The organism is Angelakisella massiliensis, assembly GCF_900104675.1.
Taxonomy (GTDB): Bacteria; Bacillota; Clostridia; order Oscillospirales; family Ruminococcaceae; genus Angelakisella; species Angelakisella massiliensis.
The window spans coordinates 292,862-405,557 of sequence record NZ_LT629945.1; the positions used below are offsets into that span (position 1 = coordinate 292,862).

Genomic DNA, 112,696 nt, shown 5'->3' on the forward strand with positions numbered 1-112,696 from the left:
CATTTTTTCCAGCTCTCCCAGCAGCCGGGGCATTACCTGCCAGGTTTTCTCATAGCTTCCTCCGTAACGGACACAGGCATATTCCCCTTCCGGCAGCCACCAGTTGCCGTCCCTGGCATTTTCCCCCAAAATCAAAACAGCGGAAAAACGGTCGTAAATCTGCCTCTCCATGGCCCCGCTGTCCAACACCGCCCCCAGCAAACGGCTGTCGATGCTTCGCAGAAGCTCTTCATGTTCCTTTTCCAGCCTTTGCAGGTGGAGGTCGATTTCCGATTCCTTGATCATTTTTCCTTTCAGGCAGTAGCATCTTCGGGGCGGCAGCTGTTGGATCTCCAGTTGTCCCAACGGCGCCTGAGCACCCTGTTCCAACGCATCAGCCCGCTTTTCCACATCCCGTCTCAGACGCCGCAGCTGAGCCATCTGCAAATCGATCAGGCTTTGCTCCCGCCGCAGCAGTTCCAGCGTTCCGCTGACAGTGCGCCGAACCATGTATTGACGGATCTCCTCCACAGGCATCTCCAGCTGCCTCAGCTCCCGGATGACGCTCAGGTCACAAATGTCCTGGATGGAATAAAGGCGGTAGCCGTTTTCTCCCCGCTGCGGCCGCAGAAGGCCCTGCTCCTCATAATATCGCAGCGTATCCGGGTGAAGGCCGAACAGCCGTGCCACTTCCCTGATGTGATAACCTTTTCCTTTCATCCTACTGCTCCTTTCCCGAAGATGGGGGGCTTGACATTCGTATTATACGAAGGTTTATACTATTTTACAAGAGGAAACATCCATCTTTTCACAACTTCTTCCCCAATGGGGAAGCGATTTAGGAGGTTTTATTTTGTTTGCCCCGGCCCTTGTAAAAAAGTTTCTCCGTTTCGCGGTTCCATCGGTGATCTCCATGTGGATCTTTTCCCTCTATACCATGGTGGACGGCCTGTTCGTCGCCAAGGGCGTGGGGGAACTGGCTTTAGCCTCTGTCAACATTGCGGCGCCCTGCACCTCAGCCCTGTTTTCATTGGGAATGCTGTTTGCCGCCGGGGCATCCACTGTCACCGCCATTCTGTTGGGGCAGGGAAAACAGGAGGAAGCCTGCTGCGTTTTTACACAGAATATTCTCACCGTAACCGTTGTGTCTGTGGCAGCGGCGATTCTCACTCTGCTGAACCTTGACCGGGTGGTTGCCTTTCTGGGCGCAACTCCCAGCACATGGGAATATGTCCGGCAGTATGTAGCCATTATCGCCTGCTTTTCTCCCTTTTTTACCGTCTCCTACAACCTGGAGGTATTGGTAAAAACCGGAGGAGCGCCTCACATATCTACAATTGGCGTTACCAGCTGCGCTCTGACCAACGTGGGGCTGGATGCTTTATTCGTACTGGGCTTTGGTTGGGGCGTTTGGGGTGCGGCATTGGCTACCGGCATTGCCCAGGTCATTTCCACCCTGATCTTTCTGATTTATTTTGTGGGCGGAAAGCGCCGTCTGGCCTTCCGGCCTTTCAGATGGAACGGAAGCGCTCTGCGCAGGATTCTGCCTATTGGTCTGGCGGACGCTGTCACCGAGCTTTCCGCCGGAGCGGTCACCTTCCTGTTCAATCATGCCATTCTCCGGCATATTGGAGAAGGGGGACTGGTGTCCTATACCGTTATTGCCTACCTCAACACACTGGTACTGATGACCATGACAGGCATTGCTCAGGGGATGCAGCCCTTGGTCAGCTACCATTTCGGCAAAGGGGAACAGCAGACCTGTCACCGTCTCTTTGCCTTGGCACTGACAACCTCAGGCGCCCTGGCGCTGTTGTCCTTCTTCTTATGCCAGGTGGGCGGCACACAGGTATTCACACTGTTTTTGGGTGCCGACAGCGCTTTGCTGGCTGACAGCGTCCAGGCTCTGCGAATCTTTTCCCTCTCCTTCCTGCTGCTGGGCTTCAATGTGGTTTCCGCCGCCTTTTTTGCCGCTCTGGAACGCCCCCGCTTTTCCTTTCCCCTCTCCACCGGACGGGGACTGGTTGTGATTGCCGGATGCTTGATGGTTCTGCCGGTGATCTGGGGCCAAAACGGCGTTTGGCTTGCCCCCGCAGTTTCCGAAGGATTATGCCTGCTGCTGGCAGTGGTATTTCTACTGGTGTATTTCCGGGAGGCTTGTGCTGAAAAGGAGAAATCCTTCTCTTCCCTGTCACAGGATCTTTCCATCTGATACTCAGCCATCATACCGCTGAAAACTTGATAGCAAAATCGCCCCCGCCATGCCTGTTGTTCCGGCAGACGGGGGCTTTTCTCGTTTTCATCTGTCTTCCGCAGCGCTGTTGAGCGGCAAAATATTTTCTCCGGATGTTATTTTTGCCCTTTTTCCCCTTCAAAGTATCTGGATAAAACAGCCGCCTTCGTTCTCTTAAAGGATACTTTTGGGCTTTGTGAGCTGCTTTTCCTGCTCTTCACCATAATCTGAAACGGACGCCTCCATCTTTCAAATCAGGAGACGTCCGCTTTATTGATTATGATGATGGGGATTCTGCGGGTAAAATAGAGACGATAAAAGGTCAGGATTTTGCTTTCAAAAAGTCCTGGCAGGATTTATCCCAACCGATTCTGCTTATGGGGGCAAATGATCCTTTATTCCAGCTGGCTCAAAGCCGCTGTTTCTCCCTGCCACATATCACTGAGGATGCTGCTGCCCTCCTGGGACGGCATGATCCAGCTTGCCCCCTGATCCTGGGACCAGCAAAAGACCTCCCCTTCTCCGGGCACTTCACAGACCAGCAACAGGCCATCCTTCAGTGTCATGGGGCCGGAAACACTGCCGGTTCGTGCCGCCTGCAGGAACTCCTGCGGCAGTGAGACTTTTTTCCACTCCCGCCCTCTGTTCCGTGTGCGATACAGTTCCGGCCCATCTCCCTTGCCGGAAGTAAGTACAAAACCATGTTTGGAATCGGTAAAAGCACCGGACAACAGCTGTCCGGCTGGTTCCGGCATAGACAGCTCCTGCCAGCTCTGGCCACCGTCGGAGGTAAGGTAGCCATACAGCCGCTGTCCCGTGGAACCGCCGCGCCCTCCCAGCAGAATCCATCCTTCCGACCGGGTGGAAAAGCCCACCAGCCGCTGATGGAAGGATTCTCCCTTCTGGGCCGCGGCGGAAAGATCCCCACTGATCCAATGCTCTCCGGCGTCATCACTGATGAGAACAGACAAGGGCTGGGGGCTCTCTTCCGGTATGCCTCCATAGACCAGTGCCGTCTTGGGTCTGGAAATAAAGCTGCCCAGAGGGTAGTGGACCTGATCGGGGTCCAAAAAAACAGGAACATTGGCCTGCCTGTCTCCATAATAAAGCCGGCAGCCTCCCGCCTCTCCGGAAAACAGCTCCAAGCGATTTCGGTTTCTGCTGGCCGCTACCTGAAAAGTGCTGATGGGGGTATCTTCATCCAAGGGATTTTCATAGGAGGCATACTGATTGGAGCGGTAGGAAATGCCTTCCTCCCCCCGCTCTATGGTCAGCAGATAGCTGTCCTCCGCCTCTACCCCTGTGACGGGATCATAGGGGACGTAATGGATCTCCAGTGTGCCCAAAACACTTTCTTCCCACCAGTCCAGTACCCGGAAAGAACCGGCATATGGCTGTGTGGACGCAGGCAGCGTCACTGTTTTGGTCACAGGGTCATACCAAGGCTCCACCGCCGCCTCCACCTGCTCAGGAAGCATCTGGGGAAAATAAGGGGCCACCAGTTCCATCATCTCTTCCAGCGTCCAATGATCCTGTCCCCCTGAGAGCTGCCTTACCAGATCCCTTATCATCTCCTCTGTCAGCTGGCGGGAGGACTGCCACAGCCGCTCTCCCAATATGCCGGAAACCGGCTGAAGATAGGTTTCATCCATCTTTTTGGCCTCGTCATAATTTTCCAGCAAATCCCGTTCCTGAATCAGAGCCAGACAAAATCCTGTGCCGTCCAGCAAGCCCATGATCCGTCCCCACTGGTTCACCGAGAGGGCCTGCACCCGGGAGGGCTCTCCATAGACGGGGGCTTCATTCACAGACGCCCCATGGACTGAGCTGACCCACGCCTCACCATTTTCTGCGGTAAAAAGCCACGCGTCATAGCTCTGTCCTTCCAAGCGGACCACTTCCAGCCGGGCATCCAGATGCCGCTCCAGCCGCTGCCGGAAATACCATACCGAATCATCTGTTGTCATGGGACCGTCGGAGCCCAGCAGTACGCCGCCCTCCTTGAGGATCTCCCGGATCCACGGAGTTTCAGAGCCTGCCAGCTCCATCCCCTGGGGATCGGTGATCCGTGAAACGGGACGTCCCACCCATCCCTGGCGGAAGATCCACAGCGTTCCCACTGTCAGCAGCAGCACTGCCGCCAGAGCGGGAATCACCCGTTTGATTGGAAACGCCATCCTTCTCCCCTCCTGTCAATGGTTTCATTGTACCGGTGTGACAAGGGACTGTCAAGCGCCTTTCCTTTTCCTTGCAACCAGGCGATGGCTGTGGTAAGATAGTGATATTCGCCGACGGACAGTGCATCTGTTCAAAAAACACAGCAGCAGTGTCCTTTGTAATAGCCGGAAGGATGGATGAAAATGATTCGGTATGGAATCTTTGATGTAGACGGCACACTGCTGGATTCTATGGGGGTATGGCATCAGGCCAGCGTCCGGCTGTTGGAAAAACACGGGGTGACGATTCCCCAAGGGCTGGATGAAACCTTGGAGGTGCTCAGTCTCCGGGGAGGGTCGGAATATCTCAGCCGTCATCTCCTGCCTCAGCTGACGCCGGAGCAGGTGCGGGAACAGATCGACCAGCAGCTGCGGGAAGAATACCGTCTGCGCATCCCTCTGAAGGAAGGGGTGCGGCAACAGCTGGAGCGTCTGCATCGGCAAGGCACCCGGATGATCATCGCCACTGCCGGTATCGACCAGTGCGCCCGGGACGCTTTGACACGCCTGGAGATTCTGCCTTTTTTCGAGGGGATGGTCAACTGCGCCGATGTAGGGGCTGATAAGAACTCTCCCCAGGTATTTTTGGAGGCTGCCCGCCGTTTGGGGGCTGCTCCCCATGAAGCGGTGGTTTTTGAGGATGCCCCCCATGCCATTCGCACCGCTCAAAAGGCAGGATTTCCTGTGATCGGCATTCCGGACTGCTGGGCTATGGCCCGCCGCCAGGATGTGGCGGAACTATGTGGAGAACTGTATCTTCCACACTGGTCCCAGTTGGAAGAATTGGAGCGGAGGATGTTCCCATAATTTTATTTGCCTTTTCAAAATCAATATGTCCATGGAAAAAGGCCAGGTGGAATCAAAGGGGTTCCACCGGGCCTTAAGCGTGCCGAAAAAATTCGGCACGCTTCCAGGGGGACCCAGTCCCCCTGGATACGCCGCCTGGTTCCTGACGAAACCAGCGGCGATACCCCCGGTTTCGCGCCCCGGCGGGCGCGGGTCGTGGTATAAAAATCAGGCGCATGTCCTGATTTTTATGATTTAAATTGCATTTGTTCTTTGAAATGTTTTTCTATAGCCTGAGGGACCGGTGGAATTTGATTCCACCGGTCCTTTTTGTGCGCCATATTTTTTCGCTGGGTACAGTATTTTATCTTGTTCCGAAAAAGTTTTCCAAGCCTTTTATTCAACCAGATCCATGGTATAGGTCATGTGATAGTAATGCTCCGCAGCGTCTTCTTCCGGCAGCAGCAAACTCAGACCGGCGCCTCCCCAATAACCGGCGGATTCCACTGTGCGGCGAATACGGACGCCATAAATGGTTCGGTCAAAGCTCTCCATGGCATCCTCCGGCAGCTGTTTCAAGAGCGACAGCATTCCCCCGGAAAGGAACCCCACTTCTTTCTGCGCCCCCACAAAAGCCAGGGTAGCCAATGTGATCTGGTTGTCCGCCAGCCCAAAGACCATCTCTTCCCCCACATCATCCTCCACCGATACCGTGATGGTAATGCCGGTGAGAATATCTCCATCCAACTGATACCGGGTATCCACCACCGATTCAGGCGCAAGGTCCCCTTCTATGGTGATCACGGTTCCTTCGGGGTAAAGGGGCTGTTCCACCAGATTGCCGCCGGCATCCATTTCATACCGGTAATCAGGCAGAAACTGACGGCGCATATCGTTGAAATTTTCCGCATACCGCGCTACCGTCAGGGGCGCCCGGGCATTGGGCAGCATGGCGTCTATGGGCAGTGCCACTGAAATCAGAAACACCGCTGTCAGTGCCCCTCCCCAGGCAACACAGCGCCAATAGGGCAGCGGGCCCGCCACACAGCAGCTTTCATCCTCCCAGTCCAGAGGTTCTCCCACCTGGCAGCTGCGATAACTTTTGTAGCTGCGGTAAAGGGAGTAGACTGGCAAAGAGTATCCCTCGCCTTTGGAAAACACACCCCATAAGCGTTCCAGCGCCTGGCCATAGGAAAGGCGTCCCCCCGCCAGATTGGTCACCCGCAGCCCCAGGAGCCATTTTCCCGGAGTGGTTCCCCAGCGGGACAGCATCAGGGGCTCCAGCGCAAACAGCGCCGCCACGCCGAAGAGATACGAAATCACCTGAAACAACGTATCGTTCATGGGGTAGAGGTTCAATATCACAAACAACAGTACCAGCAGCAGCAGATGATACAGAGCCATATCCAGATAACGGGCCAGAAACCGCCGCCAGGGATGGGGCCGCACAGGCGTCACGTCCCGCTCCAGATTGTGGGAGGTTCGCGGAGGCGCGCCGTCCTCCAGCGGCTGCTCCATCTGTCGCAGCCAGCTTTCAGGGGCAAGCCGGTCATATCCCACGCCGGTATCCCGGATGGCACGGCAAATCTCTTCCGCCCGCGCCAGGGAAGCCCCCTCCAGACGAATGTCCTCCAGTCTTTGGCTGAGGGCCTCCTGCAAACGCTCCGGCTGCTGCTGCATCTGTCCGATTTCACCCAAGGAAATATTCAGCTGCCGCAGCAGTTTGATCCGCAGCAGGGTCTGGATATCCTCCTGGGAATAGTCCCGATAGCCGTTGGACTGCCGGGCAGGATGCAGCAGCCCCTCTTTTTCATAAAAGCGGATGTTCCCCCGCTCCAGTCCGGTTTTTTGCTCCACTTCCTGAATGTTCATCCTGCAGCTCCTTTCCTGGAGAAGTTTCCCCCTCCACGCCTTTATCATAAGGTATGAAGGGGGTTTACAGTCAAGAAAATTTTTCTTTCACTTGGGGCCGCGGCATAAAATCCCTGTCTCAAAGACAGTTTGGCTTTTCCCAAAAACATCCGTCCGCTTTTATTCAGCTTTCCGGAATCTCACTCTGTGGGATTTCCACTGTATTCCAGTCCTCCAGCTCTTCATCCGGCACCAGGGAAAGGCCGTAGGCAAGAGGGCCTCCCCCCAGGGAAATGACCCCATACCGGCCATCGGCCAGCTTTCTTGCCCGGAACATCAGCCATCCGCCGGAAAAGCTGCCGTCGGAGCGGATCTCACCAGCGGTATAGCGCAGTTCTCCCTGATCGCCGCTGATATAGAACTCACCGCAAAACTCTTCCTCCCCACCCCACAGGTGGCCGCTGTCGACGGAATATTCCGCAGCGCCAGTCTCCAGTACCAGGGGATGGAGCACCTCCAGGGCGATCTGCTGCAAGCTCTCTCCCTGCGTTTCCACCTCTACAATGGGCTGTGCCTCCTGGAATGTCTTTTCCAGGCTGCGGTCATACAGCACCGAGGAGGTCCAGCCGGTGCTGCCGGTCACCTCTTCGGTGCGGCACTGCCGCTGAATGGTCCATTGATCCTCCCCTATGGATTCCACCATCAGGCCGAAATAAGCCCCAAAGGAATTATTTTCCGTATCTTCGTAGGATACTCCCGAGGGCCAGCGGTCCATCTCTGTTTCAGGGATCTCCAGGGTATACAGAACCGCCAGATTTTCCCCGTTTTGATACAGCTGTCCCGCCAGCAAACGGCTGTCCGCCAGTTCTTCCCTGGCCTGGGGCAGAGAAGCATAAGCTACAAACAGCTCCCGGATCCACCCGCTGTTGTCGGGAGCGCCCTCCACTGTCACCACCGCAGGCAGAAAGTCCCCTTCCTGCTCCGCTTCCGGGATGCTTTCCGGCTGCGGCTGAGCGCCGCTGGAAGGGGGTGTCAGCTGTCTGTCACAGCCAGCCAGACCGATGAGAATCAGTATCCATACCATGATGATTATAAAAGCTTTTTTCATCCCTGTCTCCCCTTTCCATCTTAGTTGTTTTTCATAAAATAAGACTATTCTTCCATTTTTATTATAACATATTTTACTATATAGTATATGACCTTTTTGTGAATCTCTTGACACTTTTCTTTGATGTGATATAATGACTACCGTAAAAACCGTCTCATATGAGACATTATTTGATGTCGCCTTACACCTGCCTGACCATGGGATTATGGTCTGAAAGCTGCGGCCCTCCTGAAAAAGTCCCAGGGTGGTCCGCCTTTTCTGAAAAATACGGAAAGTTTGTAGAAGGGGGAGCGAATATGCTCACTGCAAAGCAGCGGTCTGTGGTTGCCGGCTCTTTTCTGCTGGAAGGAGTGGAACCGCCGGAGGATTTTCTCAGGCAGCTCCAGCCCATCCGTTTTCAGCCGGGGGAGGAAATTTATTCCGCCCAGCGCTTCCGCTCCGCCATCGCCATTCTTCTTTCCGGATCGGCCCAGGTGCGGGGGCACAGCGGTGTACTGATGAATCTTCTGGGACCGGGAGATTGCTTCGGCGTTGCGGCGCTGTTCCATCCGGTGGAAGAATACGTCACCACCGTATCGGCCCGTACTGCCGTTTCCCTGGTGTTTATCACCGATAAGGAGCTGATGGACCTGTTCCGGCGATGTCCCCAGTGCGCGGTCAACTACATTTCCTTTCTCTCCCGGCGGATCTGCTTTCTCAACCGCCGCATTGAAAGCTTCACTGCTCCCTCCGCTCTGGCGGGGCTGGGCCTTTGGCTGTTGGAGCAGGAACATGAGGGGGAGGTAAAGGTGCTTCAGGGATACACCCGCCTGGCGCAGCTGCTGAACATCGGCAGAGCTTCCCTCTACCGGAGCCTGGACCTGCTGGTGGAACGGGGAGCGATCACCCGTCAGGAGCGGACCATCTGCATTCTGGACCGGGAGAAGCTGAAGAAGGAATGTTCCATCACCCCCTGAGCGGTGGCCCGTGTGAGGGAATTTCACCCCAAGCCTCTTGGGAAAACATTTTGGTCTTGGGCGTATCACATCTATCATGGGCTTGCCGCCCACGCTCTCCTTCTCTGCGCCTGACGGGGGAAGGAACCGTCAAAATCAGAAAGGACGCTGGATTGTATCCGCTCCGGCATTATTGTTTCAGTACCACTTTTCGCCAATCTGCGGCAGTCTTTGCCGCCTGTGAAAAAAAGGAGTTTTACCATGAAAACAAACAGTACAAAACGGATTTTTTCTTTGGTGACGGCGCTGCTGCTCACCGCTGCCATGACCGCCTGCGGCACACAGCCCGCCTCTTCCGCCTCCAGCAGTTCTTCCCAGGCTCAAACCAGCGCTTCTGTGCAGGAGGAGGCATCCTCTTCTCAGACAGCCGCTTCGGAAGCTGCTTCCAGTGAGGTTTCCTCTTCTCAGCCAGAGGAGAGCCAGAGTGAAACCGGGGAAAAACTGACCATTCAAGTGGCCGCTCTTAAAGGTCCCACCGCTTTGGGGATGATGGAACTGATGGAGAAGGGCGAAGCAGGTGAAACCGCCAACAACTACGAATTCACCCTGGCGGGAGCCCCTGACGAGCTCACCGGAAAGATCATTCAGGGAGAGCTTGACATTGCTGCGGTGCCCACCAATCTGGCGGCAGTGCTGTACAACAAGACCCAAGGACAGGTACAGCTGGCTGCTCTGAACACCCTGGGAGTGCTGTATGTGGTGGAAAATGGTGACACCATCCATTCGGTAGCGGATCTGAAAGGCAAGACCATTTACGCTACCGGCAAGGGTTCCACCCCGGAATATGCCCTTAATTACATTCTCACCCAGAACGGTCTGACCCCCGGTGTGGATGTGACCGTGGAATACAAGAGTGAGCACGCCGAACTGGCCACGCTGCTGGCGGCTGGTGAAGCGGATATCGCCCTTTTGCCCCAGCCTTTTGTTACCAGTGTACTGACCCAGAACGATCAGATCCGGGTGGCTCTGGACCTGACGGAGCAATGGAACAAGGTCTCCGGCGGCAGCGTGCTGACCATGGGCGGCGTCATCGTGCAGAAAGCTTTTGCCCAGGAGCATCCCGAAGCTCTCCAGGCATTCCTGGAGGAGTACAAGGCTTCCGTGGATTTTATCAATGACAGCGCCAATCTGGAACAAGCCGGCGCGCTGGCGGAGAAATACGGCATCATCGCCAAGGCGGCCATGGCGCAGAAAGCGATTCCTGAATGCAATATCATCTTTATCGCCGGCGAGGAAATGAAATCCCAGGTGGCAGGCTTCTTCCAGGTGCTTTTTGAAGCTGATCCTCAGTCCGTAGGCGGACAGGTGCCGGATGAGGGCATCTATTACCTTGGCTGAGCCGGGTAAAAGAAAAACACCGCTGCCATCCAGGGTGATGGCAGCGGCCTTTTGGCTCCTTGTGTGGCAAGGGGCCTATTGGGCTGTGGGAAAAGATCTGATTCTGGTCTCCCCCCTTACCTGTCTGGAACGTTTGCTGGCGCTGATGGTACGCCCGGATTTCTGGGGCATTGTAGCCGGAAGTCTGGGGCGTATTTTGGCCGGATTTTTTCTGGGGCTGGTACTGGGGATCCTCATTGCCGCCGCTACAGCACGGTGGCAGTTTCTGTATCCCCTGTTCTCTTTGCCCATGAACATTATCCGGGCCACACCAGTGGCTTCCTTTGCCATTCTGGCGCTGCTGTTTCTCAGTGGTCCCGGTTTCTCCATCTTCATTGCTTTCCTGATGGTGCTGCCCCTGGTGTGGAGCAATGTCCATGAGGGACTGACCCATCTGGACCCCCAGCTGTTGGAGATGGCCCGGGTCTTCCGCCTTCCCCGGAGTGCGGTTCTCAAGCAGATCATCTTCCCATCCACGCTGCCTTATCTGCTGTCGGCGGTGCGGGTGGGGCTGGGCTTTTGTTGGAAAGCCGGAGTGGCGGGAGAGGTCATCGCCATTCCTGCCAACGCCATTGGCACCCAACTTTATAACGCCAAGGTATATCTGGAAACCGGAGATCTCTTCGCCTGGACAGCGGTGATCATTCTGCTGTCCATGGCCCTGGAACAGTGCGCCGTATGGCTGCTGGACCGGGGAGCGAAGCGGCTCCATTTACAGAAGGAGGGAAAAGGGTGCTGAAGCTGCAAAATGTTTCCTTCTCCTATCAGAATATGCCGGTACTCCGACAGTTGTCCCTGAACCTGGCCTCAGGGGACAGGATTGCCATTATGGGACCCTCCGGCAGAGGAAAAACCACCCTTCTCCACCTGATGGCAGGGCTGTATACTCCCCAGGAGGGAACGGTGGAAGGGGTCCCGTCCCAGGGGGTGGCGATGGTTTTTCAGGAAAACCGGCTGCTGCCATGGCTGACCCTGGAGCAGAATGTGCTGCTGCCTGTTCCGGAGAAAAAGTTGGAGGCCAGACGACTTCTGGAGCGCCTTGGCCTGTCCGGCTGGGAGGACCGGTATCCGGGAGAGTTGAGCGGCGGTATGGCCAGGCGGGGAGCAATTGCCAGGGCACTTCTTTTTGACAGCCCCCTGGTACTGATGGACGAACCGTTTCAGGGATTGGATGAAAAGACTCGTGCCGCTGCTGCCGAAGTGGTTCTGGACTACACCCGGAACCGGGCGCTGGCGGCAGTAGTTCATGATCCCTCGGAAGTCAAACTGCTGGAAGCAATGGTCTTTGATCTCACATCCCAAGATGACCTGTGTTCTGTTCCCAAAGCAGGAATACCCTTTGATGAAAAATAGCTTTTTTCAAAGGCAAAGGGCCTTGATGCTGAAAGTTTTGGCTTCCCCTCAGCCAAAAACCTTTTGCCTCTAATAAAATTCTCCTTTCACCCATACCAAAGAAAAACAAGGCACAGTCTTTTCTCAACAAAAAGACTGTGCCTTGCTTGTTTTTAACAACATATGGAACTGAGAAAGCGAATGGTTTCCTTTCTCCGCCGCTTCATCCAATACCGCCCCAGAGAATACCCAACACCAAAACCAAAGCGGCCAGGGGAACATAAATATACTTTGCCACAAAGCCGAAGGTGTTGCCCAGGGGAGTGTCCCGCCCAGTGTTCAGTTCCTTGCGGATGGCGGGATAACCCAATACCCAGTAAATCATCACCGCGCCCAGCAGCGCACCGAAGGGAACCACATAAATGGTGATCATATCCATCCAGCGGCCCAGGATCTGTTCTCCTTCAATGAACACACCCACAGCCAAAGCCGCCGCCCCCACCAGCAGAATGGAAGGCATCCGGGAAAGCTTCAGCTGTTTTCTGGCGGCCTCGGAGCAAACCTCAAACATATTTACCAGAGAGGTAACCCCGGCAAACAGCACCGACAGGAAAAACAGCACCGCAAACAGCCGTCCCAACGGCATCTGCTCAAAGATTTTAGGCAGGATGACAAACATCAGGGGAGGACCGGAATTGGGCGCCATATCAAAGGCAAACACAGCGGGAATGATGGCAAAGGCCGCCAGCATTGCGGCACAGGTATCCAGCACCGCCGTCATAACGGAAGCATGGGGAATATCCTCGCTTTTTTCCAAATAACTGCCATAGATGATCATGCCGGAGCCTGTGATGGACAGGGAGAAAAATGCCTGACCCATAGCCATCACCCAGGTTTCAATGCGCAAAAGATATTCCCATTTGGGCATCAGCAGATACTCATATCCCTCCGCCGCTCCATCCAGAAAGGCAACACGCAGGGCAATAAACAAAAACAGCAGGAAAAATGCTGGCATCATGATTTTGTTGACTGCTTCGATGCCTTTGAGAACCCCTCCGGAGAGAATCATCATCGTCATCAAAACCACCAGAATATGCCACGGGAGACTGCCGAAGCTTCCTGCCGCCTGCTGAAAGTACACATCAGAAGGCACCTCAAACAAAGCGCCGCTGATGGCTCCCCACAGGGAACGAAGCACCCAGCCCACAATAACGGCATACCCGATGGCGATGCCCAGGGAACCAAAAAGGGGAATACAGCCCAGCAGGCCGCCGCCCTCCTGCCCCCTGGAGCGCATGGCATAACGATATGAGCCGATGGGGCCTGTGCCGGTGAGACGCCCCAAGGCAAATTCACCGGAGAGGCCCACAGCTCCGAACAAAGCCACAAACAAAAAGTAAGGAATCAAAAAGGCTGCTCCGCCATAGGTACCCAGACGATAGGGAAACATCCAAATATTTCCCATTCCCACGGCGGAACCCACCGAAGCCAGAATAAAGCCGATCTTACTGTTAAAATTGCCGGACTGTTTCATAAAACCTCCCAGGCAGGAGAGCCTGTGCCCCTGCCGCTGATGATATTGGTGTGCCGTAAATTTTCTTCCGGCACAGAAGCACCCCGGACTCAAGAGCCCGGAGTGCATATCTTGGCATCAGGTGTGGGAGCAACCGCTCCCTTCAAGATTCAGCTTGGATCAATCATCACTTTTTCTGAAAGCCATCCAAAAAACTGCGGATAGCCGCTACCGCATCCTCCTGGGACAGAACGGAGGAATCAATGGACAGATGGTAGCTGCATGCGTTGCCCCAGATCACATCGGAATAATAGTTGTAATAGCTGGTCCGCTTTTTGTCGGTCTTGCGGATAATATCCCTTGCCTTGGCCTCATCCACGTTTTCGTATCCCATCACCTTGCGTACCCGATATTCATCGGAAGCGTGAATGAAAATATTGGCCACCCTGGGATATTCTCTGAGGATATAATCGGCGCAGCGTCCCACAATGACACAGGGTTCCTTGTCCGCCAGCTCCCGAATGACCTTGGATTGGAGCAGGAACAGCTTGTCGTTGGTCAGGCAGTCGTTATAATTGAAGCCGCCCCCCAGGTTCCGGGAACCCATGGACAAGGAGTACAGAAAGCTGTTGGAAGGCATTTCATCCGCGTTTTCAAAAAGCTTTTCATTGATCCCGCTCTTTTTGGCCGCCAGCTTGATCAGCTCTTTGTCATAAAAGGCAACATCCAGCGACTGGGCCAATGCCAGACCGATGTCTCTTCCTCCGCTGCCATACTGTCTGGAAATCGTAATAATAAGATTGTTTGTCATAAGGTTCAGCTCCTTTCCCATATTGGCGAGATAGATGGGTAATCCCCCTTTTATCATACCACGTTTTGGGCAAAATGCCAATATGTTTTTTGTGCTTTACAGCGATACTCCCCCTGTCTGTTTCTGTCAGGTGACACAGCTGCGAACAATTTGAATATAATCCTGAGCATATTGGGGCAAATACCCGCCCTTGCGATAGGCTACCACCAATTCGATCTTGGTGGAGGGCTCCCCAATGGAAAAATACACCGGTTGATTTTGGGTGTAAATGTATTTCAAATGGCTTTCGGAGACAAAACACAATCCGAAGCCCGATGCCGCCAGCCGTACCGCTCCTTCAATGCTCCTGGTTTGCAGGGCGATGGGGGGCGACATTTTATATTGCTCAAAAAGCTGGCGGGCGATCTGTCCTGTGCGCTGATCCGGCAGATGAATGATGAAAGGCTCATTCTCAAATCGCTTCAGATCGATCCACGGGAAGCGGCATTCGGAGCGCCAACGCCCTTTCTGCGCCAGAGGATGGGTCTTGGCTACCGCCAAAGCGATTTCTTCTCTGCGCAAAACCTCATAATCCAAATGGGGATTTTTAATAGGATGGTTAAAAATGGCAATATCTGCTTTGCCGCTGATTAACAATTCCTCCAAAACTGTAGATGGTTCTTCGTACAAAATAACCTCTACCCCAGGGTACTGCCGATGGAATGCCGGCAGGGTGGCAGGAATCATATAGGAGCTGCGGATGATGGGATAAGCGATGCTCAGCCGTCCCTTTTGCATCTGGTTGATATCGCTCAGCTCATGGTCCATCTCTTTTTTCAGCTGGAGCATCCGGGCTGCGTAGTCCAGGTATCGTTCCCCTGGGTAGGTAAGGAAAAATCGCTTGCCGATCCGCTGAAAAAGAGGAAATCCCATCTCCTCTTCCTGCTGCTGCAGGAACTTGGTCAGCGTGGGCTGGGTTACCCCCAATTCCTCCGCCGCAAGGGAAAGGCTTTGATGTCTGGCAATAGCGGAAGCGTATTGCAATTGGCGAAAATCCAAAGGATCACGTCCTTTAAAATTATTCCTTATTATTATGTTTATCATTATAATCATGAATTTGAGTTTTGTCAAAAACTTTTCTATACTGAATATGCAATGACAGCTGCGCGGCGACAGAATATCAGGATGGATGTGGTGAAGGAGGAATGTTCCATGGCGACCAAAGAGAATTTTTTTCGGACTTCAGACGGGCTTTACTTGTATTTTGAGGACACCGGCGGTGACCGCCGGCCTCTGATCCTGATTCCCGGTTTTGCTTGCAGCACCAGAACTTTTCACCGAAATATTCCGGTATTGGCGGAGCATTACCGGGTCATTACCATGGATCCCAGAGGTCATGGCAGATCCATGAAGGTTGCCGGAAATAACCGTCTGGACCGGATGGCCCAGGATATCAAGGAACTCATTGATTATCTGGATTTGAAAAATGTGATCCTCATCGGCCATTCCCTTGGTGGATCTCAGGTGGCTCATTACGCCGAAAAATGCGGAGAATACAAACTTTCCGGTATTATTTTGGCAGACGCTTCCCTTTACGCTTTTGGTGAGGCGGAGTGGAATCAGCATCAGGCCAATCACTACAATATAGACGGCTGGCTGCAAAGAATGGGCGTTTACATGAACAGCCCCGAAACTTACGCGGAAAATGTTTATAAAAACAATACCGCCATGGAGGAAATCGACCGTGAGATCTTCCGTGACAGCACCCGGGCTCTCCCTCCTTTCTGTGGGGCGGAGTTCCACCTGGACACCTATCATACGGACAACATGACTCCCCTGGCCAACCGGACCATTCCTGTTGGGATCATGGTTACCCGCTCCGGCTATCACAATGCCTGGGAATCCGGCCATGAGGCAGTCAAGCGTCTGGTGCACAGTCCGCTGCCGGTCTTGTATGAGTTCTTCGGCGGAAATCATATGTTCCCTGTATTGGAGGCCCAGCGCTTTAACGAATGCATTCTGGACTTCGCGGCGCAGGTAGACCGTTTGGAAGGTCAGAAGCCGTAAGAAAGAAGAAGGAGGATCGTCATGGAATCGAATTTCGCACTGCTTTCTCTGGTTTTTTTGGTTGTGGTTCTGGTAATCGGTTTTCTCAGAAAAATCAACATGGGCCTGATCGCCATCGGCGCCGCTCTGATTATTGGGCGCATTGCCGGCGTCAGTGACAGCACCATCATCGGCGGCTTTAACACCAGTTTGTTTATGACCCTGTTGGGAACCTCGTTTTTGTTCAGTATGGCCGTCAACAACGGCACTCTGGATCTGTTCGCCAAAAAGATCCTGAAGCTCACCGGCAGATACGGTTGGCTGGTTCCCATTGTGTTCACTCTGCTTACCTTTGTTATCTCCGCCTCCGGTCCCGGAAACATCCCCACCGTGGCACTGTCCGGACCGCTGGCCATCATCATCGGCATTCAGATGGGAATCGACCCTGTTTTCCTGGCGCTTCTCAGTGTTATGGCTTGTAACCTGGGCTGTATGTCTCAAATTTCCAACGGCGGTATCATCGCCGCCAATCTGGGGGCGGAAACCGCTTTCGCAGGCACCTTTGAGGCCTCTCTGTTCATCAACTGCATTCTGGTTGCGGTTCTGTTTACCGCTATTCTTTATATCCGCTTCAAAGCCTATAAAATCAAAGGCGGCCTCAACGGAGGAGAGTTTCAAAATCTTCCCGCCTTCAATCAAAAGCAGTGGATTACCCTGGCCGCCTGCGCTGCCATGATTGCCGCTGTGTTCATTACCGGTGTGAACGTGGGGCTGGTGGCCTGCCTGCTGGGTGTGATTCTGGTAATCTTTGGTGTGGCCAATGAAAAAGCGGCCATCAAAATCATGCCCTGGGGCACCTTTATTCTGGTGTGCGGCGTCAGCGTGCTGATGAAAGTTGTGGTCAGCCTTGGCGGTATCGACCTGATGACCAACGCCCTTACCTCTATGATGAATGAACATACCGCCGCTCCCATCCTTGGTCTGACTGCCGGTATTATGTCCTGGTTCAGCTCCACCACCGGCGTGGTGATGCCCACACTCATTCCCACCGCCGCGGGAATCGCTGAAACCTTCCAGGGTGCTGTTGGATATACCGAACTGGTGAGTGCTGTAACCATCACTTCCTTCATGGCCGCCTTCAGCCCCGCTTCTACGGGAGGCGCAACCATCATTGCCCAGTACGCTGTATTCAAAAAAATGGATGAGGAAGAATCCAATCGTTTGTTTATGCGCCTGTTTATCATTTCCGTTTTGTCCGTGTTGTTCAGCGTAGCTCTGGCCGCCATCGGATTTTACGGCCTGGTCAAATAAACAAATAAGGTGGCAAGGAGGTCTTTTGACGCCATGGAACGACATATTCCCTGTGTATTGATGCGGGGCGGAACCAGCAAAGGGGTTTTCCTTCGCCGTGAGGATCTGCCTGAGGACCCTGCCCTTCGGGACAAGCTGCTGCTGCGGCTGATGGGCAGTCCCGATCCCAGGCAGATTGACGGATTGGGAGGGGCAACGTCTGTTACCAGCAAGGTGGCGATCCTGGAAAAATCCAACCGCGCTGATGCCGATGTGGACTATACTTTTGCTCAGGTTTCAGTGGATAAGGCAGTGGTGGACACCAAAGGAAATTGCGGAAACATCTCCTCCGCGGTGGGACCTTATGCCGTGGCAACCGGGATGGTAGAAGGCAAAGATCCTGTCACAGAGGTCCGTGTCTACAATACCAATACACAGAAAGTCATTGTTGAAACCTTTGCCACTCCCGGCGGAAAGGTATGCTATGATGGGGATTATGTCATTGCCGGCGTTCCGGGAAGCGCGGCTCCTGTCAAACTGACTTTTATGGACCCCGCAGGAGCGGTATTCGGGCGGCTGCTTCCCACAGGCAATGTAACAGATGAACTGGATATCCCCCATTGGGGCAAAGTATCTGTCTCCATTGTGGACGCAGCCAATCCTCTGGTTTTTGTCAAGGCGTCGGACATCGGGCTGACCGGCCGGGAACTGCCCCAGAGCCTTGAACAGGCTCCTCAGCTGCTGGAACGGCTGGAGACTGTGCGGGGCATGGCGGCCCAGCTGCTGGGATTGACAGAGGATTACAAAAAATCCGCCTGGGAAACCCCAGCGGTACCGAAAATGACCTTTGTGGCGCCTCCCGCCAATTATGTCACTGCAGCCGGAAAGCTGATTGAGGCGGGAGAAATCGATCTGGTTGCCAGAATGATGTCCATGCAGAAACCCCATCAGACCTATGCCATGACCGGGGCCATGTGCACCGCTTGTGCCGCAGCTATTCCCGGCACAGTTGTCGCACAGTGTTTACCGCCCCAGGCCAGTCATAACAAGCTGAGGATCGGGCATCCCGGAGGGATCATTGAGGCAGGTGTGGAATATACCATGTCGGAGGGTGAAATCAACATTATTTCCGCTACTGGTTACCGCACCGCACGGATGCTGATGAGTGGAACCGCTTTTATCTGATCTTCTCATACACAAAAGGAGGGCAGCACAGATTGTATCTGTGCTGCCCTCCTTCCACTGTAAAAGCCTGTTTCAGTGAAAAATTAAAGCCGGATGTATGCCTCTTTTTATATTTCTGTTGGTACCTGGAGGATGAGAACAGTAGCAGGCGTGGTTACCGGTTTTTCAGCAGCCGTCATCTATCCAGGGGAATTGGGTGTGCTCTAAAAACAATATGGGCTTTTTAAACATTCAGGGGCGCAGTTCCAAGAACTGCGTCCCTCAGACTGTAGAAAAACCTATTTTAAAGAGCAAACAAAATTCAAAGTCCCCATAAAAATCAGGACATGCGCCTGATTTTTATACCTTGACCCGCGCCCACCTGGGCGCGAAACCGGGGGTATCGCCGCTGGTTTCATCAGGAACCTGCGGCGTATCCAGGGGGACTGGGGCCCCCTGGAAGTGTGCCGAATCCTTTCGGCACACTCAGAGGGATATGCGCCTGATTTTTATACCACGACCCGCGCCCATCGGGGCGCGAAACCGGGGGTATCGCCGCTGGTTTCGTCAGGAACCAGGCGGCGTATCCAGGGGGTATGGGATACCCCCTGGAAGCGTGACGAACTTTTTCGACACGCTGGGGCGCAGTTCCAAGAACTGCGCCCCTTTCTTTTTTAACCGGAAAGCCTTGCTTTTCCGGCTTTCATTGTTTAGTCTTTGCCGCCGATGTCAATGCCGCCGCCCTTGGCCAGGAATACTACCGCCAGGATGGTAATGACAATGACGATAATGAGAATCGGTACAATAATTGGGATCTTCTTGTTTCCTTCCACCTTGGTATCTGTAGGTTCCGATTCTTCCTCAGGCTCGCTGCTCTCACTGGAAGAGCTGGGCAATTCAGCCTCAGAAGAGCTTTCTTCGGAAGAACTGCTGCTTTCGCTGGAGCTGCTGGAGGAACTGCTGGAACTGGAGGAAGGAGGAGTAACGATGCTGCTGGAGCTTGCCGGCGGCACATAGGTGGAAGATGAAGACGGCTTGCTGCTGACCGAAGCGGTAGCTCCACCGGAACCGGAGGAAGAAGCGCTCTCTCCATACAGTGCCTTTTCAGTAAGGACGTAAGTGGAAGCGCTGGTGAATGCGAATGTCACATCCCCATCGGAATCCGACTTGGCAGAGCCCTTATAGGTCAGCTTGGAGGAGCTGGGATCATATTTATACAGATACAATGTCTGCTTATCATAATCCCGGCCCGCGGGGATCGTCAGATTGAAGGTGCCGTAGAAGCTGCCGCTGTGGGACAGTTCAAAGATCAGGATATCCTCATATTTGGCCTTCTTGGAGATGGTCTTATCTTCGATGACTGTAACATCCAGCGGATAATAGATCTGATAGTCCGGAGATTTCTTCAGGGTCTTGCCGTTGATCCGCCATACAAAACCGTCGCCCACCGACAACTTGAGGGTTACATCCTCACCCCGGAGGGTTTCCAGCACCCGAACGGGGAAGTTGGTATTGCCGGCGATATTGGCGGAAATGGTGTCGCCTTTGTCCGCCCGACGGATCTCCTTCTGGATATCGCTCCACTGCTGCTGGTTGGAGCTGTCGTCACTGTCATCATCACTGCCGCCACCGGAGGAAGAACTGCCTTTGCGAACAGTCATATAGCCTTTAACCTCGGTGACAGGCACACCGTCCTTGCCTCCTGCTCTGGCAATGATCACAATGTCTGTATCCGTACGGGACAGACTGTTGCGTTTGACTGTCAGCAGGCCAGTGTTGGCATCAATGGAAATACCGGAGTATTTATCTCCCAGGCTCCAGGTGACATGATGATTATCCCATTCCGGGCAATCCTTGGTATTGCCGTACTCACAATTGCCGCTGTAGACCGGCTTGCCGGAGCCATTGCTCAGCTCCATGGTAGTGGTGCTGCTGGACACAGTAAAGATCGCTTTGTTATTGCTGATGGTCAGCTTTCCGGTAGAGGGGCTGATCTTACCGGGAACCACGCTTCCCAGATCGGTGATGGTCAGGCTGCAAACCTTACCGGTGCGGGTAATGGTCACAGGGAACTCCGCGCTGGTCTTGTCTCCGCCCTGGGCCACGATTCTCAGGTTGGTGGTGGTGCCGGGCAGCTGGTTGGCTGTAACAGTCAGTACCCCGGTGTTGCTGTCAATGGCCACACCGTCTACGGGAGCCGCCAGCTTCCAGGTAACAGTATGCTTGTTGGTGTGAGCTTCATTGCCAAATTCGCACACCTGGCCGTTATTGGCATAAGTCAGGCCCACAGAGTAGTTATAGGTTTTGCTGGTGCCGCTATCAATGGAGATATTCTGCTCCCCGCCGGTGATGGCAATGGTTTCAATAGTCTTGTTGCACAGCTTGCCCCGGGTGATGGTGATGTCCTTGGAGGCGGTCTTGTCGTCCACCTTGGCAGTGAGCGTAACGACCACCTTGTTGCCGGAGAGCATCTTGCTGCGGTCAATGGTCAGCTTTCCATTCTGATCCACAGCGATACCATCCAATTTACCTTCTTTGGCTGTCAGAGACCAGGCGACAGTCTTGCCGTGGGTAGGGCTGTTTTGGTGATCGGGATTGTTGCAAGTGCCATCCAGCACCATGGAAACGCTATAGGCCTTTTCTTTGGTATTATCGGCATTGAGCGTCTCATTTCCAGCGGGGCTGAGCGTCAAACTGGTCACTTTCTTCTGGCAGGAAGTATCACGGGCCACGGTAAATTCCGCGGAAATTGGACCGTTCAGTCCACCCTGCAGTTGGGCGGTCACAGTAATCTTGGTGCCGTTGGCGATGGTTCCGGGGACGGTGATGACACCATTTTCTACCTTAACGCCGTTCTTTGCACTGTTGGCGTCTACAGCTACAGACCAGCTTGCGACACTGACAGGCTGGCCATGAGGGTCACCTTCCGGATGCTGATCACAACTGCTTCCCTGATAGTTCACTATCAGCTGATACTTAACGCTACCGGAATCATTAGAGCTCAGATTCAGATTTCCTTCCGGTGTCAGCCCAGTCGCTTGCAGGGAAGCCACCGGTTGATAGTCACAGCCTTTTGGAGTAATGGTACGATTGACAGTAATGGTTTTTTCAGCCCGAACCGAATTGTTAATGAGCGCAGTGACTGTGATTTTAGTTCCATTCCCTACGGTACCATCCACTGTCAGCTTTCCATTGCCATCTATGGCTATGCCGCTGCTGGTCGGTTCTGCCGACCAGCTCCAGCTGGTAACCGCCACCGGAGTGTCATGCTTATATGGATCATCCGTGTGGCCTTTATCGCATTCACCTTCAAGCGTAAGCTTTCCCAGACTAAAAGCCACCTCACCAGAAGAGCTGTCGGTCAGGGTCAGGGTATCTCCGCTGAGATTGGTGCCGGAAGCATTCAATTCCCCTCCGACAACAGTACGTTCACATTTTTTTGGCTGTTCCTTTTCCTTGACTGTAACTGTCACTGTTTGCGAAGGAACAGAACTGGTGCCGGGAGCAGGGCTGTGCTGATCAGTTCCTGGGGAAAGAACCGTATAATGATAATTATGCGTTCCCACCTTGGCATCCTTAACAGTCAAAGGGTTTTCACTGCCCAGTAAAGTTTCTCCCTCATACCATTGGATGAGCACAGATTCATTTTTGTAATTATAAGCGTTGGCTGTCAGAGTAAATGCTTCCCCCTCTGTAACAGCAGTTGAGGAAACGGTGATTCCTGCGGCAACAGGCTGAGAGGGAGAAATCCATGTGGTAATGCCCGTTGTGTTGCCTGCGGAAGAAATGGTTACAACATTTTCCGGTTCTGTTGTATATGAAATGGCAATTTTACCCTCTGCCACAGTTGGCACAGCCCCTGGCGCTTCGCTCAGATCCAAAACCACATAATCCTCGGCATTATTAAAGTTTTGGATTGCAAGGGTCTTGCTCTCGGAAATGCTGGCTGGAACCTTGTAATAAAACAGGTCCGTTTCTCCCGGGGTTCCAGTCATCTGTTGAGGCGAAACTGCACCTAAATCCACTTTGGCGGCCAAAGCCGTCACCGCCATACTCTGGCAGATGAGCACCGCCGCGGCCAGCATCGCCAGCCCCTTACGCATTTTATTCATGGAAAAAGCCTCCTTTACTGCGGAATACCAGCTCTTTAGGGTCGTTCATCCATAATAACGAAATGAAACGCCATTTTATTGACAAGAATCCCTTCTTTTTTTTGTGAACTTTTTGTTTCCAGCTCACAAAAACTTTCTTTCCGCTCTTCTGTCATAACAGTGGCAGAATTTCCGCTTTTTGCTGCGCATTTCTCCCAAAAAGACAAATTTTTTTATTGCAGGACAATGGGCACCCTTTTTGCCAAGGTCACTTTTTCCGGTGTCACATGGCACTGCTGAGCCAGCAGCAGCACTCCCGCTTTCCTTGCCTCAGCCAAAGCCTTTCCAAATTCCGGCTGTGTGTCGTCATTGGGACGAAATTCCCTCATCCCCTCCATCTGGATGACAAACACTACAGCGCATTGTTCTCCCTTTTCCGCTGCCCGGGTCAGTTCCCGAACATGGCGCAGTCCCCGAAGGGTTGGGGCATCGGGAAAACGGCAAAGCCCTCCCTCCTCCAAAGTTACGCCCTTCACTTCCAGCAGGGTCCTGCCGCCGTCAGCATCCCCGGCAACAAAGTCCAAACGGCTCTCCCCGAAGGTCACCTCCCTGCGGACGGACACAATTTTTCGCTCCGGCAGCTCAAGCGCTCCGTTTTCCAGACTTTCCGCCACAATACGGTTGGGCGCCTGGCTGTCGATGTTTACCAGCAGCCCATCCTTGTCCACCGTCACCAGGGTATAATGGGTTTTTCTCCCCGGTTCCGGATGCCATGTCAGCCATACCCTGCGGCCTGGGATGAGCAGTTCCCCGCATCGGCCGGTATTGGGGACGTGGGCGATCACTTCTTCCCCCTCTACCAGACAATGGGCAATAAAACGGTTTGGGCGACGCAAAAAAAGTCCTTCACGGACATTTTGGTAATACATATCATTTCCTCCTGCAGCGTGCTTTGGTGCTGGACAGTTTTCGCTGCCTCAAACAAGGAATGCTTTCCTGCTGCTTGTCTGTATCCCCCGAAAGTCTTTCATCCCTGTCAAAGCGCACCGTTTCCTCTGCTGTTGACTTGTGCCATATGACCTTTCACAACATGATCATCATGCGGGATGATCATCGCCCATACAGACAAGGGGCGGCTCCTTTCATATTTGGTTCCAGCCATAAAAAATGATATCCCGCCGTTTTATTATAGCAGAGATCATTTTTCCGGAAAAGTATCCAGCTGTTTGAAGCCCTCTGACCACTGCGCCTGTGCCGGGGCCCATTCACACAATGCTTCTGAAAAAATAATATGGTTGTGAGCGAAGGCTCAATTATAAAACAAGGAGTTTTGTCACTATGGGAATGCCAGTTATCACCGCCAGCGCAACTACCAGAACCCAAGCCATTACCGATATTATCCAATCCATCGCTCTTCAGGAAACCGCTCTGTCCCACATTCTCAACGCAGAAGGAGAAAAAATCCAAAAAATGGTCGCCTTGCCGGACGTGACCCCTGAAGTGCTTCTGGCCACCAACAAATCCGTGGAATCCATGGTCAACGCTGTGTCCAGACTGGAAATGATCCTTCAGTCCAAGCTCTCCGTCTTTGACGGCTGCCTGTGCGATAACGCTTCCGCTGATTCTGCTCAGTAAAGGGAACACTTTCCGCCTTTTCAGATGTGGCTGCCGCATTTGAATGAAGCGTTTTCAAGATCATGCCATAAAGCCAATGGCGTATGCCGCTTTTATGGCTTTAAAGCTGAGGGATGCCTAAAATCAGGTATCAATGTTCTGGGCGGGGCTTCCCTGTGGGAGTCCCGCTTTTTCTAAAAAACCTCCGGACAATATGAATTTTCTGTCGGGAGAAATGTCTATGACACAATCAAGGAGGACAAAATATGGCGATCAATTTTGGCCTTGCCAATAACTATAATGTATTTGTATTCGGTAATTTGAGCCTGAGCAATACAGATGCAGAAGGCCGGGTAGCGGTAGGCGACAACGCGGTTTTAAGCAACTATGGTATCGGCGCAAATATCACTCCCCTGCCTCCGGCAAACACCGATCCTTCCTTTGTGGTGGGGGGCGACGTCAATGTAACCGCGGGTTCCAACGCCAGCGGCAATACGGTGATCAGCCCCACCAGCACGATTGTCAACTATACTATGGGCAACCCCAACGGTGCCCTCATCACCGGTACTCCCATTGACTTTTCGGAAGCGGAACGATATTTAAAATGCGCTTCTGCGTTTTGGAACGGACTGGCGGAAAACGGAACCGGCGAAGTGGTGTTCAACCAGCTCAATCTCATCGGCACCAACGAGGCTTTGAATGTTTTCCGTTTTGACAGCGGCAACATTTACGGCACCGGCCTCTCCCTCAACCAACTCAATGGAATCAATATCATCGCCCCCATCGGCTCCACTATTCTGATCAACGTACTGGGGACAAATATTCAGTACGGCAGCTATCAGATCTTCCGCAATGGTGTGGCCGCATCCAGAACAAACGCAAGAAGCATCCTCTGGAACTATCCCCAGGCACTCACCTGGTCCAACAGCACTACCGCCATTTATGGTTCTGTGCTGGCCCCGTATGCAGCGGCTGTCACTACCTTCAGCCAGATCAACGGCAACATCATGTTTGACAGCTATACCGGCAACGCTGAAAGCCACAATGAGCTGTTTGTGGGCGAATTACCGGATCCTACAGTTTGTCTGCTGAGCACTACCAGTACTACCAGCTCCAGTACTACTACCAGTTCCAGCACCACTACCAGCTCCAGTACCACTACCAGTTCCAGCACCACCACCGGTTCCAGTACCACTACCAGCTCCAGCATCACCACCAGTTCCAGTACCACCACCAGTTCCAGCACTACTACCAGCTCCAGCACCACCACCAGCTCCAGCACCACCACCAGTTCCAGCACTACCACCAGTTCCAGCACTACCACCAGTTCCAGCACTACTACCAGCTCCAGCACCACCACAACATCCACCACAACATCTTCCACATCCACCACAACTACAACCACCGTCGCCCCTGTACCCCGCAGTCAGGCGGTGACAGATCTGTTTGAATCTGTGGCGCTGCAGCAGGCGGCGCTTGCTCACATTCTCAACGCGGAGGGGGAAAAAGTGCAGAAGATCTTGTCTTTTACAGAAATTTCCCCTGATACCGTTCTGAAAACAAACCAATCTGTGGAGTCCATGATCAACTCCATCGCCAATCTGGAAACTGTTCTGAAGCAAAAAATAGAGTTGTTCGATTCCTGTATCTGTGACAGCAAGGACCAATAAGCGCAGGGATTTGAAGAACCTGTTATAAACGGTGTTTCCGGCGGGACGCGTCTCTGTCTCGCCGGAAGCACCAGAAAAGAAATGAGGGTTTTTGATGAAGGTTGCGGTATTGACCATGTTTTGCGGACTGTCCAGCACATATTCATTGGTAAATGTTGTGGCAGATCAGATTGAAATGCTGCTGCGTGCCAACATACAGGTAAAGGTTTTGGTCAGCGAAACCTGCCCCGACCAAGAAAGGAAAGGCATTTTTGCCGACAAACGGATTGAGTGGGTCAAAATCATCAATACATACAAAGGCGCCAATATCACCTGGCATGACTATTCCAGCGGCACGGGAAAAGTGCATGAAACTTTTTTTGAGGAAGCGGAACTGATCGCGGCGGATTTTGTACATCACCTGAAGGATGTGGATGTATGTATCCTCCATGATATCCTGTACCAAGGGTGGCATTTGATCCATAATATCGCTATCCGTACCGCCCAGAAGGAGCTTCCCCACCTGCGCTTTCTGGCATTCACCCATTCATTGCCTCTCAACCGTCCCATGGAGCTGGAGCATCCTTTTTCCGCCCGATACACCCCCATGCCCCGGACCACATTCGTTTATCCCACTTACTCCGGCCTTGGAGCTCTGGCCAGGCAATACGATGTTCCCCTGGGCCGATGCGCTGTGGTATACAACACCCTGCCTCTGCTGGAATCCATGGGTGAAGATGTGCGCCGTGCAGCGGAAAACATTGATTTGATGAAGGCGGAAATTCTCATCGTTTATCCTGCCAGACTGACCACCGGAAAACGGTTTGAAAAGGTAGCGGCACTGGCGGGAGCCATCAAAAGCAAGGGAGAAAAGAACACCAAGGTCATTTTCTGTGATTTTCCCAGCGCTGACATCCCCGTTTCTGTTTATAAAGGAATGGTACGGATGGAAGGAAAGCGATACGGCCTTGGTGATGAGGATATGCTATTTACATCCGATATCGGATATCCCCAAGGGTTTCCCAGACAGGGGATCTTTGAGCTGTTTACATTGTCCAACCTGTTCATCTGCCCCTCTTACTCTGAATCTTTCGGGCTGACTGTGCTGGAAGCAGGCAGCCGGGGAAATTTTCTGGTTCTCAACGAAGCGGTACCCGCCCTCAAGGAACTGGGGGAAGCGCTGGGAGCCTATCTGATGCGCTGGGACGCCAGAAATTTCGGTTATGATACCCATGAAAAGTACCTTCCCTCAGAAAGGGCTTATTATGAAGACCATGGAGCAAACATCGTCAACCTTATGCGGGAGGACCAGGGCATCAACGCCAAAACCATCATCCGAAGCCGTTACCACTCCCAATGGATCTTTGAAAATCAGCTGATGCCTCTGCTGGAAATGGGAAGATGATGTTTTCATCCGTGGAAAAAAGTTCCGCAAGGAAAGCTTCCAGGCGTTTTTTTCCTTATTTCCCTAAGAAAACAAATAGGCAGATACCGCTTCGGGCATGAGAAAAGCCCCAAAGCGTCATGTAAGCGGCTTTGGGGCCCTGCATTTCAGCAGTGCGGCGGCAGAATCAGCTATTTACTGAAAAAGACAGATCTTCCGGCTGTTTTCATGGCTGGCTCCATCATCCCCCCAATGTGACATCCTGCTTCTGATACCACTGGAGCGCCTGGGAAAAATCCTCCGGCTGGAAATCCGGCCACAGCCGGTCCACCACATAGAAATCAGCGTAGACCGACTGCACCGGTAAAAAGCCAGACAGCCTCCTCATGCCTCCCCAGCGGATCACCAGATCCACTCTGGAGATATCCCAGGAACGAAGCTGGTGACAAATATTCCCCCGATGGTTTCCGGGTCTTTCCAGGTTGGCAAAATCCCATTCCCATCCGTAATTGACCAAAAGATTCACCTTTATCCCGCCGCCGTTAAAGTCTGTGCGGACAGTATAGGGGATCAGTTCCTTTGGAAAAAGGGAGGCTGTCTGATCGCCTACCACCAAAAGGGATACCGGTTGGGAAGTCATCAGCTGGACCGCGTCCACACAAGCTTTGGAAAAAGCCTCCACCTGCCGGGCGGGACGCTTGCAGTTATCTGTGGTAAAGCCGTAATAAGTGATTTCCGAAACACCGGCCTCCGACGCCAGCTTCAACAGATCCAACCCCGGCCTCAGCCCATGCTGGTAGCCTTCCTGCTTTCCCAAGCCCCTTTGAACCGCCCAGCGGCGATTGCCGTCAGGGATCACACCAATATGTTTCGGTATTCTCACACCATCACCCTCCTTTTTCAGTACCTTTGTAGTATCTGCCGGACCTTTGCCGCTATTCATCAGATAAGGGGCGGTATCGGTCAAGTTGACAAAAGGCAGGTATGGAACACCTGTTTACAGCCATCAAAAGCAAGGCATTCCCCCAGCCATGACACGGAGAAAAAGAACCGCAATCCTGATACCGTTTGCATCAAAATTGCGGTTCTTCTTTTGGATAGCCGGTCCATTCAGCTTTGCTGGACGGGACTGCTTATTTTTGACATGGAAAAAGCCCGGAGTACATCTGACTCCGGGCTTTTTCGTTGGCGGAGATGGAGAGATTCGAACTCTCGCGCCGGTTTCCCGACCTACGCCCTTAGCAGGGGCGCCTCGTCACCAACTTGAGTACATCTCCAGATTGGTAATCGCCATCGACAGATTCTGTTGTTTGCTCCTGAATTCCAGCCAGTTGTTCCCCTGCCCTCAGCGTAAACCGAACCGGTTATTGGTTTGGTTGGCGGAGAGGGTGGGATTCGAACCCACGGCCCTTTCGGGTCACTGGTTTTCAAGACCAGCTCCTTAAACCGCTCGGACACCTCTCCATCAAAGGCTTTCCAAGGCGCAACGAACTTTTGGTTCAAGTGCCCTATTATGATACCACAATCTTCTCCGCCCGTCAATACCTCAAAAATGGATTTTTCTGTTTATACCCCCCGCGCCAAGGTGATATCCGTATAATAGTGAAGCAAAATTTCTTTATAATCCGCTCCCTGGCGCGCCATATAGTCCGCACCGTTTTGAGAAAGCCCGGCTCCATGGCCATAACCCCGGACGTAAAAAACAAAGTTTTTTCCCTGGCGGCCCATGGTGAAGCTGGCGCTGCGCAGCCCCAGAAGCTGGCGCAGCTGATTGCCTGTGAGGGTTTTATTTCCCAGGCGGATGCGGGTCACATAGTCTGAGGGTGAGCGCTCCTCCTCTTCAAACCAGGTTTCGTCGTTGGGCAGCAGTGTGATGCCCTGGGCTTCCGCCTTCTGGCGGATCTCTTCCGGCGTGAGAACGGTGGTGCTTTTATAATCCTCCGCCAACACATCCCAGCCGCTGTCCACCGGCTGTAAATACGGCAGCGGACCGTCCCAAATATTTTCCGCTCCCTCCGTCATACCGGCGCTGATGGCATGATAGGCCGCCGCTATGGGTTCTCCTTCCCACAGCATCACTGTGCGGGACGCCTCCTGTGCCGCCTCGCAGATCTTTTCCCAGGCATAATCAGCCCGGTCCCCATAAAATTCCCGGGCCGCCTCTTCGGTCATATATCCCAAACGGTTGGAAGGGTCGGCAGAGAAATCCGCGCCCTTGAGATTGGGGTCAGGGTTCTGCTGCTGCTGGAGATGATGCCACAGGGCATAGCTGAGAGCAGCGCTCCCCTGCGCCTTGAGCGCCTCCGTGTGATAATCCACCGGCATTTCCGCCGCGATCGCTCCCCGGACATACTCTTCCACCGGTACGACCGCCACCTCGCCTGTGGTCTCGTCCAAAATTTTAAAAGAGGTGACGCCCATCTCATACTCCGGAAGCTCCTCCTCTCCCAGCATCGCTGAAGCCGCCGCTGCCTGAGAAGAGGAAGGAAGCTCCTGCTGAGAGTTTTCCTCCTCTTCCGGCTGCGTCTGCTGCACATTTGCCACCACGGAAGATGATGGAGAAAGCATTTGAGGCGAATCCGGCGCTATGCCGAAGCCTTCACCCGTACCCAGTACCACCGCTATAGGAATCACCAAAATGGATGCTCCCGTCATCATCAGCATCAAAAGGTCACCTTTCATCTCTCCGCTCCTTTCCGCCCAGCCTGTCCATACCGGGCCGTCCGTCCTTGGGGCGGCTCTGCCGCCAATTTCAGTCTATGCGGATATGGGAAAGAACAGAACCGATTTCTGGAGAAGATGAAAAAAACCACATCCAGCTGCATTCCTCCCTCTGCCGCTGCCATCCTTCCCATTGACGCAAAACTCAAAGGGAAGAACCAGTCCGGGAAATCCGCTTCTTTGGCCGGTCCTTTTTGATGCAGAACATACAGGTTTTGAAGAAATATTTCATTTTTCACTTGATCAAAGCATCCCCGTCAGCATTCCTATCAGCTGGGAGTATTCTTGTGTTATAAAGCATTTTATGGTATAATTTGTATAAATAGTGCATATAAAGTCATCTTATTCGCTTAGTTTTGAGTAATATAAATAAAGGGAGGCTGGGCTTTTTATGAACATTCATCATATCCATTACGCCATAGAAATCGCCCATTATGGTTCTTTCAACAAAGCGGCAGCCAACCTTTTCATCTCGCAGCCCAGCCTGAGCCGGGCCATTAAAGAACTGGAAAACGATTTGGGCTTTGAACTGTTTATCCGCACGCCCAACGGCGTCCTGCCCACCCATCAGGGGCAGGAGTTTCTGCGCCGGGCAAGGCATCTCAACGAGCAATATATTGCCCTCCAGGAGCAGTATGTGATCAACAATCGTTTTCCTGTCGTCCAGCTTTCTCTGGCCGCTTTCCGCTGCGTCATCGTGGAATATCTTCTCATCAACCTCTACAACCGATATAAGGACCGGGAATATTTGAATCTGTGTGTTTGTGAAGAACGGATGGAAAAAATCATTGATCATGTTTTTGATGGTCTTTACACGGTGGGGCTGATTCTGGTTTCGGAGGAAAACCGGGACATCTTTTATCAGAAGTGTGTCAGCAGGGATATTTGCTGGACCCCTATTTCCGATTTCTCCGCCTATGCCCAGGTGGGGAGGGATCATCCTCTGGCGGAAAATACGTCTGTGTCTCTGGAAGAGCTGCTCCCATACCCCCGGGCCACCATGGCCCAGGACGCCATGGAGCCCACATTGTACGGCTCCCATGTTCACGGATATAACCCCAATAATCTGAAATCCCGGATCGTGGTCAATGATAAATCCACCATGTATGCCCTGCTGACCAATACAGACGCTTATTATATCGGTCTGGATCTGTCCAACCTGCGCCGGGGCAACCGCGACGTATGCTATATCCCGATCCGGGACCCGAACAATTCCTACAGTCTGATTTTTCTCCATCTCCAACAGCACAACCTTACAACGGTGGAACAGGAACTATTGGAGGACATCCGGAATATTGTCTCCACAACCATGGAACCTGCCGACGGGGCGGAACACGCCGCTTCCCTGAATGACGTGCAGGACAATCAAACCATAGAGCATTGAGAAGCATATGGGTCCAAATCCATGCGCTAAATACATTTTTGTAATTTTATAAGCAGAAAGATGCACCGGCATAGGATCATAGCCGGTCTTTTTCTTTTGTCCGCGATTTTTTATAAAGTTCCCCCATAGAATCAAAACCATCCGCAAGCTTTATCCCTCCTGTGATTTTGGGCAGATTTCCCTTCCAGCCGCATCTATTTTTCTTCATAAGCCAAATCAAGCAGCAAATATTTCCCTGTCTCTCCATAAGTTCCTTCAAATATCCCAATAAATCTCAACCGATGCCATATGGATATAGCACTTTTGAATAACTGTTATTTAGCTTTGGCATTATTCAATGAACGAAATAGACAGTATACTGAAGATAAACCTGCAGGATGTGTCGATTAAAGCAAGAGGAGGAATTTAGATGACTGGTCCGGCATTGATTGTTCTTTTCCTGGTATCCATGGTTTATCTCTTTGTTACCATTGTGCGGTTCAAAATGAATCCCTTCTTTTCCATGATCTCCGCCGCGGTCGCCATAGGCATCCTGTCGGGGATGGATCTGAACTCTTTGGTAAACGGCATTACCTCCGGCTTCGGCAGCATCTGCGCCAGCCTGGGTATTGTTGTCGCCATGGGCTTTTTGCTGGGGGGTATGCTGGCTGAAGCTGGCGCCACAGATTCTCTGGCAGACGCCACCCTGAAAAAATTCGGTGAAAAACATGCCAGTCTGGCAATGAATATCACAGGCTTTATTGTCTCCATTCCTGTATTTTACGGCTCCGCTTATGTCATTCTCAACCCCATCCTGCGCACTCTTTCCCGCAAAACCAAGAAATCCATCCATGTTTACATTACCGCTCTTTCTGTAGGACTGCTGACCACCCACTGCCTGGTCATTCCCACTCCCGGCCCGCTCAGCGTCGCCGGTACACTGGGGGTCAACTTCGGTTGGTTTATCCTCTACTCCCTGCTGGTCAGCGTCCCCGGCGCCCTCATCGGCGGCTGGCTCTACGGCGAACTGCTGGGCAAAAAGCTGTATCCCTATCACCAGTCCGCTGAGGAAGAATGTCAGGTGGAATATCCTCAAAAGACCAACGAAAAACGCGCCCCTGCCGGTTTGGCCATCGCCATCATCGCTCTGCCCCTGCTGCTGATCGTTTTCGGCACCCTGATCCCCATGTGGACGGAAATCCCCATGATCGTTTCCGTTTGCAATTTCCTCACCGCAGGCAACGGCGTGATGTCTCTGGTCATCAGCGTGGCCTTTGCCGCCTGGACCCTGCGCCCCTATGTCAAGGGCAGCTATGCTCCCCTCATCACCAAAAACTTTAACGAAATGGGCGAAATCATGCTGCTGCTGGGCGCCGGCGGTTCCTTTGGCGCCATCATCCAGGCAAGCGGTATCGGCGATTATTTTGTGACCCTGCTGCAAAGCTGGAATGTCCCGCTGATTTTCCTCGCTTTCCTGCTGTGCCTGCTGATGCGCTCCGCTCTGGGCTCCGCCGCTGTGGCCATGGTGACCACCGCCTCCATCGTAGCCCCCCTGTGCGGTCAGCTGGGAGAAAGCGGTATCGTGATGGGTCTTGCCATCTGCGCCGCCAGCATGGCCTTTGCCACTCCCACCGACGCTGCCTTCTGGCTGGTACAGAAGCTGGATAACCTGTCCTTCAAGGACACCTGGATCACCCACACCTTCGGCAACGCCATCGCCTGCGTGGTCATGTTCGCCGTGGTACTGGTGCTCAATGCCTGCCGTGGCTTCCTGCCCGGACTTTAAAGGAGGTTTTTGACAATGTATGATCTGCTGATTAAAAACGGTTTGATTGTAGATGGAAGCGGCGATGTCCCCTATCAGGCGGATGTAGCTGTCAATGGGGATACCATTGTAAAGATCGGCCATTTGGACGAACCTGCCAAAGAGGTGATCGATGCCAAAGGCAAGCTGGTCACACCGGGATTTATTGATATCCACTGCCATTCCGACGCCATTGTGTTCCAGCCGGGAAAGAACCCTCAGCGGCTGCTGCAGGGCTTTACCACCGAAGTGGTGGGCAACTGCGGCGTTTCCTGCGCCCCCATCACACCTGAGTTCAAGGATCAGTGGGCCACCTACTGCGCTCCCTTTTTCTCCCATATGCCTGTTCCCTTTAACTGGAACTCTTATGACGAATACCTCAAAGAGGTGGAAAAGAATCAGCTGTGCCTGAATATGGCCGGACTGGTGGGACATGGCACGGTGCGGGCCTGTGTGGCCGGCTTTGAAAACCGTCCCTTCACCCCCGAGGAAATGAAAAAAGCGGAGGAATTTTTGGCCCAGTCTCTGGAGTCGGGCGCTTTTGGCTTCTCATCCGGCCTGATCTATCCCCCAGGAGTTTATTCCACCAAGGAAGAAATGCTCAATTTCGCTAAAGTAGTCAAGGAGCATGACGCCATTTATACCAGCCATATCCGCAGCGAGAGCTACGGCCTCATTGACGCGGTGGCGGAAGCCATCCATGTGGCCGAAGCCACCGGGGTCAGCGTGGAGATTTCCCACCACAAGGCGGCGGGCAGACCCAACCACGGCAAGATCCGCACCACCCTGCAAATGATTGCCGACGCCCGGGCCAAAGGGCTGGACGTTAACTGTGATGTATATCCCTATGACGCTGCCAGCACCAACTTCAACTCCATCCTTCCTCCCTGGGCGCTGGAGGGCGGTATTGACAAGATGCTGGAACGTTTGAGCGATCCCGACACCCGGGCCAAGCTGATCGAGGCCATGAAGGACGAGCATCCCAATTGGGAGAGCTTCTATCAGCTCACCGGCTGGGAAGGAATGTACATCACTGAATGCAGCGTGGAAAAATACGCCGACCGCACCATTGCCGATATTGCCCGGTCGGAAAACGCGGATCCCTTCGAAAAGGCGCTGGATATTCTGCTGGAGAGCCGCAACAACGCCATGATGATCGTCTTTTTCATGGACCCGGAGGATGTCTCCCGCGCCATCGCCAATCCCAACTCCATGGTGTGCACCGACGGATTCCCCTCTGTGAAAAAGAGCCATCCTCGGTATTACGGCAGCTGTGTCCGGGTGCTGGAAAAGTACGTCAAGCAGGAGCATCTCCTTTCCCTGCAGCAGGCCATCTACAAGATGTCCGGTATGCCTGCCGCCAAGCTGGGGCTTTCTGACCGGGGTATCCTGGGAGAGGGCAAAAAGGCAGACCTGCTGGTGATCGACTTTGAGAAGCTGCATGACAACGCCACCTACAAGGAAGACAAGGCCACCTGTGACGGAATTGAATATGTAGCTGTCAACGGTCAGATCGTTGTGAAGGACGGCGCGCTTGTGCCGGTGTACACGGGCCGCGTGCTGCGGAAAGGCCGGTAAACGTTCTCCAAACCGGCGGATAAAAAATCCGGCTTCGCCTCGGTATTTCATTGATATACCGGGGCGAAGCTGATACTATAAGAGAAAATCACGCCTTTTCAGAAAGGAGAAGTCATCATATGAATCCTTTGACACAGCTCATTCGGGATGATATGAAACCGGCGCTGGGCGTTACCGAGCCCGGAGCCATCGCCTTTGCCGTGGCCAAGGCCAAAGCTCAGGTGGGAGGCAGCGTGCGCCGTGTGGAGCTGCGCCTTAACAGCGGCATGTACAAAAACGCTTTCACCTGCGGCATTCCCGGAAGCACCCATGTGGGCAACCTGTATGCCGCCGCCCTGGGTGCTGTGGGCGCTGACGCCGAAAAGGGGCTGGAATGTCTGGACGGGATTACGGAAGACCAGCAGCGGCAGGCGGAAGCATTGGTTCAGCAGGGGCGCATTCATGCCGTTATGAGCAAGGTCACCAGCCGTATTGAGATTGAAGCCGATGTGGAAACAGACCAAGGCAGCGCGACGGTAATCATTCAGGATTCCCACACCAATATCACCCAAATCCGGGTAAACGGCAAGGTCACATTTCAAAAGGAAGCGCCGGCCTGTGTGACAGAAGAGGAAGCGGAGCCTCTGATCCATCGTTATACATTGGCTCAGCTGGTAGAGTACATCGAGACAGTTCCCCTGGAGGAGATCTCCTTTATCGGGGAAGCATACCGGGTCAATCTGGCTCTGCTGGAGGAAGGTCTCAGCAGCAGCCGGACCACCTTTGCCCCTGTTCTGCTGGCGGAAAACGGCGGAAAGAAAATCTCGGACGACGAAGAAAAAACCGCCAGCCTGCTGTGCAACGGAGCCATCGAGGCCCGGGTCATCGGCCTGAATAAACCCGCCATGAGCATCACCGGTTCCGGCGCTCACGGCATTATTGCCACCATGCCTCTGTACGCAGCCTGCCAGGTACAGGGCTATACCCAGGAGCAGCTGCTGCGTGCCACCGCGCTGAGCTACCTTGTGTGTATGTACATCAAGGAATATTCCGGCAAGCTGTCCGCCTTCTGCGGCTGCGCCATCGCTGCCGGCACCGGTATGGCGGTGGCTCTGTGCTGGCTGCGGGGCGGTGATCTGAAGGCAATGGAGCGGGTCATCTGCAATATGGCTTCCAGTATCACCGGCATGATCTGCGACGGCGGAAACCAGGGCTGCACCATGAAAGGCATCGCCGCGGTAGCTGCCGCCTATGCGTCGGTGCGGCTGGCCATGAAGGGGGTTTCTGTCCAGAATGTCCACGGCATCAACGGCAAAACGCCGGAGGATACCATGCGCTTTATGGGCCAGATCGCCTCTCCTGGAATGACCGGCACCGAGGCTACCATTATGGATATCCTGCGGGAAAAACAAGTCAATCAGGGATAAAAATATTCCAGCAGGGCTGTCAACAACCCCGTCACTTACTGTCGGCAGATAAAAGATGCTGCGATACCGCTTCTCACAGGAAAGAAAACGGTATCGCAGCATTTTTGTTTTTCAAACCCTTTGGCTGGTAGGTGCAAGTCTTTCTTCTCCTGCCCTCGGGGGGTATAAGGAAGGGATGGGCATATACTCATCTTTTGAAAGAAAAAGGATGCCGCGGCGATCATACAGGTTGGTACCGGTGTCCTTCCCGGAGGAATATCCCCCGATGAGCCTGGAAGATCGTGATATGAAAACCGTCCCTGAAGGGGCCGCCAATGGGTCGGTCAGCTCCATGGCTGACCCATAGCGGCTTCTTTCGGGGCGGTACTTTCATCCCTTGATATGATTGCCGCAGCTTCGGCATCGCAGCCTTATTTTATCAGCGGGGTTTTCACGATGTTTGTTTATATCCCGGAAACAAAAGGATGTTCCGTTACGCGTCTGCCGGATTTTGCGTCCCAAGGACAGTTCTCACTTTTCTTCATCCTCCCGGATGTGATCAATTCTTTTCTGCAGCGTATCCATTTGCTCTTTCACGTTGCCGATCAGGGGCGCTCCAATGATGTTCCCTTCGTGATCCACCACATAGGTAGTGGGATAGCCGGTAATATCGGCAATAAATTCCTTATAAAAATCATTTTCCGGATTGGGAACAATGTTTTGATAGGTGACGCCTTTTTCCTCCAAAATACTTCTGGCAAGCTGCAGCTGTTCCTCACTTTCGCCGCAGTCCGCCCCAACACCAATGAGATTGATCTTGTCCTTTTGAAATTCCTGATACATTTCCTCCAGCTCCGGCATTTCAGCAATGCAGGTGCCGCAGCCGTTGTTCCAGAAGTTGACGATGGTGATGTCATAATCCTCAAAAATATCATCGGTAATGGGATTGCCCTGCGTGTCCGTTTCCGAAAATTCCGGAAATGGGGTCTTGGATACCAAATCCTGCTTCTGAGCACCGCAGGCCGTCAAAGCTGCCGCGTTGAGAAGCAAAACCAAAAGCAGGCTAACTGTTTTTTTCATGAGTTTTTACCTTCTTTCCCTCTGTTGATTTCAGTGAAAAGGTCCTGGTAATCGCCTGATGGGGACAGGTGCGCACACAATCCCCACACCGGATACATTCTCTGTGGTTGGGTGTGCGGAACACATCCACATCCATTTTGCATACTTTGCTGCAGGCGCCGCAGGAGGTACATTTATCCGTGTCGATATGGAAGCGGTAAAGAGATACGCTGTTCAACAGTGCGTAAAAAGCCCCCAACGGACAGAGCCACTTGCAGAAAGGGCGATAGAAGAACACAAAGAGCACCATACATCCCAGCAAAATGCAGCTTTTCCAGGTAAACAGCGCTCCCAGGCTGGCACGGATTGCTGAATCAGCGATAGACAGGGGGATTCCGCCTTCCAGAATACCCACGGGGCAGATATATTTGCAGAAAAACGGGTCGCCTAATCCCACTTCGTTGACAACTGTCATGGGAAGAATGATCACAAACACCGCCAAAACAACATATTTCAGATAGGTGAGCGGATGCAGCTTTTTGGCGCTTAATTTTTTGGAAGGGATCTTGTGCAGCAGCTCCTGAAACCATCCGAAGGGACACAGAAAACCACATATGGCACGTCCCAGCAGTACACCCATCAAAATCAGCAATCCCACGATATAATAGGCAAAATGAAATTTTGAGGACCCAATGACGGCCTGCAGGGAACCAATGGGGCAGGAGGCAGCTGCGGCGGGGCAGGAATAACAGTTCAGTCCGGGGACACAGATCATCTTGGAACGGCCCTTATGGATTTTTCCCTCAAAGAAATTCAGGAAAAACGGATTGGAAGCCAAGGTCGCAGCCAGCTGAATCTTCCAGCGATGTTTGTTTTCAGCCAATGCCCACACACTCCAGGCACAAATTGATTCCCTTGCTCAAAACCGTTGCCGCCTCTCCCCGCCAAACGCCAACTGCTATCATGACCGCAGCCGCTGCCAGCAAAAACAGCGATGATTTCCGAAGGTTCATCCCATCACCGCCATTCCTTCATTTTCACTGGCGGCTTCATCGGACATTTCTTTCTGCATTTCCACAAAGGCAGCCGCGGAATCCCCGAGCTTTTCCTCCTCTATCGTGCAGCTCCATGCCGAGAGGAAGGAGGCGTTTACACACCAGGAAAAAATATTGGGTTCTCCTTCAATCATTTCCTGATAATTTTTCACTGCTGCTTTCAGGGAATCGTTATAATGGATCACGGGAAACGGCGCATCGCTCAACAGCTCATTTTTCTCCTCACTTTTGGTGCACACCAGAATTTCCGCGCCGTTTTTCTTCACATCCTCATAGCCGGCGGTGAGCGCCTGATAAAAAGCTTGGGTGTCTGAATTTGTGGGGTCGAGAAAAACAAACAGCGTGACTTCCGCCATTTGATCCCGGGTAAATTCTTCCCCTGAGAGGGTGGTGGTGGTAAATTCCCCAATGGCGCCTGCTTCCGTCTTGCTTACGGCGGGAACGCTGTGCTGCTGCACATACTCATCCACCCATTCCTGAGTAACCCAGCCCTTGTCCATGGCGTCCTCCATCGTCAGGCTCCCATCCTCGATGGCCTGCCGCACTTCATCCAGGCTGGGCTTTTGACTGCCGCAGGCTGTTAAAGAAAAGGCACAGACCAGTGCCAGAAAAATTGCTGTCAAACGTTTCATAAAAAAACTCCTTCTGCTGTTTGATTTGCAGAAGGAGTATAGCACATTCCATATAAAGCTGCTGTTAAGACGGAAAAATGACCTCAAAGATGCTGCCGTTTGGATGATTGGGACGAACTGCAATGGAGGCATGATGCCGTTCCAGAATCTTTTTGCATACCGCAAGTCCCAGCCCATTGCCGCCAACTGCCCGGCTGCGGGATTTGTCCACCCGGAAGAACGGCTCAAACACAGCGCTGCGGCAAACCTCCGGGATGCCTTCTCCCTGGTCGATGACCTGTATTCTGAGAAAATCTCCTTCCCTTTGGACGGTGACGGACACCTGTGTTTGTGGCGGACTGTACTTTACAGCATTTTCCAGCAAATTATAAAATACCCGCTCCAGCAGGCGGTCCTGGCCCAAGACAAACTCATTTGTCTGCTGGATCTGAATTTCTATTTCTTTCTCCTTTGCCACACTGGACAGCTCCTCCGCCACATCGCAAAAAAGCGGATACAGCATCACTCGGGTCTTTTTTTCCAACGGCAGATCCTTACTGAACCAAAGCAAATCTTCAATGAGCTTGGACAGCCGTTCCAGCTGCTGGCTCATAGCGTCTATCATTTTCTGAGTTTCCGGATTTTCATTTTCCGACAGCATGAAAACATCCAGCTTTGCCCGCATGATAGCCAAAGGCGTCCTGAGCTCATGGGCGGCGTTGGCAGAAAATTCTTTTTGCAGAAGAAAAGACCGCTGCAAATCCTCCATCATCTGATTAAAGGATATTGTCAGCTGCCTGACTTCATCGGCGCTCTGGGGAAGCTCAATTGGCGTCCCCAAATTTTCCACATTGCGTTTCTGCACCTCACAGGACAGGTCCCGGATGGGTTTGAGCACATACCCTGCCGCAAAATAAGTGGCTATGCTTCCGGCCAAAACAATGAGAATGGTAGCAACCGTTGTTTTCTGCTGAAAAACCTGATAGTAAGGTTCTTCCACCGGCTGCGCCGGTTCCAACTGTAAAATGGGGGTAGAGCCATCCTTCATGGAGGGCAATAAGGCAACCGCTTCCATCATGTGCACCGCTGACATATTGGAAAGCAGCGTCAATGTCACACAGGAAACCAGCAGAAACAGGCTGGCAACCAGCGTAAAACGGATCCGCAGAGGAATCTTCTTCAGCATAAAAGGTAGCCCTCCCCAATTCTTGTTTGGATGGGATCATGTCCCAGAGCACCTTTCAGTTTTTTTCTCAGCGAGGACAGGTGTACCCGCACAGAGTTGCTCAGGGGATCGGCGTCCTCATTCCAGACATGTTCAATCAGTTCCTGCTGAGTGATCAGTCGGCCCTGATTGAGCAGGAAATATTCCAAAATGGCAAGCTCTTTTGTTGTCAGGCTCACAGGCTCTCCCTTTATTTCTACCGTTCGGCTCAGCGTGTTCAGGGAGATTTCTTCATAAGAAAGACAGTTGGACTGCTGAATGAATCTGCGGTTGAGCAGAACACGAATGCGTGCTTCCAGTTCGGCAAAATGGAATGGCTTTGTCATATAATCGCTGGCGCCCAGTTCAAAGCCAGACAGCTTACTGTCCAGTTCCGAATTGGCGGACAAAATCAGCACCTTGGTTTGAAAGCAATTCTGCCGCAGCTCTTTGAGGATGGAAAAACCGTCCATCTCCGGCAAATTCAAATCCAATACCACCAAATCATATTCTTCATCCACCGCCATTTGACAGCCTGTTTTTCCGTTATCGGCCTGGTCCACAGCATAGCCCTTTAATGTCAGGCCCTTGGCAATATCCTGCAACAATTCTTTTTCATCTTCAATAATCAAAATTCTCATGCAGCATTCTCCGTATCAGCGGCTCCTGTATTTGCGGTACCATACGGCACCCATTTTAGCAGGAATTTTGCTGCTCCACAATACTCGCCTGCTGTCAGATGGACTTTCACTTTTGGGGCTGACCTTCTTTCCGGGCTGGCCGACAGAGCAGAACAGCAGCCGCCGCGGATGGGATTCTGCCGTAAATTTCCTTTATTGGTCCGCACCCGCCGAGCGAAAAAACACTCACCAGAAAATGCTCCAAATTTTGGGGCAGACAAAACAGCGGCCCTCACAGATAAAAGTCTGTGGGAACCGCTGTTATTGGTTATTCAGCTGATTATGAATAGTATATGGAGTTTTCTTACAGCACCAGTCTTAACCGGAACCACCCGTCTGTCTCATCAAACTGGCAGACAGCTCCATTTTTCCGGCAAAAGGCGCAGATGGATTGAACTCCCAGACCGTGTCCTTCTTTTTTGGCTATGGGAAGGCCATCACTGTCAAAGATGATATCCCCGGCATATGGATTGGAAATTTCCAGCATAATGCTGGGAACGCCCACCATCTTGCAGCGGATTTCCCGCTTCTCCCGGGGCAGCTCCAGATTGGCATGGATGGCGTTTTCCAGTGCGTTTGCCAGTACGATGGCAATTTCCCCCTCATCTACCGGCAAAGTGTCGGGGAGGGAGATTTTTGCTTTCACCGGGATATTGTGATTTTGTGCTTGGGCAAAACAGGAGGAAAACACTGCGTCCAGCACCGGCGGACGGCACCAGCGGATTTCCCTGCGCTCATCCAGCCGTTTCTGGGCAGCATCCAGAAAGTCCAGAACCGCGTCCGTGTCTCCCCGTGACACCAGTTCTGCAATAGCCTGAAGTTGATGGCGCAGATCATGACGCTGGATTTTGATGCCCTCCTCCACTTCTTTGACCTGCTGCAGTTTTTCTTTCAGCGCTGATATCTGCATCGTCAGCAATGTGTGGCTCTGCCGGTCCATCTGAATACGATACTGACCTATAAAGCTTTTGAACACCACGATATATATAATAACCATGGGAACCACCGCCGTATAGGCGTATACAGCCTGTACTCTGTTTTCCAGATAACTGCCCGGCCAGGAGGCCACAAAAATCAGATAGGCACAAAAGCTGCAGGGAATCAAAGTGAGTATGCCCCAGTGGTCAGGAATGACCTTGATCAGCATACGAAACGGCCTGCGCAGAAAACGCCACTCCAGATAAATGGTGGTCCCATAAAACACACCCATCAGCAGGATGTTCATCCATGGAGAAAGGTCAAAGAACTCCGTCAGCTGACGAATCATGGAAACCGCCAGTATGGACAGCAGAATTTGCGTCATGTAGTTAAAGACCGCCTGCGCGGGGGTATCGTTTGCCGCCCAGTAGGTGAGCGCTGTGGCAGGAACAGAAATGGTGAGATAAAACAGACGGAGCAGCAGCAATTCGCCCCCTATCCATATCAAAACCATGCTGGAGCCAATCACCCAGAGGCTGTAAACTGCCAGAATCAAAAGCAGCTTTTTGCGTCCAAAACGAAAATCGGTGACACTTGCCATCATTCCCACGGTCATCATGGTAATAAAGAACGCGCGAAAAACAAGAAAAACCGTATTTGTCATAGCGATCGTTCCTCCAGCCAGTAGCAGCCCCAAGCCTTCTTAAATTCTGTCGCCGCTGCCCTGGGCAGCACCACCGTCCGACCATTATTCAGCAAGGCCATCTGCCCGTTCACACCAGCAACATGCTGGAAATTCAGCACAAAGCTGGCGCCGCACAGGCAAAAGCGACGGTCAGCCAGCAGCGGCGCGGCCGCCTCACGGAAAGAAACCCGAATGCTCTGGGAATCTATAATGTCATCGGTACAATAATACCGCATACACCGGCCCACCCGCTCCACATACTGGATATGCTCCAGCAGAATGCGGCGGGGACCATCCGACGTGCTTACCACGATGGCGCTGCTTCGCCTCTGATTGAGTTTTTCCACTGCTCCGTCCAGTACCTGGAAGAATTTTCCCTGCTCCACCGGCTTGAGCAAATAAAAAAAGGCCCGAACATCATAACTGTCAGCGGCAAAATCGTTGGAGTTGGTCAGGTAGATAATCTCTCCTTCCGTGCCCAACGTCCGCAAACACCGTCCGGTATCGATGCCGCTCAGCTGCGGCATAAGGATGTCCAGCACATACAGGTCAAAGCCTCCTGTATCCTCGGCTCTGGCCAACAGCGCATTGCCGCTGCTGAATATTTCTACCTGTCCATTGAGGCTGGGACGGGACTGGAGATAGGTATTGATCAGCGCCGCTATTTTGTTGCGCTGCTTTTCTTCATCATCACATACGGCAATATGCAGCATGGCTGTCATCCTCCATAAGAAAGCGCAAATTTTGCGCATATAATACCAAATTTTGAACATCATCTTCCGAATTTTATTGCAATTTGCAATAATGAAAATAGCATGGATCTGTAAAAACGTCAAGTGTGATCTGCAAAGCCCACTGCAGCCGTACAACGCCTTTTATCCGCTCCAAATGGGGCGGTCCCGTGTAGCGCCGGCCTTTATTCTCACAAAACAGCATATTCCCATAGAAAGCGATCATTGTTATTCCTGCCGCTATGGGGATGCTCATCCGGAGTGCCCGGCGATACCGGAGGCAGCGATCCGGTGCCGGTTGGAAAAACAGGTTAAACAAGGCGGCGTACTGCCACCGTTTCAAAAAGAGGGGTCAGTGATGCATAAAGTTCTGAAATCATTAAAACATAGATTGCCCTTTGAACTGAAGGTTCCTGATTATATCCGCCAGGAGTTTCTGCAGGAATCGGTGCGTAAAAATAATTTCTCCTTAAAGATTATCTGTGGGATTATTTTCGCCACGGAGCTGTTTAATATTGCCCGGGTTTTGTTTTGGTCGCGGTCCGGCCTGACGACACGCAACAATCAAATCTATTTTTCCATGTACTGCATCCTGATCCTTTTCGGGGTGCTGTGGCTGGTTGTGCGGCATCCGCTGCAGCGGGCTCCGGCAGGCTTGCAATGGGTCGTTCAGTCTGTGACCACCAGCCTGATTTTGCTGTGGCATATGGTGCTCAACACCTATGACCTGTACCGGGATCCGGCAGCCGGGACTACTGTACTGACAACGGCACTGCTGGGATTGTCCTTGCTGATCCAGCTGCCGCCTTTCTACAACGTGGCACAGTCTGCAGCAAGCTATCTGCTGTTCCGGATAATGATGGCTCCGCTGATGGACGCGGGTGACCGGCTCAATCTGACCATCACTTTTTTGGTCGGGCTGGCTGTCTCTCTGGCCCATGCTCATCATACCTGTATCACCCTCAAGCAGCAAAAGCAGATTGTGGAAATCAACACCAAACTGCAGGAATTGGTGCAGCTGGATCCCCTCACGGGACTGCTGAACAAAACCGCGGTGGAATGCTGGGCGGAGCAGATGCTCCAGGAGGCAGAACACACCGAAAAAAGCAAAGGTTTGACCTTGTTTCTCATGGATCTGGATGAATTCAAAAGCATCAATGACCGCTACGGACACCCCTGCGGAGATCATGTGCTGACAGAAACAGCAGAAGCCATGCGCCGTGCTTTTCCCCATGCGGCAGCCCTGGGAAGAGTTGGCGGGGATGAGTTTGCCATTCTCTACGACCATTCCCTGTCAGAGGCCCAAGCCACGGATTTGAGCCATGGCTTGCTGGAGCAGTTGGAAAAGATCCAATGGGAAAATCAGCCCCTGGAGGTTCGATGCAGTATTGGCGTTTGTATTTGCAGCAAAGCTCCATGCTGTTATCAGAGCCTTTACACAGAAGCGGACCGTATGCTGTACCACGCCAAGAAAAACGGCAAGTGCCGGTGTTGTATCCAACAGCTGAGCTGCGGAAAAAACACGGCCCCTGAGAAGAACTGTATATAAAACCTGGCTGCGTTCAGGCATATTTTGCCTTTCGGCCTGGTTTTAAGTGCGATACCTGCTATAAACACCGCCGCTGCGGCTTCACAATCGCCGGAGCCGCTCATAATGGATGTTCCGCCGGCAGTATTGGGGGAAAAATGCCTGTACAAAAATTTGCGTCCATGCAGCTTTTCAAAATGGCACTGGCCGCCTGTTTCAGGCGCCATAATAACTCAGCAGCGGATGTAAAAACGTTTCGGTGATCCCGCACCACCGCTTTCCCCAAATTCACTCTGGATATCTGCACTTATGTGCTGGCAGCAGTTGGTTGTACTGCTGTCAGCATTATTTTTGCCGTTTTGAATCTTTGCAGAAGTCTCTGACCCTTTTTGACTGCTTAAAGTATTTTCCTTCCCGGGCAAGATATGATACTGGGGGAAATCTTGCCGTAAAAGCAGCTGTGAAAAATGGTCATGTGTGGGTTGATTACTTTGCGCCAAAGAAAAGAGCCGCATTTCGGCTTCACTACGGCCCTGGCCGCTTGACATTGGCAACTGCGGCCTTTGGATTATGAGCTGGATTTCCACGGGGCTAAGAGACGTTCTGCCCGTTTCCAGCGGAGAAAATCATGCTTTCGTCCTTCAATTGTTTCGCTCATTACATGGCTGCGGTCACATATGAATCGGGATTTGGGACAAATTCGGGAAGAATCTGAAGATTTTTTCTTTTAAAAAGGGGGCTTCGGGCTGGGATTTCTTCTATCAAAAATCAGCACACAAAATCAGGGAGACTTTTTATTGGGTTTGTGAAGAGCAGCCTGCCAGATGGATTTCTGTTTTTACAGGCAGAATGGTGCATATGCCAATAAAGCTCGGGAAACCGTTTTTATCTTTTTGAAGCATCTTTATTCAAAAGACATCTTCCCCTCGGAAAATCCGACAGCCTTTTACAATAGTAAATCTCAATACCAACCATCTTTTTTTCATATTTTACTTCCACAAACAGCCGATGCTATACTGAAAACAGAAGGCATGCCGGATTACGTCGGAAAGGGGCGTCATATGGAACCCAAATTATCCTTTATCGATCAAAGCCATATTGCAAAAAAAGCTGTGTTTTATGTGGGAGGCCACTACACAGGAAAAAAGGAGAAAACCCACCTGTGCAACCAGATGTATGTGGAGGCCTATTTCCCCCATACCCTGCTTTATCCTCATCCCATCATCATGTTCCACGGTGCGGGACAAACCAATGTCAACTGGATGATTACCCCTGACGGCCGCATGGGGTGGGCCGATTACTTTGTCTCCAAGGGATTTGCCGTCTATCTGGCGGAGCAGCCTGCCCGGGGACGTTCCGCCTATCATCCGGAGGAAAACGGTCCCCGGATCTATCATTCGGTGGAATCTCTCATCCGCCGCTTTACCTCTGACCAGGGCGAATGGCCCCAGAGCCGCAAGCATACTCAATGGCCAGGCGAAAGCACCAGCCTGGAGGAAGAAACCCTAAAACAATTTCTGGCCTCTCAGGTGGAGTATCTCCCCAGCAACAAGGATTCTCAGGCGCTGGTACTGGCAGCGGGACAGGAGCTGCTGAACATCACCGGCCCTGCCATCCTGCTGACCCATTCTCAGGCAGGCCCCTTCGGGTGGCTGCTGGCCGACGCCTGTCCTCAGCTGGTGAGAGGAATTGTGGCCATGGAGCCCTCGGGACCTCCTTTCTCCGCCCATCTTACCAGCAGCATCGCTGAAAACTACGGCCTTACGGAGCTTCCCCTCCACTATGATCCTCCTGTAGAGAAGTTGGAAGACCTGAAGCTGACGCTGTTGAAGGCCCCGGAACAGGACCTGTCCGATGGCTGGATCTTCCAGGAGCCGGCCCCTCAACTGCCCAGACTTCAGGGAATCCCCATCCTGCTGCTGGTGAGCGAAGCCTCCTACCACGCTCAGTATGACCACCTCACCTCCCGGGTGCTCCGTCAATGCGGAGTACAGCATGACTTTGTGCGTCTGGAAGAGCAGGGGATTTACGGAAACGGACATATGATGATGTTGGAAAAAAACAATCTGGAAATCGCAGATCTGATTATAGACTGGCTGAAAAAATCTTGAAAAATAAAAGACGCATTTTTCAGGGTAACCCTGCTGCGTCTCATGACTTGGAAATATTTTACATTTCAGTTCTGTGATATCCTCTCAGTCTCAACAGAAAGGAAGAAAGAGCATGAAGGAAAAGAAAAAATTCAAAGTTCCCAGTTCCTTTGCCATTATTGTGGCTGTTATGCTGCTGGCCTCCATCCTCACCTATGTGATTCCCGGAGGACAGTTTGAGCGCACAGTGGATGAAAGCGGCAAAACAGTGGTGGTGGCCGGCAGTTTCCAATACATTGATCCCACCCCTGTCAATCCCCTGTCCATTATGACCTATGTTTTTCCCGGCCTGACCAGTGCCGGTTCCATCATCTTCGCCCTGCTGTGTGCCGGCGGCGGCCTGGGCATCGTGCTGGAAACCGGTATGTTTCAGGGAGCCGCCTGTTCCTTCAGCAAAAAGGCCAAAGGCAAGGAGTGGCTGGTGGTGACCATGCTCACCATCGTTTTCGCTTTGCTGTGTATTCCCATCAACCTTAACTACTTCATTCCCTTCGCGCCCCTGGGAATTATTGTGGCCATGGCTATGGGGTATGATGCCATTGTAGGAATCTCCATTATCATGCTGGGCGGCGCTGTGGGCTTCTCCTGCGGCGCCATGAACCTCTCCAACACCGGTACCGCCCAGGCTATCGCTCAGCTGCCGGTCTTCTCCGGCATGGGCTACCGCCTGTTCTGCATGATTCCCTTTCTGGTGGTCACCATTATCTATATTCTTGTGTATGGCAAAAAGATCAAGGCTGATCCCACCAAGAGCTATATCTATGGTACCAAGGTTGACTTCGGCAGCTTTGACACCGACAATCTTCCCGCTTTTGAGAAAAAGCATATTCCCGTAGCCATTGTGGTGGCGGCTTCCATCGGATATATGATCTATGTGGCCATCTTCTCCGAGCTCTCCTACGCTTCTGCTTCCTCCATCTTCATCTATATGGGCCTTCTCTCCGGTTTCGCCTACCGGATGTCATTGGACCAGATGTGCAAATCCTTTGCCAATGGCGCCAAGGGCATGGCTACCACTGGTGTCCTCATCGGCTTTGCCTATGCCATTTCCGGCATCCTTTCCGCCGGCAATGTCATGGATACCGTGGTCAATGCTCTGGCCAACGCGCTGGGCTATTTTCCCACCATTCTTCAGGCTCCTGCCATGTTCATTATGCACATCATTGTTAATTTCTTCGTCACCTCCGGCAGCGGACAAGCAGCCGTTACCATGCCCATCTTTGTACCTGTGGCCGATCTGGTGGGGATGTCCAGACAAACCGCTGTGCTGGCTTTCAACTTCGGTGACGGCTTCTGCAACTTCATCCTACCCCACGCTGCGGCAACCATGGGCTTTGTGGGCTGCGCCAATATTCCCTTTACCAAATGGCTCCAGTATGTGATCAAACTGTTCTTCATCTGGGTGGTCATCGGCTGCCTGCTGCTGATGGGCGCCACACTGATCAATTATGCGTAAGGAAAGTGCTGACTGCTTACCAGTTCCAGAAAACGTTCCACTGTAACCGGCATATAATCCGACTGATAATAGCAGACGGAAGTAGTCCAATAAGCACAGTGCTCCCCTGCGATTTTAAAAACCTGTACAGCCTGACGATTGGGTGCGAACCGGCGAACATAATGCTCCGGCAGGAAGGTGAATCCCATCCCCCGGGAAACCAGCTCAAAGGCGCTGGGAAATCCATAGGTGGAAACAGCCACGGGAGGATGGATTCCCGCCTGCTCCAGGGCAAAGTTGGAGATATGGCGGATACGCTGATTGTGATTGAACTGGACATAGGGTACCGAGGCCAGTTCGCTGAGGGACAGCAGCGGAAGATCATCGTCTCCCACTGGTTTTTCCCCCGTAAGAGGATACTGCTGTGCAACCACCACACAAAAATCTTCCCTGAGCAGCGGAACATGGACCAACCGCTTGGATTCAAAATTCTGCTTTATGTTCAGCTCCCGGGGATACTGATGGGTCAGTATCAGGTCCAGTTCTCCCTGAGATAACAACCGTTCCAGTTCGGTACTGTTTTTCTCCTGCAGCCGCACCTCCACCTGGGGATATTTTCTTGTATACACCGGCAGGAAGCTGGTGAGAATCAACAAGGTGTTATACCAGGAAGCACCAATGGACAGAGAACCACTGGTGACCTGCTGCATATCCTCAATCGCTTTGGAAAAATGTTCCCATAACTCCAGAATGTCGCAGGCCACCTTATAATAAAGGGCGCCGGCATCGGTGAGCACCAGACCGGATTTCTGCCGGTAGAACAGAGGACAGTTGAGTTCCTTTTCAATCCGCTGAACACACTGGGTCAGGGAAGGCTGCGCCACATGAAGCTTTTGAGCGGCGCGGGTAATGTTTTTCTCCTCCGCAATGGTTTTGATATACAGCAGTTCCTTGTCTTTCATCGATCTCTTCACCGACCCCTTCTCATCCTCATACAACATACAAACAGCCGCATCGGCCTTCACCGGTGCGGCTGTTTGTATGTGAAAAACACACTGGAAAACACTGCCATCCCCATACCTCGCCACCGGCACAATCCAACGGAAACGGCATAAACCCAAGCCGCTTTCAAAAGTCATACATCGTCCATCGCCGTCCTATGATCTGTCAATCGCGGAATGTCATCTTCTGTGATTGTTCCGCCCCTCATTCAGACCGTCATGTACCACAGTCAGGAAAAGTTCATCCGGGCGGGGGCCTTTTTTCACATTCTTTTTCTCCACAGCGAATGCCCTGTTTTCTAAAAATATTTTTCCAAAGCCACAGAATATTTTATCTTTGTTATTCATTATATCAAGGCTGTTTTGAAATGTAAAGTTGCAAGGAAAGGCCTGCCGGCATGATTTCTCAGGGTGATTCTCCCCTTTTGCAAAACTTCTGTGGGTGACACAATAAAGAATATTTTATCCAAGTCTTTGGAGTGAGACAAAAATTTTAATTGCACTTGTCCTGCAATCCACCGGAACGATTCCCTCATAGTACCATGGGAGATTGGCATCTCTTTGTTATAAAGGTTGAAGGACGCAAATTGGCGCGGCAAAGGGCCATCACCTGTGCAGTTTGGAATAGCGGGATGAGAAGCTCAGTCCGGGACCCTGGAATATAGTTTTTTCAAATGCTCTCCTACCCTTTGGAGCACCGGTTCCGCTTTGCGCGCGGATCGACAGGCAAACAGAACGTTTCTCTCCAAAACAAAGTTGGGCAGTACACAGAAAACAGGCGATGGAAAAGTCTGCTGAAATGGCACAACTGCAATTTCCGCCAGTGTCAGAGTGATCCCTTCCCCTGCAGCGGCAAGAAGATACGCCGTCTCACTATTGCTGATATTGAGGATGTATCCCGGCTTGATGTGATACAAGGAAAACAGCTGATTTATATACCGGGTCAAGCCAAATGAATCATTGCCCATAATGAAAGTTTGACCGTTAAGCCGTTCGGGCTGGAGGACGCAAGGATTCTGCGGAGTATTGCCGGTGGTATCCAGCTCTGCCAGTATGGGATGCTGAGCCGGAACAGCCAACAGCAGCTTTTCCCTGGTGATGGTTTCCGCAAAAAGCTCTGAGGACATCACAGCGGAGCCTAAAATACCTGCATCAACAGTCCCCTTTTTAATCAGCTGTTCCATATCCCCATCTGCTGCCTCACAAATCTGGACCGTCAGAGACGGTTCGTGTTTTTTCAGATAGGGCAAAAGCATTGGCAGGATAGATTTTCCACGGTTCAAACCGATTCCAAGAGTAATGTGTTCCGGCTGCTCCTGAGACATGGAATGAAGCGTACGGAGAAGCCGTTCCCGCTGGGCCTCGATCTTCTGCATTTCCGCAATATAGACCTCACCCTCCCGAGTGATCTCAATGGGTGTTTTGCTGCGGTCAAACAGCTTGATGCCCAATTCCTTTTCCAGCCTGTTCAGCCGGAGGGTCAACGCGGGCTGCGTGATAAAAAGCTTTTCAGCCGCATGGGTCAGATGCCGTTCCTCAGCGATGGCCAATATGTATTCAAATGAGTTCATGCAATCGCCTCCCCGTTTGTAAAGACTGTGGATGAGCCGGAGGAAATAGTTCAGCTGACACTGATTATTATATCCATGCTTTTGCCACAAGTAAAGGCAGATAACATTTTGCTTATGCAGATAGCACAAAATACAAATTGGACAACGAAGTATTTTGAGAATTATAATGAGCGCAACAAAGCATTTCATCACTGAAAAGAGGAGGGTATTGGGATGAAAATCACCAATGTTTATTCTGAAAGCTACCGCTGGCCCAAAGAAAAACCCATTCAGAACGGAAAGCATACATTCACGCACAATGAGCTGAACCTTGCCATCATTGAGACCGATGAGGGAATCACCGGTTACGGCAGCAGCTACAATGTGGACTATGTGGAATATCTCAAGCCCTTTTTGGTGGGAGAAAATCCTTTGTGTGTGGAACGGCTGTGGGAGAAAATGTATGTCCCCAAATTTTTGGGAAAGAGAAGTATTTCCACCAGAAGCATCTCCGCTCTGGATATTGCCCTGTGGGATATCCGCAGCAAAGCTGCCAACATCCCGCTTTACCAGCTTTTGGGCGGATATCGGGAAGCTGTACCCTGCTATATCGCCGGCGGCTATTATGGCGAGGGCAAGGGGATCGTGGAACTGCAAAAGGAGATGGAGGAGTATTTAAGCTGGGGCATCAAAAACGTCAAGATGAAGGTGGGCGTTCTTTCCATGAAGGAAGATGCTGCCAGGGTAAAGGCTGTCCGGGATGTGATCGGTGAGGATGTACGCCTGATGGTGGATGCCAACTGCGCATACCGCAGCTACGAGGCCATTGAACTGAGCAAAAGGATTGCAGAATATCACCCATACTGGTTTGAGGAACCGGTGATGTCCGATGATTATGAAGGAATGTTCGAGTTTGCAGCCAAAAGTCCCATTCCCTTGGCCACAGGAGAAAATGAGTATACCTGCTACGGGTTCCGGGACCTCATCGACAGAAGCCGCCCCGCTATCCTCAATCCCGATGCCGGCAGTCTGGGAGGAATTACAGAGTTTATGAAGATTGCCGCCTATGCTCATTCCAAAAATATTGCTTTAAGTCCTCACGGACAGCAGCAGATTCATATCCAGCTGGATTGCGCGGTACCGGATGTGGTGATGGCGGAATTCTATCCCCCCCAGTATGACGCAAAAATTTATGACGCCTTTGTCCACCCCATCCGTTTTGACGCAAAAACGGGTATGGTTTCCCCCAACCAGGCACCCGGCACCGGTCTTGATATCAACCGAGATGTTCTCCAGAACTTCCGTGTAAAATAAGGTCTGTTTTATCTGTTGGCTGAGCTGTTTTATATGCCGCCGTCCCGGGAAGCGGTACATGGAATGGCTGTGATTTTAAATCCATCAGTTTCAGGAGGGTTACAATGCAAGAACAAGGAAAAGTCAAAAAGAAATTAGCAGTTCCTCATTCTCTGGCCATTATTGTCGTTGTGATGCTGCTGGCCGCAGCCCTTACCTACATTATTCCCGCGGGCAGCTATGACCGTACCGTCAATGAGGCGGGACAGACCGTTGTGGATCCCAATAGCTTTCATTATGTAGAGGCGTCCCCCGTCAATCCTCTCTCCATTTTCAATTACGTCTATACCGGTTTGGATAACGCCAGAAGCATCATCTTCGTTTTGCTTGCGGCAGGTGGCGGACTGGGCATTATCCTGGATACCGGCGTTTTTCAGGCTGCGGCCGGTACCCTGAGCCGGCGGACAAAAGGAAAAGAGTCCTTGGTCGTGGCAGTGCTGATGACAGTTTTCTGCCTGCTGTGCGTACCCATCAATCTCAACACCTTTATTCCCTTTGCGCCGTTGGGAGTACTGATTGCAGCAAGTCTGGGCCTGGACGCCGTTGTGGGTGTCTCCATCATCATGCTGGGAGGTGCTGTCGGCTTCTCCTGCGGCGCCATGAACCTCTCCAATACCGGCACCGCCCAGCAGCTGGCTGAGCTGGATATCTTTTCCGGTATGGCATACCGTTTGTTCTGTATGGTACCTTTTTTGATCGTCACCATCCTGTATGTAGTATGGTACGCCAAAAAAGTGAAGAACGATCCCACCAAGAGCTACGTTTACGGCATCAAACTGGACAACAATCTGGATATCTCCAATATTCCTGAGTTCACCAAAGCCCATATTCTCCCCGCTGTTGCCACTGTTGCGGGAATTGGCTATATCATCTATGTGGCTATTTTCGGTTCTCTCACCAATCAGGCTTCCACCGCTATTTTCATTTATATGGGCTTTATCGTGGGCATTGTGGCCCGTATGCCTGTCAATAAAATCTGCCGTTCTTTTGTCAATGGCGCCAAAGGAATGTGCAGTACCGCTATGCTGTTGGGCTTTGCCTATGCTATCAGCGCGATCCTCAACGCGGGCAACGTTATGGATACCGTGGTGTATGCTTTGGCCAGTGTCCTTTCCGTAGTACCCAACATTCTCCAAGCTCCAGCAATGTTCTTTATGCATATCATTGTCAATCTGTTTGTTACCTCCGGCAGCGGTCAGGCAGCCATCACAATGCCGATTTTCATTCCTGTAGCCGACCTGGTAGGCATGACCAGACAAACCGCAGTACTGGCCTTCAACTTCGGGGATGGCTTCTGCAACTTCATTCTGCCTCATGCCGCGGCAACCATGGGCTTTGTGGGTGCCGCCGGTATTCCCTTCTCCCGGTGGTTTAAATTTGCTGTCAAATTGTTCGCCATCTGGTGTGTGATCGGATCACTGCTGCTGATTGTTGCCACAATGATCGGCTATGCCTGATGACCATTGGATTGTCTCAAAAATTGCGCACCTTGATGTACTGCTTTGGAAATGGAATGGAGCTGCGTGGCAGGGTAAAACGCCTTTTGTTGTTTTATATTCAAAAGACATTCACCTGGCTATTATACTTTTGGGGCGATATCTCCAGATAAAATGGGAAAGTCACAGGTGAACAAACGGCAGCGGTGCCCCCCAACACTACTGTTTATACCTATGTCTGGCAGTCTGTGTCAGTCCCTCCATTTAAGCTTTCGGCAGCTTTTATCTGTCTGCGGTTGATCACTCAATCCCTTTCCCATTAAGCTTCACCATTTTCCGGGACATGGCTTGCTGTCCTCTTTCAGAATGTTATGCTGTATCTTCATTCTGCCGGAGAGCTGCAAGCCATGTCCCTTTTTACTGTCTTTTCATCTCAAACTTATTTCATCTGTTGGTAAAAGAAAAATCCGGGCAGAGAAGTCACTGTCTCACCCCAGATTTTTCTTTTTATAAGCTATATGCTCTCACAATACCAGTCTTAATCGGAACCAGCCGTCCGTCAGATCAAACTGACAGATGGCTCCATTTTTCCGGCAAAAGGCAGCAATGGACTGTACCCCCAAGCCGTGCCCGGCCTGCCGGGTTATGGGCAAACCGTCGCTGTCAAAGAAAACCTCACCGGCACAGGGATTGGAAATCTCCAGCATAACGCTGGGCGTTCCCACCATCTTGCAGCGGATCTCCCGCTGCTCCTCCGGCAGCTTCAGATTGGCATGGATCGCGTTTTCCAGTGCGTTTGCAATAACAATGGCCAACTCACCCTCATCCACCGGCAGAATTTCAGGAGCGGAGATCTTTGCCTCTACAGGGATACCCTGGTTTTTGGCCTGATCAAAGTAAGAGGCGAACACAGCATCCAGTACCGGCGGGCGGCACTACCGGATTACTTTCTGCTCATCCAGCCGCCTTCGGGTAGCATCCAGAAAATCCAGCGCGGTTTTCTCCTCTCCCCGGGAAATCATCTCCATGACGGCCTGAATCCGGTGGCGCAGGTCGTGGCGTTCCATACGGATCGAACTCTCCGCAGCTCGCACCGCCTCCATTCGGCCCCGCAGAGCGGACAGCTGCAAAGCGGACAGTTGATTCTCATAGTGGGCACGGTTTTCTTTTTGTACCCGCTCAAAAAACAAATACATCAGGTAATAGGAGCAGCCGCACACCACCAGCACACAGCAAGTGAGGATCGATGAGGTTATGGGATCAATTTGCTCAGAATGATTGACCACATACATCAGGGTAATGAATGAGACTATAGGAATGATACATAAAATTCCCCAGCTGTGATCCATTTGGTGCAGCATCTTCCGATATGTAACGCTGAAGCGCCGCAAAACAAAGAACATGACAATAAAAGAAGCAATGCGCACCAAAAGGGAAAAATATTTATTGTCCCATAAAAACAGTTCTGCCAAATTGGCGGTTACCGTCCCAACACAGCCAATAAACAGGGCGGTTGCCATATTAAAAACAGCACGGAAATCCCGGTGATTGGAGCACCAGAGTGTGTCCAAAATGTACGGAAGCGTTACAGTGAAAATACCCACACGCATATAAGTCTCCCAGAAATTCAGGAAAAGCAGTCCGATCAAGTTGGCGGAGACAATCATTACCGCTGTAATGATCCATCGGGTGCGCCAGATCGTGACCGGCTTGCGGAAATCAAGCATCAGCATCACATAGCTGCCCAGAAATATCTGTGAAACTCCTACAAACAGAGTGTGATAGAAATCCAGTTTCAAGCCCCCCTATTCCATCAGTTACTGCTGCGATTTGCCCACTCCCTCATCCATTGGCTGCCCAAGCTTTCTTAAACCCCATTGCTCCACGGCGGACAGCTCAACAGCCCATCTGTCATCCTGCTCCTGTGCCCTGGCAAAATACCGGAAATTCAGCCAAAAGCTGCTGCGTGGAAAAAAGAAAGTCATGCCGATTCCTCGTTCATACAGGCGCGGATGATGGAAATCAGATCCTGCTCCGCCTTGGAAAGATAGGCGTCGGTTCGATAGAGGATGGCTACCTTTCGGCTGGCAGGGCCGGTTTCAGACTGCAGGGAGAAATACCGCATCCGGTTGGGCATATCGTCGGCAAAGGGCAGGGCGGGACATAAGGTCACTCCGATTCCGCAGCCGACAGCATAAAGTACCTGGGCAAGATTGCGCAGCTTCAGGATGACGTGGGGAACCAGTTGCCGCTCCTCCAGATATTGATCGGTAAATTTGCGGGAGAGCTGATCCTTGCTGAGCATGAGAAAAGGGCGGTCGATCCAGGCGTCAGGGGCCAGGCAGGGAAAACGGAAGCGGGGATCGTCGTATGCGCTGTTCTCCAAATGATACGCTGCCGGGGCAGCCAGAACCATCTCCTCGGTGGAGACGACCTCAGTGTGCAGATCCGAGGAATTCTCGGGTATATGAGCGAACACCAGGTCCAGCTCTCCCAGGCGCAGCTTTTTGAGCAGCGTTTGGGTGTTGTCCTCGTGGACATTGACACAAACTCCGGGATAGCGTTGGTAAAAACGGGGCAGAACGCGGGCAATAAAGAAAATTCCCCGGCTCATAGGTACACCGATCTTTATCTGGCCGCTCCGCTGCTGGGCAACGTCGGCCATTGTCCGGAGCATACCGTTATGCAGATACAAAATTTCGTTTGCGTTCTGGATGAGCTGCTGTCCAGCATAGGTAGGAACCAACTGATGCCCCACCCGCTGGAACAGACAGACGTTCAGCTCCTGCTCAGTCTTCTGCAGAAATTTGCTCAGCGCGGGCTGTGAGATATACAGTTCCTGTGAAGCACGGGAGATCGTCCGGTATTTCCCCAAAGCGGCAATATATTCATAATCCTTCACATTCATCTGCGTTTCCACCCTCCAGCATCCGCCAATATTTTTATAACTTTTAGTTAACAAAATATGATTTTATTTAATTTGATTTCATAGTTCTAGGGATTTATAATAATTGTACTAAATAGATGCGCATCTGAAAAGGGTTTTACGAAAAATATGCAGGAGGAATATTTGTATGCAGCCATTGCTCGCGGCAATCATTATGATTGTCTGTATCGTACTGTTCTTCACTGAAAAAGTCCCAATTCTGATGGTGCCTTTGATCGGCGCGCTGTTGAGTGGCTTGACCGGGCTGATCCCCTTTTCGGACGTTTTCGCGGATTTTGCCAGCAATACGGCGATCCTGATGATCAGCATGAGTATCGTTGGCGCGGCCATGTTCCAGACCGGTCTGGCCCAGAAGGTGGCCGGCGTGGTCACCAGAATCGGCGGCGGCTCAGAGCGCAGCATCATTCTGATCGCTGTCCTTTCCTCAACGGTTCTTTCTGGAATTTTCAATGGTACTTCCACGTTTGTAACTCTCTGTCCCATCATCACTGCCATGTGTGTCGCCAATAAGGTGCCGGTGTCCCGTGTTTACTTTGCGCTGTCCTATGGCGTCATTTTCGGCAGCTTGCTGACACTGATCGGCAGCAGTATGGGACCCATCTCCTCCGGGGTGCTGGAGGAGGCCGGCTATGAACCGCTGGGTTTCTTTGAACCGGCAATGCTCGGCGCTCCATTCGCAATCTGCGGCGTCATCTACCTGCTGACCATCGGGCGCAAATTCCTTCCGGACACCAACGCAATGCCTGAGAAGATGGTGGGTGGTAAGGAGGCACAGAACGCTACACCGGCCAAACTGAAGATCTCCGCGGTAGTCCTGATTGCAATCATCCTGACCATGGTGCTTCAGCCGGAAAATCTGCCGTTTTTCATCATCGCGGCAGTGGGCGCGGTGGTTCTGGTGCTGACTGGCTGTCTGAATACAAAACAGTTCCTGGACGCCATCCCCTGGCAGACGATCTACATTCTGGGCGGTATGTCGGCGGTGGGTAATGCCATCGAGAACAGCGGCGCAGGAGAAATTTTCGCCAATGCGGTTGTCTCTGTGTACGGCAGCTTCTCCAGTCCGATTATCCTGCTGGCTGTCGTATACCTGACCACCACCATCCTGACCCAGTTTCTCTCCAACTCCACCTCCGCCATCATTATGGCGCCCATCGCCCTGCTCATCTCTCAGGCGGTGGGGACCAGTGCGGAGCCGTTCGTTATTGCCGCCTATGCGGGTTCCATCTCCTCTTTCTGCACGCCGATTGCAACCAATGTTCTGACCTTCATCTATGAACCTGGCCAATACAAATGGCGGCATTATCTGAAGATGGGCATCGGTATGCAAATCATCTACTTTGTCGTCAGCATGGTCCTGATCCCAATCATCTGGCCGTTCCACTGACGCAGATTAAAGGAGCGGAGCGTTCATGGGAGCTTACAGAATCGAACAGATCACCCTGCTGGACCCCATCCGCCGTCAGCGGATGCAAACCGACATCAGCATGGAGGACGGCCGCATCCGCGGGCTGGGCGCGCCACCCAGCGCAGGGGAGCAGGTCATTGACGGCCGTGGACTGTACGCCACCTGCGGCTGGATTGACGCGCATGTACATACCTATCCCCACCCAAAAACCCTCGGTGTGGATCCCATGTCCATGCTCAAAGACGGGGTAACGGCTGTGGTGGACGCTGGAACCGCAGGGCCGGGCAATTTCCAGGATTTTTATCAGAACTGGCTGCAAAAGTCCCCGCTGCGGCAAAAGGCGTATCTGAACCTGGCTTACATGGGTATTTCGGAAGGGACGGTTGAACTGCAGGACCTGAGCACCGTCTCGCTGGAGGCCTGCCGGGAAACCGCGGCAGCATATCCGGAGGTTATCCTCGGCTTCAAACTGCGGATCGACCCACGGGTCTGTCATGAGCCTGAAAAGGCCTTGGCCTTGGCCAGGAAGCTGGGCGACGAAACAGGCAAACCGTTTGTGGTGCATGCCAGCCGCTCGACGTTGCCCATCGATACCATTCTCTCCTATATGCGTACGGGGGACATCTATGCCCATACCTTTGCCCAAAAGACACCGGGTATTCTGGACGAATCAGGTCATCTGAAGCCGGCTGTCCTGGAGGCCAGGGCGCGCGGCGTACGTTTTGACCTCTCCCACGGCAACGGCAACTTCTCATTTTCTGTCGCCGAAAGGGCACTGGCACAGGGCTTCCTGCCGGATGCGATCTCGTCGGACATTCATGTTCGCAGCAAAGAGCGGGTGGGCAGTCTGGCGCTGGTGATGAGTAAGCTGATGGCCTGCGGCGCGGACCTCTGGACGGTGCTGGAGCTGGTGACCGGCAAGGCGGCCGCAATGCTGAATCTCCCGGAGGACTGCACGGTTGGGGTTGGGCATGAGGCAAACCTGACCCTGTTTGAACTGCATGAAGGAGCGTATTCCTTTACTGACAGTGATGGGATGCCAAAAATGGGGGCCTGCCTCATTGCGCCCAAAGGAGCTGTCCTGGGTGAACAGGTTTATCTGTGATATGGCACCGCTGCAAAGCGGTCTGAGTCAGGACCCCCGGCTAAGCGGGGGGCTTGGGATAGCCCTAGAAGGGCATGATACGGACAACGCCCCTAAAGGGGCCACGAATGGGTCGGCCAACTGCATTGCTGACTCATGGCGGGCCCCTGAAGGGGCGTTCCTTTACGCCTTGGTATTCTTGCTACCCGTAAACGGGTCTATGAACTCCTTTAAACTCATTTGATCCGCTATCTGGTCTGTCTCTAACTGTTGTTTGATGTATTCCTGTATTTGCTTTTTATTTCGCCCCACTGTATCTACATAATATCCTCTTGCCCAGAAAGGTCTGTCCCCATACTTATACTTCAGATTCGCATGTCTGTCAAAGATCATTAAACTGCTTTTTCCTTTGAGATATCCCATAATTTGTGATACACTATACTTCGGTGGAATACTCAGAAGCATATGGATATGATCTGGGCACGCTTGTGCTTCTATAATTTCCACTCCCTTTTGCTCACACAGCTTTCGCAGTATTTGTCCGATATCTTTCCTGATCTGACCATATATTGCCATTCGCCGGTACTTTGGCGCAAATACCACATGATATTGGCATCTCCATCTTGTGTGCTGCAAACTTTCTATATCTTTTTCTTTCATAGAAAAGACCTCCTGGTTCTTTATTGTTGCAGTTGGCCGACCGCAACTCTATTCTACCAGAAGGTTTTTTCACTATATAATTTCTTTTACTCTCCCCGGCTTAGCCGGGGGTTCTCTTTTCGCTAAAGCATACTAACGGAAAAGGCGGACAGCCATGGCTGTCCGCCTCTTAGCGCCCCGGGGCCGATGGGTCAGATTTCGTACCTATCGATAAGGCCCCGACTGTCGCCTTTTTTTGCATTTTTGAGGGTTGCGTCGTATATTAGAAGTAGAGGTGAATGACAATGCCAAAAAAGAAGCAACCCATGATCTTGGAAGACAAGCTATTCCGTTGCATTCTCAAAATGAAAAACATGACCTACAAAGATTTTTTTGAGCTATATCAGAAAAAATCGGTTGAACAGAATACAGATGAACAGCCTGGCTGCACATACAGCGGATTTATTGGATGGCTCACTGTATATGGGATCAAATTCAAGCGAATCCCCAGCTTTTTGGACCTGCTGGGCTACCGGCTGATCGCTGTTCCCAAAGACGCTTCGATTATGATCTGTACGACTGAAGGGGATACCGGACAAGCGGTTGGGACTTTGCCTTGGGTTGATGATACCCAGACAGGAATCCAGGTCGTTACAGTAGAATCCGGGTCACAGAAAATCTCCACAGAGTTTCTGGAAAACCAATACCGGTTTTCGCTGCGGCGCCGCTCTAAATCATCTGACAAAAAGGAGGTATCATGATGCTTCAGACCAACTTCAAGACTTTCCTCCGGCATACAGCCATGTATTACCGGATGCAGCTGACACCCAAAAATCTATCAGTAGTCGCTACCTATGCGGTACTGACAGCAGCAGCTGTGACAGCGGCCAGTATCGTAACAGCCCGAGCAGGTGTTGCAAAATGGGAATTAGAAGATGTACTGAACCAGGATGTATACGAAAGCACATCTGCTTATTATGCAACAGAAAGCGAGGCTCCGGAGCTGACCGAAAAGCAGTTCCATCTTCAGATGCCAATGTCGCTTGAAGGATTTCTCTCTACATCAAATTATGCTGCGGAGCACAGCTCGGACCCGCAGCATCCAAAGCTGGATGAGCTGGTGGAAAAGACAGTAGATCCCAGCTATTTTGCCAACTATAAACTTGATTTACCAACCGACGAGGAATGGGAAGAAAACGATTTTATGGAGTTCATTGAAAATCGGCCGCCCGAGTCGGTTCTTGAATGATTGGGGCCGGCAACCGCACCGTTTCGTTTAAGGCGGCAGCGGCAGTGTTCTTTATGGCAATGATTGTCCCCACCATCATATTTCAAGGCATTCTGATGCTGATCTATGTCCCCAGCGACAGTATGGTTCCCACACTGGAAAACGGAGATCTTCTGATCGGAAGCCGCGTTTTTTCTTCTCCTGAACGTGGGGATATTGTGGTTTTTGAGGAAGGTGGAACGCTCTTAATCAAAAGAGTCATCGGACTGCCAGATGAGACTGTCCATATCGCTGAGGATGGATCTGTCAGCATTAACGGTGAAGTGTTGGCTGAACCGTATGTTGTCAATCAGCGCAAAGGACAAGCACAGGATTTTGAAGTACCAGAAGGAAAATATCTTCTCCTGGGTGATAATCGGGAACATTCGTATGATGCAAGATATTGGGACGATCCATACGTCCCGTTGTCCGCAATTCGGGCTATTGCTTGGAAGAAAGTATTCACTATTTCAAGGATAATTAAGGGGTGACTATTTTGAATAGGAAAATTTTGATTGGCTGTGTAACTGCATTGGTGCTTTTATTGCTTATCCTTTTTGCGCTCTTCGGCTCAAAGCACCCTGAACCCTCTCTAACTGATCCCAGCAGCTCAACATCGCAGGAGGAAGCTCCGCCTGATGAGCAGCAGTCCGAACCAATCTCAGGGATTCCAGATCTCTCCCCAACTGATGACAGCTATGAGCATCCTTATGAAGAAATAGATGTCGGCGCACTTTCCAAACCTACATTGACAGAAGCCGAAGCAAGAAAGAAGATTGAAGATTTTCTGCCCAAGCTGCTGGCTTTGGATCCGGAAGCGGTGGAGCAGGTCTCCCCTGGAACTATGATGGGAGAATATAACCCCTTCCGGCTGATGCTGGATGTTGCTCTCGCAGATCAAGCCACCGGTGATGCATTCCGGCACATGGGCGAACTGACAGAATATGAAATTCTGAATATTTCCTATAACCCTGACCGGACCAACTTCATTATTGTGACATTATCTGTGACAACCCCGTATCTCAACGCAGAGGCCCAGGAATTGGCGGCTGGCAGCGAGATACTTGCTCTACAGGAATATACCAAGTTTCGTGAAAGCGGCGCCGCCAAGAGCCTTGCAGGCCGTTCTCTGAACGATGTTCCGCTTTCAACTGATCTGGTCGAATTGACCTTCCTCGTGATTGACGACGAACCGATCCTCTATTATCCGGAGAGCTGCATGTACGACGATGATGAAGTACCGCAGTATGCCTTCTTCTGGGGCGGAATTATCTTTTATGGCACCAATGGCGGAGATCTGCTGCTGGAAAACACTTATGGCAGCAGCCAGGAAGTCTCTGAATCAGCATTTGGGCAGCCTGAACTGCTTGAATATCTGAAAACCGCCCTTGACTATGTACGCAACAGTGATGTAGACTCTCTCAGCTCCATGACTGCCGGCGATGACGAAATGGCACACAATCTTCTGCCTGGAATTTGGAGAGATATGAAGCAGCTTTTCAATGATTCCGATGGGCTTGAAGAGGAAATTCGCAATAGGAGCAGTTCGTTGGAATATGAAATCAAAACGTATCTCCTGAAAGATGAGGGCAACGAGCTGGGTTTGGTTGCGGTAAGATATTCCACTGTTGACCCCATCACAAACAAACGGGTCTACAACACAAGGACAGTCACGATTTATAATCTGAAAAAAGCACTGAAAGACTGCGGAATCTCACTCAATGCGCTTATCTCCCAGGTGGCAGAAGATTGCTGGAACGGTGGTGCTTCTATGGCCCGTTACAGATTAAATCTTTTGGATGAGATGCAGGCGTGATGCCTTAAATAAAGCGGAAAGGAGAATAGCTTTGACCGATATTGAGCTTGTGCAGAATGGTATCATCCGGGATGAACGGCAGGAAGGCCAGCAGCTTTTCCATAAATTGAACTGGAACCGAGAGCTTTATCCGGACCAAGTATTCGGAGACAAAGCGGTTTTATCCTATTTCGCTTGCCTGACCAATGATGGCCTCATCTTGCCGCTGCAGTTTGTAAAATCCGGCCACAGCAGATCCATTGTGCGGCAATGGTGTTGGTTTGGAAAAGATGCGCCCTGGGAAGTATTGGCGTGGGCAGTAATTTAGAAAAAAGCATTGACCCGATACATGATAAACGGTAAACTATAAGTAACCAAGTTGTTTTTCACTGCTTCCATGGCAGTAATGTGAGGCCCCAGGAACCTGGGAGCCGGATTTCAAACCAAAGGCATGACTGCGCCCAAAAGGCGTAGTTGTGCCTTTTTTTCATTTTGCCGGAAAAGCGGCCTGCCCGGGCAGCTTTTCGAAATATAAAAACATCTGAAAGGAGAAAAAACGATGAAAAAGAAAAAACACACATACTGCGTCTTTTGTGGCAAAGAGATCCGCTGGATTCGCAGAAAAGGTACAGTCAAAGCGGTTCCTTGCGAAACCCGCTGTATCAGCTTTGTTCCCGACCCCAATGGGCAGCATGTCTTCATTGATATGGAAGGCAATGCCCGCCGCGGCCGGGAGACTCCCGATGGGCTGATTGGTTTCTACCGACACGCCTGCCCCAACTTTCCCAGCCGCTCTGTCCGCTCCGAGAAGGACGAGCAGGCGCGGCGCTGGGCATGAAATGGAGGCTTCGCTTTGGAAAAGAAATCAAGAATGCCCAGCATTGATCTGCACCCCACCCGATGCCATCTGTGCGGCGGTGAGGTGATTTTTACGAGCAATGCGAGAATTTATCAGGGAAAGGAGTATGGCAGCGGCCGGTGCTATCTTTGCCTGCAGTGCGGAGCACACGTCGGAACGCATATACCACGTCCTGATGAGGCCCTGGGACTGCTTGCTAACGCCCCTATGCGTAAAGGTAAGGTCCAGTGTCACGAGTTGTTTGACCGGCTCTGGAAAGGCAAGGATCAAAGCCGGAAGCTGCGGTCTAAACTGTATGCCTGGCTTTCTCGCCAAATGGGAATCCCGTTGGCAGACTGCCACTTCGGGTATTTCGACCTGCAGCAGCTGCACAAAGCGTACAGTATCCTCCAGTCTATCAGCGATTACGATGCGAAACTGGTCGATGGAAAACTTGTATTCGAACCGAATAATCAATTAAAGGCAACCGCTTGAACTGAGCAGTTGCCTTTTTCAAAGGAGAATGAAAAATGTCAAAAAATATGATAACCCCCTTCTATTACCACAGCCGAAAATTTGCAGAAGAACATGGGCAGCTGGACGCATATCGCACTTCCCTGCGTGCTAACCAGTCCTGCAAAGAAGCAATTGAGAGAGCGATCCGCAAGCATTTCGATGGAATGCATCTGGATGAAGCTGCCGTTACTGAGGTGGTTCAGGAATTTGGCTCTGAGCGGGTTTTTTACATTCTGGCCAATACTGTCCAGCTGAAGTCATAGGATGGCCGTTTTTCCGGAAAAAATCGGCAGGTACTCTCGCCTGTTCCGATGATTGATGCGGAAGAAACACGCCTCACCTATGCTGTGACAAGTCACTCTGCGGTTCTGGATGGATTCATTTCTCAATTTCTCAAGAAGTTTAAGGAGAATATGTAATATGGATACTGTAAAACTCAAAAAACCCCTTTTTGTCAATGGAAATTATAACCGCGCCGGTACACGGATGCGCTCCATACTGGACCGGGAGATCTCCAATGGCACTGATACATATCAGCTTTGGAGGTCGGCCGGAAAACCGGAAGTCGAATACCCCAGTACAAACAATGATCGTTATTTATTGTATATCGAGATTGGGGGATTTCTGGCGCCTCTGGGACTGACTGAATTTCGTCTGATCGACAGATGCGGATACCCCGAAGCAATGAAAAATCTGTATGGTTCTCCGGAAGATCGGGAACAGTTTTTCCATGATCTTCGGAATAATCCAGATGCCAATTCTCTGGTGGCAGCGGCAGTTGCCAAAGAAAATGAGGAGATTAACCGCATTGGTGCCGATCCTGCGCTTCAGGCTGATTATGTCAAAGGCTATTTGGAGGTTCACATTGAAATCTATGAGAAAGCCAAGAAAAATGATGGTGCCTCTCACCCGGATTTCATCGGCGCTTTGGCGCTGAATGAATTGGATGAATGTGTTGTCCTCTCGCAGAAGCATCGAGAACGGCTTAAAATCATCGAACACGAGGAAATGGAGAGAAGACACGCAGAAGATCTGAAAATGTATCGTGAGATGAACAAAAAAGCCGATGCAGCTCTGGAATATGCGATGAAAACCATTCAGGAAGGCGGCGTTTTGAGAAACACTGAACTGACCACCTATTGTGAAAAAACGGATAGCTGTCAGACGCTTTGTGTTGTTAACCGCCTTTTTGAGAAATATGGCATCGCTCTGCCGGCTCGCACCAAAGGCTGGATCAGCAGCAAGCTGGTCAGCATTTCCTTCATCGACGGAAATGTTGCCAATCTTCGATACCAAAAGATAAACCATGCCGGAGCTTCACAGGTGATCTGGGATTATCTGAGGCAGCTGTGTCTGGCAGTTAACGAGAAAAAAACGCAGGAGGTATAAGCATGTTTTACGGTATGTTAATACAGCATTGTAACTGGTGTAACAACGAAATAGCCCATGTCGTTACCCAATCAGCTGAACGGCGGAATGAAATTATACACTCAGCTTTGCAGTGTGGTGATGAGATCAAGCTCCATGGGTTTGCAAATGAAAAAGAAGCGTACACTTTTGCCTATGATTTTTCTCCCGAAGAACGGGAGAGAATATTGGGCAAAGACGGCTTTTGTCCAGCTTACGCAGCTTATCCTTATATTGATGGAGAGCAGGTTATTCATTTGGCCAAGCATTTGGGTATTGATTTTAATGAGAGCTTGAAAGAACTCATTTTTCTTTATCTTGAGGGAAGCAACCACCCAAGCGATTTTACATTCGATGAACTTAATCAGATGTACACAGACATTAAAAACGATTACTTCCTGTCTCTGAACTTAGTTAGTTCTATGTGTTCCATCAAAACAGAACGGGATGCCTTGGCTAAAAGAATCAACCAGATCGCTGCTGGCGCTATTGCAGCTGCTGGCCCGGGATTCAATCCATTTAATCATGAGGCCCAGGCACTTTTGAAACGAACAGGCTTTTATTGTGAGGAGGTATAATCAATGAGTTTCGTAACATGGCATTTTTATGGGTATGGCATTAAGGTCGATGAGATCGGCGATGTTCCCAAGGAACGGATCAAATCGCTGATTGACCTGGCTCCTGTCTTTAAGACTCGGCTCCAGGAACAGCTCAATGAAATGCAGATTTCGGATCCTGAGCTGATGGATTATTGCGATGCGATGCAGAACGCTGATCTTGACTTTGCTTTCCTTGGCCTGGCCTCCATTCTGAAATATGTAATGGAGGAGACGGAAGGCCTGAATTTTGTGGCGTGTGACAATTACGATAATGAGCATTTTCTCATTTTCACGCCGCAGTATCCTTGGCGGATGACAGAGCAGGAAAAGCTGGTCACAGAAGAATACTTGAACGACCTCTTTGCAAAGTATGTGGATATCCTGACAGATAAGGTAATCGACATTGATTATCAAACAGTGGAGAATGGAAACTAATCGTATTTCCGCTCTCAGGAAGCATTACAGTATATGAATCAATTCGGTGCGAATATTGAATATTCGCACCGAATTTCATATAATATGATTGGGAGTGATCTATATGGAAAGGCGAATGGCAAAACTCAATATAAGCGCATCTGGAGGAACCGCAGGACGCGGCGGAAAGACCTATAAAGTCACGCTTCCTACCTCATGGATTGAGGCCATGCAGCTGGATTCTGACCAGCGAGAAGTGGAGCTGCTGTTTGACGGGGGTCAAATTCTGATTATACGCCGGCAGACTATCGAATCATTTTTCCAAAAAAAACATGCGCTGAAACACACTCTGTGCCAGCTGCGTTTTTTTGATGGGGATATTCTGTGTACGGAAATTATGGCGGACTTTTCAGATAAGACACTGGTGTGTCAAAATTATACAGATAACCTTGTCAAAACTGCCTTTGGAAAAAACACCCTTCCAGTTTGGGAGGATTTTCAGGCTTTTTTGCAGGAGCGCTGCATTCCGAAAGAGCGAGCTGGCTTGCGAGAGTATCTGGAAACTTTAGGTGTGGATGAGTATGATCCACTGAGCATTATTCTCAAAACCGGTGGTCGTATGGCTGAAGATCAACAATGGTTGGAGGTACAATTCAAATGAGTATCCGCCTGGTCTCAAACGAGAAAATTGCAGAAACATCCAGCAAAGGCAATCAAGAAAAATGGTTGGATTCAAAAAACAACTGTTGGTACAAGCTGGATCAATTCGGCTATGAGGCCTTAGCTGAAACAATGGCCTCCCTTCTGCTGGAAGAGAGCAACATTGAACTGAACACCCCTTTTAAGTTCGTGCGGTATCGGATGGAACGATTATATGCCCATGGCCACGAGCGTACCGGCTGTGTCAGTGCGAATTTTCTTTTGCCTGGGCAGTCCCTGGTCACAATCAACCGGCTGCTCAGTAACTATCTCGGGATGCCTCTCAGTCAAAAATTGTCCCAATTATCCAGTGATAAAAAGAGGATCGCCTATCTGGCTGATGCTACGGTGGAATATACAGGATTGCATCAATTTCCACAGTACCTTACTATGCTTTTTGAAATTGATGCACTTGTCTGTAATGATGACCGGCACCTGAACAATATCGCTGTGATCGAGCAAAAGGGGCAATTCCATTACTGCCCTATCTTTGATAACGGCGCCGGGCTGTTATCCAACATACTGTATTCCCCTATGGATATCGCCCCTGAAGGGCTGATTCCCTCGCTGCGTGCAAGGCCATTTCAGACGACCTTTATGCGTCAAGTGAACGCGGCGCGCAGCCTGTATGGAAAGCAGTTGGTGATTCCAAAATGGAACGCTGCTGCTATTCAAGAGCTGGCACAGCCATTGTTGGAGTATTATCCGGTACGGGACAGAGGAATCATTCTGGACCGTGTGACAGCATGTATTTTACGCAATCAAAAAGCATTTGTTAATCCAGGAGAATGAAATGATTACCAAAGAACTGATTACAAATGGGATCGAGGAAGGTATTATCCAGTTTGTACCCGATCCCAATGCTTGCATGGGAACAGTTTGCCAAATTGGGGAGCACTGGTTCTGTCTCAGCGATTTGGCTGCAGCTGAACGATCTCCCGATGAATACCTTGCATCTATGACCCCAAAAGGCCTTGCTGACGAAGTATATGAAACACTCTACAGTTTCATGGACCCTGACGAACTCGCTGACGAATACGCCTACTATGAGGCATATTTGAAGGAAAGAGTGGAAGATAGTCAAAGCAATCAAATTTCCGATATCCTGGCCATGTTGGAAGCATGTCAGGCTGCCAAAAGCAAAGGGGACAGGACATTCACCTGTCCCCTTTGCGGCGGACTGGTCGAATGGTGGCAGGTTCCGTATAATGGTCATTTGCGAATTGTCTGCAGCAAGTGTAAGATGCGGCTCATTCAGTAGCCGCTTGCCCCTCAAAAAGACCGCTTCGGCGGTCTTTTTTTTATCCCTGAAAGCAGCCTGATTCTACATCACGAAAGAGAGCCTGGGATTATCCGCAATCTGCGAAAGAAGAGAGCCAGAAACTGCCCACCCTTCCAGATCTGAACTCTGCTCACCGATACACGGATGGAGATAGGCGGAGTAGGTAGAAACTGAATTGATAATACACTTCATCAGGAAACTGCGGAAATTCCGGATGGGCTTGCGGTATGCCAGCACTGAATTGACGATCCCCACAACATGAATCTGGGTAACTGCAAGCAGACGCTCCCGGACAGACTGGCTGGCAGATGGTTTTTTCAAGCTCTCTGCAATCAGGGAAACGATATTGTCTACCAGATCCAGATCTACATCTCCCCCGTCTGCCAGCTCCTCGTATTCGATCTGATCCCGTACCAGCTCCTCTACCTGCAGCACCGTTTTGGCAGTAAAGTCCTCAGAGAGCCGCTGGTAGAACTTCTTCTGCTGGAGAAGGTATTCCATTTTGGTAAAGTCCCCCTTATTGCAGGCATCAATCTGTTCTTCCAGAGCGGAGATCTTTTCCTCGTAAAAATTCTTTCCATCCATCTCTGTATGGTTTATATCTGACTGATAGATAGAATTATTCTGGTTATAATCCATCTGACTAATACCTATATATGCAGGCAAAGAATCTTTCTCGGTATGGTCAAGGTTCATTACCGGTTTAGCCGCAGAGGTGGTAAAGATTTTTTCCTGCTTCTGCTCAGGCTTGGATACTTCCGGATGCGATGCGGGAGTCTGGACCGACTGGTGCGCAGCACAGCGGCGCATCGTTATGGTTTCCTTTGGAGGTTCACAAAAGAAGATGGAGGAAACCTGACCGGAGAACTGCTTTTCACAGAGAAGGCCACACTTCACCAAAGAATTGAAGGCAGCACTGATTGTAGGCTTGCTCACACCCAGCTCATCTGCCATATCCGCTCTGGACATCCGGACGTACACGGCTCCTGTTTTGTCTGTCCAGCCGTTTTTCAAGCTCAGGAACATTTTGTTGTAAAGCAGGATATAAAGCAACCTGGCCAGAGGGCTGAGCCTTTTGGCATAATATTTGCTCATGATAAAAGTCGGGGCCTGATTGAAGGCATAGTGGGTATTGGTGCTGGCTGAAATAAGCATAAAATCACTCCGTTCTTAAAAAAGGGTGCATTTAATAAAGCCAAAGGCCTTTTCTCTTTTCGAAAAATGGCTTTAGCGTTGGCAGATCCCTTTCGGGCTATTTTTTTGCTGCCGATCTATTTCTGGCCAAATTGACCGGAATAGCAACAAAAAAAGGCAGTGAAGATACACTTCACTGCCTTAAAGCAACCCATCGTCCCTATTCTACTTTCGAATTTTTTGCCAAATTGGAGGATTTAACGAAAAATTTACGAGGAACACGCTATATTCAGCGCCTCAAAAAGTTGACAAATTATCGTATTTTGCGTAAAATAAGAAATGAAAGATGAAGGAAACACGCCAATGTTTCTTTCATTTAATGGGTACATTTCAGTGGTTGTGAAATGTATCAGTCGATGAGGTGTGGTGACCTGCATCGACATCCCCAGTATAACGAAATCCGTCGATACTGTCAAGAAAAAGAAGTTGCATGAGTTTATCATGCAACTTCTTTTTTGCTTGACACGATACACTATATTCACTAAACTTAAAGTAACCAAGTTGTTTTTCTGCTGTCCCTGTGACAGTAATGTGAGGCTCTGGAGTTCCAGAAGCCAGATTTCAAACTAAAAGGCACGATTGCGCCCAAATGGCGCAGTTGTGCCTTTTTTTCATTTTGCCGGAAAAGCAGCCTGTCTGGGTAGCTTTTCGAAATATAAAAACATCTAAACATCTAATTTGAAAGGAGAAAAATTATGACAAACAACGAAACACGTGAGCAGCGGAATCTTTATCGTGGCAGCTGCATCGGCCTGAAGTCTATCAACGAGGTTCCGATTGATATTGCTGCACTGGTCAAGGAGAACAGACCTGTTTCACCCGATGAGCCGGTTAAAAGATTCCTGCCTGTTATGGCACAGATTTCATGGTTCAAACTGCGGCATGGTGAAGAGGGAACAATCAGCACAGATATTGTTTCAAGTACCGATATGCAGGCGGTTGTTCGCGCTGATATTTTGGTTAATGGAAAGCCGATCTCCAATGCATACGGAAGCGCAAACGCTTTGGTAGAAAGCAATGGAAACAACGGCGAATACTGGCTGATTGAAACTGCTGAAAGCCGAGCTGTTTCCCGGGCATTGAGATATGCCGGATTCGGATGTCAGTTGGATCTGGATTACATTGATGAGGATGCTCCCTCCAGCTCCACTTCCAGTATCCAGCCCTCTGCCGAAAAAGCTGAACCGTCTTCTGCTGAATCGGAAGCAGTGGCAACACCCGGTACAGTATCTGGAAAGGATATGAAGCTGGATGCCAATGCTACATCTTGCATCATCGACATCCATGATCTGGAACCTGTTAATGAGCAGAAAGAAGATGAGCCAACAACTGATATTCAGCCGGCTACCACCAGTTCTCATCGCAGAACCCGGAAAGTGAAGGGAAAAGAAGCCACAGCCGAAGTAGCGGAGAACAATGCAGCTCTGAAAAATGATGGCTGTCTGATGAAGGTCGATGGTAAGTATCTCTATATCCAGCGCACTGAAACTGGCTGGGATTACACTGTTTACGATGTGGAATCCAAAAAGCAGTTGGACGGTGGAGTTCTGGAGGACGCTGGCCTTGACCTTTCTGGGGCTATTACTCGAGCTTGTGAGCAGCAGAGTCTTAATTCCAAAAACATCAACGTAATGCCTCTGCAGCTTGTGGAAGAGCTGGAAGCCGCACAGCTTCCGGATCAGTCAACCATCGCTGAACCGGAGACTGAGATGCCTGGAGCGATGCTGGAAACAGAAGCTGACACAGCTGTCCAGGGCAGCCTTTTCGAACTGAATACTGCTGATTCTGATGCGATGAGCGCACCGGAAACAACGCCGCAGGAAAAGTCCCCGGAAGAGCAGATTAAGGACTATGTACAGCTCGCACTGCAGTGCGACTCTCCCGATCCGATCCTCGACCCCGAATTTTTCGGTGAACAGAATCAGGACCCCGAAGCATGCTTCATCAATGAAGGGAAGCGAGTTACCAAGATGCGCAACCGTGACCTTCAGTGGGCAATTGATTTCCTCGATAGTCACAAAGATCTGTTGATGGATGTCAAGTATCCTGCCCCGTCTGGTTCTTTCGCCAACAAAACATACCGGCAGCTGTTTGAAGAATGCCCCCAGCAGATAGATCAGATCCTGGAAAAAGCAGCTATGCTGTACTATGGAGCCAACTTCCCGAACTATGCAGCGTTGCTGTTGATTCTGAAGCAAAGAAAATATGAAAGATAACGAAAGTGAGGAGAAAATCCGAGATGTTTGATGATTTTTCCATTTTTGATGTGATGGGCCTTGTAGGCCTTGACCCTACTCGGATTAAATCCTCCAGTGGGTATTTTGACTGCCCTATTTGCGGCGGTAAGAAAAAGCTGAATGTCAATGTTAAAGTGGGTCATGGAGGCGTTTGCCGCTGTGCCAAATGCGCAGCAGGCGGCGATAAACTTGACCTGTATCTCCTTTTCCATAATCCGCGATTGGTGTCTACACGAACTAAGTCTGATTCGATTTACTACCGCCCTTCAGAAGAAGACCGGAGTCGTGGAATGCGAGAGATCATGGAGGCATTGCACATTTACCGCCGCAATCCCAATTTCATGCGTAATGTTGCCAAAGCCAAGACAGCTGCTGCTACAACACAGCAGCCGCAGATCAGCTCTCCGGAGCAGCGCCATGCTGTTTACAGCAGCTTTCTCCAGCTTCTGCAGCTGACATCAGCACATCGGGCCGCTCTTCATGACCGGGGCCTGACCGACCAGGAGATCGAGCGGATGCAGTTCCGCTCGACCCCCATGTTCGGGCGAACTCAACTCGCTCAAAAGCTGATTGGCCAAGGATTGTCTCTGGAAGGTGTACCGGGTTTTTTCAAGCTCAGTACCACTGACGAAAAGACAGGTGAAGTTCACGAGGAATGGAGTGTCTATTGTCCTGATCCTGGCTACTTTGTACCGATCCGAAATCGTGATGGTTTAATTGTAGCGATGCAAATTCGCCTTAATAAATCCACCACAGATAAGTCCAAGTACAGATTCTTCACCAGCGGCCGTGAGACCTTGTTAAACGGGCAAAGCGCAGTCAGCGAAATTCATGTCGAGATGTGCTCACAGCCTCCACGATATGGTCTGTTGCTGCAGCAATGGCTTGCTGCAGTGCGCGACGACAACAGAAGGGGCAATAATGATACTTCTGCCTGGCAGGGTAAAACCAATGGGGCAGCCCGGCATGATAGCCGGGGACATCAGCGATACAGGCCAGATGGCACTGTATCCGGTGCCATGAAAACGCATAGGCTGGCCACCGAGAAGGATGGTCTTCCAGGTTCCCTCGGCCTGGAGAACGGTGAAGTTGCGAGAGGGGCGATCTAATTTGACTATGACTCTGTATGTCTAAGGCAGAGTCTGTGTGGCCGATAACTCGGCCACATTATTGTGCTTTAGACTAAAAAGGGGGAGAAGCTATGCCCAAAAAGAAACCGGACATAACCACAGATCTGAATAAACGACTGGATGCTGCACGTCTTCTTATCCCCCAAATTTCAAAAAATTCCTTTGCTTCCATTGATGATCCAGTGACAGGAGCATTTGCTGCCTATCTTACTAAAGGTCAAAATGCCGCAATCGTTATGGTTTGTCCCAAACGTGACCTGCTGAAAGATGTCGGCGATCTGAAAACCATGCTCAATGCTGAAGGGATAAGCAAGCCCAAAATCATTCTGCGAGAACCAAATGTTTCATATATTTGCCTGAAACGCTTGGAAAACGCTCGAAAAAATGGGCATCAGATCCCCGACAGTTTCAGTATGAGACTTCGCGTTGCCTCTCTCCCACCTCGGCTGCGGAGTCTTGCCCAGGTGCAGAGCTGTTCACGCACCTGCATTTTACGTAATGAATGTCAATTCGCTGCTTTTCTGGCCAGAATCAAAAACGCCGGAAATGGAACATTCATAGCCATAAGTGAGGAGGAATTTGCCGTATCGTCTATTCAGGGAGAACTGCCAAGGGTGCGGATCATAATCCGTTCAGCAGCAACTGCAAACGGGTATGCCGATCAGTTTGCTTTACGCCGGCGGGATCTCAGAAAGACTTTGATTCAAACTGAAATGCTCTGCGGAACAGAGAAGAAAAAGAAAGAAACCATCCGCAAAATCACTCACGATGTCAAAACGAATACAGAACAGCTTTTTGACGATTCATCTTTAACCCGAAATCAGGCCTTGAACCTGATTGGCGAGATCCATAAAGCTCTTCGTCAAATTCAGCAACTGTGCCGGGCAGAACTCGTAGGACTTGGACCCGAGCGAGCAGCTTGGCGTCAAAATCTAAATCATGCGCTTGAAGTTACCAGCCTAAGAGCGGATGAACTTTTTGAAATCAACAGTCAAATTTTGACTGTCATAAAAAAGTGAAGGGAGGCGATACCAATGCAGGAGCAGGATCTTGACTTCAAGGCAGCTCTGGAACTGGTTGAAAAAGACCTGGTAAACTATCCCCCCACTCTTCAGCCCAAACATATAGCCAAATATTTGGGGATCAGTTTATCGTTGGCCTATAAACTGTTCCATTCCGGTGAGCTGCCAACAGTCAATTTGCCAAATTCAAAATTTCTCGTGGTTCCTAAAAGCGTGTTTATACGCTGGTATGCGACCCGCCTCAGCAATGATCATCTTGAAAGTCCTATGCGGAAGGATGTATAATACTTCCGCAAAGCAAGATCATCTGCCAGGCGGTTTTTTGTTTGTCCTCGCAAAGTGAAAGGAGGACAATATTATGATGCACGGCTCAAACAGCCATGCCGGGGCCAAAGAGCCTCGAAAGCGAGGAACAGGAAATATCCGACGTTATGCAAATGGCGTCTGGCAAGCGAGTTTTTCACATCATGGGCAGCGTATGTTCGTTCAAGCCATCTCTCGTGATGAAGCTAACGCAAAGCTGCAGACTGCTCTACAATGGTCCACCGATGATTTTGGCAGTACAAAAGAGTCGCTCCATAACTATCTCATCGAACATGGATTCGACAGCGGCATCAAACGAACTGTCCCCACAGCAATTACATCGCATCGAATCACACAAAAAAAGAAGGCGCCTGGACACTGGTAATCCATGCGTATGGGCAGCCTTATCGAATCGGGGCGGTGTCATGGGATGAAGCGGTGGCAAAATACGAGGCGATCGTTAAAGTCTCAAGCGACAATAGCTTTTGCTTTTCCAATGCTGCTATTGATGCAGCTCTGAAAGCCGCTGGTTTCCCCACTGGCCGGCTTACAACAGAACCCCGGGAAAAGAAGGACCGATACGGTCATGGCCCGTTCCGAAACGGTGTCCGTCTCCGTAAGGAAGGATTTTTTGAAGCTCGGTACTGTTTTGAAGGTCATCGGGAAAGCCTGTATGCTCCAACAGAAGAGGAAGCTCAAAAGAAATTGAGGGCTGTTCTGGTTGCTATTGACAATGGCACCTATGTTGGACGAAATCGTGAGACTTTTTGCGGTTTTTTAATCAGCTGGGTGGAACATGCCGAAAAGACCAGTTTGCGGCCTAACACTGCAAAAAAATACCGGTCCTACATCATTGGCCATTTTCTCCCTTTTTTTGAAGATAAAAAACTGCAGGAGATCACCACGTTGATGCTGCAGGATTTCTTCAATCTGCAAGCCTGTTCGGGACGGATTGACGGAAAAGAAGGCGGCCTCTCGCACAAAACCCTCGTGGATATGCGCAATATGCTCAACAAGGCGCTCAACTATGCTGTCAATCCTGGTCGGCTGCTGGCGAGCAACCCGGCACGTGAAATTGAACTGAAATTTCACAGGGCGCAATCTGTTCCCTTGTTTACAGATGAACAGCAAGAGCGTCTGATTCGGGCTGGAATGGCCTCAGAAGACGACCCAATTGCCTGGGCTGTTGTTATACTCCTTTGCACTGGAATGCGCAGAGGAGAGCTACTGGGCCTCCAGCTGGGGCAAATAGGCCCAGGGTGCAGTTATTTCAGAGTGGAAAAATCTCTTGCCCGAATGGATCACCCAAACCGTCAGCAGGCACCAGATTTTGAGCGTGTTGATCTTTGGACAAAAAAGAAAACCAAAACAGGGCTATATCTTGGCCCAACAAAAACTGAATCCTCACGACGGGAGTTCCCCGTCGGGGTCCAGGTGAAGGAGTGCGTCGGTAGACTGATAGCATATCAGGAACGCCTTCTCGGACACAGCATTACACAATGTCCGAATCATGGCGCTCAAAATTTTCTCCTGATTACTCCTTTGCTTAGGCCTTACGATCCCAAGACTTTCTCGGACGCTTATATGCGTTATTTGAAAGCCAATGGGATTGATTCTGTGACAATTCATTCTACCCGGCACTCTTTCATTACCGCAATGGTCCAGAAACATCCGGATGATCTCGCATCAATTTCAGAAATAGTGGGTCACTCTGATAAATCGACAACGCTCAGATACACACATGGATCAGATACCCGTAAAAAGAAGTTGATGGACAGTTTCTAATCTGATGATTGCGTAAGAAAGATCTCGGGGTATAAAAAGGTGGTATACGGGAATCTTTTACGCAATCAAGAAGAAAAAATCAGAATCCTTGGACAAACAAAAAAATGAGAGAGCGGATCATCTTTTATGATCATCCACTCTCTCACCCTTGCGCTTCAAAACCTATAAATCGGCTTCTGAAGCTGTTTTATGGAGTGTAAGACCAATTGAGATATTTGCGGAAATCCATGATTTTCAAGGCTTTGCGGGTTTTCACCCATTATTTTTTTGCCGTTTTCGCTGCGATGGCTGCGGATTTTCCACCCGAGGGTCAATTTTAGTGTTCGACCAAAAAAGATGTCCGCTTTATCCATGCCGAAAGATTGACTGAGAGAAGCGCCTGCTTCATCGGGCACATCATCCAAGGAGTTCGTCCAGCAGGTAGTTGTATTCCGGCAGCTGATCCGTGTACTCTTTCATCCATTCCCGCATAGCTCGCTTTTCCAGATTGGTTGCTTCCGTGTAATCCTCGCTGTGCCCTTCCTGCTCCATAAAGTCGTATGCGAGATTCTGATAGATCTCTTTCACCAATGTTTCGGGATCTTCCAATCGTGTTACATTGGAGTCATCAATGGAATCCGCCGCAGGCAGGCCAAGCAGAACATACCCGAACTTTTTCGAATAGACCACATCGAGCAATTCAGAGACTTCAATGTAGTTCTGGAATACCCCAAGGACCCTCTCAAGCTCACTTTTCTTTTCCTCTAATGAACTCATGGCAACATCTCCTTCCTGCCGGAATGAGCAACTTTCCCGGTCTGGTGTATGTGGTTCCTTTATTATACCGCATTTTCTTTGGCCGTGGAAGAGAGGTGGGACGGGAACTTTTCCCAATCACATGGTCTGTTCCATCGTTGCCACCCGGAAATAACCATGAGAATATGCGGGGGCCAGATCAATTTCGCCATCTGGGCAATAGACCCGAACTCCTGCTGCGGTCAACTTTTCTCCAATCGCCGCCAAACCTTCGGCGTCACGAGCCAGACGGTCGCCGTTCATCACCAGCACCCGGTCATAGACTCCATGTCGTGCATCACGGATCAGCGTTCGAATGCTCTGTCGGTTTGCGTCCAAGCCGCTCTCATATTGGAGCATCTCTGCGGAAATCGAAAAGCCAAGCTGGCCGGCGAGGCTTCGGAGTGCGGTGAGCTGCTGGTTTATGGCGAGACAGTTGCTTTCCGTAGACGCTCCATCTACCCGGCAGTATAGGCAGCACTTAGACATCTGATTTGACCTCCTTGAACGAATTTGGGGAGACGCTAACACTCAGCCCTGACATTCATCCCGGATGAAATCATACAGGGCTTCCGGTTCCTTCAGGCACCACTTAGTTTTTTCATCATCGGTCCAGACTTCATAGTCCGGGGCGGCATCGTAAAGCCACCAGCTGATATAGTCGTACTGGTCGTTGACCGCTTCCTTCAGTACATCCAGCAAGGCGGCAAGAAGCGGCGCTCCGCCCTCAAATACGAAATGTCCGTCTCGCATCAGGGTGAGTGCCTTACTGAACTGTTCATCTCGATCCTTTTGCGCTTGAATCTTTCGCAGGGCTTCACAGAAGGTTTCCTTGGACAGCATTAAAGTCCCCCTCCCAGATTCTCCCCCTCCGCTTCCTGTTCGGCTTTCCATTTCAGAAGCAAGGTGATGGCCAACTCCTGAGTAGCGGGATCGACGCAGAACTCGAAGAACTTCACAGCCAACATTTCTGGCGTCAGCCCCATCGGGGCGATTACCGCTTCCAGTTGCTCCAGAAGTTCCGCATCTACTTGGATTTCCACGAGCTCATATCGCTTTTCATCCATGGTGCGTTTCCTCGCCTTCCGAAGCTTCCTTCCGCAACTCGTCCAGCCGCTGCCGGAACAGCTCCTGGAGCTCCTTCCAGACCTGCGGCTGCTTGAGGGGCGCTATCGGCTGGTTCAGTTCCCGCTCCAGATCGGCGACAGCCACCGACAGCGTCTTTTCATCGAACAACTGGTAGTGGCGACGAAGATACTGGACGACCGCCGCACTCTCCTCATCTTCGCTGCGCATGGCATAGCGGAGGGCGCTGTTGATGACACAGGAAAAGTCATCCACATAGTCAAGGTTGAACCAGGAGGCTGGGCAGAGAACCAGGTCATCTTTGCCTTCCTCGGTGATCACCAGCCCAATGTCCTCGCGGCTTATTCTTTCCAACACGGTGTCCAGGTCATCTGCCAGTGTCTGGCGTGAGATGCGTTCCATGCTTTCCAGAGGTTGTAAAATCGGCATCCTTTCCTTCCTCCTATCGTCTTCTTTAATCTTGCCAGATGTGAGCGTCCGGCTCAGGCTATACCATACTCGGTGATATGGCTCCTGTTCTTCATATCGGCTCAAATGTTTGCTGATTTTTGCTGCGGCGGTGGAACGGGTAGCTTCGTCCAGACGGCTCAGGTTCCGGCAGGTGAATTCCGCGACTATGCCGGGCATATAGGTGTGCCGCCCCAGACTGTACTGGATCGCTGCCAGAACGATATGCCGCAGCCCTCCATCCAAAATGGGAGCGAGGATTCTCACGGAGAACAGCAGCCCGGTGCTTCCTTTTTGGGACTGGAGAGAGAGGCCGTTTCGCTCGGCTCGTTCCATCATGTGCGTCCAGTCCTGCTGTGCGATGAAACCGGCTACAGGAGCCACCTCATAAAAGCCTTTTTTATGTCTCACGGCTGCACCTCAAGCCCGGATTTTGACTGACCTTTATACAGAAGATTGTTGGCCTCCATCTCCTCAAAGGTGACCGGCTCGAAGTGATTGAAATCCACTCCTGCATTCAGCATTCTCTCGTTTGCTTGGATGAGCGGCCAGTAATCCGCGTCGGTATTGCCGTGGATGTGGCCAAAGACCATGTAGCAGCGCATGATGTGAGGCCAAGACATCATGGGGTAGTGACAAAGTGTGTACTGCCGCTTCCCGTCTGCGACATACAGCAGGTTATTGACGCTTTCAAAGAATCGTTCTGTCTGACAACTCCTGATCCATCCCCTGTCATGATTCCCAAGGATGAGATGTTTCTTCCCCCGCAGCCGCCGCAGGTATTCCTCCGGCGGCTTTTGGCTGCGGTAGATCAGGTCGCCGAGGATATAGACAGTATCCTTCCCTGTGACCTTATGGTTCCAGTTTTCGATGAGAGTTTCGTCCATCTCCTCGATACTGGAAAAGGGCCGATTGCAAAGGCGGATGCAGTTTTCGTGACCGAGATGTAGGTCAGAGGTAAAGAAGATCATGGGGTTTCACCCTCCTTCTTCATCCTGGGAACTGGGATTGGCTGCCATCGGCAGTATTTTGCAAGTTCATCCTGACGCTCCCGAGGCAGGTTCATAAAATCGACAATGCTCTCTCCCGGAAACCTGGCGTGGCAGTAGGCGGGAAAGACTCCCTCCGGCACGATGCCGATGGACTCCGCTCCGGTCAGGCGGGCCTTCAGTTCCTCTGCGTTTCGGATACATGCGGGAACGCCTGCCCGATGAAGCGCCAGAAAGAAGCGGACCGCCTCAATCGTCCGGGTCTCCGCAAGACCGGCCACCACCAGATAGTAGCCATGTGCATCCCGGTGTACGATGCAGTCAATGTGGGTGCTGTTGCCGCCCCGGCATACCTCCCAGGGGTGGCCGGTGCGGGGACGCTCTTTCAGCCACCGGGCAAAGGCTTCGGGGGAATCTCCGTCCAGCTTGGACAGTCCCTCGTCCCGCCCATCGGCGTGGAGAGCGTACTGCTCTTTTTCCGATTTCTCCGTTCCGGTGTAACCCATAGCCCGATAGCCCAGAGCACAGAAGTGATAGAATTCGTTTGCGGTCACGGATGGGAGCCGCTTGTTATTTCCAAAAGGATACCCCGCCGCCGAGGTGAGAAACTCCTCCACCTCCTGCTGGGAGAAGTCCTGGAAGAACTCCTCCTTCCACTGTGGGAATACCCTCCACAGATCCCGGCGCAGGATGGTTCCGGTTCGATGCCAGATGGGCAGCTCCCGTTCCACCAGTTCCTGATAAGAACCGGTTTCCACCATCTGAACGGCGTCCCGTACCGCCTCCTCCAGCCAAGCGGTGAATTTGGAGATATCGTTGGGGAAGGAACGTTCTCTGCGGCCATCCACTTCCAGCACATGCCGATGCCCCAAGAATATTGCCCGATACCCGATCTCTTGATCCTCGCCAGCGGCAAAGTGGAACCACGCTGCCTCCTCCGGGAACTCGGAATGCCACCAGGTTTCAAACTCCTCAAAGTTCTCCACCTGGCCGTCTGCCCGCAGTTCCTCAAAGCTGCCGAAGTCTTCGATGGTACCTCGCTCCGCACGGAGCCATAGTTCCCAGCTTGTGTTCTCCGGGCCTGGCTCCAGCCGGTGGAGAAGGCGGAAGATCCGGTCGATGGCCGCATAGGATGTCTCGTCATAGGTGAAGGAGCAGTTGATGTTTCGGTATTCCACCCGACCCAGCCAGTTGATGTAGTGCTTGATCTCCGGCGCTTTCATGTTTTCACCTCCTCAGTATCCGTATCCCCATCCTCTGTTTCCTCAAACTGGAGCCGGAAGAGGGCAGTGTGCTCTCCCACAAGATCGGGGTATTTGTAATAGACATGGCGGCAGAGGGTTTTGTACAGTTCAAGGAGCCTCGGATCATCTCCGAAGTCCACAAGCCCGTCCATGATTCGCTCGATCTCCCGCTCCTCAGTGATCCTGCCGTTCAACACCTGTTCTACCAAACGGCTGTATTGCTGATACGCGGCGTCCATTAGGCGGGAAATCTCCTGGATGATCTCACGGATTGCGGCAAAGCACGCCTCCCGCTCCTTGGCCTCCGGTCTTTCTTCCTCCGTCATAATGCGCCCCCTCCCGTCAAGAGCTGCGGCGCAGCCTCCACGCTGTGGAAGAGGAAGTGCATCCGGTCGATATGCTTGTCAATATGCCAGTGCCCACAGAACCAGTGGTCGTATTTGAGTTTCCGCTCGATCTCTTCCAGCCATTTCTCGGTAGAGTCGTCCACGGTACTCTGGTCGATCATCGGAAGAAAGGCCTCGCGAGGCTCATACGGATAGGGACAGGTGTGGGAGAGGACGGTATCTACCTGCCACCCGCAGGCGTCCAGCGTCTGGATAACCTTGTCCTTGATCTCCTGGGAGGGCTGCTCATCCGGCCACCAGCCGTAACCTCTGGCCAGCCGGTAGAATTTGTCCACGCTGTAAGCTCCGCCGATGACCAAGTGTCGGAGCCCTTCCAGATCAAAGATCTCACCATCCATAGCAAACAGCAGGCGGGGAAAGGCTTCCTCTACCCAGACTGTCCCGCCGTTCCACTGCTTCGTCCGATAGGAAGGGATGCTGGTCGGCCGGATCTCATGGTTGCCGTGGATGCAGAGCATCGTCGGCTTTACGGCGGTAAGAACTTTCTTCATCTCTGTGTCTCGCCGGTTTCGGTAGTAGTTCGCTCCTACATCCCCAAGCAGAACCAGAGTATCCTGCTCTGTCAGCTTCTTGCTGTCGCAAAACTGTATGACCTCATAGGGGTCTCCGTGGATATCACCCGTGTAATAGATCATTGGTCATTCCACCTTTCTTTTCTCATTATACCAACTCGGAAGGCCCATATCCGGGACTTTCCAAAAACATATCCACTGTTCCAAAAATATATCCACCTTTACTGGCATAGATCGACCGGCAGTCAATGCTCGTGACTTCCGGTTGATTGCTTTCTCAGGTTCAGACGGTAAAATCAAAGTTATCTGGTTTACCGTATCTGCCTTGATGCTCTTTCAAGGAAGCTTTCAGCGATTTTATAACATCCAGGAGAATCAGCATCTCATAGGTGCTGCAATCCGAAAGGAGTAGAGCGATTTCTTCGCTGGCGCACCGTTCAGTGCTGATGATTTGCTCCATCAAAAGCCGGTCGGGAGATACGCCCAAGGCATTGGCGATAAGCACAAAGGTGTCAAGGCTCATGCTCTTGATCCCGCTCTCTATGTAGCTGATGTAAGATGGCGTTTTATCCACCAGTTCAGAGAGCATCGCTTGCGAAAGGTGGTTGCGCTGGCGGACTTCACGGATGTGTTTTCCAATGACTTTGTAGTTCAGGCTCATAATAAGACCTCCAAAAAAATTTTGCAGTCTTATTATAGTGTTTAGATTATATCATCAACTCGGCCTTATATCAATTTCACCTCAAGTTGATATACTCTTAGAAATAGATAATCTGGAGAATATATTTGAGGGGGGAAGCCGATGACGGAACATGATTTGACCGAGAGCCAGCTGATCGGCTCCCGTATTCGAGATGCGCGGATCAATCGCCGGATGAGCCAGGCCGATCTTGCTGCGAAGGCCAATATCTCGCTGCCGCATATCAGCAATATCGAAAAAGGCAAGACGAGCATGAAGTTGGAAACCTTTATCCGAATCATCGAAGCCTTGCAAGTGTCTGCTGATTCCCTTCTTCGGCCTGATGTGCCGGAGGTAAGAAGCCTATACCAGAGCGAGTTTGACGAGCTGCTGGCCGACTGCTCTCCCAAGGAGCTGGATTCCATCCTGAAGATCGTTCGTGAGTTGAAATCCACTATGGCCAGACGGGATGACAATACCTGAAAAATTGCGAGCTGGAATTGTCGGCTCGCTTCTTTTTTTCTCATCTATCGACCAGAAGTCAAGGTGTTGACTTCTGGTCGATTTTGTTATTAGTCTGCAGATTATATAATGGCCTGGAAGAGAAATAACACAGGGGGAGCAAATATGTCAGATCTGGCCGTTCAAAATAGAGAGTCAGAGCAGGAAGTTATGCCCTCATTTGATTTCCTGCTGGAGAGGGAGACGGAACGAAACACCCTTTTAGCGGAACATCGTGCCTGGTTAAAGGAAATCAAGCGGGAACGCCCGCTTCCCAAAACACATTACCGTGTGGCGGTATACATCCGCTACTTTAACCAGACCCGCTATGAGGACTATCTCTCAGCTCATAAAAAGCAATTTCTTGATACACTGGCTCTCTGCCCAAACTGGAAGTTTGCCGGTTTCTATGTGGACGAGGGCAGCACTGCGCCCAATATGGAGAGCGCCCCGGAGTGGTCAAGGCTCCTTCAAGACTGCTACGAGGAAAAGGTCGATCTGATCATTACCCAGAAAGCAAGCAATATCTCGAAGAAGCTCTCCGAGCTCTCTTTCTGTACGCGCCTCTTGGCAGCACTCTCAAAGCCAGTGGGCGTTTACTTCGTTTCGGAGGATATTTATACGCTGGCTTCCTATTACCAGGAGGATCTACACGACCCGTACTTTTTGCCAGATCCCGGTTGGAAGATACTCCCTGATGACGAACCCCGGAGGGAAATGCTACATGATTGACAAGTCCACACGCAAACAGCTTGCGGAACGGAAAGAACGGGTCCGCCGGCGTATCAACACAAAAGTTGACCCGGAGAACTATGAATTCATTCCGGCCAAAAAGCCCATCGACTATTACGACAACGATATAAGGCAGCGGGTCGCCGTGTATGCCCGTGTTTCCACAGACAATGTCCAGCAGACTTCCTCCTATGAGCTGCAAAAGAAATACTATGAGGATTTTGTTGTGCATCATCCCAACTGGACATTGGTCAAAATCTATGCGGATGAGGGGATCAGTGGGACTTCTCTGGCTCATCGGGACGAGTTCAACAGCATGATCGCCGATTGCCGCAGCGGAAAAATCGATATGATCATCACCAAAAGCGTGTCTCGCTTTGCCCGGAATGTGGTGGACTGTATCAGCGTGGTTCGTATGCTTGCGGAGCTGCCCAGTCCCGTCGGGGTGTTCTTTGAGAGCGAATGTATCTTCTCCCTCAAAGACGATTCCCAGATGGCGCTTTCGTTTCAGGCCACCATGGCTCAGGAGGAGTCCCACATCCGCAGCCGGAGCATGGAAACCTCCTTGCGGATGCGGCTGGACGGAGGTCTGCCATTGACGCCCAAACTGCTGGGGTATTCTCACGACGCAGATGGAAACCTGGTCGTCAACCCGGATGAAGCCCCCACGGTAAAACTCATCTTCTATATGTATCTGTACGGATATTCCACCTCCGACATTGCGGTGGCGCTCACCGAGTTGGGCAGGAAGACTTATCTGGGGAATGTCAAGTGGACATCCAACTCCATTGTCCAGGTCCTTCGCAATGAGCGGCATTGCGGGGATGTACTGACCCGGAAGACCTTCACCCCTAACTATCTGAACCACAAGGCCAGAAAGAATCGGGGGGACAGACCCCAGAGCCTTTACCGGAACCACCACGAGGGTATTGTTTCCAGAGATGATTTTATTGCGGTTCAGCATCTTCTGAACAACTCCAAGTATGGCAACCGCTCCATCCTCCCGGAGCTGCGGGTGATCGACAGCGGCCTGCTCAGAGGGTTCGTGACCATCAATCCCCGCTGGGCTGGATTTAAGCCGGCGGATTATTACCAAGCGTCCGCCAGTATCCATCCGCCCGATGAGCAGCAGGCGGATGCATCCCTGCCCTCGAGCATCACATTGGTTCCGGGAGATTTTGATATGAGAGGCTTTGAAATCGCCCGCAGTGAATTCTTTGATAATTATCACCGTCCCTACGTACTGTTTCAAGATAAGAGGATCAAGTTCAGCACCACATGTGTTCGGTCTTTTGGGAAAGACAACCATGTGGAGCTGCTGGTCAACCCTGTGGAGATGAAGTTCGCCGTCCGTACAGCGGCGAAGAGCAGCCGCAACGCAGTCGTGTTTTCCAAGCTGTCAGACGGAAAGTATCAGCCCAGGGATATCGCCGGTGCGGCCTATGTAGAAACGCTTTTTCAGTTATTCGGCTGGAGTCCGGATTTAAAATACCGGATCGCCGGAGCGCTGTTTCAAACCGAAACTGAATCTGCGTATATTTTTGATGTCAATGATGCGGAAGCGTTTATTAAATCGTACCTGCTTTCCGGTTCAAAAAGCACGGAACAGGCGAAGGAGCCTGTACAGCCCCTTTCTGTCTCCGGCAAACGGGTGCGGGCAGTCCCGGAGGAGTGGATCGGCTCTTTTGGCAAGCAATATTACCTCCACCAACAGTCTTTCCCGCCCGTCTGCGATCAGAGTGAGGAAGACTGGAAAATCCGCATGGAGGGCCAGTTGTATGAAACCGGACAGAAACTCCGCGTGACAGGATTTGACGTGCTGCGTGACTATATCTGTCAGGAACTCGGTCAGCGCGGGAAGGAGGAATCCTAAATGTTTGAAGAAAGTCGGGAAAATACCGGCGGCGTAATCGCCGGAATGCTTCGTTCCCTGGAGGACGGGCATTTGGATATTGTTCCGTCTGCTGAATTAGAAAAAGCGGAACCGGCAGTTTCTCCCGCAAACAGCAGTAGTGATGAGGTTCTGGAGATGGCCGGTGACTTTAACTACGATGGCTACCAAGTGGTACGCCGTGAGTTCTTCGCCCATATTAATGAGCCGTCTGTAACGTTCAACAATTACAAATTTTATGTAAATACCGCCTGCCTGAACCGCTTCCCACAAGTTGATTATGTGCAGGTATTGGTCAATCAGGAGAGCAGGATCTTGGCGATCCGTCCCTGTCGGGCGGAAGATCGGGATGCCTGCGCCTGGTGCACCAACGGCTCCGGCAGACGCAAACCGAAACAGATCACCTGCAAGATTTTTTTCGCCAAAGTGTTTTCACTGATGGGCTGGAATCTGGACTATCGATATAAGCTCCTCGGGCGGATAATCCATGCCAGGGATGAGTGGCTCATCGCATTTGATCTCACAGCGACCGAAGTGTATCAGCGGGTGCAAAAAGACGGCCAGAAGCCCAAGTCTTCTCGAACTCCCGTGTTTCCGGAGGGCTGGAAGACGCAGTTTGGACTCCCGTTCCGGGAACATCAGAAATCTATGCAGGTAGACATTTTTGAAGGATATGCTGTATATGGGTTGCGCGATAACATCGCTCCTGCTGCATCAGAGCAGTCAGACGAGGCTGCCTCTGATACTGGTAGTAAGTCCGTTTTGGGAGGACAAGGACATGAATCATGAAAATCAATTGCAGGCTTACTTAACGCTGGACCCTGCGCGAAACCGGATTCGAATCCACCGGCAAACGATTCGTCTCTTGAAGAATCCTGCGTATGTGCAATTCCTGGTAAACCCTGAAGAACTGTATATCGCCGTTCTCGGATCGGACAAACCTATTTCAGGCGGGACCGCAAACAAGGTTCGGATGTCAAGTACATCCCAGCAGTCTATAGAATTCTATAGTACGATCCTTATCAAAAACTTTTCCGAACTGCTGGGTGGCTTTGACCTGAGATTTAATTACCAGCTGACCGGTGAGATCGATCAAGTCAACCGGGTCGCATATTTTTCCCTCAAAACCGTCAAACAGCTGGAACGCAGGAGGCTACATGACAGAGAAAGCATTTAGGCAGCTTAACATCGATCCGGAATTCAAAAACTTGATTCGTCCACTTCGCCGGGAGGAATACCGGCAGCTGGAGCTGAATCTGGTCGTGGAAGGATGCCGGGAAGATATCATCGCATGGAATGATACCATCATCGACGGTCATAATCGCTATGAAATATGCAATAAAATGCGCATTCCTTATGGAGTCAAGGAGCTGGATTTTCCAAGCAGAGATGCTGCCATCGCCTGGATCTGTGCGAACCAACTCGGACGACGCAACATCTCAGAAGAAACCAGGAAATATCTGATTGGGAAACAATATGAAGTGGAAAAGAAAGTACAGCGAAATAGGAATGGCTATAATCAGTACCGTCCGAACCCCAACATTGCTGTGGGGAGAGGCCGCCCAATAGATGAAGAGAGCGGCCGGCGAACAGCAGCCCGGCTGGGAAGGAAGTATCATGTGTCCGGCGCAACCGTACAGAAATATGCGAAATACAGTGCAGCATTAGATACCATTGAACAAAATGCTCCTGAGCTTGTTCCGCACATTCTTTCCGGGGCATATAAGATTTCTTTCGAAAATATCGTTGCTCTATCAGAAATGGAACCCGAAGAATTGAGAGCACTTAGTAAAAAAATCGGAAAAAATCCCTATGCTTTCGCTCGTTACAGTGAATCGAGACGATGCCTTTATTCCGACGCTTCTGCCAAGCCCGGCACAGCGGCGGCAGAGCAGCCGGCAATCAAGACGATGCCCGCCTATGACCCGGATGCGGAAGTTGCTGGACTTACTCTTACGATCCCCTCCTGGATGAGCTCCATCGACCGGACAAAGTCCATGGCACATTTGGAAGCAATCTCACCTGCTGCCAGACAAAACCTCTTGGCGGCGTTGACTGAATTAGAAGGAAAAATCCAGGAAATGCTCAATGCAATTGAGGGGGAATCCTAATGGAAGATTATAGTATGTTTGTTCCCAATGTTCACTTCGAACAGATTCCCATCAAGAACCTCGTATCCAATCAGGAGTACCAGAGGAATATTTCCGAACAGCATGTGCTGAATGCTGCGGCACACTTTGATCTGTATCAGATCAACCCTGTGAAGGTGAGCCGTCGAAATGGGGTCAACTATGTCTTCAATGGCCAGCACACGGTGGAGATCGTCGCCCTGGCCTCTGGCTCTCGTGAAACGCCAGTCTGGTGCATGATATACGATGATCTGAACTACGAGCACGAGGCAGATATCTTCGCCAACCAGATGAAGTTTGTCAAACCGCTCCGTCCCTATGAAGTGTTTATGGCAAATGTGGAAGCCGGGAATCAGGAGCAGCTTATGATCAAAGATCTGGTAGAGTCTTATTCTCTTTCCATTGGCCAGGTCAGAAACTATGGCGTTGTCTGTGCTGTCTCTACGCTTGAAAATATATATGAGCGGTTCGGTTACCACGTACTTGATCGAACACTCAGACTCTGCGTAGGCACATGGGAGGGCGATATGAATTCGCTGTCCGCCAATATGCTCAACGGAATCGCCAGATTGGTCTACACATTCGGCGATGCCCTGAAAGATGAGACCTTCAAGGAAAAAGTAGGGGAAATGTCGGTCAAGCTGCTTTCGAGAACAGCCAAGGAACGACGCCCCGGTTCTATGGGCTATGCTGAGGCGATGCTTCTGGCCTATAACCGCAAATGCAAATATCCGCTCAAATGGACCAAGCTCTACGAGAAGAATGTGGGGAACAATGAAGGACTGGACATTGATACGGATATGGACGAGGATGAGGGCGGGGACTCTTTTGAGGGAGCCGCCAAAGAATAAGCAAACGGACGGTTCCACCAGGAATCGTCCGTTTGTGATCTTATCATGGAAGGGAAAAGGCGGGGCGCATATACTCTATCGCTCCCCGGCTGAGACCATACTGTCCGGCCAGCCGTTCCCAGTGTCCGGATACTGTTTTGCAGACCTCCTCTGCAGCCTGTTCCGCTTCCTGCGGGGCAAGGCCGAAATAATCGGCTACTTCCAGAGCCAGTTCCAAGTCAATGGTGTTATCATACTCACTCACATTGAGGGAAAGCCGGTCCCCCGAGGGGACTGGGTTCACATCATAGAGAGGGGCCAGCCGCCAGCCGGTGGGTGTCAGAAGGAAACCATGGTTGCGCAGGTGGTCGTCAGTATTGGATACCGCCATGCTGAACACGATCCGCTTCCACAGCTCGGCCAGATCCTGCCGGGGTGATGCCCCGTTGGCCCGGATGAACGCCGCCAGATCCAGATAGCTGCTTCCGTCCGCTGCCGAGGCTCCATCGGTCTTGCCCAGCAGGGTCATGGCGGAGGCGAAGTGGATGCGACGGCTGCCGTTTCGGTCAAATCGCTTGACAAGAAAGGTGCTGCCGGTCTTGGAGAATGTCTCCAATTTGGATTCCGGAACATCCAGCCCGCAGAGCCGTGCCAGGTCATGGACGACCTTCTCCCATGCGCCGCTGTTATATTCATCATGCTTGGAAGGGAACTTGGCGATCCACAAGGCGCCATCCGTGGCCTGCACCGTCGCTTTGGGTCTTGCGCCTCCCAAGGAGGAGCCGGGGGCCAGAAGTTCACGCAGCCATTTTTCATTCAGGCCGCTCTCATCGCTCTCGAAAGCGATAGAGGCGTTTTCCAGCGTCCGAAGGTTTACCCATGGAGGCGTCGCAAACGCTTTATCGTTCGAAAGAAATTCGCCCCCTTCTTCCAAGCTGAACCGCAGCGCACCCATACGGGATTCATCGTAGACCCCCAACAGGAAGTCGCTCTCGGTGAGCTTACGGGGCTTGCGGTCCTCTTTGCGAGCGTCGATGGCCTCCTTGCGCTTCATCAGCAGACGCCCCCAGCGATCCGGACAGGAGTCGGAAAACAGGCCAAAGAGCTGCTTGTTCAGCGGCACATACTGCCGCCCGCGGTAAAGAGCCAGATCCGGGTCCAGAGAGAAGGAACTCTCGGCGGATGACAGCCAGGCTGGATCATACTCAAAGGAAAAGGTTTCCTGTCCGCGGACGAAGCCGCAGCGCAGCCGCCCCAGCAGAGTGGGTGCCTCTCCACGCCAATTTTCATATACATAGATGGTCTTTTCGTACTGCGCCATGGGCTACTCTCCTTTCTTGGGTGCCCGCCGTCTGGTGGGCAGCGCCAGATCTTGTAGCTTCCTGCCGAATTCATCATCTTTTGCAATAAGCAGCAGGTCGCTGTCCATATTGTTTAATGCGTGCAGCACAGCGGCATAGGAGCCGATGGATACCGTAGGGGTGCCTTTCTCAATGGATATCAGAGTGGCTCGGCTGATCCCGGCACGCTCTGCTACCAATTCCAGGCTCAACTTCCTGCGCAGGCGGGCCAGGCGGATCTGCTCACCCATCTGTGCCAGGATCTCCCGTGTTTGCGGCATGATGACCGCAGCTTTTTTTGCCATGCACAATCGCCTCCTAACATAAATTATACTATATTATTTCGGCGATTATGTCAATTATATTTGAAGTTATCAACTTTCTTTTTCCGGGCGTTCTTCGATAAGGTACCCTCCTCCGAAGATAATGTCCAGTCTCCCGTCGGGATACACCTTCACACACTCAATCATTTGGTGGACGATGGTATCGTCGTACTCCATCTTTTTGGATGCTCGGTCGGCGATGATCTGCTGTAGTTTAAGGATTCGGCTGTCATTCACCTGATCGGAAGCAAGTGCTTCTTCGAGTTTCTGAATCCGTCCTTGCAGGAGTTCAATGGTATCGGAAAGTTCTTTGAATTCAGCTTCGTGACTCTCGATACCCTCTCCGCTTTCCACGCTCTCATTGATAAGAGATACCATTTTCCGATTCAGCCCATCTATTTTCCGCCGGAGCAGGTCGATCTCATCTGTGCCTCCGGTTAGACCGATTGCTTCACCAATGGTTGCCCGCATGAGTGCCATATAAGTGGACTCGTCTTCCTCGTTGAATCGGTTGATTGCCCGAACAATAGCGGCGTGGAGGGCGGTCTCATCTACCGTGAGCGAGGTTTTGCAGTAGCGCTTTCCATAGTCTAAGCGGCTGATGCAGCGCCAGACAACTCGCTTTTTTCCTCGGGATGTCCAGGTCACGCGCTTATATCGACTTCCGCATTCGGCGCAGATCATCACATTGGATAGTGCGTACCGGGAGTATTTTCCGGTGGCTGTGGTAGCCGTTTTGGTGGAATTTGGCTCCCGGCTCATCCGCCTGGCGAGTTCTTCCTGCGTTTTGTGAAAGAGCTCTCGGCTGATGATACCAACATGGCTATTCTGTACATAGTACATGGGTGCCTCACCCGTGTTTTTGCGGCGAACCTTGCCAATACAGTCAATTGTGACCGTCTTTTGAAGGATGCTGTCCCCGCAGTATCGTTCATTCCGGAGAATACCCTTAATCATACTCGCAGAGAAGGAAAATCGTTTTCCTGGTATCTGGAGATTTTCTTCTCTGAGTTTGGTTGAGATCCGGTTGATGGTTTCACCTGACAGGTACATATTGAAGATCCTCTCCACGATGGATGCCTCCTCCGGGACGATCTCCGGTTCTCCGTCTGCACCCTTGCGGTATCCCAGGAGGCACTTATAGTTGAATATGGGCTTGCCCTCCTGAAATCGCTTACGAAAAGTCCAGGTGACATTCTTGCTGATGCTTTCGGATTCGGACTGTGCGAACCCTGCGTAGATGACCAGATAGAGTTCGCTGTCGATTTGCAGTGTGTCTATATTTTGCTCCTCGAAGTAGATGCCAATCCCTCTTGCCCTGAGCATTCGGACATGGTCCAGGCAGTCCACTGTATTACGGGCGAAGCGGGAAACGGATTTCGTGATGATATAGTCGATTTTCCCAGACAAGCAGTCGTTGATCATCTTCTGGAACTGGGGGCGCTTATCTGCACGTGTCCCGGAGATGCCCTCATCTGCGTAGAGTCCGGCGAACTCCCATTCGGGCTTAGCGGCAATCATCTCGGTATATACCTTTTTCTGGTTGGTATAGGATGTGAGCTGCTCCTCGCTGTCGGTGGATACCCGGCAGTAGGCAGCAACCCGCCGCTGATGATACTGCTCCCTGTTGACGATCAGAGAGCGTTTTGGCTCAATAACCGATATTGTTTTCTTGGGTATCTTGGTTACATTCATTTTCCTCATCTCCGATCTCGACATCGGTCTTGGTATGTAGGATCACCTTTCCTCCGCTGCCAAGCGTCAGGTAGGCGGCGATGTCACAAAAGTAAGCCGGGCTGAATTCCTCCTGGGGAGTCATCAGACTTACCCGCTTTCGGGCGATGGATGCGGCGATCTGCAGATGGGTATCGCTCTCAGCATAGAGCCGCTCTGCCATTTCGATTGTTTTGACGATAATCAGTGCATCGCTGGGGTCATCCCGCTCCAGCTCGGCATCAATTTCCCGGTTGATCCGCTGGGCTTCCGCCGACAGCTCTTTTCGCTTTTTGGGGCGGGGGATGAGCAGATAGCTATTGGCGATGATGCGGTTCATCAGGATTGTCACCTTTTCCAATAGGTGTGTATCGGAGATCCGGATGCGCTGACCGCAATCAGGATCGGTGCAATCCCAACTCTCGCGAATCCGGTGCTTGCTGCTCACCCTTCGCCGCATAGGAGCGCCGCACTCCGCACATCGGACCAAATCCCGAAGCAGGTCGAGCCCCTCCAGATTTTTTTCGAAGGTGTTCCGCTGGCGGGCTGTTTTCACGGCAGCCGCTTCCTCATACTGCTCTTCCTCAATGATCGGGTCATATTCCCCATCGCCAATGTATTTGGCGTTTCCGATGATTCGTGCGATACGAGCTTTATCCCACACATCCGTTCTCTCACTGTAGGGGATCTTCCTCTCAGTCAGCAGCTCGGCAATACTTTGGAGGGATGCGCCGTTGATGTAGGCGCTGAATATCTCACGGATGACCGCAGCTTCATCCTGTGCGATGACTGTCCTCCCATTTCTCATGGTGTAACCGTATGGGATATAGCGTATCTTTTTCATGGCGAGGTTCCTCTCTGTCAGAGCATTTCAGTGAATCTCAGCCCGCCGATGAGGGTGACTGTCATTTCATCTCGGTGGCTGATACTGATGGCCTGAACGATCTCAGTAAACAGCTTCTCATCGAAGCGGTCCAGTGGTTCCTCGAGCTCTTCCAGCAGCTTTTTCAGCCGCGTCAGTTCCTCTATCATATGGGTAATGCCCGAGGAGAATTCACATTGGCGCTCCCGCTTGAGCTGGCGCAGTTGGTCGTTAATCTCCCGCACCTGAGCTTTGTGGACCTCATCTTTGAGGTATCCCTTTGCATGGAGCTGCTCCACCATCACCAACTTGGCGTTCAGATCTGCAATGTTCCGGCTGAGCTCCCTTGCGGCCGTGTTTTTCTGCTTTCGCTTCAGCTCGGCGGATTCCAGACGGAGTAGCGTCTGACCCATGATGTCGTATTCAGAAAACCGAAGCTTATTGACCATGGCGACGAAGGCATCGTAGATTCTCTCCTCGCTGTAGTAGTTTGAGCTGCACTGGGTACGATCCTGAATGTGTTTGGAGCATCCCCACTTTACTGCCCCGGAAACCTGCCTCCTGCGAAAATACGAGCCGCACTCAGAACACTGAATGCGGCTCGTAAGAGGGTAGATATTTTGCGTTGTGGATTTCCCAAAGATATCCTGACGCTTTTTCAAGAGGAGCTGGACCTTGTCAAAGGTATCTCGGTCAATAAGAGGAGCGTGGGTCATGGAGGCGTAGAACATATCCTCCTGACCTCGATTTCGGAACTGTTTGAAGGGGACTGTGGTGTCGCGGTAGGTTTTCTGATATTTGCAATCGCCGCAATACCGCTCATTTCCAAGGATGTATGCCACCTTGGTGGAGCGCCAGGTGGATTTCCCGGTTTTGGTTTTGATGCCGCGGCTGTTGAGATCCCGGGCGATCTCCGATGTAGACTGGCCGCTCAGGTAGTTTTCGAACATCATGCGGACGATGGCCGCCTCCGGTTCATAGACCACCAGCGCCTTATCCACCAGCCGGAAGCCGTAAGGAGCGTTGCTGTCCACATATTCCCCAGACTGCATCCGCTTCACGATGGAAAGCCGCTGGTTCTGGGAAATTGCCTTAGACTCCTCCTGTGCGATGGCAGAGAAGGTATTGAGCAGCATCTCATCTCCGAGGGCCAGAGTGTAGATTCCCTCTTTCTCAAACTGCACCCCCACGCCGAGCAATTTCAGCTTCCGGACATATTCCAGAGACTCCTTGGCGTTTCGGGCGAAGCGGGAGACGGATTTGGTGACGATCAGGTCAATTTGGTGCTGTTCGCACATCTTGATCATTCGCTGGAATTCGGTGCGGTTCTGTGCGTTCATGCCAGAGAGCCCTTCGTCAGCGAATATTTCCACCAGTTCCCACTCTTTTTTCCTCTGAATGAGGCTGGTATAGACCCGGATCTGGTTGGCGTAGGAGTTCTGCTGATCAGCCGAATTGGAAGATACCCGGCAATAGGCGGCGACTCGAACTTTGCGGATTCCCTGCCTGGTGATGGGCGAGATGAGTTTGACCTGCGGCATCAGCAGAATCCCCTTTCTGGCTGAATTTTGGATTGTACTACATTTTGGTACAATCCACTTTTCCGGTTCAAGCAACATTATATTCAACGACAAGACAAAGTCTATTGAAAGAACCGTTGGAATGTCAAAATCTACATAGTCAACATGACACGATGCCTTGTTTGCATCATTTTGGGCGGTTTGACTCTAACCTCTTAATCTGCGATGACGAGATCGGAGCCGGTGAGTTTCTGGTAGTAGCGCTTTGCTCGCTCGTACTCGGCCAGAGTAATCACGCCACCTTCTCGCATCGACTTCAGCACGGCTACGATAAACAGATAATTGGCACTCTTGGTCTGCGACATAGTGATCATGGTGCGATCCCTCCCAATGATGAATATGAATTGATACCACAAAAATAGGGGTCACCCGCTTTGGTTGTGGAAGCCTCGGCTTTCCTACTACATGATGGGCGACCCCCATTGCTTCTGATATCAAGACAATTGAATGTCTTTATTTTGCCTGTATTCGACACTACTTCCCCAGGCCAGGGCGGACATCTAAACTGCGGCGGGCGCCGCACTCCGGGAATCGAACCCCTCCGAGGATCTCTCCGAGCTGCCCCCATTGCTTGAGACTGTGGCTGGGCAGGGGTACCATTGTAGGCGGATGAGGTCTTGACGAAACAGACTGCCACGCCTGCTTTTGGATCGGTGGACCCGCTGGGCACCTTATTGGCCGTCATTGATAGAAGAGAAAGAGGGCTTTGCCCCTTTCTCCCCTACAGGTGGTCATCGCGCACCGTCCGCATCGCTCGCTCATCCGCTGATGTTATTTAGCTGCCGGATATTCAGTTGAAAAGGTTCAATGAAGGCGTCCGAAGAACCCCTTCACTTTACAACGGACATTTTTTCAGCAAATCACAACCATCACCCAAAAATATTTTTCGCTTTTTTCTGAATGAGTCGGATTGCATTCTGGACGCTCTGATAACTGACTCCCATTTGATCCGCATAAGCCTTGTAACTGATCCCATTCAGAATGCAAGCCTGGTAAATTCCATATTGGGTAGGAGTCAGGCTCTCTCGCAGTCTTTGTTCCAGCAGCTTCGTGGAGATTTCTTCTGTGTAATCGACCGTATCAGCCAACCAGTTGGAGTCTGTCACATCTTCAGGGAGCACATCCAGCGATAGAATCGTTGGTTTGGATATGCCGTCTCTATCCGCTTCCTGATCCAGTGACATTGCTCGACGGAACCGCTTTTCCTCCGAACGCAACACCTGCATCACAGTGCGCTCCACCTCTGTTACCTCGCCAGTAGCCTTGATCCGCACCATGCACTTGCCGTCCTCCGTTGTCCAGAGGTCATAGTCGAACTCGACTGGGGTTTTCGGGATTCCTTTCATTGCTTCGTCCTTTCCGCTGGTGCGAAGCAGCGGAATGACGAGGCAACAAAAAGAGCCGCATGACGGTGAGCGTGTAATTCCATACCGATAAATCAGGTGTTTCCATTTTGGAAACATCTGATCATGCGGCATTAGGAAGACTCACCAGTCAGCGGCTCCACAGCACAGCTATCAATATTTATTTGTTAATCTCTGCCCTTATCGGTCTTGATAAAAGCGAAGTTTTAACCGTCTCATACTGAGGACATTAAAGACGGTCTCCTGTCCACAGCGTTTGCACTTTGCTTGGACATGGCCTCTGGTGTCCTCAAATACAGCGATTGAATTGTGTCCACAGAAGGGACATTTCACCATCCTTGTTTTTTGGTTTGCGATGGCATGACGCGCTTTTCGGATCTTCTCCATCATTTCCTCAGACGGCTCAGAGATGCGGATATTCTTTTTCATGCCCACACCTCCAAGGGATCTGAATATTCCCGGTACGGACGATCCTCAATGTAACCGAGATGTCTCAGCCGGATTACAGCCGCCGACTTCGACACGGCAAACTGCCTACACAAAAGAGACAGTGATAACTTGTCACGATATGCGAACACCCCCTCGTAATTGATTAACTTCTTGCCACCGGCAAAATACCACATGGCAAGATCAATTTCTTTTTGCGGCATAAGGATGGCCGCGCCAAGGACATTAGCCTGCCATTCATTCCAGTCCTCGCGAGTCTTTAAGTCGCGGAGCGAATACACTGTCCGTGCCGAGTATTTCTTTGCATAGGCTGACTGCGCAGTTTCACTTTCCATCTGGAACAAAATCTGATGTGCGCACTCATGGGCAAGGGTAAAGCGTCTCTTGCCGCAGAGCTTTTGGACTTGTCCGGGTTGAATAAAGCTGGTGTCCATCAGAATTTGATTTTTCCTGAGTGGGATGGTTCGCTTCACGCCCATCTCTTCCGTGATATACTCGGTATCCGCATAGGCGGTCAGACCACAGATGCTTCCATCCGGGGAAAGATGGGCAAACGACACTTCCAAGCCAAGGTATTCCTTGGCGAACTGGTCAATCGGTGTCCCTCGTGCCATTCGTCGGATGTCCTTGGTTTCGCTGCCGAAAAAGAACTCATTGAAATCCTTGGTTACGGCTACTGCAATTTCTTCGATTTTCTTCTGGGATAAGATCATCGTTAGGTCTCCTTTGCTTCAACAAACCACTTGCTGCCCTCCTGAAACAGATAGGATTCTCTGCCACGGATCAGCACCGTATAGCGAATGCCGCCGCCACCCACCTTTTTGGAAGAGGCACGGCACTTATAGAGTACCTGATCGATCTGAAAAATTAGGCCGTTTTTCCACCGGATGAAGCGCGGATGGAATACGCCCTCCTGATCCACATCCAGATTGACCGAGACATAGGCTTTCCTGCAGTGTGCACTCATGTTTCTCACTCCTTGCTACACATAACGGGCACCGGCAACTTTCTCGTTGCCCGGTGTCCGTTACCAATTTCAGTCCAAACGAAAACGAACATCACATTTTGGTCTGCGCACTCTTGACGGGACACGCAAACCGATATACAATAAATGCGTAAAGCGATTGCGTATTATCATTATATGTAAACGGATTGCTTGTGTCAAGCACTTTTAGGCGGAAAACGCAAATAGATTGCATATTATCACGCTTACAGGTAGGAGGATATACTATGAGGTTCGGAGAAAAGCTCCGCGTACTGCGCAAGGAAAAGGGACTTACTCAGGCGGAACTTGCGAAACTGGCGGGAGTAGGACTCAAGACGATCACCAACTATGAAAAGGGCAGCACATACCCCCAGAACCGCGAGGTGTATGGCATTCTTGCCCGGATTCTCGGCTGCGATGCAGACTATCTGCACAACGAGGGCGACGATTTCATCGCAATGGCGGGGCAGCAATATGGCTATCGGGGCAAGAAGGGCGCCGAGCGACTGCTAAAAGAAGTAAGGGTAGCCTTTTCCGGAGGCGAGATGGCAGAAGAAGATATGGATGAGATGATGCTTGCCATTCAGGAAGCCTATATCGATGCGAAGAAGCGAAACAAGAAATACACGCCCCAAAAGTATCTGAAACAGCAGGAAGGAACGAAGTAAGCCCGCTCTATGGGACTTTTCATCTGTTATATTGAAACAGTACCATTCTGCCCGGAAGGGGTGATACCACTATGCTGATTCGAGCGGAGGAAGCCATTCAAAAAGCCAACCGTATTGTGCGGCAATGCGGCACGAGAAATGCTGACCGGATCGCAAGGGAGCTGGGGCTGATCGTCATGTCTCGTGATTTCTCCCGTCAAAAAGGCGCATACATGGTCATTGAACGAAACCGCTATATCTTTATCAATAAACATCTCGACCCCGTGATGCACGACATTGTTCTGCTCCATGAGATCGGCCATGACCGCCTCCACCGTAAAGATGCAATCCGTGCCGGCGGACTGCAGGAATTCAATATCTTTGACATGAGAGACAAGCGCATGGAATACGAGGCAAATATGTTTGCCGCACAGATCGCCCTTCCAGACGAGGAAATTCTGGAATACATATACGGCGGCTACGATGTGGGCCAGATTGCGCGGGCAATGTCTTCGGACATCAATTTGGTGGCGCTCAAGGTCTCAGAGCTGAACACGAGGGGGTATCGCTTCCGTGAACAGGAACACCGAAGCGATTTCTTAAAATGAACGAGATGGTTTTGCCGGGACAAGCGAAAAGGAGAAAATCAAGATGAAATATTTGCTGTATCGTTCCTTCGGGAATCTGGACAAGGATGTGAAGAAGCACGAGCTGGTGGCTGTGGAGTATGGAAAAGACATCTACGATGTGACCGACGCACTCATCAAGGCAGCTGCGGATGACCTTGCCGGTCTGTCGGAATACGAAAAGTATGAGACCGCCGCCTTCGCTCCGGAGCGGACAAAGGATTTCCGTAAGACCAAGCGGTACGCCTACGAGATGACCGGCATTGTCTATCCTACCCATGCTGACAAGAATATTCTCATTGACTTTGGAATCGTGGAGGAAGCGGAATGAGCAGAGAGGAACCCTATTATATCCCGATGCCGGAGATATACGGGCGAAGAAAACTGAACGCCCTCTATCGGGAGATCCCGCTGAAGGACGCCACTTCCCGGCTCCTGCGGAAGTATTTTAATGCCGCCGCCAATCTGTACGGCATTATCCCCCTGCACAAGCTCTATGGGATCATCGCCTCCCAGAATAAATCCCTTGTAACCAGGGAGGAGTTTCTGGCCTTTGCCGAAATCGCGCGGCATGAGTGTGAGGACTACTACATCCTCGGCAAGTCTGAACTCTATTACGACGGCCCCGAAACGGAGCTGATGGAATATGAGGTCATCGACGTGCAGCTGATCGACGAGGATCTTGATCCCTATCACGAGGTCTTACGGGGCCATCAGGGAAAACCCTACTATGTGCCGGACAAAAAGGAGCTTCTGGCCTACGACAATCCCTTCTACTGGGAGAACACCCCAGAAGCGGAAGCATTCCGCACCTTCCTCCTGACCAAAACCACCGTGCCGGAGGACAAGATGGAAGCGGTTTTCGTAGACATCTACTATGGCCTCCACTGCATGAACGCCGGATTGGAGGATGTGCTGAACCGGTTGGATGAGATTGGCGTGGAGTTCCGCCGCAAAGTGGATGTAGGCGATTTTGCCGAGGTCTATACCCCCTTTCACAACCATGTGCGGATGCAATGCAACCGAGGGCATACTCCTGATGAACTTTTTGCCTTACTTCCCCCGGAAGAACGCATCCCCAAATCCCTTTCCTTTGGTCCGAACATCCGTCAGGCCATTGCGGACGGAACCATGAATCCCGAAGAGTTGCGGCAGGGGATCTTGACGATGGATATGCCAAGTGAAGAACTGCGTATGAGTTTATTGAAAGAGATTGCAGCGGCTCAAACTGCTGCTAAGCCGAAGAAGGTGGGGCGGAATGATCCCTGTCCCTGCGGCAGCGGTAAGAAGTTCAAAAAGTGCTGCGGACGGTGAGCATATGAAAATCAAGCTGCAAACAGTCATAGACGCAATCGAACAGGCCAGCGATGCCTACACGATGCTCTACGACACCAAAACCAACGAAACGGTTTATCTGCCCGATGCGTGGGTCACTGGTGAGACCGACGAGGCGCTTGCCGCTCTGGTTGAGAACGAACCGAAGCGGTTCCTGCATTTTCCGACAAAATATGATATCCACGAATACAGCATCATGGACTCCTTTGTGGACTACCTCCCGCCGGGAAGGATGAAAAACGAACTCGGCGCAGCGATCCGGGGCAGGGGTGCATTCCGGCGCTTCAAGCAGACCATCCGCTTCCACGGCATCGAGCAGCTGTGGTACGACTATCAGGCGGATGCCTACCGGGAGCTGGCAGAGCGCTGGTGCCGGGACAACGATGTGGAGTACGAATAAATTGGAAGCTGTATCAAGAGCAGAAAAGAGGTTCCGGATGAAAAACATTCTCATTATCCAAGGGGGCGGCAGACCCAACGGAAATACTGCCCAGTTGGTGGAACACTTTGCCCGTGGTGCGAAAGAAGCGGGGCATACCGTAGAAGTTATTTCACTGAGAAAACAGGAAGTAAAGGGCTGCATGGGATGCAACGCCTGTCGGTATGGAAAGCCTTGCGTACAGAAGGACAGCTTCAACGAGCTTGTTCCCAAAATTAAGGATGCAGACTGCATTGTCTTTGCCTCACCCTTACTGTTCTGGACGATTTCCGCTCAGCTAAAGGCGCTGATCGAGCGCTTTTATTGCATCGCAGAGGAAGATCCCAACCCGCCGTTGGGACGGTATGAGAAATACCCCTCCAAAGACTGCGCCTTGCTGATGACCTCCGCTGACAATTTCTTCTGGACATTTGAGCAAGCGGTTTCTTACTATCAGTTTACCCTTGTCAACTACATCGGATTCCATGACAGAGGGATGCTATTGGCCGGAGGCTGCGGCGACACCAACGGCAAGCCACAGATTGACAAGACCGACCATCTGCAAGAGGCATATGAATTTGGAAAACACATCTATTGAGCAATGCAGCGGGAGGTTTGCAGAATGAATCGGGGACAGTTCAAGCAATATATTCTTGAAACCTATCCCTGTGAGGCAAACCACCCGTGGATAAAATACCCCAACAACGAGGTTTTCCGGCATCCGGGCAACCGCAAATGGTTTGCCCTTGTGATGGATGTTCCCAAAAACAAGCTGGGTCTGGCAGGCTCGGATGTTATTGATGTGGTAAACCTCAAATGCGACCCGATCCTCATCGGCTCACTGCGGAAAGAACCCGGCATCTTTCCGGCTTACCACATGAACAAGGCAAACTGGATCTCGGTTGCCTTAGACGGCAGTGTGCCGGACGAACTGATCAAAATGCTGCTGGATATGAGCTATGGCGCAACAGCGCCCAAGAGGAAAAAGAAAGCCAAGAAAAGCTGATGCCGCTGAAAGGAGGCGTACCGAAGCATGAAGCAGCGCACTTACATCGCAATCGACCTCAAGAGTTTCTACGCTTCGGTGGAATGCCGGGAGCGCGGGCTTGACCCCATGGACACCAATCTTGTTGTGGCGGATGAAAGCCGCACTGACAAGACCATCTGCCTTGCCGTCACCCCAAGCCTCAAAAGCTATGGCATTTCCGGCCGGGGGCGGCTCTTTGAGGTCAGGCAGCGGGTCAGGGAGGCCAACGCCGGACGGCGGCACGACGCTCCGGGCAGAGTGCTGGAGGGCAAGTCACACTTCATCTCTGAGCTGCAACAAAACCCGAAGCTGGAAATCGACTTCATCATCGCCCCGCCCCGCATGGCCTACTACATGGAATACAGCACAAAGATCTACGAGGTCTACCTGAAATACATCGCCCCGGAGGACATCGTGGTCTACTCCATCGACGAGGTATTCATGGATGTGACCGACTACCTGAATACCTACAAGCTGTCTGCCCATGACCTTGCCATGAAGATCATACTGGATGTCATTGAGACAACAGGCATCACGGCCACGGCGGGGATCGGCACCAACCTCTTTCTCTGTAAGGTGGCCATGGATATTGTGGCGAAGCATATCCCAGCGGATGAAAACGGGGTACGCATCGCCCAGCTGGACGAGATGACCTACCGGCAGACCATGTGGTCGCATCAGCCTCTCACCGACTTCTGGCGGGTAGGCCGTGGCTATGCAAAGAAGCTGGAAGAGCATGGGATGTTCACCATGGGCGATGTGGCGCGGATGTCCGAGCGCAACGAGGACCTACTGTATCAACTCTTTGGGAAAAATGCGGAGTTGCTCATCGACCATGCGTGGGGCTGGGAGCCGGCCACCATTGAGGCGATCAAGGCATACAGGCCAAGCTCCAACAGCTTAGGCTCCGGGCAGGTGCTTCACTGTCCCTACAATGCGGAGAAGGCACGGCTTGTCCTGCGGGAGATGGCCGATATGCTCTCGCTGGATCTGGTGGACAAGGGGCTTGTCACCGATCAGCTGGTGGTGACGGTGGGCTATGACATCGAAAACCTCACCGACCCGGCCAGAAAAGCAAAGTACCACGGTGCGGTTGTGAAGGATCATTACGGACGCCAGATCCCCAAACACGCCCATGGCACCATCAATCTGGACGGACACACATCATCTACACGCAAAATAATGTGCGCTGCGGCAGAGTTGTTTGATTGCATTGTAGGCAAAAACCTTCTCATCCGAAGGCTGAATGTGGTGGCGAACCATGTCCTTCCGAAAGAGTCTGCGCCGGTGAAAAACGGGGGCTTTGAACAGCTCGACCTGTTTACCGACTATGCCGCACAACAGGCGCAGCAGGAACGGGAAAAGCAGGAATTGGAGCGGGAGCAGAAAATGCAGACGGCTATGCTGACCATCAAGAAGAAGTTCGGCAAGAATGCGATCCTCCGGGGAATGAATTTGGAAGAAGGGGCAACGGCCAAGGACAGGAACGGGCAGATTGGAGGGCATAGGGCGTGAAAATTGCCACATGGAATGTGGAGCGGCTCAGGCACAAAAAACAGCTCGACCAGATACAAGGCTTATGTGATGGCATCCATGCCGACATCCTTGTGCTGACCGAGACAGACAAGCGGCTGCATCCCGATTATGCCTTCTGCTGCGAGACCACATCATTGATGGGAGATAAGACCATTCCCTATGCCGTCACAGAAAATCGCGTCTCGCTTTACACCAACTATCCCGTTGTTCGGCTGCATCAAACCTATGATTCGCGTACCGCCCTCTGTGCTGAGCTAAAGACGGAAAAAGGGAATCTGCTGGTGTATGGGACAATCATAGGTACGCTGGGCAATCGTCATTCTTCCTTCATGGAACAACTGCACCGGCAGTGTGATGACATTCGCCGCCTGTCCGAATTGGGCGATGGGATATGTGTCTGCGGAGATTTTAACTGCTCCTTCTCGGATAACTACTGTTTCACACAGGCCGCAAGGACAACGCTTCTGGATTTGTTTCGTGATACAGGATTGACCCTTTTGACCGAAAGACAGACAGAGTGCATTGACCACATTGCCGTGTCAAGCAGTATGGTTACCACCAAACGGCCAGTTCTGGAAGAATGGAATGTGGACAAGCGTTTATCCGACCACAAGGGAATTGTGGTCACCTTTTGAGGGGGGCAAAAATCATGAAAACACAGTATGATGACATCATCCATCTGCCCCATCATGTCTCCAAAACAAGGCCGCAGATGTCCATGCTGGACAGAGCGGCACAGTTTTCCCCCTTCGCCGCTCTCACCGGCTACGAGGATGCCATCCAGGAAACCGGACGGCTGACAGATACAAAAGTGGAGATTGGGGAGGAAGTGCGGGAGGAGCTGGACCGGAAACAGCAGTACCTTCAGGACATCATAGCAGACCGACCGGAGATCACCATTACCTACTTCGTCCCGGATGAGAGGAAGGCCGGAGGCTCCTATACATCCCACACCGGCAGTCTGAAACGGATTGACTATTATGAGCGAGTATTTGTTCTGACCGATGGGACGAAAATCCCACTGGATGAGATCGCCGATATCGAGTGGGAATGACGCTCGAAACGGCGAAAACCCGCATGAATACAGGCTTTTTTGCCCGTCCATACTGCTCTTGATACTGGATTGATACTATTTGTGTCCGCCCGGTATTCTCAAGAGAAAAATCCCAAAAGGACAAGCAAAACCGCCCTGCTGAACGACAAATTCAGCAGGGCGGTTTTTTTGCTTGTCTTATTTATTTTTCCGCCAAGGGATATAATATTCGCTTTCCAGGCCATCGTCGCAGGTATGGGGCCAGTTGAGTTTCCATTCAAAATACTCTTCCCTGGTGATCTCCCCGGCGTGTAACTCCTGCTGACGAAAAAGCCATTCCCGCATGAACTCGTCCACAAGGCCATACTGGAAGTACATACCCACGGGAGGGTGTGCGGGCCAGTCATCGCTATCATTGTACCGTACAGCGGTATCATCAGCGGCCCCTGCTCTGCCCGGATTGCGGACAAGTTGGAACAGGCGGATAGCGCCAGGGCTGTCCTCGTCCAGCCAGAAGAATGTCCGCATGAAGTCCTCGGCAGAGCCGGGGGCGATGGTGTAGAAGTTCTGGCGGTCTACCCGCAGCGCCTCGGCCATCTTGTCCAGCAGTTCCCGTTTCGGAACACGGTAATTCGTCTCATACTGGGCGATCCGGTTGTCCGCTCCCTTTTCCTCAAAGCCGATAGCAAGCCCCAATTCCTTTTGTGTCATGCCTCGAAAGGTGCGGATTTTCTTTATCTTGTCTCCGACTGTCATAATATCCCACCGCCTTTGCCAATAGTATAGCGCAAAAAAGCGAAAGATGCAAGATAATCTTTAACAAAAATGCGAAATAAATTCTTGACATTAACACTTATGTTAATGTATAATGAAGATGGTGACATTAACATATTTGCGAAACTAAAATAAGGAGGTGCTGACCATGGAAAAGGAGCTGTTTGTGAGAGCAGAGGAGGTCGCCAGGGAGCTGGGCATTTCCAAGCCCTACGCCTACAAGCTGGTGCGGGAGATGAACGAGGAGCTGAAGAAAAAAGGCTTTCTCACCATTCCCGGACGGGTAAGCAGGCGCTACTTCGAGGAAAAATTCTATGGGCTGCGGGACAGACAATAAGGAGGGAACCACAATGCCGGCATACAAAGACAAGGCAAAGGGCACATGGTATGCGTCCTTTTACTACGAGGACTGGACGGGCAAGAAAGTAAAGAAAATGAAACGGGGCTTTCCCACCAAGCGGGAGGCTCTGGAGTGGGAGCGGACATTCCTGCAACAACAGACCGCCGACCTGGAAATGACCTTTGAAAACTTCGTGGCTGTCTATGTGGCGGACATGAAAGGCCGTATCAAGGAAAACACCTGGGGGACGAAAGAGCATATCCTCTACAAGAAGTTGGTGCCGTACTTCGGCAAGCGGAAGATGTGCGACATTCACTCCAAGGAGGTCATCGCCTGGCAGAATGAAATGCTGGGTTACCGGGACAAGAACGGCAAGCCCTACTCTCCGGTGTACTTAAAAACGCTGCACAATCAGTTGAGCGCCGTGTTCAACCATGCGGTACGGCACTACAATCTAAAGGTCAATCCCGCTGCCCAGGCGGGCAATATGGGAAAGCCAAAGGGACGGGAAATGCTGTTCTGGACAAAGGCGGAGTATCTGAAATTCGCCGAGGCCATGATGGACAAGCCCCTTTCCTATTACGCCTTTGAAATGCTCTACTGGTGCGGCGTCCGGGAGGGGGAGCTGCTGGCCCTCACTCCTGGCGACTTCGACTTTGAGAAACAGACCGTCACCATCTCCAAGTCCTACCAGCGGATTAAGGGCAAGGATGTGATTACCGACCCCAAGACCCCTAAGAGCAACCGGGTCATTCAAATGCCCGCTTTCCTCTGTGAAGAAATGCGAGACTATATCAAGAGCCTGTATGGGGTGAAGCCCACCGACCGCATTTTCACGGTGACAAAATCCTACCTCCACCGGGAGATGGACAGGGGTGCGAAAGAGGCCGGGGTAAAGCGGATCAGAATACACGACCTGAGGCACTCCCACATTTCGCTGCTCATTGACATGGGCTTTACGGCCCTGGCAATCGCTGACCGGGTGGGACATGAAAGCATTGATATTACCTACCGCTACGCCCACCTGTTCCCCACCCGGCAGGCGGAGATGGCGGACAAACTGGACATGGAGCGAAAGGGGGCCTAAATCATGTCAGTGAAAAATCTTGACCGACACAACCGCTGGAGAAACAAAACTGTGGCTTTCCGGGTGTCCCCGGATGAGGACAGGGAAATTGAAACCGCTGTGCGGCTCTCCGGCCTTACCAAACAGGACTACATCACCCGACGGCTGCTGTGCCGGGATGTGGTGGTACAGGGCAACCCCAGGGTGTATAAGGCCCTGCGGAACGAGCTGGCCGCCGTTCTGGAAGAACTGGAGCGTATCGAGGCCGGGAATGGCGTGGATGGGGAGTTGCTGGACACCATCCGGCTGATCGCCGCCATCATGGACGGCATGAGGGAGGATTGATAGATGGATAGATTGCAAGAGAAAACGACTGCCCCATATCCGCCTGTTGGCGCAGACGGGGGACAGTCGCTCTCACAAAAACCTAACCAAAGTATAGCAGAGGGCGTGACAGAACACAAGCCCCCGGAAAGAGATTTGGAGGAAATCCTGCGGCAGATAAGCCGGGTCAATGACCCGGCCTATCTGCCTACCGTGTCTATGAATGACCTCTACGAACAGGTGTACCCCGGCAGACCTCCTGTGGTAGACGGTCTGCTCTATGCGGGGACATATCTCTTTGTGGGCGCTCCCAAGGTGGGCAAGTCCTTTCTCATGGCCCAGCTTGCCTATCATGTGAGTATGGGCCTTTCCCTGTGGGGGTATGAGGTGCGCCAGGGGACAGTCCTCTATCTGGCCCTGGAGGACAACCACCGTCGCTTACAGGAGCGGTTGTACCGGATGTTTGGAGTAGAGAGTACCGGAAACCTGTTCTTTGCCATCGGAGCTAAGCAGCTCGGCGGTGGCCTGGAGGAGCAGCTAAAGGGCTTTGTCCGGGAACACACGGACACCCGGCTTATTATCATCGACACCCTGCAAAAAATCCGGGAGGCCGGGGCAGAGAAGTACAGCTATGCCAACGACTATGAGGTAATCACCAAACTGAAACGGTTTGCCGATATAAGCGGGGTTTGCCTCCTGGTTGTACATCACACCCGCAAGCAGCAGGCCGATGATAAGTTTGATATGATCTCCGGCACCAACGGCTTATTGGGTGCGGCAGACGGGGCCTTTCTGCTCCAAAAGGAGCGGCGGGCAGACAACGCCGCCACCCTGGACATTTCTGGGCGGGATCAGCAAGACCAGCGCCTCTACCTCAAGCGGGACGAGGAACGGCTTGTGTGGGAGCTGGAGCGGCGGGAAACGGAGCTGCGGCAGGAGCCGCCTGACCCGGTGTTGGAGGCTGTTGCCGCCCTGGTAACGGCGGAACGGCCAGAGTGGAGAGGGACGGCCACGGAACTTGTCGCCGCCCTGGGGCTGGATATGAAACCCAATGCCCTGGCTATGCGGCTGAATGTCCGGGCGTGGCGGCTGTCCTATGAGTACCACATCCACTATGAAAGCGCCCGAACCCATGCCGGGCGGAGTATCAAGCTCACGTTGGAGGAACCCCAGGCGTGACGACCGTGACAGCTGTGACAGCTTTTCGGAGTGCGGAGGCGGTGTGTAAAACATCGTCACGGTCGTCACGGCTGTCACGGGGAGCGGGGGCGAAAGTCAAGGGGGGCATACCTGCGGGTGGAGATTGCCGCAAGTCAATACAACCCGTACCCCTTGACTTTCGGCCCACGGAAAACACTTGCCGGGCGGTGGAAAGGCCCCTGGCCTTTCCACCCTGCCCAACGGCGAGTGACAAAGTTTAGGCGGGGTGCAGGGTGCCCTTTTCAAAGGGCGGCCCTGCTGGGGGAGGCAACCGCAGTTGCCGGGGGCAAAGCCCCCACACCACCCCGTAGGGCGCAAATGCGCTTTTGATGGCCGTCAGGCTGTCAAAAGTGCTTTTGCGTTACTTTCGCAGAAAGTAACAAAGGCTCGCCGCTTGCGCGGCGGAAAAGGGAGGAGGGATTGATTTGAAAAGGACAATCAGCGCCATGGTGGGCCAAGGATCGGTGAACCATAACAGTAGAAAATTCCACGCCAAGAACACTGACCCGGAACGCTCCCACTTGAATATAACCTACTGCCAGGAGAATATCAAGGCGGTGTACCATGAACTCTTTGACGAGGCTCTGGAACGGTACAACGCTAAACAAACCAGGGCCGACAGAAGGATAGAGGATTACTATGAGAAGATCCGCTCCGGCAAGCAGGAAAAGCCGTTCCATGAAATCATCCTGCAAGTGGGCAATCGAGATGATATGAGCGCCGACAGCGAGGAGGGACAGCTTGCGGCAGCGGTTTTGGACGAGTACATGAAGGGCTTTCAAGAGCGCAACCCCCAACTCCGGGTGTTCTCTGCCCACCTCCACATGGACGAGGCTACGCCCCATCTGCACATTGACTTTGTACCATTCACCACCGGGAGCAAGCGAGGGCTGGACACGAGGGTATCTTTGAAACAGGCGTTAGCGGCCCAGGGTTTCCAGGGCGGCACCAGAGGGGACACAGAGTGGAGCCAGTGGGTGCGCTCGGAAAAGGAGCAGCTTTCCCTGGTCATGGAGCGCCACGGGATTGAGTGGGAGGACAAAGGCACCCACGACAAGCACTTGTCTGTGCTGGACTACAAGAAAGAGCAGCGGGCAAAGGAGATCGCCGTTCTGGAGACGGTCAAGGCGGAGAAAGAAAACCAGGTGGAGAGCCAGGAACGGCGGCTCAAAGAACTTGCCCCGGCGGTGAAAAATATGGAGCGGTTGGCAGCGGATTTCTCCGCCAATCCGGAGGAGATTTTGCCGGAGCCGGGAACGCTGGAAACAGGCCGGGCCTACCGAGAGAAAAAGGCAAAGCCCCTGCTGGCCCAAATCGTCAAGGTGCTGCGCTCCCTGTATCTGGCCTATGTGGAGCTGCGGGGGAAATTTGAGCGTCTGCAAGGGGACTATGGCCGGGTGAGGGAGAGCAACATCCGCCTGTCTGATCGATTGCAGGAGGTCAAGTTGGAAAACAAGGCCATGCGGCAAGTCTCCGCTGACTATGAGCGGGTCAAAAGGGCCTTTGGCCCAGAACAAGTGGACAGAATATTAGAGGCAGCTTACCAGCAGGAACATGCCGAAAAGGAACGGAAACGGGCCGCAAAGTCAAAAATTCGGATAGACGCACGATAATCACCAAAACCGGAGGGTATTCCAGTGAATACCCTCCGATTTTATTTGTGGAATCGGTAAAATGATTTCTTGTTTTTTAGAGCGTACTATGATATACTGCTATTATCCTGATTTGAGGAGTCTATCAAATATGCGGCAAGGTATTCTTAAATAAAATTTGATAATGGGCGCAAAAATGATTGCCCCTTGCAGGGGCTTGGTTTTTGTACCCAATTTTAAGAATACTTTTGCCTTTTTAGTAAATATCGTGACGGACCGCGGCTTATGTAAGTCGTGTATGTTTCTGTGTGTCCGAAGTCATGATCCCCAGCGGTAAAAGTATTAGCCGCTGGGGATTTTTGCGCCCATTCGGGCCTTGTATGGAGGATAGACATGAACATTATCAATATCGGGATTCTTGCCCATGTAGACGCTGGAAAGACGACCTTGACGGAGAGTCTGCTATATGCCAGTGGAGCCATTTCAGAACCAGGGAGCGTCGAAAAAGGGACAACGAGGACGGACACCTTGTTTTTGGAGCGGCAGCGTGGGATTACCATTCAAGCGGCAGTCACTTCCTTCCAGTGGCACAGATGTAAAGTTAACATTGTGGATACGCCCGGCCACATGGATTTTTTGGCGGAGGTGTACCGCTCTTTGGCTGTTTTAGATGGGGCCATCTTGGTGATCTCCGCGAAAGATGGCGTGCAGGCCCAGACCCGTATTCTGTTCCATGCCCTGCGGAAAATGAACATTCCCACCGTTATCTTTATCAACAAGATCGACCAGGCTGGCGTTGATTTGCAGAGCGTGGTTCAGTCTGTTCGGGATAAGCTCTCCGCCGATATTATCATCAAGCAGACGGTGTCGCTGTCCCCGGAAATAGTCCTGGAGGAAAATACCGACATAGAAGCATGGGATGCGGTCATCGAAAATAACGATGCATTATTGGAAAAGTATATCGCAGGAGAACCAATCAGCCAGGAAAAACTTGCGCGGGAGGAACAGCGGCGGGTTCAAGAAGCCTCCCTGTTTCCGGTCTATCATGGCAGCGCCAAAAAGGGCCTTGGCATTCAACCGTTGATGGATGCGGTGACAGGACTGTTCCAACCGATTGGGGAACAGGGGAGCGCCACCCTATGCGGCAGCGTTTTCAAGGTTGAGTACACCGATTGCGGCCAGCGGCGTGTCTATCTGCGGCTATACAGCGGAACGCTGCGCCTGCGGGATACGGTGGCCCTGGCCGGGAGAGAAAAGCTGAAAATCACAGAGATGCGTATTCCATCCAAAGGGGAAATTGTTCGGACAGACACCGCTTATCCGGGCGAAATTGTTATCCTTCCCAGCGACAGCGTGAGGTTAAACGATGTATTAGGGGATCAAACCCGGCTCCCTCGTAAAAGGTGGCGCGAGGCCCCCCTCCCCATGCTGCGGACGACGATTGCGCCGAAAACGGCAGCGCAAAGAGAACGGCTGCTGGACGCTCTTACGCAACTTGCGGATACTGACCCGCTTTTGCGCTGCGAAGTGGATTCCATCACCCATGAGATCATTCTTTCTTTTTTGGGCCGGGTGCAGTTGGAGGTCGTTTCCGCTTTGCTGTCGGAAAAATACAAGATTGAAACAGTGGTAAAGGAACCCACCGTCATTTATATGGAGCGGCCGCTCAAAGCAGCCAGCCACACCATCCATATCGAGGTGCCGCCCAACCCGTTTTGGGCATCTATCGGACTGTCTGTTACACCACTCCCGCTTGGCTCCGGCGTACAATACGAGAGCCGGGTTTCGCTGGGATACTTGAACCAGAGTTTTCAAAACGCTGTCAGGGATGGTATCCGTTACGGGCTGGAGCAGGGCTTGTTCGGCTGGAACGTAACGGACTGTAAGATTTGCTTTGAATACGGGCTTTATTACAGTCCAGTCAGCACGCCGGCGGACTTCCGCTCATTGGCCCCGATTGTATTGGAACAGGCATTGAAGGAATCGGGGACGCAGCTGCTGGAACCTTATCTCTCCTTCACCCTCTATGCGCCCCAGGAATACCTTTCCAGGGCTTATCATGATGCACCGAAATACTGTGCCACCATCGAAACGGCCCAGGTAAAAAAGGATGAAGTTGTCTTTACTGGCGAGATTCCCGCCCGCTGTATACAGGCATACCGTACTGATCTGGCCTTTTACACCAACGGGCAGAGCGTATGCCTTACAGAGCTAAAAGGGTATCAGGCCGCTGTCGGCCAGCCGGTCATCCAGCCCCGCCGTCCAAACAACCGCCTGGACAAGGTGCGCCATATGTTTCAGAAGGTAATGTAAAGATACATAATCGTCAAGACGGCAACAATCAGAAGTTATGGAGGGTAACAATGGAATATCGTAAGGAAGATTTAATGGAAGCAAAAAAGCAAATTTTGGGAGTGGGAGAGAACATGGGAACAGAGGAAAGTAAAAAAATCTGGGAGGAGAACGCACAATTTTGGGATAATGCAATGGGTGACGAATCTAATGAATTTCACAGAGAGGTAGTGCGTCCCAAAGTAACGGAACTTCTATCTCCTAATCCTGCGGATTATATTTTGGATATTGCGTGTGGCAATGGAAATTATTCTTCGTATCTTGCACAAAGAGGCGCTTCGGTTGTCGCTTTTGATTACAGCAAAAAAATGATAGAATTGGCTAAAAGACGGCAATCACAATATGCAAAACAAATTGAATTTTGTGTGGCGGATGCGACCAATAGAAAAAGTATATTAGAATTAAAAAGAAATCGAGCCTTTACGAAAGCAGTTTCTAATATGGCAATTATGGATATTACGGATATTGAACCACTTCTTATGGCTGTTTATGAACTGTTGCAGGAAAGCGGAATTTTTGTCTTTGCAACGCAACACCCTTGTTTTGTCACGTTGACTGAAAAATATATGACACCGCACAGTTACTATGATATAGCGATTGAAGGGCAACCGAAAGAGCAGATTTATTATCATCGTTCCATACAAGATATTTTTAACCTTTGTTTTAGAGCTGGATTTGTCATTGATGGATTTTATGAAGAATGTTTCAAAACCAACAAAGAAATTCCTATGGTAATGATAGTAAGGCTTAAGAAGGTAAAACGTGATACCTTACAATAAATTCAAGTTTGTCGGGTAAATAGCAAAGCCAGCCGAGCCAGCGGGCGGTCAAGATGAACGGGCTTCGCCCACCGTTGACAGCCCCGCCCGGTTTCGCAGTTAGGCAGTCAAGGAGCGACAGCAAGGAGTGCTGCCGCCCCGCACTATTATTCAGAGAGGGGGAATTTCCATGACAGACCAGAAAGCCTATCAAGAATATATCCAGCGCAGGTACAACGCCTCTTGCAAGGCTGTTATCCGCTGTGCCTGACAGCGTCCGTCCGTGCCGGAATTATGTAGAGCTCCACATAATTCTGTTGTATTTCCCAGCCTTTTGTGATACTATTTTGATACTAATAAACTTTACAGCCGAAAATAGCAGGTGGAATATTAACATATTTGCGAAAGTTTTTCCTGCGAAATCACCTCAAATACACCCTACTATATCTGAATTTGCCGAGAGTGAATGCTTTCGAGGAATTTTGTGATTACTGCTTTCCCTGCGACCAAACCGAAGAAGAGTCCTCCTATATGGCTGGGAATTTCTGTTCTTTGGCACCAGTATCGATGCGGTGGAGACTACAAGGCATTCGGGCATCGGG

116 protein-coding genes and 2 tRNA genes (1 of these 118 only partly in view) are annotated in these 112,696 nt (G+C 51.5%); 67 read left to right on the forward strand and 51 right to left on the reverse strand.

The window, feature by feature from the left end; genetic code table 11:
* Window positions 1-699 carry the 5' portion of a MerR family transcriptional regulator gene (locus BQ5383_RS06570; protein WP_071430502.1) on the reverse strand. It extends 135 nt beyond the left edge of the window, so the window shows 699 of its 834 coding nt (coding positions 1-699); its start codon is at window positions 697-699; the stop codon falls past the left edge of the window.
* Window positions 700-832: 133 nt separating this feature from the next.
* Here BQ5383_RS06570 and BQ5383_RS06575 point away from each other — a divergent pair, with 133 nt between their 5' ends.
* Window positions 833-2,191, forward strand: a complete 1,359-nt coding sequence (locus tag BQ5383_RS06575; RefSeq protein WP_235821953.1) for an MATE family efflux transporter — start codon at window positions 833-835, stop codon at window positions 2,189-2,191.
* 416 nt (window positions 2,192-2,607) lie between these two features.
* Here BQ5383_RS06575 and BQ5383_RS06580 read toward each other — a convergent pair whose 3' ends face one another.
* A complete protein-coding gene (locus tag BQ5383_RS06580; protein ID WP_071430504.1) occupies window positions 2,608-4,389 on the reverse strand; it encodes a WD40/YVTN/BNR-like repeat-containing protein in 1,782 nt (593 codons plus the stop codon).
* Window positions 4,390-4,572: 183 nt separating this feature from the next.
* Here BQ5383_RS06580 and BQ5383_RS06585 point away from each other — a divergent pair, with 183 nt between their 5' ends.
* On the forward strand, window positions 4,573-5,235 hold the full coding sequence (locus BQ5383_RS06585) for an HAD family hydrolase (RefSeq protein ID WP_071430506.1): 663 nt from the start codon (window positions 4,573-4,575) through the stop codon (window positions 5,233-5,235).
* A gap of 375 nt (window positions 5,236-5,610) precedes the next feature.
* Here the strand turns inward: BQ5383_RS06585 and BQ5383_RS06590 are convergent, their stop codons facing one another.
* On the reverse strand, window positions 5,611-7,086 hold the full coding sequence (locus BQ5383_RS06590; protein ID WP_071430507.1) for a MerR family transcriptional regulator: 1,476 nt from the start codon (window positions 7,084-7,086) through the stop codon (window positions 5,611-5,613).
* A gap of 163 nt (window positions 7,087-7,249) precedes the next feature.
* The gene (locus tag BQ5383_RS06595) at window positions 7,250-8,173 is read right to left on the reverse strand and encodes a hypothetical protein (protein ID WP_071430509.1); all 924 of its coding nucleotides are present in this window, start codon (window positions 8,171-8,173) and stop codon (window positions 7,250-7,252) included.
* Window positions 8,174-8,469: 296 nt separating this feature from the next.
* Here BQ5383_RS06595 and BQ5383_RS06600 point away from each other — a divergent pair, with 296 nt between their 5' ends.
* From BQ5383_RS06600 to BQ5383_RS06615, 4 genes are all read left to right on the forward strand, one after another.
* Entirely contained in the window at window positions 8,470-9,129 is a 660-nt protein-coding gene (locus BQ5383_RS06600; RefSeq protein ID WP_071430511.1) for a Crp/Fnr family transcriptional regulator, read from the forward strand.
* Between the two features lie 240 nt (window positions 9,130-9,369).
* Window positions 9,370-10,506, forward strand: coding sequence for an ABC transporter substrate-binding protein (locus BQ5383_RS06605; RefSeq protein ID WP_071430513.1), 1,137 nt, complete (start codon window positions 9,370-9,372; stop codon window positions 10,504-10,506).
* An 85-nt stretch (window positions 10,507-10,591) separates the two neighbouring features.
* Window positions 10,592-11,284: an ABC transporter permease gene (locus tag BQ5383_RS06610; protein WP_172724596.1), complete on the forward strand. Its 693-nt coding sequence runs from the start codon at window positions 10,592-10,594 to the stop codon at window positions 11,282-11,284.
* Window positions 11,278-11,898 carry an ABC transporter ATP-binding protein gene (locus tag BQ5383_RS06615; protein WP_071430517.1) on the forward strand — a complete coding sequence of 207 codons (621 nt, stop codon included), beginning with the start codon at window positions 11,278-11,280 and terminating at the stop codon, window positions 11,896-11,898. The genes BQ5383_RS06610 and BQ5383_RS06615 overlap by 7 nt, the downstream gene beginning before the upstream one ends.
* 202 nt (window positions 11,899-12,100) lie before the next feature.
* Here the strand turns inward: BQ5383_RS06615 and BQ5383_RS06620 are convergent, their stop codons facing one another.
* From BQ5383_RS06620 to BQ5383_RS06630, 3 genes are all read right to left on the reverse strand, one after another.
* A complete protein-coding gene (locus BQ5383_RS06620) occupies window positions 12,101-13,411 on the reverse strand; it encodes a sodium-dependent transporter (protein ID WP_071430519.1) in 1,311 nt (436 codons plus the stop codon).
* A gap of 166 nt (window positions 13,412-13,577) precedes the next feature.
* Window positions 13,578-14,201, reverse strand: a complete 624-nt coding sequence (locus tag BQ5383_RS06625; RefSeq protein WP_071430521.1) for a cytidylate kinase-like family protein — start codon at window positions 14,199-14,201, stop codon at window positions 13,578-13,580.
* Window positions 14,202-14,327: 126 nt separating this feature from the next.
* Window positions 14,328-15,239, reverse strand: coding sequence for a LysR family transcriptional regulator (locus BQ5383_RS06630; RefSeq protein WP_071430523.1), 912 nt, complete (start codon window positions 15,237-15,239; stop codon window positions 14,328-14,330).
* A 153-nt stretch (window positions 15,240-15,392) separates the two neighbouring features.
* On the opposite strand from BQ5383_RS06630, the gene BQ5383_RS06635 reads away from it, so the two are divergent.
* From BQ5383_RS06635 to BQ5383_RS06645, 3 genes are read left to right on the forward strand one after another with little or no spacing between them, the layout of a single operon-like run.
* Window positions 15,393-16,247 (forward strand): alpha/beta fold hydrolase, encoded by an 855-nt coding sequence (locus BQ5383_RS06635; RefSeq protein WP_172724597.1) that lies wholly within the window; start codon window positions 15,393-15,395, stop codon window positions 16,245-16,247.
* A 21-nt stretch (window positions 16,248-16,268) separates the two neighbouring features.
* The gene (locus BQ5383_RS06640) at window positions 16,269-17,537 is read left to right on the forward strand and encodes an SLC13 family permease (RefSeq protein ID WP_071430527.1); all 1,269 of its coding nucleotides are present in this window, start codon (window positions 16,269-16,271) and stop codon (window positions 17,535-17,537) included.
* Between the two features lie 33 nt (window positions 17,538-17,570).
* The gene (locus BQ5383_RS06645) at window positions 17,571-18,701 is read left to right on the forward strand and encodes a 2-methylaconitate cis-trans isomerase PrpF family protein (RefSeq protein WP_071430529.1); all 1,131 of its coding nucleotides are present in this window, start codon (window positions 17,571-17,573) and stop codon (window positions 18,699-18,701) included.
* 689 nt (window positions 18,702-19,390) lie between these two features.
* Here the strand turns inward: BQ5383_RS06645 and BQ5383_RS06650 are convergent.
* Together BQ5383_RS06650 and sfsA are read right to left on the reverse strand one after the other, a co-directional pair.
* Window positions 19,391-22,792: a hypothetical protein gene (locus tag BQ5383_RS06650; protein WP_071430531.1), complete on the reverse strand. Its 3,402-nt coding sequence runs from the start codon at window positions 22,790-22,792 to the stop codon at window positions 19,391-19,393.
* A gap of 212 nt (window positions 22,793-23,004) precedes the next feature.
* Window positions 23,005-23,700, reverse strand: coding sequence for a DNA/RNA nuclease SfsA (gene sfsA, locus BQ5383_RS06655; RefSeq protein WP_071430533.1), 696 nt, complete (start codon window positions 23,698-23,700; stop codon window positions 23,005-23,007).
* A 409-nt stretch (window positions 23,701-24,109) separates the two neighbouring features.
* Here sfsA and BQ5383_RS06660 point away from each other — a divergent pair, with 409 nt between their 5' ends.
* The 3 genes from BQ5383_RS06660 to BQ5383_RS06670 all read left to right on the forward strand — a co-directional run bounded on the left by BQ5383_RS06660 (window position 24,110) and on the right by BQ5383_RS06670 (window position 27,439).
* Window positions 24,110-24,406 carry an alpha-helical endospore appendage domain-containing protein gene (locus tag BQ5383_RS06660; RefSeq protein WP_071430535.1) on the forward strand — a complete coding sequence of 99 codons (297 nt, stop codon included), beginning with the start codon at window positions 24,110-24,112 and terminating at the stop codon, window positions 24,404-24,406.
* Window positions 24,407-24,651: 245 nt separating this feature from the next.
* Window positions 24,652-26,055, forward strand: a complete 1,404-nt coding sequence (locus tag BQ5383_RS21050) for a choice-of-anchor A family protein (protein ID WP_071430537.1) — start codon at window positions 24,652-24,654, stop codon at window positions 26,053-26,055.
* A 94-nt stretch (window positions 26,056-26,149) separates the two neighbouring features.
* Window positions 26,150-27,439, forward strand: a complete 1,290-nt coding sequence (locus BQ5383_RS06670; RefSeq protein ID WP_071430539.1) for a glycosyltransferase — start codon at window positions 26,150-26,152, stop codon at window positions 27,437-27,439.
* Window positions 27,440-27,659: 220 nt separating this feature from the next.
* Here BQ5383_RS06670 and uppS read toward each other — a convergent pair whose 3' ends face one another.
* From uppS to spoIID, 4 genes are all read right to left on the reverse strand, one after another.
* Window positions 27,660-28,301 carry a polyprenyl diphosphate synthase gene (gene uppS, locus BQ5383_RS06675; protein WP_071434930.1) on the reverse strand — a complete coding sequence of 214 codons (642 nt, stop codon included), beginning with the start codon at window positions 28,299-28,301 and terminating at the stop codon, window positions 27,660-27,662.
* 303 nt (window positions 28,302-28,604) lie between these two features.
* A tRNA-Ser gene (locus BQ5383_RS06680) sits at window positions 28,605-28,695 on the reverse strand.
* Window positions 28,696-28,795: 100 nt separating this feature from the next.
* Window positions 28,796-28,882: transfer RNA gene (locus tag BQ5383_RS06685), tRNA-Ser, on the reverse strand.
* 102 nt (window positions 28,883-28,984) lie between these two features.
* Window positions 28,985-30,100 carry a stage II sporulation protein D gene (gene spoIID / locus BQ5383_RS06690; RefSeq protein ID WP_071430541.1) on the reverse strand — a complete coding sequence of 372 codons (1,116 nt, stop codon included), beginning with the start codon at window positions 30,098-30,100 and terminating at the stop codon, window positions 28,985-28,987.
* 430 nt (window positions 30,101-30,530) lie between these two features.
* Here spoIID and BQ5383_RS06695 point away from each other — a divergent pair, with 430 nt between their 5' ends.
* From BQ5383_RS06695 to BQ5383_RS06710, 4 genes are all read left to right on the forward strand, one after another.
* Window positions 30,531-31,523, forward strand: a complete 993-nt coding sequence (locus BQ5383_RS06695; protein ID WP_071430543.1) for a LysR family transcriptional regulator — start codon at window positions 30,531-30,533, stop codon at window positions 31,521-31,523.
* A 409-nt stretch (window positions 31,524-31,932) separates the two neighbouring features.
* Entirely contained in the window at window positions 31,933-33,288 is a 1,356-nt protein-coding gene (locus tag BQ5383_RS06700) for a GntP family permease (RefSeq protein WP_071430545.1), read from the forward strand.
* Between the two features lie 15 nt (window positions 33,289-33,303).
* Window positions 33,304-34,884, forward strand: coding sequence for an N-acyl-D-amino-acid deacylase family protein (locus tag BQ5383_RS06705; protein WP_083389876.1), 1,581 nt, complete (start codon window positions 33,304-33,306; stop codon window positions 34,882-34,884).
* 119 nt (window positions 34,885-35,003) lie between these two features.
* Window positions 35,004-36,290, forward strand: a complete 1,287-nt coding sequence (locus tag BQ5383_RS06710) for an L-cysteine desulfidase family protein (protein ID WP_071430549.1) — start codon at window positions 35,004-35,006, stop codon at window positions 36,288-36,290.
* 510 nt (window positions 36,291-36,800) lie between these two features.
* Here the strand turns inward: BQ5383_RS06710 and BQ5383_RS06715 are convergent.
* From BQ5383_RS06715 to BQ5383_RS06745, 8 genes are all read right to left on the reverse strand, one after another.
* Window positions 36,801-37,349 (reverse strand): TlpA family protein disulfide reductase, encoded by a 549-nt coding sequence (locus BQ5383_RS06715; RefSeq protein ID WP_071430551.1) that lies wholly within the window; start codon window positions 37,347-37,349, stop codon window positions 36,801-36,803.
* A complete protein-coding gene (locus tag BQ5383_RS06720) occupies window positions 37,333-38,211 on the reverse strand; it encodes a 4Fe-4S binding protein (protein WP_071430554.1) in 879 nt (292 codons plus the stop codon). The genes BQ5383_RS06715 and BQ5383_RS06720 overlap by 17 nt, the downstream gene beginning before the upstream one ends.
* Window positions 38,204-38,341: a CD1871A family CXXC motif-containing protein gene (locus tag BQ5383_RS21055; RefSeq protein WP_172724598.1), complete on the reverse strand. Its 138-nt coding sequence runs from the start codon at window positions 38,339-38,341 to the stop codon at window positions 38,204-38,206. The genes BQ5383_RS06720 and BQ5383_RS21055 overlap by 8 nt, the downstream gene beginning before the upstream one ends.
* Window positions 38,338-39,015, reverse strand: coding sequence for an LptM family lipoprotein (locus tag BQ5383_RS06725; RefSeq protein ID WP_071430556.1), 678 nt, complete (start codon window positions 39,013-39,015; stop codon window positions 38,338-38,340). The genes BQ5383_RS21055 and BQ5383_RS06725 overlap by 4 nt, the downstream gene beginning before the upstream one ends.
* 64 nt (window positions 39,016-39,079) lie before the next feature.
* Complete coding sequence (locus tag BQ5383_RS06730) at window positions 39,080-40,180, reverse strand: sensor histidine kinase (protein WP_071430558.1); 1,101 nt, start codon at window positions 40,178-40,180, stop codon at window positions 39,080-39,082.
* Window positions 40,174-40,839 (reverse strand): response regulator transcription factor, encoded by a 666-nt coding sequence (locus BQ5383_RS06735; protein ID WP_071430560.1) that lies wholly within the window; start codon window positions 40,837-40,839, stop codon window positions 40,174-40,176. Before BQ5383_RS06735 ends, BQ5383_RS06730 begins: the two co-directional genes overlap by 7 nt.
* 343 nt (window positions 40,840-41,182) lie before the next feature.
* The gene (locus tag BQ5383_RS06740) at window positions 41,183-42,460 is read right to left on the reverse strand and encodes a sensor histidine kinase (protein ID WP_071430562.1); all 1,278 of its coding nucleotides are present in this window, start codon (window positions 42,458-42,460) and stop codon (window positions 41,183-41,185) included.
* Window positions 42,457-43,194 carry a LytR/AlgR family response regulator transcription factor gene (locus BQ5383_RS06745; RefSeq protein ID WP_071430565.1) on the reverse strand — a complete coding sequence of 246 codons (738 nt, stop codon included), beginning with the start codon at window positions 43,192-43,194 and terminating at the stop codon, window positions 42,457-42,459. The genes BQ5383_RS06740 and BQ5383_RS06745 overlap by 4 nt, the downstream gene beginning before the upstream one ends.
* A gap of 376 nt (window positions 43,195-43,570) precedes the next feature.
* Between BQ5383_RS06745 and BQ5383_RS06750 the strand changes: the two genes are divergently transcribed.
* The gene (locus tag BQ5383_RS06750; RefSeq protein WP_071430567.1) at window positions 43,571-44,761 is read left to right on the forward strand and encodes a GGDEF domain-containing protein; all 1,191 of its coding nucleotides are present in this window, start codon (window positions 43,571-43,573) and stop codon (window positions 44,759-44,761) included.
* 212 nt (window positions 44,762-44,973) lie between these two features.
* Here the strand turns inward: BQ5383_RS06750 and BQ5383_RS20665 are convergent, their stop codons facing one another.
* Window positions 44,974-45,288, reverse strand: a complete 315-nt coding sequence (locus BQ5383_RS20665; RefSeq protein ID WP_139193374.1) for a hypothetical protein — start codon at window positions 45,286-45,288, stop codon at window positions 44,974-44,976.
* 513 nt (window positions 45,289-45,801) lie between these two features.
* Between BQ5383_RS20665 and BQ5383_RS06755 the strand changes: the two genes are divergently transcribed.
* Both BQ5383_RS06755 and BQ5383_RS06760 read left to right on the forward strand, forming a co-directional pair.
* Complete coding sequence (locus tag BQ5383_RS06755; protein ID WP_071430569.1) at window positions 45,802-46,851, forward strand: alpha/beta hydrolase; 1,050 nt, start codon at window positions 45,802-45,804, stop codon at window positions 46,849-46,851.
* Between the two features lie 112 nt (window positions 46,852-46,963).
* A complete protein-coding gene (locus BQ5383_RS06760) occupies window positions 46,964-48,346 on the forward strand; it encodes a YfcC family protein (RefSeq protein ID WP_071430571.1) in 1,383 nt (460 codons plus the stop codon).
* On the opposite strand, the gene BQ5383_RS06765 is transcribed toward BQ5383_RS06760, so the two are convergent.
* Together BQ5383_RS06765 and BQ5383_RS06775 are read right to left on the reverse strand one after the other, a co-directional pair.
* Window positions 48,337-49,299, reverse strand: a complete 963-nt coding sequence (locus BQ5383_RS06765; RefSeq protein ID WP_172724599.1) for a LysR family transcriptional regulator — start codon at window positions 49,297-49,299, stop codon at window positions 48,337-48,339. The two genes, BQ5383_RS06760 and BQ5383_RS06765, sit on opposite strands and share 10 nt — an antisense overlap.
* A 668-nt stretch (window positions 49,300-49,967) precedes the next feature.
* A complete protein-coding gene (locus BQ5383_RS06775; RefSeq protein WP_071430578.1) occupies window positions 49,968-50,897 on the reverse strand; it encodes a LysR family transcriptional regulator in 930 nt (309 codons plus the stop codon).
* A 213-nt stretch (window positions 50,898-51,110) separates the two neighbouring features.
* Between BQ5383_RS06775 and BQ5383_RS06780 the strand changes: the two genes are divergently transcribed.
* Together BQ5383_RS06780 and BQ5383_RS06785 are read left to right on the forward strand one after the other, a co-directional pair.
* Entirely contained in the window at window positions 51,111-52,190 is a 1,080-nt protein-coding gene (locus BQ5383_RS06780; protein WP_071430580.1) for a mandelate racemase/muconate lactonizing enzyme family protein, read from the forward strand.
* Window positions 52,191-52,294: 104 nt separating this feature from the next.
* Complete coding sequence (locus tag BQ5383_RS06785) at window positions 52,295-53,686, forward strand: YfcC family protein (protein WP_071430582.1); 1,392 nt, start codon at window positions 52,295-52,297, stop codon at window positions 53,684-53,686.
* A gap of 503 nt (window positions 53,687-54,189) precedes the next feature.
* Here BQ5383_RS06785 and BQ5383_RS06790 read toward each other — a convergent pair.
* The 3 genes from BQ5383_RS06790 to BQ5383_RS06800 form a co-directional block, all read right to left on the reverse strand.
* A complete protein-coding gene (locus BQ5383_RS06790) occupies window positions 54,190-54,576 on the reverse strand; it encodes a GHKL domain-containing protein (protein WP_071430584.1) in 387 nt (128 codons plus the stop codon).
* Window positions 54,577-54,600: 24 nt separating this feature from the next.
* Window positions 54,601-55,464 carry a hypothetical protein gene (locus BQ5383_RS06795; RefSeq protein WP_071430586.1) on the reverse strand — a complete coding sequence of 288 codons (864 nt, stop codon included), beginning with the start codon at window positions 55,462-55,464 and terminating at the stop codon, window positions 54,601-54,603.
* 182 nt (window positions 55,465-55,646) lie between these two features.
* Window positions 55,647-56,573, reverse strand: coding sequence for a LysR family transcriptional regulator (locus BQ5383_RS06800; RefSeq protein WP_071430588.1), 927 nt, complete (start codon window positions 56,571-56,573; stop codon window positions 55,647-55,649).
* A 166-nt stretch (window positions 56,574-56,739) separates the two neighbouring features.
* Here BQ5383_RS06800 and BQ5383_RS06805 point away from each other — a divergent pair, with 166 nt between their 5' ends.
* Both BQ5383_RS06805 and BQ5383_RS06810 read left to right on the forward strand, forming a co-directional pair.
* A complete protein-coding gene (locus BQ5383_RS06805; RefSeq protein WP_071430590.1) occupies window positions 56,740-57,999 on the forward strand; it encodes an SLC13 family permease in 1,260 nt (419 codons plus the stop codon).
* Window positions 58,000-58,024: 25 nt separating this feature from the next.
* Window positions 58,025-59,125 (forward strand): amidohydrolase family protein, encoded by a 1,101-nt coding sequence (locus BQ5383_RS06810; protein WP_071430592.1) that lies wholly within the window; start codon window positions 58,025-58,027, stop codon window positions 59,123-59,125.
* A 162-nt stretch (window positions 59,126-59,287) separates the two neighbouring features.
* Here BQ5383_RS06810 and tnpA read toward each other — a convergent pair whose 3' ends face one another.
* Window positions 59,288-59,764, reverse strand: a complete 477-nt coding sequence (gene tnpA / locus BQ5383_RS06815; protein ID WP_071430594.1) for an IS200/IS605 family transposase — start codon at window positions 59,762-59,764, stop codon at window positions 59,288-59,290.
* Between the two features lie 284 nt (window positions 59,765-60,048).
* Here tnpA and BQ5383_RS06820 point away from each other — a divergent pair, with 284 nt between their 5' ends.
* From BQ5383_RS06820 to BQ5383_RS06885, 14 genes are all read left to right on the forward strand, one after another.
* Complete coding sequence (locus BQ5383_RS06820; RefSeq protein WP_139193375.1) at window positions 60,049-60,504, forward strand: hypothetical protein; 456 nt, start codon at window positions 60,049-60,051, stop codon at window positions 60,502-60,504.
* Window positions 60,501-60,992, forward strand: coding sequence for a hypothetical protein (locus BQ5383_RS06825; protein ID WP_139193376.1), 492 nt, complete (start codon window positions 60,501-60,503; stop codon window positions 60,990-60,992). The genes BQ5383_RS06820 and BQ5383_RS06825 overlap by 4 nt, the downstream gene beginning before the upstream one ends.
* A complete protein-coding gene (gene lepB / locus BQ5383_RS06830; RefSeq protein WP_071430600.1) occupies window positions 60,989-61,501 on the forward strand; it encodes a signal peptidase I in 513 nt (170 codons plus the stop codon). The genes BQ5383_RS06825 and lepB overlap by 4 nt, the downstream gene beginning before the upstream one ends.
* Window positions 61,498-62,826, forward strand: a complete 1,329-nt coding sequence (locus tag BQ5383_RS06835; protein WP_139193377.1) for a hypothetical protein — start codon at window positions 61,498-61,500, stop codon at window positions 62,824-62,826. Before lepB ends, BQ5383_RS06835 begins: the two co-directional genes overlap by 4 nt.
* 31 nt (window positions 62,827-62,857) lie before the next feature.
* Window positions 62,858-63,133: a hypothetical protein gene (locus BQ5383_RS06840; RefSeq protein WP_071430604.1), complete on the forward strand. Its 276-nt coding sequence runs from the start codon at window positions 62,858-62,860 to the stop codon at window positions 63,131-63,133.
* Window positions 63,134-63,364: 231 nt separating this feature from the next.
* Entirely contained in the window at window positions 63,365-63,643 is a 279-nt protein-coding gene (locus BQ5383_RS06845; RefSeq protein WP_071430606.1) for a hypothetical protein, read from the forward strand.
* Window positions 63,644-63,658: 15 nt separating this feature from the next.
* Window positions 63,659-64,138, forward strand: coding sequence for a zinc-finger-containing protein (locus tag BQ5383_RS06850; protein ID WP_071430608.1), 480 nt, complete (start codon window positions 63,659-63,661; stop codon window positions 64,136-64,138).
* A gap of 35 nt (window positions 64,139-64,173) precedes the next feature.
* On the forward strand, window positions 64,174-64,422 hold the full coding sequence (locus BQ5383_RS22065; protein ID WP_071430610.1) for a DUF3849 domain-containing protein: 249 nt from the start codon (window positions 64,174-64,176) through the stop codon (window positions 64,420-64,422).
* Between the two features lie 157 nt (window positions 64,423-64,579).
* Window positions 64,580-65,548, forward strand: a complete 969-nt coding sequence (locus BQ5383_RS06860) for a hypothetical protein (RefSeq protein WP_071430612.1) — start codon at window positions 64,580-64,582, stop codon at window positions 65,546-65,548.
* A gap of 2 nt (window positions 65,549-65,550) precedes the next feature.
* Window positions 65,551-66,144 carry a hypothetical protein gene (locus BQ5383_RS06865; protein ID WP_071430614.1) on the forward strand — a complete coding sequence of 198 codons (594 nt, stop codon included), beginning with the start codon at window positions 65,551-65,553 and terminating at the stop codon, window positions 66,142-66,144.
* Between the two features lie 3 nt (window positions 66,145-66,147).
* Window positions 66,148-66,600 (forward strand): hypothetical protein, encoded by a 453-nt coding sequence (locus BQ5383_RS06870; protein ID WP_071430616.1) that lies wholly within the window; start codon window positions 66,148-66,150, stop codon window positions 66,598-66,600.
* 103 nt (window positions 66,601-66,703) lie between these two features.
* On the forward strand, window positions 66,704-67,240 hold the full coding sequence (locus BQ5383_RS06875; protein WP_139193378.1) for an AbrB/MazE/SpoVT family DNA-binding domain-containing protein: 537 nt from the start codon (window positions 66,704-66,706) through the stop codon (window positions 67,238-67,240).
* Window positions 67,237-68,070, forward strand: a complete 834-nt coding sequence (locus tag BQ5383_RS06880; protein WP_071430620.1) for a hypothetical protein — start codon at window positions 67,237-67,239, stop codon at window positions 68,068-68,070. The genes BQ5383_RS06875 and BQ5383_RS06880 overlap by 4 nt, the downstream gene beginning before the upstream one ends.
* A gap of 1 nt (window position 68,071) precedes the next feature.
* On the forward strand, window positions 68,072-68,539 hold the full coding sequence (locus tag BQ5383_RS06885) for a hypothetical protein (RefSeq protein WP_071430622.1): 468 nt from the start codon (window positions 68,072-68,074) through the stop codon (window positions 68,537-68,539).
* A gap of 63 nt (window positions 68,540-68,602) precedes the next feature.
* Here the strand turns inward: BQ5383_RS06885 and BQ5383_RS06890 are convergent, their stop codons facing one another.
* Entirely contained in the window at window positions 68,603-69,715 is a 1,113-nt protein-coding gene (locus BQ5383_RS06890; RefSeq protein WP_071430624.1) for a replication initiator protein A, read from the reverse strand.
* Window positions 69,716-70,449: 734 nt separating this feature from the next.
* On the opposite strand from BQ5383_RS06890, the gene BQ5383_RS06895 reads away from it, so the two are divergent.
* The 6 genes from BQ5383_RS06895 to BQ5383_RS06920 all read left to right on the forward strand — a co-directional run bounded on the left by BQ5383_RS06895 (window position 70,450) and on the right by BQ5383_RS06920 (window position 76,231).
* On the forward strand, window positions 70,450-71,970 hold the full coding sequence (locus tag BQ5383_RS06895) for an LPD16 domain-containing protein (RefSeq protein ID WP_071430626.1): 1,521 nt from the start codon (window positions 70,450-70,452) through the stop codon (window positions 71,968-71,970).
* Window positions 71,971-71,993: 23 nt separating this feature from the next.
* On the forward strand, window positions 71,994-73,100 hold the full coding sequence (locus tag BQ5383_RS06900) for a hypothetical protein (protein WP_071430628.1): 1,107 nt from the start codon (window positions 71,994-71,996) through the stop codon (window positions 73,098-73,100).
* A gap of 92 nt (window positions 73,101-73,192) precedes the next feature.
* A complete protein-coding gene (locus tag BQ5383_RS06905) occupies window positions 73,193-74,140 on the forward strand; it encodes a hypothetical protein (protein WP_071430630.1) in 948 nt (315 codons plus the stop codon).
* 15 nt (window positions 74,141-74,155) lie between these two features.
* Window positions 74,156-74,428, forward strand: a complete 273-nt coding sequence (locus BQ5383_RS06910) for a helix-turn-helix domain-containing protein (RefSeq protein ID WP_071430632.1) — start codon at window positions 74,156-74,158, stop codon at window positions 74,426-74,428.
* Between the two features lie 73 nt (window positions 74,429-74,501).
* Window positions 74,502-74,831 carry a hypothetical protein gene (locus BQ5383_RS06915; RefSeq protein ID WP_071430634.1) on the forward strand — a complete coding sequence of 110 codons (330 nt, stop codon included), beginning with the start codon at window positions 74,502-74,504 and terminating at the stop codon, window positions 74,829-74,831.
* 53 nt (window positions 74,832-74,884) lie between these two features.
* Window positions 74,885-76,231: a tyrosine-type recombinase/integrase gene (locus BQ5383_RS06920; protein WP_071430636.1), complete on the forward strand. Its 1,347-nt coding sequence runs from the start codon at window positions 74,885-74,887 to the stop codon at window positions 76,229-76,231.
* 155 nt (window positions 76,232-76,386) lie between these two features.
* On the opposite strand, the gene BQ5383_RS20675 is transcribed toward BQ5383_RS06920, so the two are convergent.
* The 11 genes from BQ5383_RS20675 to BQ5383_RS06970 all read right to left on the reverse strand — a co-directional run bounded on the left by BQ5383_RS20675 (window position 76,387) and on the right by BQ5383_RS06970 (window position 82,351).
* Window positions 76,387-76,635: a hypothetical protein gene (locus tag BQ5383_RS20675; RefSeq protein ID WP_139193379.1), complete on the reverse strand. Its 249-nt coding sequence runs from the start codon at window positions 76,633-76,635 to the stop codon at window positions 76,387-76,389.
* The gene (locus BQ5383_RS06925; RefSeq protein ID WP_071430638.1) at window positions 76,628-76,987 is read right to left on the reverse strand and encodes a hypothetical protein; all 360 of its coding nucleotides are present in this window, start codon (window positions 76,985-76,987) and stop codon (window positions 76,628-76,630) included. The genes BQ5383_RS20675 and BQ5383_RS06925 overlap by 8 nt, the downstream gene beginning before the upstream one ends.
* Before the next feature lie 117 nt (window positions 76,988-77,104).
* Window positions 77,105-77,494, reverse strand: a complete 390-nt coding sequence (locus BQ5383_RS06930; RefSeq protein WP_071430640.1) for a recombinase family protein — start codon at window positions 77,492-77,494, stop codon at window positions 77,105-77,107.
* A gap of 42 nt (window positions 77,495-77,536) precedes the next feature.
* Window positions 77,537-77,848 carry a hypothetical protein gene (locus tag BQ5383_RS06935; protein WP_071430642.1) on the reverse strand — a complete coding sequence of 104 codons (312 nt, stop codon included), beginning with the start codon at window positions 77,846-77,848 and terminating at the stop codon, window positions 77,537-77,539.
* On the reverse strand, window positions 77,848-78,072 hold the full coding sequence (locus BQ5383_RS06940; RefSeq protein ID WP_071430644.1) for a hypothetical protein: 225 nt from the start codon (window positions 78,070-78,072) through the stop codon (window positions 77,848-77,850). The genes BQ5383_RS06935 and BQ5383_RS06940 overlap by 1 nt, the downstream gene beginning before the upstream one ends.
* Window positions 78,065-78,949, reverse strand: a complete 885-nt coding sequence (locus tag BQ5383_RS06945) for a hypothetical protein (RefSeq protein ID WP_071430646.1) — start codon at window positions 78,947-78,949, stop codon at window positions 78,065-78,067. Before BQ5383_RS06945 ends, BQ5383_RS06940 begins: the two co-directional genes overlap by 8 nt.
* The gene (locus tag BQ5383_RS06950; RefSeq protein ID WP_071430648.1) at window positions 78,946-79,509 is read right to left on the reverse strand and encodes a metallophosphoesterase; all 564 of its coding nucleotides are present in this window, start codon (window positions 79,507-79,509) and stop codon (window positions 78,946-78,948) included. The genes BQ5383_RS06945 and BQ5383_RS06950 overlap by 4 nt, the downstream gene beginning before the upstream one ends.
* Entirely contained in the window at window positions 79,506-80,750 is a 1,245-nt protein-coding gene (locus tag BQ5383_RS06955; protein WP_071430650.1) for a hypothetical protein, read from the reverse strand. Before BQ5383_RS06955 ends, BQ5383_RS06950 begins: the two co-directional genes overlap by 4 nt.
* Window positions 80,747-81,097, reverse strand: coding sequence for a hypothetical protein (locus BQ5383_RS06960; protein WP_071430652.1), 351 nt, complete (start codon window positions 81,095-81,097; stop codon window positions 80,747-80,749). The genes BQ5383_RS06955 and BQ5383_RS06960 overlap by 4 nt, the downstream gene beginning before the upstream one ends.
* Window positions 81,094-81,813: a metallophosphoesterase gene (locus BQ5383_RS06965; protein ID WP_071430654.1), complete on the reverse strand. Its 720-nt coding sequence runs from the start codon at window positions 81,811-81,813 to the stop codon at window positions 81,094-81,096. The genes BQ5383_RS06960 and BQ5383_RS06965 overlap by 4 nt, the downstream gene beginning before the upstream one ends.
* A gap of 160 nt (window positions 81,814-81,973) precedes the next feature.
* Window positions 81,974-82,351, reverse strand: coding sequence for a helix-turn-helix domain-containing protein (locus BQ5383_RS06970; protein ID WP_071430656.1), 378 nt, complete (start codon window positions 82,349-82,351; stop codon window positions 81,974-81,976).
* Between the two features lie 141 nt (window positions 82,352-82,492).
* Here BQ5383_RS06970 and BQ5383_RS06975 point away from each other — a divergent pair, with 141 nt between their 5' ends.
* The 7 genes from BQ5383_RS06975 (at window position 82,493) to BQ5383_RS07005 (ending at window position 88,473) form a co-directional block, all read left to right on the forward strand.
* The gene (locus tag BQ5383_RS06975) at window positions 82,493-82,852 is read left to right on the forward strand and encodes a helix-turn-helix domain-containing protein (RefSeq protein WP_071430658.1); all 360 of its coding nucleotides are present in this window, start codon (window positions 82,493-82,495) and stop codon (window positions 82,850-82,852) included.
* A 144-nt stretch (window positions 82,853-82,996) separates the two neighbouring features.
* The gene (locus BQ5383_RS06980) at window positions 82,997-83,602 is read left to right on the forward strand and encodes a recombinase family protein (RefSeq protein ID WP_071430660.1); all 606 of its coding nucleotides are present in this window, start codon (window positions 82,997-82,999) and stop codon (window positions 83,600-83,602) included.
* A complete protein-coding gene (locus tag BQ5383_RS06985) occupies window positions 83,595-85,475 on the forward strand; it encodes a recombinase family protein (protein WP_071430662.1) in 1,881 nt (626 codons plus the stop codon). Before BQ5383_RS06980 ends, BQ5383_RS06985 begins: the two co-directional genes overlap by 8 nt.
* Complete coding sequence (locus BQ5383_RS06990) at window positions 85,476-86,282, forward strand: hypothetical protein (RefSeq protein ID WP_204247461.1); 807 nt, start codon at window positions 85,476-85,478, stop codon at window positions 86,280-86,282.
* Window positions 86,272-86,670: a hypothetical protein gene (locus BQ5383_RS06995; protein WP_071430665.1), complete on the forward strand. Its 399-nt coding sequence runs from the start codon at window positions 86,272-86,274 to the stop codon at window positions 86,668-86,670. The genes BQ5383_RS06990 and BQ5383_RS06995 overlap by 11 nt, the downstream gene beginning before the upstream one ends.
* Window positions 86,651-87,604, forward strand: coding sequence for a ParB N-terminal domain-containing protein (locus tag BQ5383_RS07000; RefSeq protein WP_071430667.1), 954 nt, complete (start codon window positions 86,651-86,653; stop codon window positions 87,602-87,604). The genes BQ5383_RS06995 and BQ5383_RS07000 overlap by 20 nt, the downstream gene beginning before the upstream one ends.
* Window positions 87,604-88,473 (forward strand): DUF6551 family protein, encoded by an 870-nt coding sequence (locus BQ5383_RS07005; protein ID WP_071430670.1) that lies wholly within the window; start codon window positions 87,604-87,606, stop codon window positions 88,471-88,473. The genes BQ5383_RS07000 and BQ5383_RS07005 overlap by 1 nt, the downstream gene beginning before the upstream one ends.
* 43 nt (window positions 88,474-88,516) lie before the next feature.
* On the opposite strand, the gene BQ5383_RS07010 is transcribed toward BQ5383_RS07005, so the two are convergent.
* The 10 genes from BQ5383_RS07010 to BQ5383_RS07050 all read right to left on the reverse strand — a co-directional run bounded on the left by BQ5383_RS07010 (window position 88,517) and on the right by BQ5383_RS07050 (window position 97,048).
* On the reverse strand, window positions 88,517-89,773 hold the full coding sequence (locus BQ5383_RS07010; RefSeq protein ID WP_071430671.1) for a type II toxin-antitoxin system HipA family toxin: 1,257 nt from the start codon (window positions 89,771-89,773) through the stop codon (window positions 88,517-88,519).
* A gap of 3 nt (window positions 89,774-89,776) precedes the next feature.
* Window positions 89,777-90,097 (reverse strand): helix-turn-helix domain-containing protein, encoded by a 321-nt coding sequence (locus BQ5383_RS07015; protein ID WP_071430674.1) that lies wholly within the window; start codon window positions 90,095-90,097, stop codon window positions 89,777-89,779.
* Between the two features lie 69 nt (window positions 90,098-90,166).
* Window positions 90,167-91,810 carry a recombinase family protein gene (locus tag BQ5383_RS07020; protein WP_158100244.1) on the reverse strand — a complete coding sequence of 548 codons (1,644 nt, stop codon included), beginning with the start codon at window positions 91,808-91,810 and terminating at the stop codon, window positions 90,167-90,169.
* A complete protein-coding gene (locus tag BQ5383_RS07025) occupies window positions 91,767-92,672 on the reverse strand; it encodes a recombinase family protein (protein WP_071430678.1) in 906 nt (301 codons plus the stop codon). The genes BQ5383_RS07020 and BQ5383_RS07025 overlap by 44 nt, the downstream gene beginning before the upstream one ends.
* A gap of 17 nt (window positions 92,673-92,689) precedes the next feature.
* On the reverse strand, window positions 92,690-94,231 hold the full coding sequence (locus BQ5383_RS07030; protein ID WP_071430680.1) for a recombinase family protein: 1,542 nt from the start codon (window positions 94,229-94,231) through the stop codon (window positions 92,690-92,692).
* Window positions 94,232-94,425: 194 nt separating this feature from the next.
* Complete coding sequence (locus BQ5383_RS21060; RefSeq protein ID WP_172592666.1) at window positions 94,426-94,584, reverse strand: hypothetical protein; 159 nt, start codon at window positions 94,582-94,584, stop codon at window positions 94,426-94,428.
* A 555-nt stretch (window positions 94,585-95,139) separates the two neighbouring features.
* Complete coding sequence (locus BQ5383_RS07035; RefSeq protein WP_235396398.1) at window positions 95,140-95,748, reverse strand: hypothetical protein; 609 nt, start codon at window positions 95,746-95,748, stop codon at window positions 95,140-95,142.
* 66 nt (window positions 95,749-95,814) lie between these two features.
* Window positions 95,815-96,063 carry a hypothetical protein gene (locus tag BQ5383_RS07040; RefSeq protein ID WP_071430685.1) on the reverse strand — a complete coding sequence of 83 codons (249 nt, stop codon included), beginning with the start codon at window positions 96,061-96,063 and terminating at the stop codon, window positions 95,815-95,817.
* The gene (locus tag BQ5383_RS07045) at window positions 96,060-96,794 is read right to left on the reverse strand and encodes an ImmA/IrrE family metallo-endopeptidase (protein WP_071430687.1); all 735 of its coding nucleotides are present in this window, start codon (window positions 96,792-96,794) and stop codon (window positions 96,060-96,062) included. Before BQ5383_RS07045 ends, BQ5383_RS07040 begins: the two co-directional genes overlap by 4 nt.
* A gap of 2 nt (window positions 96,795-96,796) precedes the next feature.
* Window positions 96,797-97,048, reverse strand: coding sequence for a hypothetical protein (locus BQ5383_RS07050; RefSeq protein ID WP_071430689.1), 252 nt, complete (start codon window positions 97,046-97,048; stop codon window positions 96,797-96,799).
* Window positions 97,049-97,311: 263 nt separating this feature from the next.
* On the opposite strand from BQ5383_RS07050, the gene BQ5383_RS07055 reads away from it, so the two are divergent.
* The 10 genes from BQ5383_RS07055 (at window position 97,312) to BQ5383_RS07100 (ending at window position 103,709) form a co-directional block, all read left to right on the forward strand.
* Complete coding sequence (locus tag BQ5383_RS07055; protein WP_071430691.1) at window positions 97,312-97,734, forward strand: helix-turn-helix domain-containing protein; 423 nt, start codon at window positions 97,312-97,314, stop codon at window positions 97,732-97,734.
* A 71-nt stretch (window positions 97,735-97,805) separates the two neighbouring features.
* On the forward strand, window positions 97,806-98,321 hold the full coding sequence (locus tag BQ5383_RS07060) for an ImmA/IrrE family metallo-endopeptidase (protein ID WP_071430693.1): 516 nt from the start codon (window positions 97,806-97,808) through the stop codon (window positions 98,319-98,321).
* A gap of 43 nt (window positions 98,322-98,364) precedes the next feature.
* Complete coding sequence (locus BQ5383_RS07065; protein WP_071430695.1) at window positions 98,365-98,670, forward strand: carboxylate--amine ligase; 306 nt, start codon at window positions 98,365-98,367, stop codon at window positions 98,668-98,670.
* Complete coding sequence (locus tag BQ5383_RS21765) at window positions 98,667-99,653, forward strand: SEC-C metal-binding domain-containing protein (RefSeq protein ID WP_071430698.1); 987 nt, start codon at window positions 98,667-98,669, stop codon at window positions 99,651-99,653. The genes BQ5383_RS07065 and BQ5383_RS21765 overlap by 4 nt, the downstream gene beginning before the upstream one ends.
* 4 nt (window positions 99,654-99,657) lie before the next feature.
* Window positions 99,658-100,074, forward strand: coding sequence for a UPF0158 family protein (locus BQ5383_RS07075; RefSeq protein ID WP_071430700.1), 417 nt, complete (start codon window positions 99,658-99,660; stop codon window positions 100,072-100,074).
* 37 nt (window positions 100,075-100,111) lie between these two features.
* Complete coding sequence (locus tag BQ5383_RS07080) at window positions 100,112-100,690, forward strand: flavodoxin family protein (RefSeq protein WP_071430702.1); 579 nt, start codon at window positions 100,112-100,114, stop codon at window positions 100,688-100,690.
* A gap of 24 nt (window positions 100,691-100,714) precedes the next feature.
* The gene (locus BQ5383_RS07085) at window positions 100,715-101,098 is read left to right on the forward strand and encodes an MmcQ/YjbR family DNA-binding protein (protein ID WP_071430704.1); all 384 of its coding nucleotides are present in this window, start codon (window positions 100,715-100,717) and stop codon (window positions 101,096-101,098) included.
* 27 nt (window positions 101,099-101,125) lie between these two features.
* Entirely contained in the window at window positions 101,126-102,634 is a 1,509-nt protein-coding gene (locus tag BQ5383_RS07090; RefSeq protein WP_071430706.1) for a Y-family DNA polymerase, read from the forward strand.
* Window positions 102,631-103,290 carry an endonuclease/exonuclease/phosphatase family protein gene (locus BQ5383_RS07095; protein ID WP_071430708.1) on the forward strand — a complete coding sequence of 220 codons (660 nt, stop codon included), beginning with the start codon at window positions 102,631-102,633 and terminating at the stop codon, window positions 103,288-103,290. The genes BQ5383_RS07090 and BQ5383_RS07095 overlap by 4 nt, the downstream gene beginning before the upstream one ends.
* Window positions 103,291-103,304: 14 nt before the next feature.
* Window positions 103,305-103,709 carry a hypothetical protein gene (locus BQ5383_RS07100; RefSeq protein ID WP_071430710.1) on the forward strand — a complete coding sequence of 135 codons (405 nt, stop codon included), beginning with the start codon at window positions 103,305-103,307 and terminating at the stop codon, window positions 103,707-103,709.
* 177 nt (window positions 103,710-103,886) lie between these two features.
* On the opposite strand, the gene BQ5383_RS07105 is transcribed toward BQ5383_RS07100, so the two are convergent.
* On the reverse strand, window positions 103,887-104,444 hold the full coding sequence (locus tag BQ5383_RS07105; protein WP_004010378.1) for a helix-turn-helix domain-containing protein: 558 nt from the start codon (window positions 104,442-104,444) through the stop codon (window positions 103,887-103,889).
* A 166-nt stretch (window positions 104,445-104,610) separates the two neighbouring features.
* Here BQ5383_RS07105 and BQ5383_RS07110 point away from each other — a divergent pair, with 166 nt between their 5' ends.
* The 7 genes from BQ5383_RS07110 to BQ5383_RS07140 all read left to right on the forward strand — a co-directional run bounded on the left by BQ5383_RS07110 (window position 104,611) and on the right by BQ5383_RS07140 (window position 112,115).
* Window positions 104,611-104,799, forward strand: a complete 189-nt coding sequence (locus BQ5383_RS07110; protein WP_004010379.1) for a helix-turn-helix domain-containing protein — start codon at window positions 104,611-104,613, stop codon at window positions 104,797-104,799.
* A gap of 13 nt (window positions 104,800-104,812) precedes the next feature.
* Complete coding sequence (locus BQ5383_RS07115; protein ID WP_004010380.1) at window positions 104,813-105,889, forward strand: site-specific integrase; 1,077 nt, start codon at window positions 104,813-104,815, stop codon at window positions 105,887-105,889.
* 3 nt (window positions 105,890-105,892) lie between these two features.
* Window positions 105,893-106,213: a plasmid mobilization protein gene (locus tag BQ5383_RS07120; RefSeq protein ID WP_004010381.1), complete on the forward strand. Its 321-nt coding sequence runs from the start codon at window positions 105,893-105,895 to the stop codon at window positions 106,211-106,213.
* Window positions 106,214-106,216: 3 nt separating this feature from the next.
* Window positions 106,217-107,371 carry a helicase RepA family protein gene (locus BQ5383_RS07125; RefSeq protein ID WP_031474225.1) on the forward strand — a complete coding sequence of 385 codons (1,155 nt, stop codon included), beginning with the start codon at window positions 106,217-106,219 and terminating at the stop codon, window positions 107,369-107,371.
* Window positions 107,372-107,817: 446 nt separating this feature from the next.
* Window positions 107,818-109,005 carry a plasmid recombination protein gene (locus BQ5383_RS07130; protein ID WP_228275371.1) on the forward strand — a complete coding sequence of 396 codons (1,188 nt, stop codon included), beginning with the start codon at window positions 107,818-107,820 and terminating at the stop codon, window positions 109,003-109,005.
* A 372-nt stretch (window positions 109,006-109,377) separates the two neighbouring features.
* Window positions 109,378-111,297: a tetracycline resistance ribosomal protection protein Tet(W) gene (gene tet(W) / locus BQ5383_RS07135; protein WP_031474227.1), complete on the forward strand. Its 1,920-nt coding sequence runs from the start codon at window positions 109,378-109,380 to the stop codon at window positions 111,295-111,297.
* Window positions 111,298-111,347: 50 nt separating this feature from the next.
* Window positions 111,348-112,115 carry a class I SAM-dependent methyltransferase gene (locus BQ5383_RS07140; protein WP_004010385.1) on the forward strand — a complete coding sequence of 256 codons (768 nt, stop codon included), beginning with the start codon at window positions 111,348-111,350 and terminating at the stop codon, window positions 112,113-112,115.
* The last annotated feature ends 581 nt before the right edge of the window (window positions 112,116-112,696 follow it).

Excerpts from the sequence above, each read along its gene's own strand:
- BQ5383_RS06580 (WP_071430504.1), bottom strand. The coding sequence starts at position 4,389 with ATGGCGTTTCCAATCAAACGGGTGATTCCCGCTCTGGCGGCAGTGCTG.
- BQ5383_RS06585 (WP_071430506.1), top strand. The coding sequence starts at position 4,573 with ATGATTCGGTATGGAATCTTTGATGTAGACGGCACACTGCTGGATTCT.
- BQ5383_RS06590 (WP_071430507.1), bottom strand. The coding sequence starts at position 7,086 with ATGAACATTCAGGAAGTGGAGCAAAAAACCGGACTGGAGCGGGGGAAC.
- BQ5383_RS06595 (WP_071430509.1), bottom strand. The coding sequence starts at position 8,173 with ATGAAAAAAGCTTTTATAATCATCATGGTATGGATACTGATTCTCATC.
- BQ5383_RS06600 (WP_071430511.1), top strand. The coding sequence starts at position 8,470 with ATGCTCACTGCAAAGCAGCGGTCTGTGGTTGCCGGCTCTTTTCTGCTG.
- BQ5383_RS06605 (WP_071430513.1), top strand. The coding sequence starts at position 9,370 with ATGAAAACAAACAGTACAAAACGGATTTTTTCTTTGGTGACGGCGCTG.
- BQ5383_RS06620 (WP_071430519.1), bottom strand. The coding sequence starts at position 13,411 with ATGAAACAGTCCGGCAATTTTAACAGTAAGATCGGCTTTATTCTGGCT.
- BQ5383_RS06625 (WP_071430521.1), bottom strand. The coding sequence starts at position 14,201 with ATGACAAACAATCTTATTATTACGATTTCCAGACAGTATGGCAGCGGA.
- BQ5383_RS06635 (WP_172724597.1), top strand. The coding sequence starts at position 15,393 with ATGGCGACCAAAGAGAATTTTTTTCGGACTTCAGACGGGCTTTACTTG.
- BQ5383_RS06640 (WP_071430527.1), top strand. The coding sequence starts at position 16,269 with ATGGAATCGAATTTCGCACTGCTTTCTCTGGTTTTTTTGGTTGTGGTT.
- BQ5383_RS06645 (WP_071430529.1), top strand. The coding sequence starts at position 17,571 with ATGGAACGACATATTCCCTGTGTATTGATGCGGGGCGGAACCAGCAAA.
- BQ5383_RS06650 (WP_071430531.1), bottom strand. The coding sequence starts at position 22,792 with ATGAATAAAATGCGTAAGGGGCTGGCGATGCTGGCCGCGGCGGTGCTC.
- sfsA (WP_071430533.1), bottom strand. The coding sequence starts at position 23,700 with ATGTATTACCAAAATGTCCGTGAAGGACTTTTTTTGCGTCGCCCAAAC.
- BQ5383_RS06660 (WP_071430535.1), top strand. The coding sequence starts at position 24,110 with ATGGGAATGCCAGTTATCACCGCCAGCGCAACTACCAGAACCCAAGCC.
- BQ5383_RS21050 (WP_071430537.1), top strand. The coding sequence starts at position 24,652 with ATGGCGATCAATTTTGGCCTTGCCAATAACTATAATGTATTTGTATTC.
- BQ5383_RS06670 (WP_071430539.1), top strand. The coding sequence starts at position 26,150 with ATGAAGGTTGCGGTATTGACCATGTTTTGCGGACTGTCCAGCACATAT.
- spoIID (WP_071430541.1), bottom strand. The coding sequence starts at position 30,100 with ATGAAAGGTGACCTTTTGATGCTGATGATGACGGGAGCATCCATTTTG.
- BQ5383_RS06695 (WP_071430543.1), top strand. The coding sequence starts at position 30,531 with ATGAACATTCATCATATCCATTACGCCATAGAAATCGCCCATTATGGT.
- BQ5383_RS06700 (WP_071430545.1), top strand. The coding sequence starts at position 31,933 with ATGACTGGTCCGGCATTGATTGTTCTTTTCCTGGTATCCATGGTTTAT.
- BQ5383_RS06705 (WP_083389876.1), top strand. The coding sequence starts at position 33,304 with ATGTATGATCTGCTGATTAAAAACGGTTTGATTGTAGATGGAAGCGGC.
- BQ5383_RS06710 (WP_071430549.1), top strand. The coding sequence starts at position 35,004 with ATGAATCCTTTGACACAGCTCATTCGGGATGATATGAAACCGGCGCTG.
- BQ5383_RS06715 (WP_071430551.1), bottom strand. The coding sequence starts at position 37,349 with ATGAAAAAAACAGTTAGCCTGCTTTTGGTTTTGCTTCTCAACGCGGCA.
- BQ5383_RS21055 (WP_172724598.1), bottom strand. The coding sequence starts at position 38,341 with ATGAACCTTCGGAAATCATCGCTGTTTTTGCTGGCAGCGGCTGCGGTC.
- BQ5383_RS06725 (WP_071430556.1), bottom strand. The coding sequence starts at position 39,015 with ATGAAACGTTTGACAGCAATTTTTCTGGCACTGGTCTGTGCCTTTTCT.
- BQ5383_RS06730 (WP_071430558.1), bottom strand. The coding sequence starts at position 40,180 with ATGCTGAAGAAGATTCCTCTGCGGATCCGTTTTACGCTGGTTGCCAGC.
- BQ5383_RS06735 (WP_071430560.1), bottom strand. The coding sequence starts at position 40,839 with ATGAGAATTTTGATTATTGAAGATGAAAAAGAATTGTTGCAGGATATT.
- BQ5383_RS06740 (WP_071430562.1), bottom strand. The coding sequence starts at position 42,460 with ATGACAAATACGGTTTTTCTTGTTTTTCGCGCGTTCTTTATTACCATG.
- BQ5383_RS06745 (WP_071430565.1), bottom strand. The coding sequence starts at position 43,194 with ATGCTGCATATTGCCGTATGTGATGATGAAGAAAAGCAGCGCAACAAA.
- BQ5383_RS06750 (WP_071430567.1), top strand. The coding sequence starts at position 43,571 with ATGCATAAAGTTCTGAAATCATTAAAACATAGATTGCCCTTTGAACTG.
- BQ5383_RS20665 (WP_139193374.1), bottom strand. The coding sequence starts at position 45,288 with ATGTCAAGCGGCCAGGGCCGTAGTGAAGCCGAAATGCGGCTCTTTTCT.
- BQ5383_RS06755 (WP_071430569.1), top strand. The coding sequence starts at position 45,802 with ATGGAACCCAAATTATCCTTTATCGATCAAAGCCATATTGCAAAAAAA.
- BQ5383_RS06760 (WP_071430571.1), top strand. The coding sequence starts at position 46,964 with ATGAAGGAAAAGAAAAAATTCAAAGTTCCCAGTTCCTTTGCCATTATT.
- BQ5383_RS06775 (WP_071430578.1), bottom strand. The coding sequence starts at position 50,897 with ATGAACTCATTTGAATACATATTGGCCATCGCTGAGGAACGGCATCTG.
- BQ5383_RS06780 (WP_071430580.1), top strand. The coding sequence starts at position 51,111 with ATGAAAATCACCAATGTTTATTCTGAAAGCTACCGCTGGCCCAAAGAA.
- BQ5383_RS06785 (WP_071430582.1), top strand. The coding sequence starts at position 52,295 with ATGCAAGAACAAGGAAAAGTCAAAAAGAAATTAGCAGTTCCTCATTCT.
- BQ5383_RS06800 (WP_071430588.1), bottom strand. The coding sequence starts at position 56,573 with ATGAATGTGAAGGATTATGAATATATTGCCGCTTTGGGGAAATACCGG.
- BQ5383_RS06805 (WP_071430590.1), top strand. The coding sequence starts at position 56,740 with ATGCAGCCATTGCTCGCGGCAATCATTATGATTGTCTGTATCGTACTG.
- BQ5383_RS06810 (WP_071430592.1), top strand. The coding sequence starts at position 58,025 with ATGGGAGCTTACAGAATCGAACAGATCACCCTGCTGGACCCCATCCGC.
- tnpA (WP_071430594.1), bottom strand. The coding sequence starts at position 59,764 with ATGAAAGAAAAAGATATAGAAAGTTTGCAGCACACAAGATGGAGATGC.
- BQ5383_RS06820 (WP_139193375.1), top strand. The coding sequence starts at position 60,049 with ATGCCAAAAAAGAAGCAACCCATGATCTTGGAAGACAAGCTATTCCGT.
- BQ5383_RS06825 (WP_139193376.1), top strand. The coding sequence starts at position 60,501 with ATGATGCTTCAGACCAACTTCAAGACTTTCCTCCGGCATACAGCCATG.
- lepB (WP_071430600.1), top strand. The coding sequence starts at position 60,989 with ATGATTGGGGCCGGCAACCGCACCGTTTCGTTTAAGGCGGCAGCGGCA.
- BQ5383_RS06845 (WP_071430606.1), top strand. The coding sequence starts at position 63,365 with ATGAAAAAGAAAAAACACACATACTGCGTCTTTTGTGGCAAAGAGATC.
- BQ5383_RS22065 (WP_071430610.1), top strand. The coding sequence starts at position 64,174 with ATGTCAAAAAATATGATAACCCCCTTCTATTACCACAGCCGAAAATTT.
- BQ5383_RS06860 (WP_071430612.1), top strand. The coding sequence starts at position 64,580 with ATGGATACTGTAAAACTCAAAAAACCCCTTTTTGTCAATGGAAATTAT.
- BQ5383_RS06865 (WP_071430614.1), top strand. The coding sequence starts at position 65,551 with ATGTTTTACGGTATGTTAATACAGCATTGTAACTGGTGTAACAACGAA.
- BQ5383_RS06870 (WP_071430616.1), top strand. The coding sequence starts at position 66,148 with ATGAGTTTCGTAACATGGCATTTTTATGGGTATGGCATTAAGGTCGAT.
- BQ5383_RS06875 (WP_139193378.1), top strand. The coding sequence starts at position 66,704 with ATGGAAAGGCGAATGGCAAAACTCAATATAAGCGCATCTGGAGGAACC.
- BQ5383_RS06880 (WP_071430620.1), top strand. The coding sequence starts at position 67,237 with ATGAGTATCCGCCTGGTCTCAAACGAGAAAATTGCAGAAACATCCAGC.
- BQ5383_RS06885 (WP_071430622.1), top strand. The coding sequence starts at position 68,072 with ATGATTACCAAAGAACTGATTACAAATGGGATCGAGGAAGGTATTATC.
- BQ5383_RS06890 (WP_071430624.1), bottom strand. The coding sequence starts at position 69,715 with ATGCTTATTTCAGCCAGCACCAATACCCACTATGCCTTCAATCAGGCC.
- BQ5383_RS06895 (WP_071430626.1), top strand. The coding sequence starts at position 70,450 with ATGACAAACAACGAAACACGTGAGCAGCGGAATCTTTATCGTGGCAGC.
- BQ5383_RS06900 (WP_071430628.1), top strand. The coding sequence starts at position 71,994 with ATGTTTGATGATTTTTCCATTTTTGATGTGATGGGCCTTGTAGGCCTT.
- BQ5383_RS06905 (WP_071430630.1), top strand. The coding sequence starts at position 73,193 with ATGCCCAAAAAGAAACCGGACATAACCACAGATCTGAATAAACGACTG.
- BQ5383_RS06910 (WP_071430632.1), top strand. The coding sequence starts at position 74,156 with ATGCAGGAGCAGGATCTTGACTTCAAGGCAGCTCTGGAACTGGTTGAA.
- BQ5383_RS06915 (WP_071430634.1), top strand. The coding sequence starts at position 74,502 with ATGATGCACGGCTCAAACAGCCATGCCGGGGCCAAAGAGCCTCGAAAG.
- BQ5383_RS06925 (WP_071430638.1), bottom strand. The coding sequence starts at position 76,987 with ATGAGTTCATTAGAGGAAAAGAAAAGTGAGCTTGAGAGGGTCCTTGGG.
- BQ5383_RS06930 (WP_071430640.1), bottom strand. The coding sequence starts at position 77,494 with ATGTCTAAGTGCTGCCTATACTGCCGGGTAGATGGAGCGTCTACGGAA.
- BQ5383_RS06935 (WP_071430642.1), bottom strand. The coding sequence starts at position 77,848 with ATGCTGTCCAAGGAAACCTTCTGTGAAGCCCTGCGAAAGATTCAAGCG.
- BQ5383_RS06940 (WP_071430644.1), bottom strand. The coding sequence starts at position 78,072 with ATGGATGAAAAGCGATATGAGCTCGTGGAAATCCAAGTAGATGCGGAA.
- BQ5383_RS06950 (WP_071430648.1), bottom strand. The coding sequence starts at position 79,509 with ATGATCTTCTTTACCTCTGACCTACATCTCGGTCACGAAAACTGCATC.
- BQ5383_RS06955 (WP_071430650.1), bottom strand. The coding sequence starts at position 80,750 with ATGAAAGCGCCGGAGATCAAGCACTACATCAACTGGCTGGGTCGGGTG.
- BQ5383_RS06960 (WP_071430652.1), bottom strand. The coding sequence starts at position 81,097 with ATGACGGAGGAAGAAAGACCGGAGGCCAAGGAGCGGGAGGCGTGCTTT.
- BQ5383_RS06965 (WP_071430654.1), bottom strand. The coding sequence starts at position 81,813 with ATGATCTATTACACGGGTGATATCCACGGAGACCCCTATGAGGTCATA.
- BQ5383_RS06970 (WP_071430656.1), bottom strand. The coding sequence starts at position 82,351 with ATGAGCCTGAACTACAAAGTCATTGGAAAACACATCCGTGAAGTCCGC.
- BQ5383_RS06975 (WP_071430658.1), top strand. The coding sequence starts at position 82,493 with ATGACGGAACATGATTTGACCGAGAGCCAGCTGATCGGCTCCCGTATT.
- BQ5383_RS06980 (WP_071430660.1), top strand. The coding sequence starts at position 82,997 with ATGTCAGATCTGGCCGTTCAAAATAGAGAGTCAGAGCAGGAAGTTATG.
- BQ5383_RS06985 (WP_071430662.1), top strand. The coding sequence starts at position 83,595 with ATGATTGACAAGTCCACACGCAAACAGCTTGCGGAACGGAAAGAACGG.
- BQ5383_RS06990 (WP_204247461.1), top strand. The coding sequence starts at position 85,476 with ATGTTTGAAGAAAGTCGGGAAAATACCGGCGGCGTAATCGCCGGAATG.
- BQ5383_RS06995 (WP_071430665.1), top strand. The coding sequence starts at position 86,272 with ATGAATCATGAAAATCAATTGCAGGCTTACTTAACGCTGGACCCTGCG.
- BQ5383_RS07000 (WP_071430667.1), top strand. The coding sequence starts at position 86,651 with ATGACAGAGAAAGCATTTAGGCAGCTTAACATCGATCCGGAATTCAAA.
- BQ5383_RS07005 (WP_071430670.1), top strand. The coding sequence starts at position 87,604 with ATGGAAGATTATAGTATGTTTGTTCCCAATGTTCACTTCGAACAGATT.
- BQ5383_RS07010 (WP_071430671.1), bottom strand. The coding sequence starts at position 89,773 with ATGGCGCAGTACGAAAAGACCATCTATGTATATGAAAATTGGCGTGGA.
- BQ5383_RS07015 (WP_071430674.1), bottom strand. The coding sequence starts at position 90,097 with ATGGCAAAAAAAGCTGCGGTCATCATGCCGCAAACACGGGAGATCCTG.
- BQ5383_RS07020 (WP_158100244.1), bottom strand. The coding sequence starts at position 91,810 with ATGAATGTAACCAAGATACCCAAGAAAACAATATCGGTTATTGAGCCA.
- BQ5383_RS07025 (WP_071430678.1), bottom strand. The coding sequence starts at position 92,672 with ATGAAAAAGATACGCTATATCCCATACGGTTACACCATGAGAAATGGG.
- BQ5383_RS07030 (WP_071430680.1), bottom strand. The coding sequence starts at position 94,231 with ATGCCGCAGGTCAAACTCATCTCGCCCATCACCAGGCAGGGAATCCGC.
- BQ5383_RS21060 (WP_172592666.1), bottom strand. The coding sequence starts at position 94,584 with ATGATCACTATGTCGCAGACCAAGAGTGCCAATTATCTGTTTATCGTA.
- BQ5383_RS07035 (WP_235396398.1), bottom strand. The coding sequence starts at position 95,748 with ATGCCGCATGATCAGATGTTTCCAAAATGGAAACACCTGATTTATCGG.
- BQ5383_RS07040 (WP_071430685.1), bottom strand. The coding sequence starts at position 96,063 with ATGAAAAAGAATATCCGCATCTCTGAGCCGTCTGAGGAAATGATGGAG.
- BQ5383_RS07045 (WP_071430687.1), bottom strand. The coding sequence starts at position 96,794 with ATGATCTTATCCCAGAAGAAAATCGAAGAAATTGCAGTAGCCGTAACC.
- BQ5383_RS07050 (WP_071430689.1), bottom strand. The coding sequence starts at position 97,048 with ATGAGTGCACACTGCAGGAAAGCCTATGTCTCGGTCAATCTGGATGTG.
- BQ5383_RS07055 (WP_071430691.1), top strand. The coding sequence starts at position 97,312 with ATGAGGTTCGGAGAAAAGCTCCGCGTACTGCGCAAGGAAAAGGGACTT.
- BQ5383_RS07060 (WP_071430693.1), top strand. The coding sequence starts at position 97,806 with ATGCTGATTCGAGCGGAGGAAGCCATTCAAAAAGCCAACCGTATTGTG.
- BQ5383_RS07065 (WP_071430695.1), top strand. The coding sequence starts at position 98,365 with ATGAAATATTTGCTGTATCGTTCCTTCGGGAATCTGGACAAGGATGTG.
- BQ5383_RS21765 (WP_071430698.1), top strand. The coding sequence starts at position 98,667 with ATGAGCAGAGAGGAACCCTATTATATCCCGATGCCGGAGATATACGGG.
- BQ5383_RS07075 (WP_071430700.1), top strand. The coding sequence starts at position 99,658 with ATGAAAATCAAGCTGCAAACAGTCATAGACGCAATCGAACAGGCCAGC.
- BQ5383_RS07080 (WP_071430702.1), top strand. The coding sequence starts at position 100,112 with ATGAAAAACATTCTCATTATCCAAGGGGGCGGCAGACCCAACGGAAAT.
- BQ5383_RS07085 (WP_071430704.1), top strand. The coding sequence starts at position 100,715 with ATGAATCGGGGACAGTTCAAGCAATATATTCTTGAAACCTATCCCTGT.
- BQ5383_RS07090 (WP_071430706.1), top strand. The coding sequence starts at position 101,126 with ATGAAGCAGCGCACTTACATCGCAATCGACCTCAAGAGTTTCTACGCT.
- BQ5383_RS07100 (WP_071430710.1), top strand. The coding sequence starts at position 103,305 with ATGAAAACACAGTATGATGACATCATCCATCTGCCCCATCATGTCTCC.
- BQ5383_RS07105 (WP_004010378.1), bottom strand. The coding sequence starts at position 104,444 with ATGACAGTCGGAGACAAGATAAAGAAAATCCGCACCTTTCGAGGCATG.
- BQ5383_RS07110 (WP_004010379.1), top strand. The coding sequence starts at position 104,611 with ATGGAAAAGGAGCTGTTTGTGAGAGCAGAGGAGGTCGCCAGGGAGCTG.
- BQ5383_RS07115 (WP_004010380.1), top strand. The coding sequence starts at position 104,813 with ATGCCGGCATACAAAGACAAGGCAAAGGGCACATGGTATGCGTCCTTT.
- BQ5383_RS07120 (WP_004010381.1), top strand. The coding sequence starts at position 105,893 with ATGTCAGTGAAAAATCTTGACCGACACAACCGCTGGAGAAACAAAACT.
- BQ5383_RS07125 (WP_031474225.1), top strand. The coding sequence starts at position 106,217 with ATGGATAGATTGCAAGAGAAAACGACTGCCCCATATCCGCCTGTTGGC.
- BQ5383_RS07140 (WP_004010385.1), top strand. The coding sequence starts at position 111,348 with ATGGAATATCGTAAGGAAGATTTAATGGAAGCAAAAAAGCAAATTTTG.